Annotated in this window: 112 protein-coding genes, 1 pseudogene and 1 riboswitch (2 of these 114 only partly in view); of the genes and pseudogenes, 51 read left to right on the top strand and 62 right to left on the bottom strand. The window is 63.6% G+C overall.

Annotated features, from left to right (window positions below; translation table 11 throughout):
* Positions 1–917 carry the 5' portion of an NAD(P)H-quinone oxidoreductase gene (locus NLY37_RS20215; protein ID WP_031195639.1) on the bottom strand. It extends 94 nt beyond the left edge of the window, so the window shows 917 of its 1,011 coding nt (coding positions 1–917); it begins with the start codon at positions 915–917; the stop codon falls past the left edge of the window.
* Positions 918–1,063: 146 nt separating this feature from the next.
* Here NLY37_RS20215 and NLY37_RS20220 point away from each other — a divergent pair, with 146 nt between their 5' ends.
* The 3 genes from NLY37_RS20220 (at position 1,064) to NLY37_RS20230 (ending at position 2,889) form a co-directional block, all read left to right on the top strand.
* On the top strand, positions 1,064–1,258 hold the full coding sequence (locus tag NLY37_RS20220) for a DUF1192 domain-containing protein (protein WP_023701314.1): 195 nt from the start codon (positions 1,064–1,066) through the stop codon (positions 1,256–1,258).
* A gap of 96 nt (positions 1,259–1,354) precedes the next feature.
* Positions 1,355–2,593, top strand: a complete 1,239-nt coding sequence (locus NLY37_RS20225) for an MFS transporter (protein WP_023742793.1) — start codon at positions 1,355–1,357, stop codon at positions 2,591–2,593.
* Between the two features lie 32 nt (positions 2,594–2,625).
* The gene (locus NLY37_RS20230) at positions 2,626–2,889 is read left to right on the top strand and encodes an ArsR/SmtB family transcription factor (protein WP_023742792.1); all 264 of its coding nucleotides are present in this window, start codon (positions 2,626–2,628) and stop codon (positions 2,887–2,889) included.
* Between the two features lie 29 nt (positions 2,890–2,918).
* Here NLY37_RS20230 and NLY37_RS20235 read toward each other — a convergent pair whose 3' ends face one another.
* From NLY37_RS20235 to NLY37_RS20255, 5 genes are all read right to left on the bottom strand, one after another.
* The gene (locus NLY37_RS20235) at positions 2,919–3,383 is read right to left on the bottom strand and encodes an SRPBCC family protein (protein WP_286440135.1); all 465 of its coding nucleotides are present in this window, start codon (positions 3,381–3,383) and stop codon (positions 2,919–2,921) included.
* A 15-nt stretch (positions 3,384–3,398) separates the two neighbouring features.
* Positions 3,399–3,773: a nuclear transport factor 2 family protein gene (locus tag NLY37_RS20240; protein WP_033003172.1), complete on the bottom strand. Its 375-nt coding sequence runs from the start codon at positions 3,771–3,773 to the stop codon at positions 3,399–3,401.
* Positions 3,774–3,791: 18 nt separating this feature from the next.
* The gene (locus tag NLY37_RS20245; RefSeq protein ID WP_023742789.1) at positions 3,792–4,121 is read right to left on the bottom strand and encodes an ArsR/SmtB family transcription factor; all 330 of its coding nucleotides are present in this window, start codon (positions 4,119–4,121) and stop codon (positions 3,792–3,794) included.
* A 5-nt stretch (positions 4,122–4,126) separates the two neighbouring features.
* Positions 4,127–4,783, bottom strand: coding sequence for a glutathione S-transferase family protein (locus tag NLY37_RS20250; protein ID WP_023742788.1), 657 nt, complete (start codon positions 4,781–4,783; stop codon positions 4,127–4,129).
* Between the two features lie 116 nt (positions 4,784–4,899).
* Positions 4,900–5,733, bottom strand: a complete 834-nt coding sequence (locus NLY37_RS20255; protein ID WP_031246456.1) for an alpha/beta fold hydrolase — start codon at positions 5,731–5,733, stop codon at positions 4,900–4,902.
* A 102-nt stretch (positions 5,734–5,835) separates the two neighbouring features.
* On the opposite strand from NLY37_RS20255, the gene NLY37_RS20260 reads away from it, so the two are divergent.
* The 3 genes from NLY37_RS20260 to NLY37_RS20270 all read left to right on the top strand — a co-directional run bounded on the left by NLY37_RS20260 (position 5,836) and on the right by NLY37_RS20270 (position 7,284).
* Complete coding sequence (locus NLY37_RS20260) at positions 5,836–6,363, top strand: winged helix-turn-helix transcriptional regulator (protein ID WP_023670151.1); 528 nt, start codon at positions 5,836–5,838, stop codon at positions 6,361–6,363.
* Positions 6,364–6,442: 79 nt separating this feature from the next.
* Positions 6,443–6,676: a hypothetical protein gene (locus NLY37_RS20265; RefSeq protein ID WP_023670152.1), complete on the top strand. Its 234-nt coding sequence runs from the start codon at positions 6,443–6,445 to the stop codon at positions 6,674–6,676.
* Between the two features lie 176 nt (positions 6,677–6,852).
* Positions 6,853–7,284 carry a GlcG/HbpS family heme-binding protein gene (locus NLY37_RS20270; RefSeq protein ID WP_031246455.1) on the top strand — a complete coding sequence of 144 codons (432 nt, stop codon included), beginning with the start codon at positions 6,853–6,855 and terminating at the stop codon, positions 7,282–7,284.
* Positions 7,285–7,529: 245 nt separating this feature from the next.
* Here the strand turns inward: NLY37_RS20270 and NLY37_RS20275 are convergent, their stop codons facing one another.
* From NLY37_RS20275 to NLY37_RS20290, 4 genes are all read right to left on the bottom strand, one after another.
* The gene (locus NLY37_RS20275) at positions 7,530–7,931 is read right to left on the bottom strand and encodes a hypothetical protein (RefSeq protein WP_023670154.1); all 402 of its coding nucleotides are present in this window, start codon (positions 7,929–7,931) and stop codon (positions 7,530–7,532) included.
* Between the two features lie 193 nt (positions 7,932–8,124).
* Positions 8,125–9,072 carry an agmatinase gene (locus tag NLY37_RS20280; protein WP_031246453.1) on the bottom strand — a complete coding sequence of 316 codons (948 nt, stop codon included), beginning with the start codon at positions 9,070–9,072 and terminating at the stop codon, positions 8,125–8,127.
* 196 nt (positions 9,073–9,268) lie between these two features.
* Positions 9,269–9,451, bottom strand: a complete 183-nt coding sequence (gene rpmF, locus NLY37_RS20285) for a 50S ribosomal protein L32 (protein WP_008834724.1) — start codon at positions 9,449–9,451, stop codon at positions 9,269–9,271.
* Between the two features lie 153 nt (positions 9,452–9,604).
* Positions 9,605–10,312: a transglycosylase domain-containing protein gene (locus NLY37_RS20290; RefSeq protein WP_050588454.1), complete on the bottom strand. Its 708-nt coding sequence runs from the start codon at positions 10,310–10,312 to the stop codon at positions 9,605–9,607.
* Between the two features lie 132 nt (positions 10,313–10,444).
* On the opposite strand from NLY37_RS20290, the gene NLY37_RS20295 reads away from it, so the two are divergent.
* Complete coding sequence (locus NLY37_RS20295; protein WP_023742782.1) at positions 10,445–11,362, top strand: polyprenyl synthetase family protein; 918 nt, start codon at positions 10,445–10,447, stop codon at positions 11,360–11,362.
* A gap of 96 nt (positions 11,363–11,458) precedes the next feature.
* Here the strand turns inward: NLY37_RS20295 and NLY37_RS20300 are convergent, their stop codons facing one another.
* Both NLY37_RS20300 and NLY37_RS20305 read right to left on the bottom strand, forming a co-directional pair.
* A complete protein-coding gene (locus NLY37_RS20300) occupies positions 11,459–12,460 on the bottom strand; it encodes an NADP-dependent oxidoreductase (protein ID WP_023673085.1) in 1,002 nt (333 codons plus the stop codon).
* Positions 12,461–12,528: 68 nt separating this feature from the next.
* The gene (locus NLY37_RS20305; RefSeq protein ID WP_023742781.1) at positions 12,529–13,344 is read right to left on the bottom strand and encodes an oxidoreductase; all 816 of its coding nucleotides are present in this window, start codon (positions 13,342–13,344) and stop codon (positions 12,529–12,531) included.
* A gap of 105 nt (positions 13,345–13,449) precedes the next feature.
* Here NLY37_RS20305 and NLY37_RS20310 point away from each other — a divergent pair, with 105 nt between their 5' ends.
* A complete protein-coding gene (locus NLY37_RS20310) occupies positions 13,450–14,034 on the top strand; it encodes a TetR/AcrR family transcriptional regulator (RefSeq protein WP_023742780.1) in 585 nt (194 codons plus the stop codon).
* Between the two features lie 115 nt (positions 14,035–14,149).
* Here the strand turns inward: NLY37_RS20310 and NLY37_RS20315 are convergent, their stop codons facing one another.
* The 6 genes from NLY37_RS20315 to NLY37_RS20340 all read right to left on the bottom strand — a co-directional run bounded on the left by NLY37_RS20315 (position 14,150) and on the right by NLY37_RS20340 (position 20,909).
* A complete protein-coding gene (locus NLY37_RS20315; protein ID WP_023684011.1) occupies positions 14,150–15,007 on the bottom strand; it encodes a sigma-70 family RNA polymerase sigma factor in 858 nt (285 codons plus the stop codon).
* The gene (locus tag NLY37_RS20320) at positions 15,007–15,480 is read right to left on the bottom strand and encodes a carboxymuconolactone decarboxylase family protein (protein ID WP_023673089.1); all 474 of its coding nucleotides are present in this window, start codon (positions 15,478–15,480) and stop codon (positions 15,007–15,009) included. Before NLY37_RS20320 ends, NLY37_RS20315 begins: the two co-directional genes overlap by 1 nt.
* A gap of 98 nt (positions 15,481–15,578) precedes the next feature.
* On the bottom strand, positions 15,579–16,637 hold the full coding sequence (locus NLY37_RS20325) for an ABC transporter ATP-binding protein (RefSeq protein ID WP_023754132.1): 1,059 nt from the start codon (positions 16,635–16,637) through the stop codon (positions 15,579–15,581).
* Between the two features lie 56 nt (positions 16,638–16,693).
* On the bottom strand, positions 16,694–18,898 hold the full coding sequence (locus tag NLY37_RS20330; RefSeq protein ID WP_245270995.1) for an ABC transporter permease: 2,205 nt from the start codon (positions 18,896–18,898) through the stop codon (positions 16,694–16,696).
* Positions 18,899–18,988: 90 nt separating this feature from the next.
* Entirely contained in the window at positions 18,989–20,014 is a 1,026-nt protein-coding gene (locus NLY37_RS20335) for an ABC transporter substrate-binding protein (RefSeq protein WP_023748323.1), read from the bottom strand.
* A gap of 61 nt (positions 20,015–20,075) precedes the next feature.
* On the bottom strand, positions 20,076–20,909 hold the full coding sequence (locus tag NLY37_RS20340; protein ID WP_050588451.1) for an inositol monophosphatase family protein: 834 nt from the start codon (positions 20,907–20,909) through the stop codon (positions 20,076–20,078).
* A 218-nt stretch (positions 20,910–21,127) separates the two neighbouring features.
* Here NLY37_RS20340 and NLY37_RS20345 point away from each other — a divergent pair, with 218 nt between their 5' ends.
* From NLY37_RS20345 to NLY37_RS20355, 3 genes are all read left to right on the top strand, one after another.
* Positions 21,128–22,147, top strand: coding sequence for a LacI family DNA-binding transcriptional regulator (locus NLY37_RS20345; protein ID WP_031195645.1), 1,020 nt, complete (start codon positions 21,128–21,130; stop codon positions 22,145–22,147).
* Between the two features lie 37 nt (positions 22,148–22,184).
* The gene (locus NLY37_RS20350; protein ID WP_023684018.1) at positions 22,185–22,370 is read left to right on the top strand and encodes a hypothetical protein; all 186 of its coding nucleotides are present in this window, start codon (positions 22,185–22,187) and stop codon (positions 22,368–22,370) included.
* 85 nt (positions 22,371–22,455) lie between these two features.
* Positions 22,456–24,798: a response regulator gene (locus NLY37_RS20355; RefSeq protein WP_023742775.1), complete on the top strand. Its 2,343-nt coding sequence runs from the start codon at positions 22,456–22,458 to the stop codon at positions 24,796–24,798.
* Here NLY37_RS20355 and NLY37_RS20360 read toward each other — a convergent pair whose 3' ends face one another.
* From NLY37_RS20360 to NLY37_RS20385, 6 genes are all read right to left on the bottom strand, one after another.
* Positions 24,799–25,551: a Stf0 family sulfotransferase gene (locus NLY37_RS20360; protein ID WP_023742774.1), complete on the bottom strand. Its 753-nt coding sequence runs from the start codon at positions 25,549–25,551 to the stop codon at positions 24,799–24,801.
* 80 nt (positions 25,552–25,631) lie between these two features.
* On the bottom strand, positions 25,632–26,768 hold the full coding sequence (locus tag NLY37_RS20365; RefSeq protein ID WP_023742773.1) for a sterol desaturase family protein: 1,137 nt from the start codon (positions 26,766–26,768) through the stop codon (positions 25,632–25,634).
* A 167-nt stretch (positions 26,769–26,935) separates the two neighbouring features.
* Positions 26,936–27,487, bottom strand: a complete 552-nt coding sequence (locus NLY37_RS20370) for a chloramphenicol phosphotransferase CPT family protein (RefSeq protein ID WP_023742772.1) — start codon at positions 27,485–27,487, stop codon at positions 26,936–26,938.
* 14 nt (positions 27,488–27,501) lie between these two features.
* Positions 27,502–28,359: a lytic transglycosylase domain-containing protein gene (locus NLY37_RS20375; RefSeq protein WP_023742771.1), complete on the bottom strand. Its 858-nt coding sequence runs from the start codon at positions 28,357–28,359 to the stop codon at positions 27,502–27,504.
* 3 nt (positions 28,360–28,362) lie between these two features.
* Entirely contained in the window at positions 28,363–29,616 is a 1,254-nt protein-coding gene (ispG, locus tag NLY37_RS20380) for a flavodoxin-dependent (E)-4-hydroxy-3-methylbut-2-enyl-diphosphate synthase (protein WP_023742770.1), read from the bottom strand.
* Positions 29,617–29,903: 287 nt separating this feature from the next.
* On the bottom strand, positions 29,904–30,083 hold the full coding sequence (locus tag NLY37_RS20385; protein WP_023684024.1) for a YdcH family protein: 180 nt from the start codon (positions 30,081–30,083) through the stop codon (positions 29,904–29,906).
* A gap of 239 nt (positions 30,084–30,322) precedes the next feature.
* On the opposite strand from NLY37_RS20385, the gene NLY37_RS20390 reads away from it, so the two are divergent.
* Positions 30,323–30,526 carry a YdcH family protein gene (locus NLY37_RS20390; RefSeq protein WP_023673103.1) on the top strand — a complete coding sequence of 68 codons (204 nt, stop codon included), beginning with the start codon at positions 30,323–30,325 and terminating at the stop codon, positions 30,524–30,526.
* Positions 30,527–30,550: 24 nt separating this feature from the next.
* On the opposite strand, the gene NLY37_RS20395 is transcribed toward NLY37_RS20390, so the two are convergent.
* Complete coding sequence (locus NLY37_RS20395) at positions 30,551–31,366, bottom strand: IclR family transcriptional regulator (protein WP_023698476.1); 816 nt, start codon at positions 31,364–31,366, stop codon at positions 30,551–30,553.
* Positions 31,367–31,521: 155 nt separating this feature from the next.
* On the opposite strand from NLY37_RS20395, the gene NLY37_RS20400 reads away from it, so the two are divergent.
* The 8 genes from NLY37_RS20400 (at position 31,522) to NLY37_RS20435 (ending at position 38,012) form a co-directional block, all read left to right on the top strand.
* On the top strand, positions 31,522–32,352 hold the full coding sequence (locus tag NLY37_RS20400; protein WP_023673105.1) for a transporter substrate-binding protein: 831 nt from the start codon (positions 31,522–31,524) through the stop codon (positions 32,350–32,352).
* A 69-nt stretch (positions 32,353–32,421) separates the two neighbouring features.
* Positions 32,422–33,087, top strand: coding sequence for an amino acid ABC transporter permease (locus tag NLY37_RS20405; RefSeq protein WP_023673106.1), 666 nt, complete (start codon positions 32,422–32,424; stop codon positions 33,085–33,087).
* A gap of 1 nt (position 33,088) precedes the next feature.
* On the top strand, positions 33,089–33,739 hold the full coding sequence (locus tag NLY37_RS20410) for an amino acid ABC transporter permease (protein WP_023684027.1): 651 nt from the start codon (positions 33,089–33,091) through the stop codon (positions 33,737–33,739).
* A gap of 4 nt (positions 33,740–33,743) precedes the next feature.
* Complete coding sequence (locus tag NLY37_RS20415) at positions 33,744–34,562, top strand: amino acid ABC transporter ATP-binding protein (RefSeq protein ID WP_023698474.1); 819 nt, start codon at positions 33,744–33,746, stop codon at positions 34,560–34,562.
* 117 nt (positions 34,563–34,679) lie between these two features.
* Positions 34,680–35,141 carry a RidA family protein gene (locus NLY37_RS20420; RefSeq protein ID WP_023673109.1) on the top strand — a complete coding sequence of 154 codons (462 nt, stop codon included), beginning with the start codon at positions 34,680–34,682 and terminating at the stop codon, positions 35,139–35,141.
* Positions 35,142–35,161: 20 nt separating this feature from the next.
* Complete coding sequence (locus NLY37_RS20425; RefSeq protein WP_023673110.1) at positions 35,162–36,367, top strand: aminotransferase class V-fold PLP-dependent enzyme; 1,206 nt, start codon at positions 35,162–35,164, stop codon at positions 36,365–36,367.
* Between the two features lie 74 nt (positions 36,368–36,441).
* Entirely contained in the window at positions 36,442–36,939 is a 498-nt protein-coding gene (purE, locus tag NLY37_RS20430; protein ID WP_023708578.1) for a 5-(carboxyamino)imidazole ribonucleotide mutase, read from the top strand.
* Complete coding sequence (locus NLY37_RS20435) at positions 36,936–38,012, top strand: 5-(carboxyamino)imidazole ribonucleotide synthase (RefSeq protein WP_023673112.1); 1,077 nt, start codon at positions 36,936–36,938, stop codon at positions 38,010–38,012. The genes purE and NLY37_RS20435 overlap by 4 nt, the downstream gene beginning before the upstream one ends.
* A gap of 38 nt (positions 38,013–38,050) precedes the next feature.
* Here the strand turns inward: NLY37_RS20435 and NLY37_RS20440 are convergent, their stop codons facing one another.
* Positions 38,051–38,479: a lysozyme inhibitor LprI family protein gene (locus NLY37_RS20440; RefSeq protein ID WP_031215498.1), complete on the bottom strand. Its 429-nt coding sequence runs from the start codon at positions 38,477–38,479 to the stop codon at positions 38,051–38,053.
* Positions 38,480–38,720: 241 nt separating this feature from the next.
* Between NLY37_RS20440 and ykgO the strand changes: the two genes are divergently transcribed.
* From ykgO to NLY37_RS20460, 4 genes and pseudogenes are all read left to right on the top strand, one after another.
* Entirely contained in the window at positions 38,721–38,846 is a 126-nt protein-coding gene (ykgO, locus tag NLY37_RS20445; RefSeq protein WP_006327841.1) for a type B 50S ribosomal protein L36, read from the top strand.
* A 113-nt stretch (positions 38,847–38,959) separates the two neighbouring features.
* A complete protein-coding gene (locus NLY37_RS20450; RefSeq protein ID WP_023684032.1) occupies positions 38,960–39,541 on the top strand; it encodes a tetratricopeptide repeat protein in 582 nt (193 codons plus the stop codon).
* 249 nt (positions 39,542–39,790) lie between these two features.
* Positions 39,791–40,855, top strand: a complete 1,065-nt coding sequence (locus tag NLY37_RS20455) for an alpha/beta fold hydrolase (RefSeq protein WP_023673115.1) — start codon at positions 39,791–39,793, stop codon at positions 40,853–40,855.
* 5 nt (positions 40,856–40,860) lie between these two features.
* A pseudogene (locus tag NLY37_RS20460) lies at positions 40,861–41,324 on the top strand (hypothetical protein).
* 8 nt (positions 41,325–41,332) lie between these two features.
* Here NLY37_RS20460 and pyk read toward each other — a convergent pair.
* Positions 41,333–42,778 (bottom strand): pyruvate kinase, encoded by a 1,446-nt coding sequence (pyk, locus tag NLY37_RS20465; protein WP_023690053.1) that lies wholly within the window; start codon positions 42,776–42,778, stop codon positions 41,333–41,335.
* The gene (locus NLY37_RS20470) at positions 42,775–43,263 is read right to left on the bottom strand and encodes a DUF1036 domain-containing protein (RefSeq protein WP_023673118.1); all 489 of its coding nucleotides are present in this window, start codon (positions 43,261–43,263) and stop codon (positions 42,775–42,777) included. Before NLY37_RS20470 ends, pyk begins: the two co-directional genes overlap by 4 nt.
* Positions 43,264–43,508: 245 nt before the next feature.
* On the opposite strand from NLY37_RS20470, the gene NLY37_RS20475 reads away from it, so the two are divergent.
* The 3 genes from NLY37_RS20475 (at position 43,509) to NLY37_RS20485 (ending at position 45,960) form a co-directional block, all read left to right on the top strand.
* Positions 43,509–44,306 (top strand): N-formylglutamate amidohydrolase, encoded by a 798-nt coding sequence (locus NLY37_RS20475; RefSeq protein ID WP_023742768.1) that lies wholly within the window; start codon positions 43,509–43,511, stop codon positions 44,304–44,306.
* Positions 44,307–44,318: 12 nt separating this feature from the next.
* On the top strand, positions 44,319–44,627 hold the full coding sequence (locus tag NLY37_RS20480) for a DUF1244 domain-containing protein (RefSeq protein ID WP_023690051.1): 309 nt from the start codon (positions 44,319–44,321) through the stop codon (positions 44,625–44,627).
* 157 nt (positions 44,628–44,784) lie between these two features.
* Positions 44,785–45,960, top strand: coding sequence for an MFS transporter (locus NLY37_RS20485; RefSeq protein WP_023742767.1), 1,176 nt, complete (start codon positions 44,785–44,787; stop codon positions 45,958–45,960).
* On the opposite strand, the gene NLY37_RS20490 is transcribed toward NLY37_RS20485, so the two are convergent.
* Complete coding sequence (locus NLY37_RS20490; RefSeq protein WP_023742766.1) at positions 45,924–46,832, bottom strand: LysR family transcriptional regulator; 909 nt, start codon at positions 46,830–46,832, stop codon at positions 45,924–45,926. The genes NLY37_RS20485 and NLY37_RS20490 overlap by 37 nt on opposite strands.
* A gap of 94 nt (positions 46,833–46,926) precedes the next feature.
* On the opposite strand from NLY37_RS20490, the gene NLY37_RS20495 reads away from it, so the two are divergent.
* The 5 genes from NLY37_RS20495 (at position 46,927) to NLY37_RS20515 (ending at position 51,935) form a co-directional block, all read left to right on the top strand.
* Positions 46,927–47,883: an SDR family oxidoreductase gene (locus NLY37_RS20495; protein ID WP_023742765.1), complete on the top strand. Its 957-nt coding sequence runs from the start codon at positions 46,927–46,929 to the stop codon at positions 47,881–47,883.
* Between the two features lie 178 nt (positions 47,884–48,061).
* Positions 48,062–48,922: an FAD binding domain-containing protein gene (locus tag NLY37_RS20500; RefSeq protein WP_023708567.1), complete on the top strand. Its 861-nt coding sequence runs from the start codon at positions 48,062–48,064 to the stop codon at positions 48,920–48,922.
* Positions 48,922–49,404, top strand: coding sequence for a (2Fe-2S)-binding protein (locus tag NLY37_RS20505; protein WP_023684040.1), 483 nt, complete (start codon positions 48,922–48,924; stop codon positions 49,402–49,404). Before NLY37_RS20500 ends, NLY37_RS20505 begins: the two co-directional genes overlap by 1 nt.
* The gene (locus tag NLY37_RS20510) at positions 49,401–51,665 is read left to right on the top strand and encodes a xanthine dehydrogenase family protein molybdopterin-binding subunit (RefSeq protein WP_023708566.1); all 2,265 of its coding nucleotides are present in this window, start codon (positions 49,401–49,403) and stop codon (positions 51,663–51,665) included. The genes NLY37_RS20505 and NLY37_RS20510 overlap by 4 nt, the downstream gene beginning before the upstream one ends.
* 24 nt (positions 51,666–51,689) lie before the next feature.
* The gene (locus tag NLY37_RS20515) at positions 51,690–51,935 is read left to right on the top strand and encodes a MoaD/ThiS family protein (protein ID WP_023684042.1); all 246 of its coding nucleotides are present in this window, start codon (positions 51,690–51,692) and stop codon (positions 51,933–51,935) included.
* Positions 51,936–52,211: 276 nt separating this feature from the next.
* On the opposite strand, the gene NLY37_RS20520 is transcribed toward NLY37_RS20515, so the two are convergent.
* The 9 genes from NLY37_RS20520 to NLY37_RS20560 form a co-directional block, all read right to left on the bottom strand.
* Complete coding sequence (locus NLY37_RS20520) at positions 52,212–53,054, bottom strand: DUF3618 domain-containing protein (protein WP_023715052.1); 843 nt, start codon at positions 53,052–53,054, stop codon at positions 52,212–52,214.
* Complete coding sequence (locus tag NLY37_RS20525) at positions 53,051–53,443, bottom strand: phage holin family protein (RefSeq protein ID WP_023693628.1); 393 nt, start codon at positions 53,441–53,443, stop codon at positions 53,051–53,053. The genes NLY37_RS20520 and NLY37_RS20525 overlap by 4 nt, the downstream gene beginning before the upstream one ends.
* Positions 53,440–54,048, bottom strand: a complete 609-nt coding sequence (locus NLY37_RS20530; protein ID WP_023693627.1) for a hypothetical protein — start codon at positions 54,046–54,048, stop codon at positions 53,440–53,442. Before NLY37_RS20530 ends, NLY37_RS20525 begins: the two co-directional genes overlap by 4 nt.
* A gap of 531 nt (positions 54,049–54,579) precedes the next feature.
* Positions 54,580–54,996 carry a DOPA 4,5-dioxygenase family protein gene (locus NLY37_RS20535; protein WP_023742762.1) on the bottom strand — a complete coding sequence of 139 codons (417 nt, stop codon included), beginning with the start codon at positions 54,994–54,996 and terminating at the stop codon, positions 54,580–54,582.
* A gap of 350 nt (positions 54,997–55,346) precedes the next feature.
* Positions 55,347–55,505, bottom strand: a complete 159-nt coding sequence (locus NLY37_RS20540) for a DUF3309 family protein (protein WP_023707271.1) — start codon at positions 55,503–55,505, stop codon at positions 55,347–55,349.
* 96 nt (positions 55,506–55,601) lie between these two features.
* A complete protein-coding gene (locus NLY37_RS20545) occupies positions 55,602–58,766 on the bottom strand; it encodes an efflux RND transporter permease subunit (protein WP_023742761.1) in 3,165 nt (1,054 codons plus the stop codon).
* A gap of 65 nt (positions 58,767–58,831) precedes the next feature.
* Positions 58,832–60,010 (bottom strand): efflux RND transporter periplasmic adaptor subunit, encoded by a 1,179-nt coding sequence (locus tag NLY37_RS20550; protein ID WP_031246449.1) that lies wholly within the window; start codon positions 60,008–60,010, stop codon positions 58,832–58,834.
* 519 nt (positions 60,011–60,529) lie between these two features.
* A complete protein-coding gene (locus NLY37_RS20555; RefSeq protein ID WP_023742759.1) occupies positions 60,530–61,660 on the bottom strand; it encodes a patatin-like phospholipase family protein in 1,131 nt (376 codons plus the stop codon).
* A gap of 385 nt (positions 61,661–62,045) precedes the next feature.
* Positions 62,046–63,134 (bottom strand): citrate synthase/methylcitrate synthase, encoded by a 1,089-nt coding sequence (locus tag NLY37_RS20560; protein WP_023742758.1) that lies wholly within the window; start codon positions 63,132–63,134, stop codon positions 62,046–62,048.
* Positions 63,135–63,227: 93 nt separating this feature from the next.
* On the opposite strand from NLY37_RS20560, the gene NLY37_RS20565 reads away from it, so the two are divergent.
* A complete protein-coding gene (locus NLY37_RS20565) occupies positions 63,228–64,367 on the top strand; it encodes a citrate synthase (protein WP_286440136.1) in 1,140 nt (379 codons plus the stop codon).
* Here NLY37_RS20565 and ftrA read toward each other — a convergent pair.
* Positions 64,364–65,356: a transcriptional regulator FtrA gene (ftrA, locus tag NLY37_RS20570; protein WP_031246448.1), complete on the bottom strand. Its 993-nt coding sequence runs from the start codon at positions 65,354–65,356 to the stop codon at positions 64,364–64,366. The two genes, NLY37_RS20565 and ftrA, sit on opposite strands and share 4 nt — an antisense overlap.
* Before the next feature lie 89 nt (positions 65,357–65,445).
* Here ftrA and NLY37_RS20575 point away from each other — a divergent pair, with 89 nt between their 5' ends.
* The gene (locus NLY37_RS20575) at positions 65,446–65,865 is read left to right on the top strand and encodes a rhodanese-like domain-containing protein (protein WP_023742754.1); all 420 of its coding nucleotides are present in this window, start codon (positions 65,446–65,448) and stop codon (positions 65,863–65,865) included.
* Between the two features lie 11 nt (positions 65,866–65,876).
* Complete coding sequence (locus NLY37_RS20580; RefSeq protein ID WP_023731810.1) at positions 65,877–66,371, top strand: GNAT family N-acetyltransferase; 495 nt, start codon at positions 65,877–65,879, stop codon at positions 66,369–66,371.
* A gap of 45 nt (positions 66,372–66,416) precedes the next feature.
* On the opposite strand, the gene phaR is transcribed toward NLY37_RS20580, so the two are convergent.
* Complete coding sequence (phaR, locus tag NLY37_RS20585) at positions 66,417–67,031, bottom strand: polyhydroxyalkanoate synthesis repressor PhaR (RefSeq protein ID WP_023731809.1); 615 nt, start codon at positions 67,029–67,031, stop codon at positions 66,417–66,419.
* A 302-nt stretch (positions 67,032–67,333) separates the two neighbouring features.
* Between phaR and NLY37_RS20590 the strand changes: the two genes are divergently transcribed.
* The 6 genes from NLY37_RS20590 to NLY37_RS20615 all read left to right on the top strand — a co-directional run bounded on the left by NLY37_RS20590 (position 67,334) and on the right by NLY37_RS20615 (position 75,616).
* Positions 67,334–68,518 carry an acetyl-CoA C-acetyltransferase gene (locus NLY37_RS20590; protein WP_023673832.1) on the top strand — a complete coding sequence of 395 codons (1,185 nt, stop codon included), beginning with the start codon at positions 67,334–67,336 and terminating at the stop codon, positions 68,516–68,518.
* Positions 68,519–68,647: 129 nt separating this feature from the next.
* Complete coding sequence (gene phbB / locus NLY37_RS20595; RefSeq protein ID WP_286440137.1) at positions 68,648–69,373, top strand: acetoacetyl-CoA reductase; 726 nt, start codon at positions 68,648–68,650, stop codon at positions 69,371–69,373.
* A 693-nt stretch (positions 69,374–70,066) separates the two neighbouring features.
* Positions 70,067–73,612: a helicase-related protein gene (locus NLY37_RS20600; protein ID WP_286442912.1), complete on the top strand. Its 3,546-nt coding sequence runs from the start codon at positions 70,067–70,069 to the stop codon at positions 73,610–73,612.
* 17 nt (positions 73,613–73,629) lie between these two features.
* Positions 73,630–74,016 carry an RNA-binding S4 domain-containing protein gene (locus NLY37_RS20605; RefSeq protein WP_023673663.1) on the top strand — a complete coding sequence of 129 codons (387 nt, stop codon included), beginning with the start codon at positions 73,630–73,632 and terminating at the stop codon, positions 74,014–74,016.
* A 253-nt stretch (positions 74,017–74,269) separates the two neighbouring features.
* On the top strand, positions 74,270–74,608 hold the full coding sequence (gene fdxA / locus NLY37_RS20610; RefSeq protein ID WP_013529180.1) for a ferredoxin FdxA: 339 nt from the start codon (positions 74,270–74,272) through the stop codon (positions 74,606–74,608).
* Positions 74,609–75,034: 426 nt separating this feature from the next.
* On the top strand, positions 75,035–75,616 hold the full coding sequence (locus tag NLY37_RS20615; RefSeq protein ID WP_023673664.1) for a CarD family transcriptional regulator: 582 nt from the start codon (positions 75,035–75,037) through the stop codon (positions 75,614–75,616).
* A 187-nt stretch (positions 75,617–75,803) separates the two neighbouring features.
* Here NLY37_RS20615 and NLY37_RS20620 read toward each other — a convergent pair whose 3' ends face one another.
* The 3 genes from NLY37_RS20620 to NLY37_RS20630 all read right to left on the bottom strand — a co-directional run bounded on the left by NLY37_RS20620 (position 75,804) and on the right by NLY37_RS20630 (position 78,159).
* Positions 75,804–76,571, bottom strand: a complete 768-nt coding sequence (locus tag NLY37_RS20620) for an amino acid ABC transporter ATP-binding protein (protein ID WP_023743355.1) — start codon at positions 76,569–76,571, stop codon at positions 75,804–75,806.
* Positions 76,568–77,248, bottom strand: coding sequence for an amino acid ABC transporter permease (locus NLY37_RS20625; protein ID WP_023748299.1), 681 nt, complete (start codon positions 77,246–77,248; stop codon positions 76,568–76,570). Before NLY37_RS20625 ends, NLY37_RS20620 begins: the two co-directional genes overlap by 4 nt.
* Before the next feature lie 137 nt (positions 77,249–77,385).
* On the bottom strand, positions 77,386–78,159 hold the full coding sequence (locus NLY37_RS20630) for an amino acid ABC transporter substrate-binding protein (RefSeq protein ID WP_023702802.1): 774 nt from the start codon (positions 78,157–78,159) through the stop codon (positions 77,386–77,388).
* A 397-nt stretch (positions 78,160–78,556) separates the two neighbouring features.
* On the opposite strand from NLY37_RS20630, the gene NLY37_RS20635 reads away from it, so the two are divergent.
* A complete protein-coding gene (locus tag NLY37_RS20635; protein WP_023693606.1) occupies positions 78,557–79,414 on the top strand; it encodes an RNA polymerase factor sigma-32 in 858 nt (285 codons plus the stop codon).
* A gap of 96 nt (positions 79,415–79,510) precedes the next feature.
* Here NLY37_RS20635 and NLY37_RS20640 read toward each other — a convergent pair whose 3' ends face one another.
* From NLY37_RS20640 to thiB, 4 genes are all read right to left on the bottom strand, one after another.
* A complete protein-coding gene (locus tag NLY37_RS20640; protein WP_245260366.1) occupies positions 79,511–80,917 on the bottom strand; it encodes a M48 family metalloprotease in 1,407 nt (468 codons plus the stop codon).
* Between the two features lie 331 nt (positions 80,918–81,248).
* On the bottom strand, positions 81,249–82,013 hold the full coding sequence (thiQ, locus tag NLY37_RS20645; RefSeq protein WP_023731852.1) for a thiamine ABC transporter ATP-binding protein: 765 nt from the start codon (positions 82,011–82,013) through the stop codon (positions 81,249–81,251).
* On the bottom strand, positions 82,010–83,608 hold the full coding sequence (thiP, locus tag NLY37_RS20650) for a thiamine/thiamine pyrophosphate ABC transporter permease (protein WP_023743352.1): 1,599 nt from the start codon (positions 83,606–83,608) through the stop codon (positions 82,010–82,012). Before thiP ends, thiQ begins: the two co-directional genes overlap by 4 nt.
* Before the next feature lie 220 nt (positions 83,609–83,828).
* Positions 83,829–84,836: a thiamine ABC transporter substrate binding subunit gene (gene thiB / locus NLY37_RS20655; RefSeq protein ID WP_031246663.1), complete on the bottom strand. Its 1,008-nt coding sequence runs from the start codon at positions 84,834–84,836 to the stop codon at positions 83,829–83,831.
* A 43-nt stretch (positions 84,837–84,879) separates the two neighbouring features.
* Positions 84,880–84,994: riboswitch (TPP riboswitch) on the bottom strand.
* Between the two features lie 162 nt (positions 84,995–85,156).
* On the opposite strand from thiB, the gene NLY37_RS20660 reads away from it, so the two are divergent.
* Genes NLY37_RS20660 through NLY37_RS20675 form a run of 4 tightly spaced genes read left to right on the top strand, consistent with a single transcriptional unit; the run spans position 85,157 to position 88,235 of the window.
* Complete coding sequence (locus tag NLY37_RS20660) at positions 85,157–85,816, top strand: thiamine diphosphokinase (RefSeq protein WP_023690494.1); 660 nt, start codon at positions 85,157–85,159, stop codon at positions 85,814–85,816.
* Position 85,817: 1 nt separating this feature from the next.
* Positions 85,818–87,638 (top strand): ABC-F family ATP-binding cassette domain-containing protein, encoded by a 1,821-nt coding sequence (locus NLY37_RS20665; RefSeq protein WP_023690493.1) that lies wholly within the window; start codon positions 85,818–85,820, stop codon positions 87,636–87,638.
* Positions 87,639–87,693: 55 nt separating this feature from the next.
* Positions 87,694–87,936 carry a type II toxin-antitoxin system CcdA family antitoxin gene (locus NLY37_RS20670; RefSeq protein ID WP_245271029.1) on the top strand — a complete coding sequence of 81 codons (243 nt, stop codon included), beginning with the start codon at positions 87,694–87,696 and terminating at the stop codon, positions 87,934–87,936.
* A complete protein-coding gene (locus NLY37_RS20675; RefSeq protein ID WP_023673676.1) occupies positions 87,936–88,235 on the top strand; it encodes a CcdB family protein in 300 nt (99 codons plus the stop codon). Before NLY37_RS20670 ends, NLY37_RS20675 begins: the two co-directional genes overlap by 1 nt.
* A gap of 26 nt (positions 88,236–88,261) precedes the next feature.
* Here NLY37_RS20675 and NLY37_RS20680 read toward each other — a convergent pair whose 3' ends face one another.
* A complete protein-coding gene (locus NLY37_RS20680) occupies positions 88,262–89,902 on the bottom strand; it encodes a hypothetical protein (protein WP_286440138.1) in 1,641 nt (546 codons plus the stop codon).
* Between the two features lie 75 nt (positions 89,903–89,977).
* Entirely contained in the window at positions 89,978–91,276 is a 1,299-nt protein-coding gene (locus tag NLY37_RS20685) for an adenylosuccinate synthase (RefSeq protein WP_023684197.1), read from the bottom strand.
* A gap of 208 nt (positions 91,277–91,484) precedes the next feature.
* Here NLY37_RS20685 and NLY37_RS20690 point away from each other — a divergent pair, with 208 nt between their 5' ends.
* On the top strand, positions 91,485–92,390 hold the full coding sequence (locus tag NLY37_RS20690; protein ID WP_023742250.1) for a DMT family transporter: 906 nt from the start codon (positions 91,485–91,487) through the stop codon (positions 92,388–92,390).
* Between the two features lie 105 nt (positions 92,391–92,495).
* Positions 92,496–92,960: a DUF2231 domain-containing protein gene (locus tag NLY37_RS20695; RefSeq protein ID WP_023742249.1), complete on the top strand. Its 465-nt coding sequence runs from the start codon at positions 92,496–92,498 to the stop codon at positions 92,958–92,960.
* A 63-nt stretch (positions 92,961–93,023) separates the two neighbouring features.
* On the opposite strand, the gene serA is transcribed toward NLY37_RS20695, so the two are convergent.
* The 5 genes from serA to glmM form a co-directional block, all read right to left on the bottom strand.
* Complete coding sequence (gene serA / locus NLY37_RS20700; protein ID WP_023688974.1) at positions 93,024–94,625, bottom strand: phosphoglycerate dehydrogenase; 1,602 nt, start codon at positions 94,623–94,625, stop codon at positions 93,024–93,026.
* 58 nt (positions 94,626–94,683) lie between these two features.
* A complete protein-coding gene (locus tag NLY37_RS20705; RefSeq protein ID WP_023742248.1) occupies positions 94,684–95,859 on the bottom strand; it encodes a phosphoserine transaminase in 1,176 nt (391 codons plus the stop codon).
* Between the two features lie 201 nt (positions 95,860–96,060).
* Positions 96,061–96,831, bottom strand: coding sequence for an outer membrane protein (locus NLY37_RS20710; protein WP_023684192.1), 771 nt, complete (start codon positions 96,829–96,831; stop codon positions 96,061–96,063).
* A 229-nt stretch (positions 96,832–97,060) separates the two neighbouring features.
* Positions 97,061–97,876 (bottom strand): outer membrane protein, encoded by an 816-nt coding sequence (locus tag NLY37_RS20715; RefSeq protein WP_023684191.1) that lies wholly within the window; start codon positions 97,874–97,876, stop codon positions 97,061–97,063.
* Between the two features lie 251 nt (positions 97,877–98,127).
* Complete coding sequence (glmM, locus tag NLY37_RS20720; RefSeq protein ID WP_023673591.1) at positions 98,128–99,480, bottom strand: phosphoglucosamine mutase; 1,353 nt, start codon at positions 99,478–99,480, stop codon at positions 98,128–98,130.
* 342 nt (positions 99,481–99,822) lie between these two features.
* Here glmM and NLY37_RS20725 point away from each other — a divergent pair, with 342 nt between their 5' ends.
* Both NLY37_RS20725 and NLY37_RS20730 read left to right on the top strand, forming a co-directional pair.
* A complete protein-coding gene (locus NLY37_RS20725; protein WP_023742247.1) occupies positions 99,823–100,824 on the top strand; it encodes a hypothetical protein in 1,002 nt (333 codons plus the stop codon).
* Between the two features lie 240 nt (positions 100,825–101,064).
* Positions 101,065–101,517: a hypothetical protein gene (locus NLY37_RS20730; RefSeq protein ID WP_023688968.1), complete on the top strand. Its 453-nt coding sequence runs from the start codon at positions 101,065–101,067 to the stop codon at positions 101,515–101,517.
* A 73-nt stretch (positions 101,518–101,590) separates the two neighbouring features.
* Here the strand turns inward: NLY37_RS20730 and NLY37_RS20735 are convergent, their stop codons facing one another.
* The gene (locus tag NLY37_RS20735; protein ID WP_023742246.1) at positions 101,591–102,466 is read right to left on the bottom strand and encodes an NAD(P)-dependent oxidoreductase; all 876 of its coding nucleotides are present in this window, start codon (positions 102,464–102,466) and stop codon (positions 101,591–101,593) included.
* A 28-nt stretch (positions 102,467–102,494) separates the two neighbouring features.
* Positions 102,495–103,259, bottom strand: coding sequence for an SDR family oxidoreductase (locus NLY37_RS20740; RefSeq protein WP_023742245.1), 765 nt, complete (start codon positions 103,257–103,259; stop codon positions 102,495–102,497).
* Between the two features lie 215 nt (positions 103,260–103,474).
* On the opposite strand from NLY37_RS20740, the gene NLY37_RS20745 reads away from it, so the two are divergent.
* Entirely contained in the window at positions 103,475–103,813 is a 339-nt protein-coding gene (locus tag NLY37_RS20745; RefSeq protein WP_348626559.1) for a winged helix-turn-helix transcriptional regulator, read from the top strand.
* Between the two features lie 67 nt (positions 103,814–103,880).
* Here the strand turns inward: NLY37_RS20745 and ftsH are convergent, their stop codons facing one another.
* The 6 genes from ftsH to tolA all read right to left on the bottom strand — a co-directional run.
* Positions 103,881–105,806 carry an ATP-dependent zinc metalloprotease FtsH gene (gene ftsH, locus NLY37_RS20750; protein WP_023673598.1) on the bottom strand — a complete coding sequence of 642 codons (1,926 nt, stop codon included), beginning with the start codon at positions 105,804–105,806 and terminating at the stop codon, positions 103,881–103,883.
* A gap of 102 nt (positions 105,807–105,908) precedes the next feature.
* The gene (gene tilS / locus NLY37_RS20755; protein WP_023742243.1) at positions 105,909–107,315 is read right to left on the bottom strand and encodes a tRNA lysidine(34) synthetase TilS; all 1,407 of its coding nucleotides are present in this window, start codon (positions 107,313–107,315) and stop codon (positions 105,909–105,911) included.
* A gap of 51 nt (positions 107,316–107,366) precedes the next feature.
* Positions 107,367–108,449 (bottom strand): tol-pal system protein YbgF, encoded by a 1,083-nt coding sequence (ybgF, locus tag NLY37_RS20760; RefSeq protein ID WP_023733018.1) that lies wholly within the window; start codon positions 108,447–108,449, stop codon positions 107,367–107,369.
* Positions 108,450–108,660: 211 nt separating this feature from the next.
* A complete protein-coding gene (gene pal / locus NLY37_RS20765) occupies positions 108,661–109,167 on the bottom strand; it encodes a peptidoglycan-associated lipoprotein Pal (protein ID WP_023684182.1) in 507 nt (168 codons plus the stop codon).
* 258 nt (positions 109,168–109,425) lie between these two features.
* Positions 109,426–110,730, bottom strand: coding sequence for a Tol-Pal system beta propeller repeat protein TolB (tolB, locus tag NLY37_RS20770; protein WP_023673841.1), 1,305 nt, complete (start codon positions 110,728–110,730; stop codon positions 109,426–109,428).
* Between the two features lie 37 nt (positions 110,731–110,767).
* A protein-coding gene (gene tolA, locus NLY37_RS20775; protein WP_023733017.1) for a cell envelope integrity protein TolA crosses the window boundary here: on the bottom strand, positions 110,768–111,078 show its 3' portion. The gene runs 847 nt beyond the window's last position; the window shows 311 of its 1,158 coding nt (coding positions 848–1,158); the start codon falls outside the window, past its right edge; the stop codon is at positions 110,768–110,770.

The raw sequence follows: 111,078 nt of genomic DNA on the forward strand, positions 1-111,078 counted from the left end.
ATCACCGGCGCTACCTTCCGGGTGCCGAGCAGCGGCCACACCTGTGCTTCCAGTGCGGCGGCGAGCGCCGCCTTGAACTCGACCGTGCGAGGCCGCAGCGTCGAGCCGGTGTGGGTCAGCCGCTTGACCATGATTTTCGAGAAATCGGCGCTCGCCACCGCGCCGGCCTGGACGGCGATCTGGACGATCCTGCCCTCGACCGCGGCGGCCTCGTAGTTGCGCGCGATATAGTCGCCGCCGACCATGTCGAGAATGACGTCGGCCCCGTTGCCGCCGGTCGCATCCTTGACCGCCGCGACGAAATCCTCCTCGCGGTAGTTGATCGCCCGGTCGGCGCCGAGCTTCAGGCAGGCGTCGCATTTCTCCTTCGAGCCGGCGGTGGTGACGACATAGGCGCCGAAGGCCGACGCCAGCTGGATCGCCGTGGTGCCGATGCCCGATGAGCCGCCATGGACCAGCAGCGTCTCACCCTTTTTCAAGCCGCCGCGCTCGAACACATTGTGCCAAACGGTGAAATAGTTTTCCGGAACCGCGGCCGCCTCCGTGTGGGTGAAGCCGGCGGGCAGCGGCAGCACGCTGCCGGCATGAACCTTGACATATTCGGCATAACCGCCCCCCGGCGTCAGCGCGCAGACCCGGTCGCCGATGCGCCAGCGCGATATCTCGTCGCCAAGGGCGGCCACTTCGCCCGATGCTTCGAGGCCGGGCAGGTCGGAAGCGCCGGGCGGCGCCGGATAGGCGCCCTTGCGCTGCTGCACGTCGGGGCGGTTGACGCCGGCCGCACGCACCCGGATCAGGATTTCGCCGGGACCAGGCACCGGCACGTCGCGCGTTTCCGGTTTCAGCACCCGCGGCCCGCCCGGTTGCGAGATTGCAATGGCCGTCATTGTGGCTGGAATTTTATGTCCGCTCGCCATGAAATTTCCCGTCTCGGTCCGCCGGTCTGTCGCCGGCTGCCAGCTTCTTGCCGGCTGTTTGCATCCACGCCCCTGCCCTATGTATGCTGATTGCCGGATCAGGCAAATGGCCAAACCAGCCCAATACTGAATAGGGAGGAGCGACGATGGCGATCTTCGACGACGAACCCAAAAAGAAAGCCCGCCCGCATGAGATCGGACAGGATCTGGCGCTGCTTTCGGTCGGTGACCTGACCGAACGGATCAGCATCCTGCGCGAGGAGATTGCCCGGCTCGAAGCCGAGCTCCAGACCAAGGGCAGCACCAAATCGGCGGCCGAAGCCCTGTTTCGCCGCGGCTAGTTTTCGCGTTAGTTTCGGCGTTGAGCATCCGCCGCCGAAAAGCCCGAATGCGCCTGTCTTCAGACCCCGCCACCGAATCTCCAGACGGATCAAACAATGTTTGCAAGCTACAGGCCGATCCTCTCGCTGCTTCGCGGCACCGCTTTCCTGCTTGCGGCTTCGGGATTGCACGGCCTGTTGTTGCCGTTGCGCGGCCAGATCGAAGGGTTTTCGACCGCATCGCTCGGTCTGATGGGCACGGCCTGGGCCGGTGGCTTCGTCACCGGCTGCTTCTTCGCACCGCGCCTGGTGCGCCGCGCCGGCCACGTCCGGGCGTTCGGCGCCTTTGCCGCTTCGGGCGCCATCGTGGCGTTGCTTACCGGCCTGATCATCGACGAATATGTCTGGATCCTGCTGCGCGCCTTCACCGGCTTCACCATGGCCGGAGCCTTCATGGTCATCGAAAGCTGGCTGAACGAGAAGGCCACCAACGAGAACCGCGGCACCGTCTTCGGCCTCTACATGATGGTCACCTATGCCTCGATCATGGGCGGCCAGATGATCGTTGCCGGCGGCGACGTCAGATCGGCGTCGCTGTTCATGATCACCGGCATATTGTTCTGCCTGTCGCTGATCCCGACCGCGGTGTCGTCGGCTTCGTCTCCCAAGCCTTTGCAGGACGTCAAGCTCGACGTCAAAGGTCTCTACGCCAACTCGCCGGTGTCGGCGATCGCCTGCCTGTTGGTCGGCATCGCCAATGGCGCCTGGGGCACGCTTGGCGCCGTCTACGGCGCCCGTATCGGCATCTCCACCGCCCAGATCGCACTGATGATGAGCCTTGTCGTTATTGCCGGCGCGGCCATGCAGCTTCCGGCCGGACGCCTCTCCGACAAGACCGACCGCCGTTTCGTGCTGGCGGGCGCGGCTTTCGGCGCCGCACTGTTCGCCATCCTGATCTTCCTGTTCGAACCGCGTTCCGCCGTCCTCGTCATTGTCTTCGCCGCCGCCTACGGCGCCTTTGCCTACACGCTCTATTCGATCGCCGTGGCGCATGCCAACGACCACGCCCGATCGGAGGATTTCGTCAAGGTCTCGGGCGGCCTGCTGCTTCTGTATGGCTTCGGAACCATGATCGGGCCCCTGCTGGCTGCCGCCCTGATGGGCTGGCTCCGCCCCGAAGGCCTGTTCCTGGCCACCGCGCTGGCGCATCTCAGCCTCGCCGCCTACACGCTGCTGCGCATCAGCCGCCGCGCGCCGGTGCCGATCGAAGACCGCGATGCCTTCAAGACCCAGCCGGCCGATCGCTCGGTCACCCCTGAAGCACTGCGGCTCAGAAAAGCGGAAGCCGACCGTTGAGATTTGAAAAGCTTTGCCCCACAAGTATAGGCATGATCTTTTCTGACGCCTTCATGGCGATTGCCGACCCCAACCGGCGCTATCTTCTGGAAGAGCTCCGGCGTGGCCCGAAAACCGTCAACGAGCTGGCTGCGGGCCTTCCAGTCTCCCGCCCGGCCGTGTCCCAGCATTTGAAAGTGCTGCTGGACGCCGGTCTGGTTCAGGCCAGGGCCGAGGGCACGAGGCGGGTCTATACAGTCAGCAGTGCCGGCTTCCTCAAGCTCAATATTTGGCTTGATCAGTTCTGGGAAGCATAGGCCGAGATTCCAGCTCGCCTCCCTGGCTTTCAAGTGTCCGTTGCCAGCGCCTTGCCCAGCGCATCGAGCAGGAATCCGGTACCATGCTCGCGCGATGACGGTGTGTCGTGCCCATCAAGAAACGCGCCCTGCTCGGTCAGCACCAGACGCGTGCCCGTGCCTTCCGGGCGAAGCTCAATTGTCGCCAGCGAAACCGAGATTCTGACATCACCGAACAGCATGTCGTAGCTGTAGACGATGCGCTGGTTGGGCACGATGTCCTGATAGGTGGCGGTATAGGTGTGGATCGGCCCGTCCTTCGACCCGCCGGCATTGACCTCCTGGCCGCCAACGCGAAAATCCATTTCGTGCCTGTGGGTCATCGGGTTGTCGGGGTCGGCGAACCAGCGCCGCTTGGCGGCCGGATCGCTGAGCGCGAAATAGACTTTCGCCGGTGCAACTGGATAGAGGCGCTCGAGGACGAAGGTGGAGTGGACGACGGATCGTTCGGCCATGTCAGGTCCTCTTGGTCAGCTTGATGGTCTCTGCGCGACGAAGACGCCGTCGCGATAGGACGCGCCGAAATAGACTTCGACGGCGCGCAACCTGTCGCCATGGAACAGATGCAGTTCGGTGTTGCGGAAGGTCTTTCCGTCCGCCGTCTCGCAGCGATAGAGGACAAAGGCGGCGTCCTCGTCCTTGCATATCCGCTCGATGACGATCGAGCTGAAGGCCGGGCTGTCCGGCCAGCAGCGCTCGAAATAGGTCGCACGGTCGATGGCGTCGTCACAGGGGCTGGTGAAGGTGAAATCGTTGGCGAGCACCGCCGCGACGGCAGCCTTGTTATTCGCCTGGTAGGCGGAAAAATAGCCGCGGATCAACTCCGCTCTGCTTTTGCCGGGCATGGTCATTTCTCCTCTGCTTCAGGTCATTCGGTCGGCGAGAAAATCGCCGAGCCGGTCGAGCCGACGCTCCCATGTCAGCCGCCGTTCGTTGATCCAGTGTTCTGCACTGCGCAGCGCCTGCGGCGCGATCTGGCAGGTGCGCACGCGGCCGAGCTTTTCCGAGCGCACCAGCCCGCTTGCTTCGAGCACGTTGAGATGCTGGACGACGGCCGACAGCGACATCGCCAGCGGTTCGGCCAACTGGCTGACCGAGGCCGGCCCACGCGACAGCCGTTCGACCATGCTGCGCCTGGCCGGGTCTGCGAGCGCCTGGAACATCAGGTCGAGCTGGGCGGGATCGTGCAGCATCGCGATCAGCCGTTATTGTAGGGAAAGAACTTGAAGTAGGGCTGCGCCTCCTCGATCACCCGGGCGAAGGACGGCCGCTTGAGCAGGCGGTCGTGGTAGCGTTTCACGGCCGGATAGCTGTCGCCGAACGGCTCGACCTTGTTGGCGTAGAACAGCGCCGGCGAGGCCGCGCAGTCGGCCATGGTGAAGGTGGGGCCGGCCGCCCAGAGTTTCGAACGCATCTCCTCCCCGATGATCGCATAGGCGTTGCGCAATTGCGCGCGCGCCTCGTCGACCCCGAACGGATCGGTCTTGTCCTGCGGGCGCAACCTGTCGCCGACGATCTTCTGCATCGGCGCCTGCACGTAGAAATCGTAGAAACGGTCGGCCTGGCGGACCTGGAGGGCAAGGTCGGCCTCGGCCGGGATGAGCTCGACCGGCCCGGGATAATGCGCGGCCAGATATTCGATGACGATGGTCGATTCCAGCACCGTGCGGTTGCGTGCATCGTCACGCAGCGCCGGCATCTTGCCGGTCGGCGACACCTTCAGGAACGCTGCCCGCGACTGCTCATCGCCGAGGTCGACGATAACCGGCGTGAAGGGCGTATCGTTCTCGTAAAACGCTATCAGCGGTTTCCAGCAGAACGATGCTAGCGGATGGAAATGGAACGTCAGGGACATTTTTTTCTCGTCTGTTTGCGGTTCGTCGATGCTGGAGCGGTGCCAGCCAGCGCCAACACTGAAGCATTTACTTAACTATTTCCGTGAGGCGAATGTGTCAAGGTTCCAGACTGCCTTCAGGGTTCGGTATGCGTGACGATGGCGGCGACGATCGTGCCCCAGTCGTCGGGATGCAGTTCGTGGCCACCGCCTTCGATGCGGACAAGCCGCCCGCCGGCAACAGCGCCGGCAAGGGCTGCGCCATGCTCGACCGGAAAGATCGGATCCGATGTCCCGTGAATGACGAGCAGCGGAACCTTGATCTCGCGCAGGCGTCCTTTCAGATCCTCGCCGCCCTTCAGCATGAAATGGTTGGTCGCGCTCAGGAAGCCGCCGGATCGGTCGTAGTCCCGTTCGACGAACGCCCGCATCACCTTCTCGTCGAACGGATGCGCGGTGCTGGCGATCGCACGCGCGTCCTTGACGACGAAGCCGATCACCTGGTCGCGGTTCGACCAGTCGACCTTGGCGCCACCGGCCGAGTGCTCCATATAGGCTTCGGTCGCCCCCGGCAGCTGCGATGTGTCCATCCCCACCGGTGAACTGCTGATCACCGTCAGCGAGGTGACACGCGAGGGATGTCTCAACGCCAGTCGTTGCGCGATCATGCCGCCCATCGACATCCCGACCACATGCGCCTTTCCTATGCCATAGCTGTCGAGGGCGCGCACCGCATCGTCCGCCATGTCGTCGACCGTATACGGCGGCTCGCCCGGCGCATATTTGGTCGAGAGGCCGGTATCGCGGTTGTCGTAGCGGATCACGAAACGGCCTTCGCCGGCGAGTTTTTTGCAGAGCGCCTCCGGCCACCACAGCATCGAGGCCATGGCGCCCATGATCAGCAGAACGGCTGGATCGCCGGGATCGCCGAACGTCTGGGAGACGATTTCGGGTGCTTCGGCGTTTGTCATGGAACTCTCCTCGCTCCGGCCATCAAACTGATTGCGTTTTGCAATCGGTTGCACGATAATAAAACTGATACGATAATGCAACTGGTTTTTGAGGAGAGTCGGATGAAAACCGAACACCGCTCGGGATGCCCTATCAATCTGTCGCTGGAAGTGTTCGGCGATCGCTGGAGCCTGATCATCCTGCGCGACATGATTTTTGGCGGCAAACGCCACTTTCGCGAACTGCTCAACGGCTCGATCGAGGGCATCGCTTCCAATATCCTGGCCGACCGGCTGAAGCGGCTGATGGAACTCGGCATGCTGACCAAGGCCGACGACCCCTCGCACAAGCAGAAGGCGATCTACAGCCTGACCGAGATGGCCATCACGCTGGTGCCGATCATGGCGCATCTCGGCGCTTGGGGCCGCGTCTGGCTGCCGGTGAGCGAGGAGCTTTCGATCCGCGCCGAACTGCTGGAGAAAGGCGGGCCGCCAATGTGGGAGCAGTTCATGGACGAGTTGCGCCACGACCATCTGGGCACGCCTGTCGCCACACCCGCGCAGCCTTCCGTCCGCGCTACATTGCAGGCCGGATATGAGGCGGTGGTCGCCCGCAAGGCGTCGAGCGGCATCGAGGCCCCGGCCGCTTGACCAACTTATTTCCCCATTATCAGGCCGGCTCTGCTATCAAGGGGCTGAAAAACATAATTTACCGGATTGGATAACGCTCTTGGTCGAGAACTCTAAGGATACTGCCCGCGCCCGGGCAGATATGCGTTTCAAGAAGCAGGAAGAGGCCGCCACGGTGCGGCAAAAGGCGATGGCGGAGTATGTCGCCGAGGCCGACGCCCGCCAGGCCAAGACCAACAAGCTCCGGGCATTGCGCCTTGCCAAGGAAGCGGAAGACCTCGCCAACGCACCCGCCGCTCCGGTCAAGAAAGCGGCCCGAGCAAAGAAAAAATAGCGCGGTCTTCTTCATCGACGCCCGATCTGGATGCCGGCGGATCGTATCCGCCATGTGCCACGATCAGCAATGCCCGCCATTTCCGCTTTCCCACGCGAAGCAATTTCAACCGCAACCGGGATTTCGCATCCCGCATGTCAGGTCGATGATTGACGCGTTTTGATCAGGAGACAGCCATGACCGCACTGACCCTCGAAAAAGCCAAGCACATCATCGACGCCGCCTTCGCCAAGGGCGCCGAGCTGAAGCTCAAGCCGCTCGGCGTTTCCGTGCTGGACGCCGGCGCGCATCTCGTCGCCTTCCAGCGTCAGGACGGAGCCTCGTTCCTGCGCCCGCAAATGTCGGCCGGCAAGGCCTATGGCGCGCTCGCCATCGGGATGGGCTCGCGCCGTGTCGAGGCCTTCGCCAAGGAGCGGCCGCATCTCGTCGCCGGCATTTCCGACGTCTCGGGTGGACGCGTGTTGCCAGTCGCCGGCGGCGTGCTGATCCGCGACAAGGCAGGCGCCGCCATCGGCGCCGTCGGAATTTCGGGCGATACGTCGGACAATGACGAGGCCGCCGCCATCGCTGGCATCGAAGCCGCCGGCTTCACCGCCGATCCGGGCTGAGGGGGAGCTTCGTCATCCCAGGGCGAAGCAGGAGCGAAGCTCCGTCGCGAAGACCCCGGGATCCATGCCGCGACCTTTGCCGCAAGTGTAAGCGGAGCAGAATTCTGAACCGTTGCAACGCCTTAGCTTCACGGAATGGATCCCAAGGTCTGCGCCGCGTCGCTTCGCTCCTTGCTTCGCCCCAGGAGGACCAGAAAGAGCAGCCACGCCAATCGCGAACGGATGCGACCATCCAACGAAGGCGGCTAGTTCAAATTTATGTCTCTACTCGCCGACCGCATCGACACCGAAAACCCGGCCAGCACATCGAACAGGGCGATCACCATCAGCGTGAAGAAGACGGAGTGCGCCGCGCCCTTCACCAGCAGGAACTCGACCAGGAACGCCACGAAGACCAGCGTCGACAACAGATGGTCCATGATCGAGGCGTTCGTGGTGCGCACCGACTTCACCATTTCGAGGAACAGGAAGATCAGCCCGATCACCACCATCAGGTCGCCGAGCGTCATCGAGAACACCCCGCCCGACATCATGCTGAACGAGAAGATCTCGGTCGCCCACGGATCGTCGCCGCTGCCGAATATTCCGAGGAGTCCGAGATTGTAGGCCACGAAGGGCACGATCAGCAGCGGGATGGCACCGAACATCAGGCGTCTCCTCTAGCAATTCCAGGAAAGCGGTTTCCCAAGGAATTGCCTAAACAATGGGGGCACCTTCTGTAGAATGCCCCGCAGGCACGCCGTCAAGATTTTTCGCTAGCGCCCGCAAACACGGAAAAAGACCGCGCGAAACAACCCTGTCAGCCACAGTTGCCCCGGCTGACCACCGACACGCCGGGATTCAGCGCTTGAACTGGCCTGTCCGCACGGCGGCGCCGATAGCGTTGAGGATGAAAAGGCCGGCGGTCATCGAGGTGATCTCGTTGACGTCGCGCGCCGGCGCGATCTCGACGATGTCGATGCCGACGACACGTCCCTTGGCGAACAGCCCCTTGATCAGTTCGATCGTTTGCCGGTAGCTGATGCCGCCAGGCGCCGGCCCTTCGACCGCCGGCATGACAGCGGGATCGAGACCGTCGGCATCGATGGTCAGGTAATAGCGGCCGCCGTCCGGGATGCGCTTGAGCAGCGCCGCCGTACCGATATCCTGCCATTCATTGGCGGTGACGATGTTGGAGCCGTAGGCGCGGGCCGCCTCGACCTCCTCGAGCCGGGCGCTGCCCTGGCCGCGGATGCCGAGCTGGAAAATCCCGGCTATATGCGCCATCTCCGAAGCGCGGCGGATGGGGCTGGAATAGCCTTCCCTGACCCCGTTGACATTGTCGCGCCAGTCGAGATGGGCATCGATCTGAACCAGGGTGATCGGCCCTTCGCCGTCAAGCGCCCGCAGGATCGGGATTGGAATGCCGTGATCGCCGCCAATGGTGATCGGCAAGGCGCCGGCGACGCGGATCTTGCGGATCGCCGTTTCGGCCAACCTGTAGTGGCTGCCGGCGGCATCGCCGGGGACATCGCCGACATCGACCACCTTGACGTCCTGCCCGTCGAACAGGGTTCCGCCAATGTCGAAATCATAGCGGTCGAGCCCGAGGCTGATGCGCTGCGAGGCGCGCCGCACCGCCGTCGGCGCGTTGGTCTGGTCGTTGACCAACTCGTCGATCGTGTAGGGACTGCCGTAAGGCATGCCGATGATGGCGACATCCGCCTTCAGCGCATCGAGGTCCTCGACCAGCGGGAAGTTCATGAAGGTCTGGAAGATATCGCGCGGTGCTGTGGTGAGCTTGGTCATGCGGTCCCTCTGAAGCCGGCCGATCATCGCGCGGAAGCGCCGCGACAAGGCATCACTCAATACAGCACCGCCGCCGCAGCTTGTATCGCCACGGACGCCCGGTCTTTGGCATAGTTGGCGGCGCGACGCGCACCAAACGCAAAAAAACCGGCCAATGGCCGGTTCTTTTGGCATTCAAACCCTTCGAAAGCTGGTCTCAGCTTTCCTTGGGCGTCAGCACCTGGCGACCGCGATACATGCCGGTCTTCAGGTCGATATGGTGCGGGCGGCGCATTTCGCCGGAATTCTTGTCCTCGACATAGGTCGGGGCCTTGAGAGCGTCGGCCGAGCGGCGCATGCCGCGCTTGGACGGAGAGGTTTTTCGTTTCGGAACGGCCATGGATATGCTCCACTACATGGTCAAAATGCCCCGATAGCCCTCGTGAAAGGGCCGCGTCAGGGCCATAATCTGAGAAAGTCGGGTGCCTATACACGCCCTGCGCCGTTTTGGCCAGCACCGTGGCGATTTTTTTTGAACTGGCAGCGGTTCTACCTAATCAAGACAACCGACATACGCGCCCGAACGGCCGGCGCGGCGTTCGATCAGCGACGCCAGCCGCCGCAGACCCGGACCGGGCTTGGCCGGATTGCGGGCGATCGGATTGGGCAGCGAGACGGCCAGCAATGCCGCCTGCCGCCGCGACAGCTGTTTGGCCGAAACGCCGAAATGGTGCTGCGCCGCCGCCTCGATGCCGTAAATGCCCGGCCCCCATTCGGCGATGTTGAGGTAGATCTCCATGATCCGCCGTTTCGACATCACCGCGTCGAAATAGACGGCCAGCGGCAGTTCGATCACCTTGCGCACCGAGCCCAGCGGCCGCGACCACAGGAAAAGGTTCTTCACCGTCTGCATGGTGATGGTCGAGGCGCCGCGCGTCGCCTCGCCGGCCAGCGCATCGTCGACGACGCCGCGCAATTCGCCGAGATCGATGCCGCGATGGAAGCAGAATTGCCCGTCCTCCGACATGATCACCGAATTGGCCAGCACCGGGGACACATCGTCGATCGACACCCAGCGCCGGTCGTAACCGGAGAAGGTCGCGAGGTCTTTGACCATCAAGGTCGATATCGGATGCACGAAGGACGGCAGATAGAGGAAGGTCAGCACAATGGGTATCGCCGCCAGCACGACGGCGACGACCAGGCCGCGCCGTGCCAGGCGCTTCAGACCGGCGCGGTTCACGCGCCTTGGTCGCGCCATCTCAAACCCTTCGGTTTCATGATCGACGATCGGTTCCGTCAAGCCGCCCCCACCCGCGCCACTCTCCCGCCTCCGGCATAATGGCGCGAGGCTTCTTGCGCAACGTCTGAGTGTCGGCTACCGCTCCCGGCCATGACGAAAGACGAGCAATTGGCCTTTGAGGCCGCACTTCTGGGGCGGGCGGCGGCGATCGAGGCCGGGCTCAGGCTGCTGCTCGACGGCCGCACGCTTGCCGGCGAGATCGCCCGGCCGGAGCGTCTGATGGCGGCCATGCGCCATGGCGTGCTGAACGGCGGCAAGCGGCTGCGCCCCTTCCTGGTCATGGAAAGTGCCGCCCTTTTCGGCGCCGATGGCGAGGCGGCGATGCGCGTGGCGGCGGCGCTCGAATGCGTGCATTGCTATTCGCTGATCCATGACGATCTGCCTGCCATGGACGACGACGATCTGCGCCGCGGCCAGCCGACCGTGCACAAGGCCTTCGATGAAGCCACCGCCATCCTTGCCGGCGATGCGCTTCTGACGCTTGCCTTCGATGTCCTCGCCGATGAGGCGACGGCGCTGCCGGCGGAGCGCAGGGCGGCACTGGTGCTGGCGCTGGCGCGCGCGGCCGGCACTGGGGGCATGGTCGGCGGGCAGACGCTCGACCTCGAAGCCGAGCGCAACAGGCCGGACGAGGCCGGCATCGTCCGGCTGCAGGCGATGAAAACCGGCGCGCTGATCCGCTACGCCTGCGAAGCCGGCGCGATCATTGCCGGCGCTGCACCGCAGGACCGCGACCGGCTGGCCGAATTCGGCTCGGCGGTCGGGCTTGCCTTCCAGCTTGCCGACGACCTGCTCGACCTGACCGCCGATGCCAGCCAGATGGGCAAGGCGACCGGCAAGGACGCAGCCGCCGGCAAGGCGACGCTGGTCGCGCTGCATGGCGCGAACTGGGCGCGCAGCCAGCTCCATGGGCTGGTCAAGCAGGCCCATGAATTGCTTGAGCCTTACGGTGAACAGGCAGCCTTGCTGAAGGCAGCGGCAAGCTTCGTGGCAATCCGCAACAACTGAGGTTTGGGCAATCGGACGCCGAACCGTTTTCGGAATTTGTCGGCCTTGCGCTGCCTTGCTTGGTGTCTCTCAAATGCCCCAAAGCAACTGGGCGCGCTATCTGACCTTGACGACGACCTTGCCCTTGGCGCGTCCTGTTTCGACGTAAGCCAGCGCCTCATTGGTCGCTTCAAAAGGAAAGACCCTGTCGACGACCGGGCGAATCGCCCCATCTTCGATGAGGGACGTGATTTTGCTCAGTTGCTCACCTTGCGCCGACATGAACAGGAACGAAAATCCCACGCCCCGGCGCTTGGCTTTGGTCCTGATACCACGGCTCAGCAGCCGCAGCAGCAGCCTTAGCACCACGTTCAGTCCCTGTTTCCAGGCAAATTCGGGATCCGGAGGACCGGAAATCGAGATGAGCTTCCCACCCGGTTTCAGCACAGTCAGGGATTTCTCAAGCGTCTTGGCGTCCTGGCTGTTCAGGACGACGTCGTAGCCCGACAGGATTTTCTCGAAGTCGTCCTTCCTGTAGTCGACGACGACATCGGCGCCGAGATCCCTGACCAGATCGTTGCTTGCCGCGCCCGCTGTTGTCGCAACGATCGCGCCGAGGTGCTTTGCCAACTGGATGGCGAATGTCCCCACGCCGCCGGAGCCAGCCTGGATGAAGATCTTCTGGCCTGTCTTCAGACCCGCCCTCTCGATGAGAGCCTGCCAGGCGGTCAGACCGACCAGCGGGACCGAGGCCGCCTCTTCCATGCTGAGGTTCGCCGGCTTCAGCGCCACGTCGGCTTCATCGATTGCGATGAATTCGGCGAATGTCCCGATCCGGCCGTCGCGCGGCCGCGCATAGACGGCGTCGCCGGGTTTGAATTTGCGGACTTTCGAGCCCACCCTGACAACCCTCCCGGCAACGTCGTGACCGAGGATGAAGGGCCGGCGATAGGGAAGGACGAGTTTGAATTCGCCGGTTCTGATTTTGGAATCCAGCAGGTTCACCCCGGCGGCATGGACCTCGACCAGGACGTCATTGTCCAGCAGCTCCGGCTCCGGCATCTCGGCCAGCCGCAAAATGCCTTTCTTGCTATATTTATCGACAACGAATGCCTTCATGGCAGTGACTTTCTGAAAGTGTCTGTTGGCCTGCTGTCTGTGCGTGAAATTCTCCGTCCCGCCGTTGTTCAGACCGGCAAGCGGAACTGCTTGCGCAAGGTCTTGTCGAACATCTCCGCGGGGGCGAAGCGGCGCAGCAGGCTGACCTGGCGCGCTGCCTTCCCTGCGGTATAGCGCCGTCGCGGACGGGCGTCGGTCGCTGCCTTGACGACCACATCCGCCACCACTTCCGGCCGATCGGCTTTGGGCATCACATCGGCAAGCAGCGCCTTGAGACCGGCGCGCGCCTGATCGTAGTCCTTCAACAGGGAATCCGGCTCGATGCCGTTCTGGTCGAAGACGGTGCGCACGAATGCCGGCTCGATGACCGAGACGCGAATGTTGAAGGCGCGAACCTCATGATCGAGCGATTCCGAATAGCCCTCCAGCGCGTGCTTGACCGCCGAGTAGTGCGCTGAGTATGGCGCGGGCACCAATCCTAGAATCGAGCCGATGTTGACGATGCGCCCTTGGCCGCGGCGCCGCATCGACGGCAACACCGCATTGGTCATGCGCATGACGCCGAACAGATTGACGTCGAACAGAACCTGCACCTGTGCGACCGAAGATTCCTCGGCGCCGCCAAGCAGGCCGACACCGGCATTGTTCACCAGCAGATCGATACGACCGGTCTGGGCCAGCACGGTTGCAACGAGGGCGCTGACGGACTCCCCGTCGGTCACGTCGCAGGTCAGCATGGACACCTTAGCCGGGCCGTTGCCGGCCTTGCTGCGGCTTGTCCCGAAGACGGTATACCCCGCCCGCGCCAAGGCCTCGGCACTGGCGCGGCCGATGCCCGAAGAGGCTCCGGTCACGACTGCGGTCTTTCCAGAGTTCGCATTCATTTTTTATGCTCCAAAGCCACTGGGGCTAGCTTTCGTTCGCTGGTTGAATTATGATGATAATATCAAATTACGACCGTAATGCAATAGCAGAAAGGAATAGTAGCCATGCGCTACGAAAAGGGCCGAAAGGACGCCTCCCGCGATCGCATCGTGGAGGTCGCAGCCCAGCGTTTTCGCGGTGACGGCATCGCCGCGTCCGGACTGGCAGCCATCATGGGCGACGCCGGACTGACGAACGGAGCCTTCTATCCGCATTTCCAGTCCAAGGCGGAGCTTGTGCGTGAAAGCCTTGTAGCGGCACTGGAGGCCCAGTCGCAGCAACTGCAGGAGGTATTGGCAGCCGGTGGTCCGGAGATGGGCATAGCGGCGTATCTGTCAGCTGCGCACCGGGACAATCCGGGAACGGGCTGCGCCAACGCCGCGCTGCTCCCGGAACTCGCGCGTCAGCCGCTCGAAACGCGACAAGTCTATACCGAACGCTTGCTGGTTCTGGTGCGCCAGCTGTCTGCAGCGCTTCCGCAGGCCAGGGATCCGGAAGGCGTTGCCATGGGCGTCTTTGCGACCCTCATCGGCGCGCTTCAACTGGCCCGCGCGGTGGCAGGGACCGAATTGTCGGATCGCTTCCTTGCGGCAGGAGCAGATGCCGCGCGCAGGCTGATCCAGCCACGTGACGGGGAGAAGGCATCCTAGAGGTCGGTGGCGGCAGCGGCAAAGGGCAGCCCTGACATCGTCCTCGGGTCGCACACAGGAAGGGCCGGCTTTTGGAGGCGGGCCGAACCGGTATTTCGCTCCGATTCAATCGGGTCTAACGCAGATGCCTGAGCTTGTCGGGATTGCGCATGACATAGACGGCCGCGATCTTCCCGTCCTCGATGTCAAGCGCGGTCGTCTGCAATTCGCCATCGGCCTCCCGCGTGACGAACCCCGGCAGTCCATTGACGAAGCCGATGCGCACCAGCGTCGAGCGATTGTCGCGCAGCCAGGCCGCGACTTGCGCGTATTGCTTCATGACGGCGTCGAAGCCCAGCACCGGCGCCAAAGCCGCCGGACGCTTGCCGCCGCCATCGGCATGAGCGCTGACATCTTCCGTCAGCAGCGCGCCGAGCGCCTGCATGTCGCCGCTGCGCGATGCCGCGAAAAAGGCTTCGGCGATCTCCAGGCCACGCTGCTTCTCCACCTTGAAGCGAGGCCGCGCCTCGCGGACATGGCCCCGTGCGCGAGCGGCAAGCTGGCGGCAGGCGGCTGAATCGCGCTCGATGGCGGTCGCGACCTCCTCGAATTCCAGTCCGAACACATCGTGCAGCAGAAAGGCCGCCCGCTCGAGCGGCGAAAGCCGCTCCAGCGCCAACATCAGCGGCAAGGTGACATCTTCAAGATCGTCCTCTTCGACGATCGGCTCGGGCAGCCAAGGGCCGATGTAGGTCTCGCGCTGGCGCCGCGTGGATTTGAGCTGGTCAAGGCAAAGCCGCGTCACCGTGCGGCGCAGGAACGCTTCTGGCTCGCGAACCTGCGAGCGGTCGGTCCCCATCCAGCGGATGAAGGCATCCTGCACGACATCCTCGGCGTCGCTCACCGAGCCCAGCATGCGATAGGCGACCCGCATCAGCTTCGGACGCAGCGGGCCGAAGCCCGCTGCCGCGTCGTCGGGTGCCGTCGCCGTCATCAGGCCGCCTTGGCGCTGGCGCGTATCGTTGCTGCGTCGGTGTAGAGCCCGAAGCCAACGGCGATGCGGTTCCAGCCATTGATGATGTTGATCAAAACGGTGAGCTTCACCTGCTCCTCCTCGGTGAAATGCGCCTTAAGATCATCATAGGCGCTTTCGCGGTCCTGTCCTTCCGAGAGGCGCGTCAGCGCATCGGTCCAGCCGAGCGCAGCACGCTCGCGGTCGCTGTAGCAGGGCGCTTCGCGCCAGGCCGGCAGCAGATAGATGCGCTGCTCGGTCTCGCCATTCTCGCGCGCTTCGGTGGCATGCAGATTGATGCAGTTGGCGCAGCCATTGATCTGCGACGCCCGAAGCTTCACCAGCTCGTTGAGGCTGTGCTCGAGCCCGGCGGCGACGGAGAGTTCGGTCGATGCGCGCTGCCACTGCTTGATCAGCGCAGGGGCGGCGGCGAAGAGGTCGATTTTGGCAGTCATGATTGCAGTCCTTGTGTTGGGTACGCCATCATGACGAGGCAGGTCCGGCCGGTGTGACATTCAGGCTGGATTTTTTCGAAGGTGCTTTCCCGGCGCGTTCAATCGTCTTTGATCAGCACGATCTTCGCCGGATCGAAATCGATCCCGACCATCGTCCCTTCCGCCACGGCGGGTGTGACATCAGGCGATGTCGCGAACAGTTCGACCGCCGGATCGCTGATCGCGATGCGGTATTCCATGTGGTCGCCGAGATACGAGCTCTTGACCACCCGGCCCTTCATGGTGCCCGCTGGCTGGCCGGGCAAGATGCGCACGGCATTCGGGCGCACAGCGAGCATCGCCGGCCCCGGAGCGTTACCGCGACCCGGCATGTCGAGCAGCAAGGGTCCGACCTTGACCCTTGCACTGGTCGCATTGCTGGAAAGCACCTCGACGTCGAGCAGATTGGCGTCGCCCATGAAGTCGGCGATGAAGCGGTTGGTCGGCTCGTTGTAGAGGTCGCGCGGCGTGCCGTCCTGGGCGACGCGAGCGGCGTTCATGACGATGATGCGGTCGGAGACGGCGAGCGCCTCTTCCTGGTCATGCGTGACATAGACCATGGTCAGTGCCAGATCCTGCTGCAGGCCGCGGATTTCGTCGCGCACCCGCCGGCGCAGCTTGGCGTCGAGATTGGACAGCGGCTCGTCGAACAACAGCACCTTCGGCTCCAGCACGATAGCGCGCGCCACCGCGACGCGCTGCTGCTGGCCGCCGGACAATTCGCTCGGCTGGCGTTTCTCGTAGCCGGACAGGCCGACAAGCGACAGCTTTTCGGCGGCGCGCTCGGCTGCCTGCGCCTTGCCAAGCCCCATCGCCCGCAGGCCGTAGCTAACATTCTCCATCACGTTCATATGCGGAAACAGCGCATAGGACTGGAACACCATGGAGACATCGCGCTCAGCGGCGGACAGCAAGGTGACGTCCTTGTCGTCGATCAGGATGCGCCCGGTGCTGGTCTGTTCCAGTCCGGCGATCAGCCGCAGCGTCGTCGTCTTGCCGCAACCCGAGGGCCCGAGCAGCGTCACCAGGCTGGCCGGCGCGATGTCGAAGCTGACATTGTCGACGGCGATCACCGCGCCGTATTTCTTGGTGACGCCCTCGAACCGCACGGCCGGCATGTCCGTGACAACCGGGGCAGCATTCTTCGCCGTCTGATCCACGCCGCTTCTCCCCATCAGATTGCCGCCACGACGGCTTCCGGACCCGCACGGCGCCGGCCGAGCCGGCGTTCGCCGACCAGCAGCTGGATGCCGATGAGGATGACCATCATGACAACGATCATCACCGCCGAATAGACAATCGCGATGCCGTATTCGCCGACATCTGCGCGCCCGACAATGTAGACCGTGGCGAGATTGAACCGGCCGCTCGCCAGGAAGATGACGGCGCTGACCGCCGTCACCGCGCGCACGAAACTGTAGATCATCGCGGTCACGATCGCCGGCTTCAGGATCGGCAGGATCACCCGCCGCAAGGTGGCGAAGGATCGCGCCCCAAGCGTCAGCGATGCCTCGTCCAGGCTCTTGTCGATCTGTCCGAGATTGGCGAGCCCGGCACGGATCGCCACCGGCATGTTGCGGAAGATGAAGGAGATCACGATGATCAGCCCGGTGCCGGTCAACTGCACCGGCGGCACGTTGAAGGCAAGGATATAGCTGACGCCGATCACCGTGCCGGGAATCGCAAAGCTCATCATCGCCAGGAATTCGAACATCGTGCGCCCGGCGAAACGCTGCCGGTCGAGCAGATAGGCCGTCAGGATGCCGAGCGCCGCGGTGAACGGCATCGCCACCAGCGCCAGGCCGATGGTCATCAGCAGCGACGGCCAGGCCGAGCCGCTGAAAAACCAGCCATTGACGCCTTTCTCGATCGAAAAGGCGGTGAGGAAATATTCGAGCGTCGGCGTGTTGTCGCGCCCGATCGATTGCACGAAACCGCCGCCCAGGATGATGCCGTAGACCACGATGGTCAGAACCAGCCACGGAACGACGGCGGCGTAGCAGCCGATCCGTAAGGCCTTGGGCAGCGTCGCCGGTACGCCGCCATCGCCCTTGCCTGCGACGGTGACGTAGCTGCGGCTGCCGATCCAGCGGCGCTGGATGACGAAGGCTGCCAGCGTGAACATCAACAGCACGATCGCCAGCACCGCCGCGCGGCCCTGGTCGTGCGCCGCACCGACCACTGCAAAGAAGATGTCGGTCGACAGCACGTTGAAGTTTCCGCCCAGCACCAGCGGATTGGCGAAATCGGCCATGCTCTCGATAAACGAAATCAGGAAGGCGCTGGCCAGCCCCGGCCGGATCAACGGCCAGGTGACGGTGCGAAACGTGCGCCAGCGGCTGGCGCGCAGGGTTTGTGATGCTTCCTCCATGCTTGGGCTGACCCCTTGCAGCACGCCGACCAGAACCAGGAAGGCGATCGGCGTGAAGGCCAGCACCTGCGCGATGGTGATGCCGGCCATGCCGTAGATCCAGCGGCTGCGCGGAATGCCGAGATGCATCGACATGAGGTTGGTGACGATGCCGGCGCGGCCGAACAGCAGGATCAGCGCCAGGCCGATGACAAAGGGCGGCGTGATGATCGGCAGGATGGACAGGCCGCGCAGCAGCCATTTGGCCGGCAGCTTGGTGCGAAGCGCAATCAGCGCCAGAGCCAGCCCAAGCGCCGTGCAGAAAAAGCCGACGAGGACTGCGATCGCCACCGTGTTCCACGCCACGCCGCAGGAGCCCTCGCCATAGAGGCAGCGCAGGCTCCATATGTTGGCGCTAAAGATCTTATCGAAGAACAGCGCCGGCACGACATTGCCGTCATTGTCCTTGATGGCCGAGGTGAGGATCGACAGCAGCGGATAGGCGACGAACAGGATCAGCGAAGCAATCACGATTGAGAGCGAGCCGACGACGAAACGGTCGCCCTTGCACCATCCCCGCGCGGCGAGCGCCTCGGCGATGAACATCAGCATCGCCACGGCATAGAGCGCCGCGCCCCAGCCAAGCCCCGGCTGCATCGGTCCCGGCGTGCCGGCGATCTGGGTAAGCAAGCCAAATCCCCAGCCCGAATGGATGATGGAAAAGCCTTCGATGGCCAGCCACAGCAGGCCCGCCGCGCCTGCAACCGCCAGGCTCTTGGGGTTATTGCGCGCCACCAGCCAGCTCGCCAGCAGAAGCGGCAGGACAAGCGGCAACAGCCAGGGCCGGCCACCGAGCGCCAGCATGATGACCGGCGTCGCATCCGCCGGCTGTGCCAGCCAGTCGAACGAAAGGAAGCCGCCTTCGACCTTGTACCAAGGCAAGAGCACGAAGCTCGCCCACGCGGCCATTACCCAGGGGAGCGCGCTGCGTCCAGGAGCGGAACTGACCATGGAACCGGCCGCGGCCATTCAATGTCTTTCTGTGCCAAAGGATGGTGCGCCGGCTGCCCCGAGGGGCAGCCGGCGATCAGATGCTAGAGTGAGCGCGAAAGAACGCGCTCAGCCGCCATTGCGGACCTCATCGGTGAACTTCTTCAACAGCCGCTTGCGTTCGGCCGACGAGCCGTATTTGGCGAAGTCGTAGTCGATCAGCTTGATCTTTGAGAGGTCCGGCGCCTCGGGCGGCACCGGCGTGGCGGTGTTCGACGGGATCTGGAAGCTGCCGTTCGGCGCCGCGAGCTTCTGCGCATCCGGGCTCAGCGCCCAGTCGTAGAATTTCTGCGCCTCTTCGGCATGCTTGGCGCCCGTCACGATGCTCATCGAACCGATCTCGAAGCCGGTGCCTTCGCAAGGCGACACCACCTTCACGGCAGGGTTCTGTTTCGCGGCATTGATCACGTCGTGCTGGAAGGAGATGCCGATCAGCGTCTCGCCCTTGCCGACGGCGAGCGCCGGCGCGGCCCCTGCCTTGGTGTATTCGGCGATGTTCTTGTTGAGCTGCTTGAGATAATCGAATGCCTTGTCCTCGCCCATCAGCTGGACGATGGTGGCAAGCATGGTCCAGGCCGTGCCCGATGAATTCGGGTCGGCCATCTCGATCTCGCCCTGGAATTCCGGCTTGACCAGATCGGCCCAGCACGCCGGTGCGGTCAGCCCGCGCTGCTTCAGATCTTCCTCATTATAGCCATAGCCGAGTGCACCGAGATAAATGCCGACCGTGCGGTTCTTCGACCTGTCGGCCTGCTTCAGCGCCCAGTCGCGCAAGTTTGCCAGTTGCGGCGACTTGTATTCCTGGGTGAGGCCCTCTTCCGCCGCCTGCAGATGCGGGTCGCCGGTGCCGCCCCACCAGATATCGGCTTGCGGATTGTCCTTCTCGGCCCGGAGGCGGGCGTAGATTTCGCCGGCGCTCATGCGGGTCATGTCGACGCTGACGCCCGTCTCCTTCTGGTAGGTGGTCGCCATCGCCCGGCACCAGGCCTCGTCGACGGCGCAATACATTGTGAGGCTGCGGTCGGCCGCCTGGGCGGCACTCGCCAATCCGAACATGGCCAGCGCCGCGCCAAGGCCAAGCCAGGCGGCGCGCAAGCCTTGCTTACTGTCAAATGTCTTCATCGATATTCCTCCCTGTCTTCTCACTGGAAACGATCTACCCGTCGTCGAGCGGCACTCCGATCACCTGGGACAATGTCGCCGCAACACCGGGTGCTGCCGCAAGCACGGGATTGCCCTTCGCCATGCCGTCGCCGTCGAGGAACCGGTTCACCCGGCCGCCGGCCTCCTCCACCAGCAGCAATCCGGCCAGGCAGTCCCACGAATTGATGTGCAGCTCGGCATAGGCATCCGAGCGGCCGTCGGCCACATAGGCCAGCCCAAGCGCTCCGGAGCCGGAGCGCCGCACATTGGCGCCGAGTGCCCAGACAAGGCTCACCTTGTCCAGATAGTCGCGATTGGGAATCCTGGGCGACCAGCCGAACTCGACAAAGGCGCGGTCGAACGCTTGCGTCGGCGACACATGGATCGGCGCGCCATTGCGCGTCGCGCCTTGCCCGCGACGGGCAAAGTACGTTTCGCCGACGGCCGGATTGGCAATGCCGCCGATCTCGCTGCGGCCGTCCTCGACGAAAGCTATCGAAATGCAGAAATGCGGAATACCGCGCATGAAATTGGCGGTGCCGTCGATCGGGTCGACGACCCACATGCGGGCAGAGCCGATGCCGCCGCCTTCCTCGCCCAAAAACCCGTCCTCCGGAAAAGCCTCTGCGAGCGTCGCGCGGATGTGCTCCTCGACCTTGCCGTCGGTTTCAGTGAGAAAATCCTGCGGGCCTTTCATCGCCACCGGCTGGACGGCGCCCTGCCGGGCATAGCCTTCCATCGCCAGTTGCCCGGCCGTGACAAGCAGTTTCCGGCAGACCTCGGCACGCCTGTCCATCTCGGCCTCGGACAGCCGGTCCGCCTTCGGATGCGCCGCCGCCCTGCTCATGCAGCCGGTCCGGACAGTCGCGCCCTCAATGCCGTCTTCGGCGAAATGGACAGGGTATTCCTCCGATGCCACTCTTGAGCCGGCTTGTATTGCACGGCTGTGCAAAGCTGTTGCATTCCGCCATGCCTGTCAAGTGCGGTGGGTGGCAATGGCAGAAGAGTTGCATTACATTGCACGGGCGTGCAAAGAATCACGAAAACAGCAGCGAGAGCGTTCGCTTGACGGTTCCGAGAATCCGCACCGGTTTTTCCAGCGCCCAGCAGGTTGCCGACCTCGCCGGGGTTTCGCGCTCGGCCGTGTCACGTACCTTCACGCCCGGCGCTTCCGTTTCCGGGGAAACCCGCGAGCGGGTGATGCTGGCGGCCGAGCAACTCGGCTATCACGTCAACCATCTGGCTCGCGGCCTGATGCGGGCCTCGACCGGCATTGTCTGCCTCATCGTTGCCGATGGCGACACGCCCTATCATGCCCGCCTGCAGAAGGCGCTGACCCAACATCTGCGGGACGCCGGCAAAATGGCCATGGTGTTCAACACCTCCGGCCCCAGCCACCATGTCGACCAGGCGCTGCGCAACACGCTGAACTATCGCGCCGATGCGAGCATCGTTCTGTCCGGCTCGCCGCCGCAGTTGCTGATCCGCACCTGTCTTGAGAACGGCCAGCGGCTGGTGCTGATCAATCGCGATGACCGCTTCGACGGCCCGCACAATATCGGTGTCGACAACGCTGCAGCCGCAGAGGCAGCGCTGCATGCCTTCATCCGGGCCGGCTGTACCCGCCCCGCTTTGGTGACCTCGGCTGCCGGCACGCCCAGCCTGCTCTCCCGCGAAACCGCCTTCCTTACCGCCGCGCAGAAGGAAGGGCTGGAGGTGACCGTGTGGCGCGAGGGCCGCACCGGCTATGCCACCGGAGCCGATGGCGCCAGGCGACTCTTTTCCGGCCGGCAGCGGCCGGATGCGGCGTTCTGCGTGACCGACCTGATTGCGTGCGGCTTTCTCGATGCGGCCCGCCACGAGTTCGGCATCAACGTACCCCGCGATCTCTGCGTCATCGGCTTTGACGACATTGAACAGGCCGACTGGGCCTCTTACCGGCTGACGACGTTCTCGCCGCCGATCGAGGAGATCGCCAGGCGCGCCGTGCGGCTCGCGACCGGCGCGCGGGAGGAGGCTGGCAGCCGCCTGATCTGCCATGCGCCCATGGTCTGGCGCAGCACGGTGAGGCCGGGCCAGGGCTGATGCGAAACATGTGTCGGTCAAGACGGGAAACGTACTGATGTCCAAGAAAAAGGCCAGGAAGACCCGCCAGGCGGCAAGACCGGTGGAGATAGCTGTAGGCCCCGAAATCCGGAGCATGATGCGCAAGTTCGGCCTGACCGAGGAAGAAGCACTGCGCATGATGCGCGAATGCGATGCCACCCTCTATGGCGCCAACTCCGGGCACGTGCAGCCAGGATCTTGACGGCCCGCCAGGCGCGAACGGAATTTTAATGTAAATCAAGCGTAATCCCGACCGTTAAAATGATGCGTATGTGTTGGGGTTGCGCATGCCGGAATATTCTTTCTTCATCCGCTCGATCCGGATCCGCTACATCTCGGGATTGCTCATCTTTGCGCTGGCTTCCACCGCGGTGATGTTTGCGCTCAATCGCGTCAATTCCTTCCGCCACGACATCGACGCGCTGAGCAGCAATCTCGTCGTCTTCACCCGCGACCTGCGCAACGCCTCCAGCTTTGCCGAAACCGCCAGCACGACCTGGCGCACCGAAACCCGTGACGGCCTTTCCGCCGCAGCGCGCGGCCATTCGCAACGCCTGACCAGCGAGATCGAAACACTGTCCGCGGAGTTGGCCGCGATCAAGCCGAGCCTGTCGGCCAAAACGCTGGACGAACTCTCGTCGGCCGCCGTCAACGGCGACCTGTTCTGGTCGTCGCGCGACATCGTGCGCAACTTCAACCTGATGTCGGCGGCGCAACAGACCGACGAATGGAGTTCGCGCGAAATCCTCAACCAGAACGACCTGTTCGTCCAGCCGATGCTGGTGCGTGTGCGTACCGCCATGGATGGCGAACGCCATCTGGCCGACGCCTCCAGCGACAGGCTGCTGTTGTGGGCAAGCGGCCTTCTGTTCGCGGTTCTTGCCATCGTTGCCCTCTGGATCTTCCGGCCGATGGAAAATGCGATCCGCCGCGCCTTCACCGAATCCGCCGCATCCTTGTTCAAGGCCGAAGCGGCCGACCGCGCCAAATCGGAATTCCTGGCCAATATGAGCCATGAGATCCGCACGCCGATGAATGGCGTGCTGGGCATGGCCGAACTGCTCGCCAAGACCGAGCTTAACGCGCGCCAGAAAACCTTCACCGAAGTCATCGTCAAGTCCGGCAATGCGCTGCTCACCATCATCAACGACATCCTCGATTTCTCCAAGATCAATGCCGGTCAGCTGACGCTCGATCCTGCACCCTTCCGGCTTGCCGAAGCGGTCGAGGACGTGGCCACACTGGTGTCGGCGCGCGTCGCCGAAAAGAACCTCGAGCTGATCGTGCGTGTCGACCCGCGCCTGCCTGCCCATGTCGTCGGCGATGCCGGACGGTTCCGTCAGATCGTCACCAATCTGCTCGGCAATGCGGTGAAGTTCACCGAGAAGGGCCATGTGCTGATCGATGTCGGCGGCGAGGTGGTCGACGGCATGGTCCAGCTCAAGGTCCGCGTCGAGGACACAGGCATCGGCATTCCTGCCGAGAAGCTCGAGAACGTGTTCGAGAAATTCGCGCAGGTCGACGGCTCGTCGACGCGCCGCCATGAAGGCACCGGCCTCGGCCTTGCCATCGCCGCCCGCCTCATCGACCTGATGGGCGGCAAGATCGGCGTCGAAAGCGAGATCGGCCGCGGCTCGGTGTTCTGGTTCGCCGTGCCGCTGCCGGCGCATCAGCAGGACACGCGCAACGAGGTCGTGCCGGTCGATGTCACCGGCGCCCGCGTGCTGGTCATCGACGACAACCCGGTCAACCGCGAGATCTTGCTGGAACAGCTCAGAAGCTGGAGCTTCGACTGCGCGGCCGCCGAAAGCGGCGCCGTCGGCCTCGCCTTTCTAGACCGGGCCAGCCAGCTCGGTGCTGCGGTCGACTGCATCATCCTCGACTACCAGATGCCCGGCATGAACGGCGCCGATGTCGCCAAGGCGATTTCCGCCGACAGCCGTCTCTCCGCCATCCCGGTGGTGCTGCTGACCTCCGTCGACCAGGTCGATTTCGGCAAGATGGTCATCGATTTCGGCATCGCCGCGCATCTCACCAAGCCGGCGCGCTCGGCCATCCTGCTCGGCACCGTCATCTCGGCCATCCAGAAAGCGCGGGCCCAGATCGGCAAGGCCCAGTTCGTTCGCGAGCCTGTTGTTCCGCAGGCGGCACCCGTGACGCTACCCGCCTTCACCGTCATTCGCGGCCCGGCAATTCCGGCGGCCACAGTGCCTGAATCGATCGCCACGCCAAACGGCCCGATCGATATTCTGATCGCCGAGGACAATGACGTGAACCAGCTGGTGTTCGGCCAAATCCTCAATGGGCTTGGCCTCAGCTACCGCATCGCCAGCAATGGCCGCACGGCCGTTGAGATGTACCGGGCGCTGCGGCCGAAGCTGATCCTCATGGACGTCTCCATGCCGGAGATGAACGGCTACGAGGCGACCCGCGCCATCCGGGCGGCGGAGGCAGCGAGTGGCAATCACACACCAATCATCGGCGTCACCGCTCACGCACTGAAGGGCGACCGCGACAAATGTATCGAGTCCGGAATGGACGACTATCTGCCCAAGCCGGTGTCGCCCGACCGCCTCGGCAGTAAGATCGGCACATGGCTCAGCGAAACGGTGGCGGTAAAGAGGGCTTGATCAAATCGCCGCGTCCAGACGATAGCGGTGCATCCAGTCGAGACTGGTCTCGTCGGAGAGCTTGGCGACGCCCGGCTTTACGTCGGCGGCATTCGGCGCCGGAACGCCCAGGGCCTTGCAGATGGATGACAATGCCGCTGCCGGATCGGCTGACAGGCGCTCATAGCCGATGCGCAGCGGGACGATCCCCTGCTCCGCGGACCAGACATTCCAGCCCGCGTCATAGGCTTCGAGTTCGGCAAGCTCGCGCTGGATCCGCTTGAAATCGTAGCGGGGTTCCTGCGGCGGTGCGACCCGCTCGATCTCGGTTCCGTCGGGCGCGATGTGCCAAAGCCCAGTCTGCTCGGCCTTGATCAGCGACACCGCCTGCGCCAGCTTGTTTTCGCGCGAAAGATGGATGTAGAGGATCCGGCCGAAGGCCTTTTCAAAGCGTGCTTTGTCCGATGGCAGGTCTGGGTAGATCCGGTCGAGGATGGCCGAGAGTTCACCCAGGTTTTCCCGCATCAGGCGCAAGCCGAAGACGCCTGTTCCGCCCCTTCCCGCGCTGATTGCCGCACCGAGATAGGCGACGTCGAAATCATGCGCGCTCATCGTCTCGGGATGCGGCAATTTCCACTCTTCGGCCCATTCCGCTTTGTCCTGCCGCCGGTAGAATGAGTGCGGATCGCCGGCTGTTTTCGTCGAGGCCAGAAGGCCGCACAGCAAGGTGCTTCCGGTTCTCGGCGTGCCGCAGATTATGTAGCCGTCAAGCATCTGGGACTCTGTCGCTTGTCATGGATTGGGCTAACCCCGCCAGGGCGCGGTGACACGCGCGCTTCGCGAAAGGCTCCAGTCTAGCCGCGCCGGAAGGGATAGAGGAATTGCTGCCAGTATCCGTTCGGAACGGGATGTCCGTGAATGCCGTAGCCGTTCGGCCAGCGCCCTTCGGGCATATGATGGGTGCCGAACAGCCGGTCGAGCAGCGGGAAATGGATGGCGAAATTTACGTCGATCGCTTCTTTTTCGAGGCCGTGATGCCAGTGGTGGTAACGCGGCGACACCAGCACCTTTTCGACTGGACCGAAACTGGTTCCGATGTTGGAATGGATGAACGACGAATAGACGTAGACGATCAATATATACGTCTGGATAGCCGATTCATCGAACCCCAGCACGAACATCGGGGTGGCCGTCAGGCTGCGCAGCACGATGATTTCCAGGAAATGCATGCGCGCACCGGCAATCCAGTCCATCGACTTGGCGGAATGGTGCACGGCATGGAACTTCCACAGCCAGGGAATGCGATGAAAGGCCCGATGCACCCAATACTGGGCAAGGTCGGTCAGGAACATTACCGCCATCAGTTGCACCAGCCACGGCAAGTCGTGGACCCAGGCGCGCACCGAACCAAGGGCGCCCTGTGCATTGACGAAGTTGGACGGCGCCAAGGTCAGGTAGGTCAAAATCTGCACCAGCAGCGATGAGACCAGATAGTAGAACAGGTCCTCGCGCCATTCGTCGCGGAACACGGTCTGATCCTTGTTGCGCGCGAAAAGACGTTCGAGCGGGACGAACAGCACACCCATGAACAAGGCGTTCAGGATGAAGAAATCGAGCCCGAAGAACACCCCGTCGATGTGCAGTTGATGGCGCACCGGAAGCATGCCGACCAGCGACGCCAGCAGCACAGTGAACATCGCTGCCGCGCCGAGCGTCTTTTGCCTGCGCAGCGTCATGCTGAGGATCGCCAGGATATAGCCGGAGATGAGGACGAAATAGAGCACCGGCTTGAAGAACAGCATCTGGTGGATGGGGGCCAGATCCGGCATCGATGTAAGCGACGGGTAGCGCAGCACGATGACCATCAGCAGGGCGGTGACCCCGGCAAGCAAGCCAATCGAGCCGGACAGCCAGCCAGAACCGAACGGCCGTTTGGCGCGCGGCGTTTCAAGTTCACCGACGACGCGTCTAAGGAAATTTGTCACCGGCATGATGTTCCCCCGTTAACGGCCTTCAAAAGGTCTCGCCGGAAATTTCCACCCGTCTTACTACAGCAGGGCTCATAAATATTTAATCGACACGACTTTGCAGGCCAGAGACGGCTATCGGCTTTTGGGGCAATTGGTAAAAGCTGCGATCGTGTCAAAGACACCGGCCACTATAGTCGGAATCTTTCCTGGATGCGACGGGCGCATTCAAGCGGCGTCAGCCGGCTGGTGTCGACTTCGAGGTCGTAGTCTATGCCCCTGTGGATGCGTCCATATTGCCAGCGCGCCAGACCGGGCAGCCTGTCGGCGCGCGCGGCCTCTCGCGCTTCCAGCACCTCCAGCGGCGCCATGACGCCGACCAGATGCAGGTCAAAGCTCGACAGCAACTCGACATACTCCGCTATCTCGTCATTGAAGATCACGTCGTCGACGATGAGATTGTTGCCTTGCCCGGCCATGGCGGCGATGGCATGGCGCATGCCGCGCATGGTTCGTGCGCCGACCGGTCCGCTCCTGATCACCACCGACGGCCTGCCGTCCTCCAGCACCGTCTCAAAGGAAAACCCGTCGGCATGATCCTGCAGCGCCGGCGGCAGCATGTCGATGAAAGCATCCATCTGGACATGCAGGAAGGGCTCGGTGGCGATCGTTTGCAGCGCCCTGGCGATCGAGCTTTTGCCGGCGCTGCCGACGCCATTAAGCAGGACGATTTTGGCCGTCATGTCGCCCCCTCGGCCTATCGGTTGCGCACGACGATACAGGCGCCGCCGACGCTTTGCAGTTTCTGGCAGATGACGTTGGCGGCGGCACGGTCGTCGACGCCGATCCTGACGGCGTAGATGCCGCGTCGGCCGATCGGCGTGCGCACCCGGCTGACCACCGGGTCACGACCGGAAAGCAGCGCCGGAAACCGGCTCCTGACCCTCAGCCACTGATTGATCGCCGCGCCCCTGCGGAAATTGCCGGCCACCTGGACGCCCCATGGCTTCACATTGATCGACGCCATCGCCACGGTTCTCGACATGATCACCGGCAGCTTGCGGCAGGCGACGGCAAAGCTGGTTTTCGCGTCGAGCGGCTCGACCGTCCCGGCGTAAGCGCTGTCGGAAAACTTGTCGACGGGTTCGCCCATGACGTCGAAGACATAGCTCTCTGTCTCCATCGGCAGGAAGCCGCCCGAACCCAGCCAGCGCGACACCCGGTTCTCGCCGGCATTGTAGGCGGCCGCCGCCAGGCCGAGATTGCCGTAGGCGAGCTTCATCTCGCCGAGATATTTCGCCGAAGCCGGGATCGCCTGGTCGATGTCGAAAGGATCCGCCAGCCCGCGCATCTTGGCGGTGCCCGGCATGAACTGGGCGATGCCTTCGGCACCGACCGGGCTAACCGCATTGGGATCGAAGCGGCTTTCTTTCCAGATCAGCCGGGCGAAGTAATCCTTCGGCAGGCCGTTCCGCTCGGCATGCGTCTCGATCAGGTCACAGACACGGCCAATCAATCGTTTCGCCGCCGAGCGCGATTGCGGTGGATCGGCGAGCGCCTGTCCGGCACCCAGCCCGCAGAGCAGGATCACACCGGCTTTGAGCAGCCCCCGCATGGCTTATTCGGCCGCAGCCTTGCCGTGTTGGCCAAACCGCTGCTCGATATAGTCGGCAACCATCTTCTCGAAATCGGCGGCGATCGACGGACCGCGCAGCGTCGCCGACTTCTTGCCGTCGACGAAGACGGGTGCGGTCGGCGTCTCGCCGGTGCCGGGCAGCGATATGCCGATATCGGCGTGCTTGGATTCGCCGGGGCCGTTGACGATGCAGCCCATCACCGCGACCTTGAGGTTCTCGACGCCGGGATATTTCTCCCGCCAGACCGGCATGTTCTTGCGCAAATCGGCCTGGATGTTCTGGGCGAGCTCCTGGAACACGGTGGAGGTCGTGCGACCGCAGCCGGGGCAAGCGGCGACGATCGGCACGAACTGACGGAAGCCCATGGTCTGCAGCAGTTCCTGCGAGACCTGCACCTCACGCGTGCGATCGCCATTCGGCTCCGGCGTCAGCGAGATGCGGATGGTGTCGCCAATGCCTTGCTGCAAGAGGATGCCCATGGCAGCCGACGAGGCGACGATGCCCTTGGATCCCATGCCGGCTTCGGTGAGGCCAAGATGCAGCGCATGGTTGGAACGCGTGGCAAGCTCGGTATAGACCGCGATCAAATCCTGCACGCCGCTGACCTTGGCCGACAGGATGATCTTTTCGCGGGCGAGGCCTATCTCTTCGGCCATTTCGGCCGACAGGATGGCCGACTGCACGATCGCCTCGCGGGTTACTTCCTGCGCCGTCAGCGGGAAGCCTTGGCTCTGGTTCTCGTCCATCAGCCGGGTGAGCAACTCCTGATCGAGCGACCCCCAATTGACGCCGATGCGCACCGGCTTGTCGTATCTGATCGCCATTTCGACGATCGCTGCGAACTGGCGGTCCTTCTTGTCCTTGAAGCCGACATTGCCGGGATTGATGCGGTATTTGGCCAGCGCCTCGGCGCAGGCTGGATGGTCGGCCAGCAGCTTGTGCCCGATATAGTGGAAGTCGCCGACCAGCGGCACATTGATGCCGAGCCGCTCGAGCCGTTCGCGGATGCGCGGCACGGCGGCGGCGCTCTCGTCACGATCGACGGTGATGCGCACGATCTCGGAGCCAGCGCGATGCAAAGCCGCAACCTGCGCGACGGTCTGGTCGATATCGGCCGTGTCGGTGTTGGTCATCGACTGCACGACGACCGGCGCGCCGCCGCCGACGACCACGCCGCCGACATCGACGCCGACCGATGTCCGGCGCGCAAAGGGGGAGGAAAAATACCCGGTCATGCCGGCAGCCTCTTGATCACCCGAGCGACACACGTCCACGTCGACGCACGCTCAATCAGCTATCAGCGCATAGCGCTGAGGTTCGGGCATGAGGTGGAGGAGCAAAGATGGCTTGTCAATGGCGACAGACAAGCAGAGCCGCCAAATCGCAGCAGCGCGGCGACCCCACAGACGGGTTTCGCCGGCCAACAGTATGGGAATTAGTAGCAAAAACAGGCCTCCGGCGGCATGTCGCCACCGGAGCGATAGTCACGCGCCAAGGCGGCGCGTCTAATCCTGGAAGGGCGTCAGTGTCTCGTCGGTTTCGCCTTCAGTTTTTCAATCTCGTCCTTGAGTGCCAGCTTGCGTCGCTTCAGATTCACGATTTCGAGGTCGTCGACCGATGGATGGTTCATCGCATCGTCGATCTCGCGTTCGATATCACCGTGTTTCCGCTGCAACTCATCAAGATGGGATGCAAGAGACATGATTGGTTCTCCCTTTCATGGTTTCCTCGATTGCAGCCGTCAAAGGCACGTCCACCGCAGGTCGCATCTGTGACGGCACCATGACAGTCTGCCACCATCCGGCTGCGATGTCGAATGCTGCGTGGTAGCATTCCACGACAATGTGATATGTGATATTGGCTGCGCGCCGGCGGCAATTGATGCCGCCCCCGCCCAATCATGCCCATTGCCGGGCGCCGCAGACATGCAGACGGTAGAGAATGTCCGACCAGGAAAAGGCCGATGTCCGCCTCGAATTTTCCCGCCTGAAGCAGGAGCATGCCGATTTCGACGCGGCCATCAATGCGATGATCGCCATGGGCTGCGACCCCTTGCAGATCCAGCGCATGAAGAAGAAGAAGCTTTTCCTCAAGGACCGGCTGATGGCGCTGGAAGACAAGATCATTCCGGACATCATCGCTTAGCCGACGGCCTCGGGGCCTAACTGCTCACCCCGCTATCGACAGCCGCGCCGCGCGATGGCGCAGCAACGTCAGCAATTCGTCGGTCTTCTCCGCTGAAGTGTCGATCGGCACCACCAGGCACATCGTCGCCTCGACCTTGCCGGCGGCCGCGAAGACAGGGGCGGCCAGGCATTTGGTGTAGGCGTCGACCAGCCCCGAAGTGATGCAATAGCCGGTCGTTCTGGCCGTCGCGATATCGGCAACGAAGTCGTCGAACTGCAGCCTGCGGCCGTCGGGCAGCAAAAGGTCGTCTTCCGAGACCATGTCCTGGATGGCGGCCCTTTCCAATCCGGCCAGAAGCAGCCGCCCCGATGCCGTCCATGGCAGCGGGATCTGCAGGCCGGTGGCCGAGCTGATGCGGAACGGCCTGGTGCCGGGGCTGGAATGGACGATGGTATAGCGCCCGCTTTGCAGCATGCACAATTCGGAGGTCTCGCCGGTCTCGCGCGACAGATTGTCGACCTCCTGCCGGCCCCGCCTAAGCAGGTCGTTGCCCCTGACATAGTCCATTCCATAGAGGTAGAGCTTCTTGCCGAAATAGACCCGGTTGCCGTCGCCCTCCATCTCCAGGAGACCCGCATCGACCAGCGAACGCACCAGCGTATAGGTGGTGGAGCGCGGCGCATTCACCCCCTTGGCGAGATCGCCAATGCCGATGGCGCGCTGCGTAACATGCAGGAAGTCCAGGATCTCCAGCACCCGGTTGAGGCCCTTCTCGCGCGAGCCGGAGGTCTTGTCGGGCGTCGGGCTCCCGGCTGGACCAAGCTCCGCCCGATCCGTGAGTCCATTGCTGTCTTGCATAACTGATTCCTGATGTTAGTATCTGTCTTGTATAGGATACATGTGTCTATTGTAAGAGACAATCAGGTCGGCGACACGTGTGTCTGTAAGGGGAACTCAAACAACAGGAGGTCGCAGTGAACGACGCATCCAAGCGAGATTTTCTGAAACTAGGCATGGCCGGGCTTGCAACGGCGGGCGTGATGACCGCTGTCAGCGCCGAAAAGGCGGCGGCACAAGCCGCATCCGACAGCGTTCTGCGCACCGCGCTTGACCGCGGCAAGCTGATCGTCGGCACCGGCAGCACCAACGCGCCATGGCATTTCGAAAACGATGCCGGCGAGCTGGTCGGCATGGACATCACCATGGGCCGCATCCTGGCCAAGGGTCTGTTCGACGATCCGAGCAAGGTCGAGTTCGTCATGCAAGATCCGGCGCAGCGCATCCCCAATGTCACCACCAACAAGGTCGACATTACCATCCAGTTCATGACCATGACCGCGCAGCGCTCGCAGCTGATCCACTTCTCCAGGCCATACTATGTCGAGGGCGTCGCCCTGCTGACGCTGCCGACCGCGGAAAACAAGACCTTCGACAAGCTGCTCGCCGGCGGTTCGGCGACGCGCATCTCGATCCTGCAGAATGTCGACGCCGAAAGCTCGGTCCATTACGCCCTGCCGGAGGCGCAGGTGCTGCAGATCGACACCCAGGCCAATGTGCTGCAGGCACTGGAATCGAAACGCGCCGATGCCGCCGCTGTCGATCTTTCAACCGTGCGCTGGCTGGCCTCGCGCAACCCCGACAAATATTTCGATGCCGGCAAGAGCTGGTACTCGATGCTCTACGGCGCGGCGGTCAGGCAGGGCGACCTGGACTGGCTGACCTTCGTCAACCAGACCTTCACCATCGCCATGTTCGGCCATGAGACCGCACTCTACGACGCCGCCTTCAAGGACTATTTCGGCCAGGAGCCGCCGGCCCGCCATCCGGGTTTCCCGGTTGTCTGACAAGTGCTGGCGGAAGGGTTAGCCCTTCTGCCTTCTAGTTCGCATCCCCTTGGTTATTGCGGGAGACGCATGGGCTATACGCTCAACTTCAACCTGATCTGGCGGCATTTCGACAAGCTGTGGGGCGGCCTTCTGCTCAGCCTCGAGCTTGCCGTGATTTCGATTGCCATCGGCGTCGTCATCGGCCTGATGCTGGCGGTCTGGTATGTCTCGGCCGGACGCGTGGTGCGCGCCATCATTGCGGCTTACGTCGAATTCATCCGCAACGTGCCGCTGATCCTGCTCGTCTATCTCGTCTTCTACGGCCTGCCGACGGTGATCGACGTCGCCTACGACGCGCCGACCTCGTTCGTGCTGACGCTGTCGGTCTATAGCGGCGCCTATCTGGTCGAGGTGTTCCGCTCCGGCCTGGAAGCCGTGCCGCGCGGCCAACTCGATGCCGGCAAGGCGATCGGGCTGACGCCTTGGCAGCGGTTGGTTCACGTGCGCCTGCCGACCATGCTGCGCATCACGCTGCCGGCGCTGTCCAACACCTTCATCTCGCTTTTCAAGGACACGTCGATCGCCTCGGTGATCTCGGTGCCCGAGCTCACCTTCGGCGCCCAGTGGATCAACTTCAACACCTTCCGCATCGTCGAGGTCTATCTGGTGACGACGGCGATGTACCTGGTGACCGGTTACACCCTGCTCTTCGGGCTGCGGCTGGTCGAACGCCGGTTCAGGGCTGCGCGCTGACATGCTGAGCCAGATCCTCTACGCCGTACCGTTCCTCGCCCAGGGCTTCGCCATCACTTTGTGGGTGTCGCTGCTGGTCGTGGTGCTGTCGCTGATTGCCGGCGTCGCGCTCGGCGTCGGCCTAGTCTACGGCCCGGCGCCGCTGCGCTGGGCCGTGCGCATCTTCTCCGACACCATCCGCGGCATCCCGATCCTGGTGCTGATGTTCTTCGTCTATTACGGCCTGCCGGCCATCGGCCTGCATCTGCAATCCTTCTCGGCGGCGGTGCTGGCGCTCACCTTGTTCAAGACCGCGCAGGTCATTGAGTATCTCCGCGGCGCCGTCGGCTCCATTCCCAAAGGGCAGTCCGAGGCGGCGATGGCGATTGGGCTGACCTTCCGCCAGCGGCTCACCTACGTCATCTTTCCGCAGGCCTTCCGGCGCTTCCTGCCGCCCTGGATCAACGGCGTCACCGATGCGGTCAAGGGCAGCGCCCTGGTCTCGCTGCTCGGCATCACCGACCTGATGCAGGCGATCAACCAGGTCATCGGCCGCACCTATGAGGCGATGCCGCTCTACATCCTCGGCGCCTTGATCTATTTCGCCGTCAACTATGCGCTTTCCTACGCCAGCCGGCGGCTGGAACGGCGCTTTGCCTTCATCCGGGACTAGCACGATGGCCACAAGCTCGAACGACAATGCTGCCCTTCTCGACATTGCCGGGGTCTCGAAAGCCTTTGGTTCGGTCGAGGTGCTTCGCTCGGTCAGCCTCAAGGTGGACAGGGGCGAGGTGGTCACCGTCATCGGCCCTTCCGGCAGCGGCAAAACCACCCTGCTGCGCTGCGTCAACTTTCTCGAAAGCTACGACTCAGGCTCGATCCGCATCGACGGCAAGGAGGTCGGTTTTCGTGAGGCCGGCGCGCGCCAGCGGCGCAGCGAGCGCGACCTTGCCAAGCGCAGCGAGCGCGACCTTGCCAATATGCGCGCCGAAACCGGCATGGTGTTCCAGAGCTTCAACCTGTTTCCGCACCTCACCGCCGCCGGCAACATCATGCTCGGCCTCACCAAGGTGCGCGGCAAGAGCAAGGCCGAGGCGCGCCAGATCGCCGAGCATTGGCTGAGCCGCGTCGGCCTCGCCCACAAGGCCGACAGCCTGCCGGCGGAACTCTCCGGGGGCCAGCAGCAGCGCGTCGGCATAGCGCGGGCAGTCGCCATGGAGCCGAAGATCCTGCTGCTCGACGAGATCACCTCCGCGCTCGATCCCGAATTGGTCGGCGAGGTGCTGGCCGTTGTGCGCAGCCTGGCCGAAGACGGCATGACAATGGTGATGGTCACGCACGAGATGGCCTTTGCCCGCGACGCTTCGAGCCGCATTGTCTTCATGGCCGATGGCGGTGTCAGCGCTGTTGGCCCGCCGAAGGAGATCCTTGCCGAAGAGACCACCAATGAGCGCCTGCGCTCTTTCCTGGCGCGGTTCCGCGCCTCGCATTTCTGACATGGGCGGCCCAAAGCAATTCCAGGAAAAGTGTAAGCGGTTTTCCCGGGAAAAGCGCGAAGCGCTTTCCCTTGGGAATTGCGTAAAACAACAGGCCGGCCCAAGGAGAATTCTTCCATGACGCCTTACATCCGGCTCGCCGAGCTCGGCCTAACGCTGCCCGAGCCGCCGACGCCGATCGCCAATTTCGTCACCCATGCGGAAAGCGGCCGGCTGATCTTTCTTTCGGGTCAAGGGCCGCTGCGCGCCGACGGCACGCTGTGCACCGGCAAGGTCGGCGAGGACGTCACCGTCGAGCAGGCCTATGAGCATGCCCGCCTCACCGGCCTCAACCTGCTCGCCGTCATGCACGCCGCCGCCGGCGATCTCGGCCGCATCGTGCGCGTCGTCAAATTGCTCGGCTTCGTCAATGCGACGCCGACCTTCAGCGACCACCCGAAAGTGGTCAATGGCTGCTCGGACCTGTTCGCCAGCGTCTTCGACAAGATCGGCGGCCATGCCCGCTCGGCGATCGGGGTCGGCTCGCTGCCTGGAAACATCACCGTCGAAATCGAAGCGGTCGTCGAGATCGCCGCCTGACCGTCAAGGGATTGCTGAACATGAAAACCTATTCCGACACCGGCTCCAACACCACGATCCGTGAACGGCTGGGACTGCGGCCGATCATCAACGTCTCCGGCACGATGACGACGCTCGGCGCCTCGATCATCGTTCCCGAGGCGATCAGCGCCATGGCCGAGATCGCCTCGCAATGGGTGGAGATGGACGATCTGCAGCGCGCCGCAAGCGTGATCACCGCCCGCCTCACCGGCGGCGAGGCCGGCTTCATCACCGCCTGCTGCGCCTCAGGCATCACAATGGCGATCGCCGGGGCGATGACCGGCACCAATTTGCTGGCGATCGAACGGCTGCCCGACGATACCGAAGGGCTGAAGTCCGAAGTCGTCATCCAGCTCGGCCATATCGTCAATTACGGCGCACCGATCGACCAGTCGATCCGCGTCGCCGGCGCCAAGGTCATTCCGGCCGGCACGGTCAGCGTCACGCAGGATTATCATGTGCGCGAGGCTATCAACGAGCGCACGGCGGCGGCGCTCTACGTCGTGGCGCACCACACCGTGCAATACGGCATGCTTTCCCTCGAGGAATTCTGCGATATCTGCCACGCCAGGGGCGTGCCGGTGATCGTCGATGCGGCTTCCGAATATGACCTGCGCAGCTTCCTGGCGCGCGGCGCCGACATCGTCGTCTACAGCGGCCACAAATTCCTTTCGGGGCCGACCAGCGGCATCGTCGCCGGCCGCAAGGATCTCGTCCGCGCCGCCTATCTGCAAAACCGTGGCGTCGCCCGCGCCATGAAGGTCGGCAAGGAAAGCATCGCCGGCACGATGGCGGCGCTCGAAGCCTGGGAAAAGCGCGACCATGCCGGCATCCGCCGACGCGAGGAAGCGGCGCTCCATCTGTGGAGGGATTCGCTGCAGGGAATACCCGGCATCGTCGCAAACATCATTCCCGACCCGACCGCCAATCCGCTCGACCGGCTGCAGATCTTCGTCTCCCCCGAAAGCCGCTTCAGTGCCGCCGGCCTCGCCTCGGCATTGGCGGCCGGATCGCCGCCCATCATCGTGCGCAACCACGAAGTCGAGCGTGGCCATTTCTTCCTCGACCCGTGCAACCTGCACCCAGGCGAGGCCGAGATCGTCGCCGAACGCCTCCGCGCCGTGCTCACCGCGGCCGACAGGCCGGCGGATGCGATGAGACAGCCGCGAAAGGATTCATCCGGCGCCCTGCGCTGGCCGGACTAGGCTGCGGCGGCCGCCATCCTTGCGGGCCAGCCCGAATTCCGCTAAGGCGCGCCTTTACCGCCGGGAGCATGCGCTTGACCGACCACCGCGCCGACGTCGCCATCATCATGGGCAGCCAGTCCGACTGGGCGACGATGCGCCACGCCGCCGAAACGCTGGAGGCGCTGGGCATTCCGCACAAGCGGCTGATCGTCTCCGCCCACCGCACCCCGGACCGCCTCTATGATTTCGCCAAAGGCGCCAAGGCGGCCGGCTACAAGGTGATCATCGCCGGCGCCGGCGGCGCCGCCCACCTGCCCGGCATGACGGCGGCGATGACGCCGCTGCCGGTGTTCGGCGTGCCGGTCGAATCGAAGGCGCTGTCCGGCCAGGATTCGCTGCTCTCCATCGTCCAGATGCCGGCCGGCATTCCGGTCGGCACGCTTGCCATCGGCAAGGCGGGTGCGGCCAACGCCGCCCTTCTGGCGGCCGCCGTGCTGGCGCTGCACGACGAAAAACTTGCCGCCCGCCTGGATGCCTGGCGCACCGCCCAAACCGCCAGGGTCGCCACCGAACCGACGGACGCGCCGTGAGCCTGCCCGCGGGATCGAGCATCGGCATCATCGGCGGCGGCCAGCTCGGCCGCATGCTGGCTGTTGCCGCAGCGCGCCTCGGCTACCGCACAATTATCCTCGAACCGCAGGCCGATTGCCCGGCGGCTCAGGTCGCCAACCGCCAGATCACCGCCGCCTATGACGATGCGGACGCCCTTGCCGAACTGGCGGCAGTCAGCGCCGTCGTCACCTACGAATTCGAGAATGTGCCGGTAGCGGCTGCCGGCGCGCTCGCCGCCAAGGTCCCGGTCTATCCGCCGCCCAGGGCGCTGGAAGTCGCCCAGGACCGGGTGGCGGAGAAGCTATTCCTGAACGGCATCGGCATCAGGACAGCGGATTTCCGCTCCGTCGACAATGACGACGAGCTGACGGCGGCGCTGAGAGAGTTCGGTGGCAGCGGCATCTTGAAAACCCGCCGCATGGGCTATGACGGCAAGGGCCAGCGCGTCTTCCGCAACATGGAGACGGGCGGCTTTGCCGGCACATGCGAGACCATGGGCAATGTGCCGCTGATCCTCGAATCCTTCGTCGCTTTCGAGCGCGAAATCTCGGTCATCGCCGCGCGCGGGTTGGACGGCGCGGTCGCCGCCTACGATCCGGCTGAGAACGTCCACCGCGACGGCATCCTGCATACCTCGACCCTGCCGGCCCAGATCAGGCTGGAGACGGCGGCGACGGCACAGGGGTCGGCAGCGAAAATCCTGGCGGCCCTCGACTATGTCGGCGTCATCGGCGTCGAGTTCTTCGTTCTTGCCGATGGCACGCTGCTGGCCAACGAAATGGCGCCGCGCGTGCACAATTCCGGCCACTGGACGGAAGCCGCCTGCATCCTTTCGCAATTCGAGCAGCATATCCGCGCGATTGCCGGCCTGCCGCTGGGCAACCCTGGCCGGCATTCAAACTGCATCATGGAAAACCTGATCGGCGACGATGTGCTGCGCGTACCCGCTTTGCTCGCCGAGCCCGATCTGATGCTGCATCTCTACGGCAAGGCGGAAGCGCGCCCAGGCCGCAAGATGGGCCATTTCACGCGCATCAGCCGCCGTAGCTAAGCCATTCCGGCACTTTGCGCGAGGGCGTGGCTCGAGCCCTATTGCAGCTCGTCGTTCAGATCCCCGTCTTCGTCGGGGCTGGCGCAACTCGCATCGCCTTCCCTACAATTGGCGCCCGCGGTGAGCTGTTTGATGCGCTGGTCCGTCAGTTCGGTCAGGCATTGTGAAACCTCCATCGGATGGATGGAGCCGCCCTCGCTGTCTGTCGTCGCATAGGCGCATTCGGCGTCGCGGAAGGCGATCCAGGCGCGTTGCGCGACCTGCAGCAGCTTCCTGCCCTTGTCGTCGTTGCGACCGACGAGATCCTTGTAGGCCTGGTTGAGCTTGGCATCGGCCGCCTGATAGTCCTCGCCGGCGCAGATGTTCATCATCTGCTGGCTGTCGTCGTTGCGGTCGCATTCCTGCGCCTGCGCGGTGGATGCCGCTGCCACAACGGCAAGGCAGGCGGACACAAACAACAGGCGCATGGAGGTCTCCAAATCGGCTTGCGGGTGCCGCACCATTCCAGCCCGTCTTCGGCTGCGCAATGGCGTGGAGCCGAGATGGCGGATATTTGATGGCCAAAGCCATTCTCGGCCTCTATCCAGCACGCTTGCGGTTGACACGGGCAAGGCTCCTCGTTTATGAGCCACCGCAAGTTCAAGGCGCGCTTTTCAGGCGCGCCTTAATAATTCGGCCCGGATAGGGCCCAGACTGACGGGCAAGACCATGAAGATCAAGAATTCGCTCAAGGCGCTGAAGGCGCGTCACCGCGACAACCAGCTGGTTCGCCGCAAGGGCCGCGTCTACATCATCAACAAGACCGCTCCACGCTACAAGGCGCGCCAGGGCTGAGTGTTCGGCCGGAGGCTCGTTGTCTCCGTCCATACGATGGTAATTGCCTGGTTCCAGGCACTTTCACGCTAATTTCAGTTTGACGATCCGCCGTCCGGGGTTAGATTCCGGTGATGCGGATTCTTTTTGCATTTTTGGCGACCCTGTTTCTTTTCGGCGTCGCTCCGGCGTCGGCGGACGATCCGCCGGCAAAGCCGCCGGTTGCCCTGACCAGGGAAGCCAGGCTCGACCAACTGTTTGCCGAGCTGAAGCGCGAGCGCAACGAAAAGGCGGCCGAGCGCATCGCCGGGCGCATCTGGGGCGAATGGTTCCAGTCCGGCAGCGCCTCGATCGACCTGATGATGCAATGGTCGCAAAAGGCGATGGACGACCAGAAGTTCGACGTCGCCCTCGACTTCCTCGACCAGGTCGTCATCCTGCAGCCAAAATATGCCGAAGGCTGGAACCGGCGCGCCACCGTGCACTACATGATGAAGAATTTCGGGAAATCGATGTCCGACATCGACCAGACGCTGCAGCTGGAACCGCGCCATTTCGGCGCGCTTTCCGGCCTGGCCCAGATCATGGCCGCCACCGGCCACAAGCAATCGGCGCTCGAAGCCTGGCAGAAGGTGCTTACCATCTATCCGATGATGCGCAGCGCCCAGGACCAGGTCGCGGCAATTTCGGAAGAGCTTGCCGGCGAAGGAATTTGATTAGGCAGTAGGAATTAGGGATTAGCGAGTAGTCAGTAGAGAAGATTGGTCGAGACGCCACCTCCCTACTCCCTACTCCCTACTCCCTACTCCCTACTCCCTACTCCCTACTCCCTACTCCCTACTCCCTACTCCCTACTCCCTACTCCCTACTCCCTACTCACTACTCCCTACTCACTACTCACTACTCCCTACTCACTACTCCCTGCTCCCTAGAACTTATCCCTCTCCACCGCCGTATCTCCGCGCATGAACCTCATCTACGCCGCCTGTGCCTTCCTCCTCGCGCTCGTCTTTGCCCTGGCCGGTGTCACCCGCGCCGGCGCGTGGCTGATCGAGTGGCGCAACCCGCCGGCCGGCGAATTTGCCGACATCGACGGCACCCGCATCCACTATGTCCACGTGCCGGCTCCGCAAAATGCAGAGCTGCCGGCCATCGTCTTCATCCACGGCGCCAGCGCCAACCTCAGGGATCAGATGCTGCCGATCAGGCCTTTGCTCGAAGGCCGCGCGGAGATGGTCTTCCTCGACCGGCCGGGCTTTGGCTGGTCGGCACGCGGCCCCGGCAATGAGAGCCCGTCGGCGCAGGCCGACACCATCGCCAGGCTGATGGACCGTCTCGGCATCCACAATGCGATCATGGTCGGCCATTCCTTTGGCGGCGTGATCACCGCCGCCTTTGGCCGCGAACACCCGGAGAAGACGCTCGGGCTGGTCTTTCTGTCGCCGGTCAGCCACCCCTGGCCGGGCGGCGCGACCGCCTGGTACTACAAGCTGACCGCCACCCCCATCATCGGCTGGCTGTTCTCGGAGACATTGACCTATCCGGCAGGCACGCTGCAGATGGACAGCGCCACGGCCTGCGTGTTTTCTCCCAACAAGGTGCCGGAAGGCTATGTCGGCAATGCCTCGATTCCGCTGGTGCTGCGTCCCGGCGCTTTCCGCGCCAACGCCATCGATGTCGCCGGCCTCTACGACTATACGCTGAAGGCCGCGCCGCATTACCGCGACATCACAGCGCCGACGATTGTCATCTCGGGCGACCGCGACAAGGTGGTCTATGCCTCGATCCATTCGGTCGGCCTGGTCAGGGACATCCCCGGCGCCGAACTGATCTGGGTCCACAATCTCGGCCACAAGCCGGATTGGATCGCCTCCGACCTCGTCGTCGGCGCGATCAAGAAAGTCGCCGGCAAGGTCGTCGACCTGCAGGCAATGGCAAAAACCGTGGAAGCACGCATCGCCGGCGACGCCTACAATGAGGGGCGATGCCCCGACATCACCGTGCCCGACGCGGAACTGGCCCCGACCTGATCGCAATGTATGTCCTGAAACACGGCATCAAAGAAACCCGGAGAAGCGATGGGCGTTGCCGGACCGCATCTTCTTCGGCTATGGCGCGTGCGCCATTCTTGCTGGCGCCTTTCTCGAGCATGCTCCTCTGGAAGGATTTTACGGCGAACGGATCATTCCCGGCGAGGGCTTTTCCGGGAACCATATTTACGCGACCAACGGCGTGATCGCCTTCGACTATCACGGCTATTCCAGCCGAGAGCGGCTTCTGCAGCACCACGGAAGGGGATGGGCTTCGCATAGCGCAGGCTGGCACTGCACGCTGGAAAGGGTCGATTTCGACCTGCTCGACACCGCCGACCTCAACCGGCGAAAGATGCGCGGCCCGGATCAGTATCTCTATGACCCAATCCCTCGCGCACGCCGCTTCCTTCAGCGTATCGATCACGCCGAAGGTGCGGCAAGAGCGCTGCGAACTGTGATGAGTTGAAGCCTCTGTCAACCTATGTTGCGGGTGGCCTGCACGTCCGACCCGACATAGGCGATGCGCAGCATGTTGGTCGAACCCGGCGTCCTCAGCGGCACGCCCGCCGTGATGATGACGCGGTCGCCCGGCTGACCGAACCCCTCTTCGAAAGCGATGCGGCAGGCGCGGTCGACCATGTCGTCGAGGTCGCTGGCGTCGGGCGAGACGACGCAATGCGTGCCCCATAAGAGCGACAGCCGCCGCGCCGTGTTGAGGATCGGCGACAGCGCGATGATCGGCACTTGCGGCCGCTCGCGCGCGGCGCGCAGGCCCGTGGTGCCCGACGCCGTATAGGTGATGATCGCCGACAGTTTCAGCGTCTCGGCAATCTCTCGGGCCGCGAGCGAAATGGCGTCGGCACCGGTTGCTTCCGGTTCCGAGCGCTGCGCGTTGATGATGCCGGCATAGGTCGGGTCGGTTTCGACCTTGGTGGCGATGCGGTTCATCATCGCCACCGCCTCGACCGGATAGGCGCCGGCAGCGGATTCGGCTGAAAGCATGATGGCGTCGGCGCCCTCGAACACGGCGATCGACACGTCGGAGACCTCGGCGCGGGTCGGCACCGGCGCGGTGATCATCGATTCCAGCATCTGCGTGGCGACCACCACCGGCTTGCCGGCGCGGCGCGCGGCGCGCGTGATCTGCTTCTGGATGCCGGGCACCGCTTCCAGCGGCATTTCCACACCGAGATCGCCGCGGGCGACCATCAGCGCGTCGGAGAGTTCGATGATTTCGGCCAGCCGGGCGACGGCCTGCGGCTTTTCAATCTTGGCCATGATCAGTGCCCGGCCGCGCGCGATCTTGCGGGCTTCCGCCAAATCCTCCGGCCGCTGCACGAACGACAGCGCCACCCAGTCGACGCTTTCCGCCAGCACCGCATCGAGGTCCTTGCGGTCTTTTTCGGTCAGCGCACCGACCGGCAGGTCCGTGTCGGGCAGGCTGACGCCCTTCTTGTCGGAAATGGTGGTGCCGGCGACGACCGCGCAGGTGATCGACTTGCCGTCGCTCTTCACCGCCCTGAGCTCCAGCTTGCCGTCATCGATCAACAGACGGTGGCCGGCCTCGACCGAGCTCAGGATTTCGGGATGCGGCAGGTAGACCCGGGTCGACGTGCCGGGCTCGGGATTGTTGTCGAGGGTGAAGGTCTGGCCCGGCGTCAGAACCTCCTTGCCGTTGGCGAACTTGCCGACGCGCAGCTTCGGTCCCTGCAAATCGGCCAGGATGCCGATCGGACGGCCGACCTTTTCCTCGACCGCGCGGATGCGGCCGACCAGCGTGCGCATCAGCTCGTGATCGGTGTGGCTCATATTGATGCGGAAGACATCGGCGCCGGCTTCGAACAGCTTCTGCAGCATCTCCTCGGACGAGGAGGCAGGACCGATGGTGGCGAGGATCTTGACCTTGCGGCTACGTCTCATTGACTGTTTGTTCCCGGGGCGGCTGGAGCGCCTCCCGTTGTGGACTCATCGGTCAGCTGGACCATCCAGCTTGCCTGCTCGCCCGTGTCATATTCCTGGAATCCGGCGCGCTGGAAGCCCCGGGCGACGCAATCGGTAACGCCTGCGATCTTGAACTCTTTTTCGGCCACGCACATGTTGATCGGGCCATCCCAGCGCCCGCCGCGCTCGGCGTCTTCTGCATAAAGATAGTAAAACCTCGATGACAGCGGACCTTCGATCAGCGTCTTGCAGCTCGATCCTTCGATGTGCCACCACCCCTCGGTGATCCAGCCTGCCTTGGCGCGGTAGCCGATGCCGACGCCGACCAGGTTCTGCGTGGCGTTGCAGACGCGGAAATCGGCGCGGGCAGGCGAGGCCGCGACCAGCGCGGTGAGCCCTAGCGTCAGGGTCAGGAGCGGCACGGCAAAGGCGGTGCGCGCACGCGGCCTGCCGGCGGAACCCATCCCGAAACCCCTCAATAACGTCATCTGCATCTCTCAACGCCCCTTTTCGGAAAAGTCCGGGCGCATGTCAACGCGCCGTTCTGTCCAATTCCAATCGATTTAGAAAGGCCCCCGACACGCGATACGCCGCGCGTCACAGGATTTTCGCAGAAACCGTGGCCAAACAACGGCATTGCGCAACAGTCCTCTTCGTGGGAATGACGATACCACCCTCCCCGGAAGCCAGCGAACAGACTTTCCAGCCAATGACCCGATCCACAGTTTTCGCGCCTTTCGATATCGTCGAAGGCGACCGCAAGCGAGGCATCGTGCTTGTCGCCGACCATGCCCGCCGCGACCTGCCGGAGGAGTATGGCAGTCTCGGCTTGCCGGCGGCGGAACTCGATCGCCATATCGCCTACGACATCGGTGTCGAGACGGTGACGCGCGAACTGGCCGCAGCGCTCGACGTGCCGGCGGTGATCGCCAATTTTTCGCGGCTGCTGATCGATCCCAATCGCGGCGAGGACGACCCGACGCTGATCCGCCAGCTCTATGACGGCACCGTCGTGCCGGGAAACTACCCTATGGCGCCGCAAGAACGCGAAAGGCGGCTCGACGGCTTCTACCGGCCTTATCAGGACGCGGTCGGCGCCATGATCGCGTCGGTGGCGCACGCCTCAGGCAAAGCGCCGTTCATCTTCTCCGTACACTCCTTCACCCCTGTCATGCAGGGCTTCATCCGCCCTTGGCATGTCGGCATATTGTGGGACCTCGACGACCGCGCGGCGCGGCCGCTGATCGACATGCTGGCGCAGGATAAAAACCTCGTCGTCGGCGACAATGAACCCTATGACGGCGCGTTGCGCGGCGACACCATGTTCAAGCACGCCATCGTCAACGGCTTTGCCCATGCGCTGATCGAGATCCGCCAGGACCTGATATCAGACAGCAAGGGAGCGCTGGCCTGGGCGCAACGGCTGGCGCCGATCGTTGACGCCATCGACCGCCGTCCCGATATACATCAGGTGAAGATGTTCGGCTCGCGCACCGGGCCGCTGTGAGGACCCAAGAAAATGACCGAACTCAGCGACGACCAGAAACGCGATTTCGAGGCCGCGGCCTTCCGCCGGCTGGTCGAGCATCTGCGCGAGCGCAGCGATGTGCAAAACATCGACCTGATGAACCTCGCCGGCTTCTGCCGCAACTGCCTGTCGAACTGGTATCGCGAAGCGGCCGAGGCTGAGGGCGTCGATCTCGGCAAGGATCAGTCGCGCGAAATCGTCTACGGCATGCCCTATGCGCAATGGCAGGCGCTGAACCAGACCGAGGCTTCGGACGCCAAGAAGGCGGAATTCGAGGCGAGGCGGCCGAGGGATCATTGACGATTGGCTAGGCCCTACGCGACTTCGTCATCCTAGGGTGGAGCAGTCGCGAAGCGACGTCGCGGAAACCGTAGGATGACGAAGAGAAAGGCGCTTGACGAGAAATTGAATCGATCTAATTTGCCGCGCAAAGCCATTCCTTGACCGGATTCGAACCATGGACGCGCAAGACACCATGCAGAGCGCCCTTCGCGGGCGATGGGCCGTAGCCGCGATCTTCCTCGCCAACGGCTTCCTGACCGGCAGCTGGGCGCCGCAGATTCCGGTGTTCCTGACCCGGCTCGACATCTCGAAATTCACCCTCGGTCTGCTGATCCTTCTGTTCGGCGTCGGCGCGGTCGCGGCCATGAGCTGGTGCGGCCATCTGATCTCCAGGCATGGCTCGCGCACCGTGTTGCGCTGGTTCGGCCTGTGCGGCAGCCTCGGCCTGCTGGTCGTGGCGCTGACGCCCAACGTGCCGCTGGCGTCGATCGCCATGATCATCTTCGGCGGCTCGATCGGCGGCATGGATGTCGCCATGAACGCCAATGCGGTGGTGGTCGAGCGCCGGCTCTCCCGCGCCATCATGTCGTCGTCGCACGGCTTCTGGAGCCTCGGCGGTTTCGCCGGCGGCGGTCTGGGCGGTTACGCCATCCAGACTTACGGCCACCTCGCCCATGCGGCTGTAGTCACGGTCATTGCTTTTGCCGTCATTGCCGTGGCGGTCGGCTACCTCATCGCCGAGGACAAGCCGCAGGTCGCCGAGCATCATAAATTAACGCTGCCGGCCAACCCGCTGGTCTATCTTGTCGGGCTGATGGCGCTGCTGACGATGATTTCCGAGGGCGCCGTGCTCGACTGGGCAGCGCTTTATCTCCGGCAGGAGCTCGGCGCCGACCTCGCCATCGCCGGCCTTGCCTACGCCGCCTTCTCCGGCGTCATGGCTGTCATGCGCTTTTTCGGCGACGGCGTGCGCAACCGCTTCGGCGCGGTGGCGACGCTGCGCGGCTCGGCGGTGGTCGCCGCCGCCGGCATGCTGGTCGCCGGCCTGTCGCCTTCGCCCTGGATCGCCATCGCGGCTTTTGCCCTGTGCGGCTTCGGCATCGCCAACATGGTGCCGATCATCTTCTCGGCCGGCGGCAACCAGGAAGGCATGTCGTCGGGCACCGGCATGAGCGTGGTCACCACCATGGGCTATTCCGGTATATTGGTGGCGCCGTCGGCGATCGGCTTCGTCGCCGAGCATTCGAGCTTCGGCCCGATCTTCGTCGCCATGTCGGCGCTGCTGATCGTCGTGCTGTTGATGGCCGGGCTCGCTCACCGCGCCGAATTCGCGGCCGCCCCCGCCGAATAGCGCTTGAGCTCCTCATAGAGGAAATCCGCGACGCGGCGGATGCGCACGCTGGTGCGCACGTCACGATGCATGGCAAGCCACACCGGCAGGCTGGGCAGTGGCAGGCCGGGCAGCAGTTTTTCCAGCAACGGGTCGCTGTCCGTCAGCGGCTCCTGGCCAAGACCGACGCCGTTTCCCGCCCGCAGCGCTTCCCACAGCACGATCTGGTTGTCGGCCCTGAAGCGGAAGCTGCTTCGGGTGACGGGGATGCCGGCCTGGGTAAAGCCCCGGATCATCTCGTCGCTGCGGTCGAAGCCGATCAGCGGGTGGTCGAGAAGGTCGGCGGGCTTGAGCGGGCGTCCGTGCCTGTCGAGATAGGATTTCGCCGCGCAGCAGCAGAGCTTGATATCGCAGACCTTGCGCGCCGTCAGCTCGTTCTGCGCCGGCTTGACCATGCGGATGGCGATGTCGGCATCCCTTCGCAGCAGGTTCTCGACCTGGTTCGAGGCGACGATCTCGACCTCGATGCCGGGCTCCTCGATGCCGAGCCGCGCCGTCATCTTCGGCAGCACATAGGCCGCCACCACCTCGCTGGCGGCAATGCGCACCGTGCCTTCGATCGCCTCGACCGAGCCCAATGCCAATAGTGAGAACGCGCTCGCCTGCTCGCTCACCGCCTTGCCGCGTTCGAACAGCGTGGCGCCTGCTTCCGTCAGCGCATAGCCGCGCCGCCCGCGCCGGAACAAGGTGACGCCCAACGCCTGTTCGAGCTCACCGATGTGACGCCCGAGCGTCGGTTGGCTGGCCGACAGTTTGCGCGCCGCGGCCGACAGGCTGCCGGTCTCCGCCACGGTGACGAAACTCTTGATCAGGTTCCAGTCGATGTCTTCCATTCATTTATGAATAACAAATCTGCATCCATAGTCAATTTTCATTCGCGTATGAACGCATCATATTCGCCGTGCAAACAAGACACGGAGAAGAAAAATGACCAAGATCGCAATTCTAGGCGCCAATGGCCGGCTCGGCCGCGTGGTTGGCAAGGCCTTCATCGACGCCGGTTTCGACGTCCGCGCCGTCACCCGCACCGGCAAGGTGCCGGCCGAACTCAAGGGCGCCACCGCCGTCACCGGAGATGCACTCGACCGCGAGGCGCTGATCCGCGCCACGCAGGGTGTCGACATCGTCTTCAACGGCCTCAACCCGATCTACACCGACTGGGGCAAATGCCTGCCGATGGCGGAGAACGTCATGGCCGCCTGCCATGCCAATGGCGCGCTGCAACTTTTCCCCGGCACCGTCTATAATTACGGCTCGCCGATGCCTCAGCTCGTCACGGAAGACACGCCGTTCCGCCCGACCACCGAGAAGGGCCGCATCCGCTGCGCCATGGAAGCGCTGTTTCGCCGCGAGGCCAATGCCGGCCGCGTCCGCACCATCATCCTGCGCGCCGGCGATTTCTTCGGCGGCACCGGCAGCGGATCATGGTTCGACCTCGTCGTCGCCGCCAAGATGAGCAAGGGCGTCTACACCGCGCCTGGCCCGGCCAACCTCGTGCATGAATGGGCCTATTTGCCGGACTTCGCCATCGGCTTCGTCGGCCTGGCGCGTAATCAGGGCAAGCTCGGCTTCTTTGAGGCGCTCAACTTCCCCGGCCACGCCGTCACCGACATGGACATCAAGGCCGCGGCCGAGAAGGCGCTGGGCCGTCCGCTGAAACTGACCTTCATGTCCTGGTGGGTGCTGCGCGCCGGCAGCCCGTTCGTGGCGATGTGGCGCGAGATCGTCTCGATGTCCTATCTGCGCTTCGAACCGCACCGGCTCGTGTCCGACCGGCTGGAAGGCATCATCGGCGAAGTCCCGCACACGCCGCTGGACGAGGCCGTGGCCGAGGCCTTGAAGGACATCGGCATCAGCCTCGACCGTGCAAAAGACGCCGCTTAAATGCATGTCGCCCAGAAGTGTGCGCGGTTCTGGGACAACGACATGCATCAAAACAAAGACTTTAGACAAAAATCTCTCTCGCGGTGCTGGCCCAATCGCTGGAAATCAGCAACCGGATGGTCATTATGAGGAGACTGTTTATAACGGTCCGCGAGATCACCATCACCAAGGGGAGACGATGCGTTACATACGTCCGCTTTCAATCGAAGACGCCGTTGGCCTGCTGGCCGACGCTTCCGGCACATCAGCCATTCTCGCGGGAGGCAGTGACCTCCTCGTTCGGATGAAGGGCGGGTTTGTCAATCCCGACCTGATCGTCGACATCAAGGCGATCGAGGGCTTGAGCGAGATCAGGGAGACGGCCGACGGCTTCAGCATCGGCGCCGCCGTCCCCTGCGCCGTCCTGGGCGAGAGCTCGGTTCTGAAGAAGGCCTGGCCCGGTGTCGTCGAAGCGGCGAAGCTGATCGGCTCCAAGCAGGTCCAGGGCCGCTGCACCATCGTTGGCAATCTGTGCAACGCATCGCCGGCCGCCGACAGCGTCCCGGCCTTGGTGGCCGCCGCCGCAAAGGCCGCGGTTGCCGGTCCCTCGGGCAAGCGCACCATTCCGGTCGAGGCTGTGCCGATCGGGCCTGGCAAGACCTCGCTCACCAAGGGTGAGATCGTCGAGGCGATCCTGCTCGACAAGCGCGCGCCGCGTTCGGGCGACGCCTACCTCAGATTCATTCCGCGCACCGAGATGGACATCGCGGTGGTCAGCGCCGGCGTGAAGCTGACGCTCGACGAGCATGGCGTCATAACAGCCGCCCGCGTCGCGCTGGGCGCCGCGGCCCCGACCGTGCTTCTGGTGGAAGAAGCAGCCGAGGCTCTCATCGGCAGGAAGCTGGATGAGGCGGCACTTGAGCGGCTCGCCAAGATCTGCGCTGGGGCCTGCCGCCCCATCGACGACAAGCGCGGTACCATCGAGTTCAGACGAAAAGTTGCGGGCGTGCTGGCCGGACGGGCCGCGACGACCGCCTACGCACGCGCAGGAGGCAAATGATGGCCGGTGTAGCAGTTTCAACGACAATCAACGGCGATCACGTCGAATACCTTTGCCAGCCCGACGAGACGTTGCTCGACGTCCTGCGCGATCGGCTCGGCCTGACCGGCGCCAAGGAAGGCTGCGGCACGGGCGACTGCGGCGCCTGCTCGATCATTCTCGACAATCGGCTGGTCTGCTCCTGCCTTGTGCTTGGCGCTGAAGCCGAAGGCCGGCATATCGAGACCGTCGAAGGCATGGCGCATGGCGATCAGTTGCATCCGCTGCAGCAGAAATTCCTCGAACACGCAGCCTTGCAATGCGGCATCTGCACGCCGGGCTTCCTGATCGCGGCGAAGGACCTCCTGGCCAAGAACCCCGATCCGACCGAGGAAGAAATCCGCTTCGGCCTCGCCGGAAACCTCTGCCGCTGCACCGGCTACGACAAGATCGTGCGCGCGGTGCAGGATGCGGCCAACGTGATGAAGGGAGCACACGCATGAACTTCGATCCACGCTTTTCGGGCCGCAAATTCTCATCCGTCGGCACGCGGCCTATCCGTCCCGACGGCGTCGACAAGGTGACCGGACGCGCCCGCTACGGCGCCGACTTCAACATGGCTGGACAGCTGGTCGGGCGTGTTCTGCGCAGCCCGCACGCCCACGCGAAAATCCTCAAGATCGACACCTCGAAGGCGGAAAAGCTCCCCGGCGTGAAAGCGGTGATCACCGCCGCCGACCTGCCCGATCTCACCGATGGCGATGCCGCCATGTACGACGTCCTCGACAATTGCATGGCGCGCGGCAAGGCGCTCTATGACGGCCACGCCGTGGCCGCGGTCGCCGCCGTCGATGCCCGCACGGCCAGGCAGGCGCTGAAGCTCATCGAGGTCGAGTACGAGCTGTTGCCGCATGTGACCGATGTCGACGAGGCGATGAAGCACACCGCGCCGTTGATCAACGACACGATCTTCACCGAGGGTCTCGAGGAAAAGCCGGTAAAGCCGTCCAACGTCACCAAGCGCAGCCAGTTCGGCCATGGCGATGTCCATCAGGGCTTTGGGCACGCCGATGTCATCGTCGAGCGCTCCTTCAAGACCGAACAGACGCATCAGGGCTATATCGAGCCGCACGCCTGCGTTGCGAGCGTCTCGTCCGACGGCACCGCCGACCTCTGGGTCTGCACGCAGGGCCATTTCGTCTACCGCCAGCATTGTGCGCAACTGCTCGGGCTGGAAGCCTCGAAGCTGCGCGTCACCTCCTCGGAGATCGGCGGCGGCTTCGGCGGCAAGACCCATGTCTGGGCCGAGCCGGTGGCACTCGCTCTGTCGCGCAAGGCAGGACGGCCGGTGAAGCTGGTGATGACTCGCGACGAGGTGTTCCGCGCCTCGGGCCCGACCAGCGCCACCTCGATCGACGTCAAGATCGGCGCCCGCAAGGACGGCACCATCACCGCCGCCGAAGCGACGCTGCGCTACACCAGCGGCCCCTATGCCGGCACATGGGCCGAGATCGGCGCCATGACGGCCTTCGCCTGCTACAAGCTCGATAACGTCAAGACGGTCGGCTTCGAAGTGCTGGTCAACCGGCCGAAGACCGCGGCCTATCGCGCACCCTCCGCACCGATGGCGGCGTTCGCGGTGGAAAGCGCTGTGGATGAGCTGGCCAAGGAACTCGGCATGGACCCGGTCGAGTTCCGCATCAAGAACGCCGCGCAGGAAGGCACCCGCTCTTCCTATGGCCCTGTCTACGGCCCGATCGGCATCGGCCCGACGCTGGAGGCGGCCAAGCACCATCCGCACATGAAGGCGCCGCTGGGCAAGAACCAGGGCCGCGGCATGGCTTGCGGCTTCTGGTTCAATTTCGGTGGCCAGACCTGCGTGGACCTGAACATCGGCATGGACGGCTCGGTGTCGCTGGCTGTCGGCACGGTGGACGTTGGCGGTTCGCGCGCGTCGCTGTCGCTGGTAGCGGCGGAGGAGCTCGGCATCGACTATGCCCAGCTCAAGGCGGTGGTCGCCGACACGTCCTCGCTTGGCTACAACGACATGACCGACGGCAGCCGCGGCACCTTCTCGTCCTCGATGGCGACCATCTCGGCCGCCCGCAACGCGATCAAGATCCTGCGTGAGCGCGCCGCCCAGACGTGGGACATCCCCGTCGACGACGTGGTCTGGGAAAACGGCCACGCCATCGCCAAGGGCGAGAAATACGGCAACCTTGCAGCCCTGTCGCTGAAGGAGATCGCCGCCGCTTCCGGCAAGACGGGCGGGCCGATCGCCGGCCACAGCGAGCTCGTCGCCGACGGCGCCGGCGTCTCCTTCGCCACCCATATATGCGACATCGAGGTCGACCCCGATACCGGCTCGACCAGGGTGATCCGCTACACGGTGATCCAGGATGCCGGCAAGGCGGTGCACCCCACCTATGTCGAGGGCCAGTACCAGGGCGGCGCCGCGCAAGGCATCGGCTGGGCGCTCAACGAGGAGTATATCTACGGCAAGGACGGGCGCCTCCAGAATGCCGGCTTCCTCGACTATCGCATCCCGGTCTGCTCGGACCTGCCGATGATCGACACGCAGATCCTCGAGATCCCCAACCCCAACCACCCCTATGGCGTGCGCGGCGTCGGCGAAACCTCGATCGTGCCGCCGCTGGCGGCGATCGCCAACGCGGTCTCCAACGCCGCCGGCGTACGCATGACCCACATCCCGATGTCGCCGCCAAGGGTCCTCGCCGCGATCGAGGCGGAACGGGGAGGCTAGGGCAAAAATGAGGTTCTTGCCCTAATGGTCGAAGTGACGCTCTGGGGCGCGCTGGGCCAGCTCGCCGGCGGCCAGAGCAAGGTCGAGGTCGAGGCCAAGGACATCAGGGAGCTGTTCAGGAAACTGGCTGAACAGTATCCCGGCATCGAGCCCTGGATCGAGAAGGGCATCGCGGTGGCGATCGACGGGACGATCTATCGCGATACGTGGTCGAAGGAACTGCCGCCGGGGGCGGAGATTTTTCTGCTGCCGCGGCTGGCTGGGGGGTGAAGTGGGGTGTCGCCCTACGTCCCAGAGCGGACCGGCATCCTCGGTCTGCGAACTTCAAGTGCAATGTCGGTCCTCGCCTAGATGCCAGTTTTGCTGACCGCGTCTTATCGGCGGCGGGTTGGCCAACAATCCAGAGAACCTGATCCGCTGGATTACTATCGGCAAGGGACATCAGTCCGCACACGGCTCTGAAGTGACTCGAGCGGGTCACCGTTTGACGGACAACACCGGCCCCTTTCTGGAGAGGCCGGCTATCGTTGATCCAGGATCATCAAGCTAGGTTTGGCGCTGAGACGTATCGGAAATTCGTTCGCGCACGGCATGCTCGGTCTTGTCTGCTGTGGACTTCACGATCTCGCCGAGCTGATCGGCTATCGTGTCTGCTTCCATATCTTGCCGGCCAGCTTCCTGCTTAATGGTCTCATAGGCTTCGGCGGCGACCTGCTTGGCCTCATCGAGGCCCCTATTGAGCAAAGTTTCGGCGGAATCGCGAAGCTTGTCGCCATAGGCGCCTAGTTGCTCGTCCTCCGTTGCGGTATGGGGCAGCATTGCACCTATAGCGGCGCCGATGGCGAGACCGACGGCCGCTACGGCCAAGGGTTGGTCCTCCAACAGATCTTGCGCGGAGCGGCTGGCTTTCGCCGCCATGTCCCCAGTCGTCGAGCTTGCATTGGCAGCGCTTCCCGTCAGACCCGCCGCAGCGGCTCTTGCGGTGCTCGATATGGTGTCGCCGACGCTGGTAGCGCTCGAGGAGAGCGATTCCGCGGCGTCGGAGAGCGTGCCGCCCAAACCGCCGCGCTCCCCTGCTACATCATGTCGTCCCGGCGCTGAAGGCAATGGATAGCCAGCCGAACGGTGGGCGGTGTTTGAGGCACCGCTGCCGAACATCAGCCAGGCCAGACCTGCGCCCACCATGGTGACCGGCAAAGGATTGTCTCGGACCTGCGTTCTGAGATTGCTGAGCATGGCCGCGCTCTCCCCTCCCGAGAACAGCCCGGTGAACTCATCCAGCAATTGTCCCGGCGTCATCTTGCCTCGAATGGATTCGGCGGTCTCCATCACCCGGGCGCGAGCCGCCTCGGCCTCGCGTTCAAGTTCGGCTGCGGATTTCTCTTTCATCTCACCTGTTCCTTAATCGCGCTCGCGTCGCGCTTCAGCTGTCCCTGGGTCCGGTCGGGGGTAAGTTCCGAAGGCGCCATGCTGGCCGTCCCGGTCCGCAGCAGGATGACGCCGAGGACCGCCACGACCACACCGACCAGCAGGGAAGACCACCCCGCGCCAAGCCCTGCCCGCGTCAGTGCGATAATGAGCGCCTGCAGCAACACCAAGAGCGCGGCGAGCAGGCAAATCGCGCCGCCCAGCACTTCCGCGGCACCTGCTCCGGCTTTGGTAAGCTTTTCAGAGAGCTCGGCCCGAAACAGCCTCGCCTCGGTTTGCACCAGAGTGGTGACATTCTGGGCCAAATCGGTGACTAGCCCGGCAAGGCTGGGATTGTCCTGGTTATTCATCTGTCCTGCTCCGCGATCTGCGTGGCCCCATCATCGCCGACCACGCCAAAATCTTGTGGACGATCAGCGGACCAACCCTGTGGCTGATCGGTGTGTGATTTGAGGCCTCCCGGAGCGGCCTCAGAATCGGGCCTTGCCGGCGGAGAAGCCTTGATGAACCGCCCGAGAGCCAATCCGGCCAACACCGATCCCGCAAGCAGGACACCGGGATTTTGCCGGCCGAAGGACTGCACGTCATCAAGGACTTGGCTAAAGGGCTTCTGTTTCAAGGACGATGAAAGCCGCTCAAGGCCACTGGCAGCATCCAAAGCGAACTTCGATGCGTTCCTTTCATCGTTGCTGGCAAGGTGATCGCTGGCCGCTCGCAGTGCACCACCCAACGCCGCCAAGCTCGATCCGATGTCGCGCTGCGCCTCCTCCGCCTTGTCGGAGATGACCTGCGTGGCTTCAGATGCATAGTCGCCAGCCTTACGGGTCACCTCGTCCCGCGCGTCGTGAAGCAACTCGCTGGCACGCTCATTTTCCTGGCGAAGTCTTTCGGAGACGTCGCTTTTCGCCTTGTCGAAATCGGTGGGCTGTCCGCCCTGATCCTTCTCATGCTGCATGAGGCCACCTAGTGAAAACCGAGGAAGGAGAGGACCGCGAGCACGACGACGATAAGGCCGATAAGATAGATTACACTGTTCATGTGCACGTCCTCCGTAGCTTTCCAACTTCGACGAACCTGCGATGTTCCGTAAGTGAGAGCATTTATCTCAGCCGAAACGAAGAGGTTCGTCAGGCACGCACCCAGTCACCAGTGAGTTGCCCTGTCCCTCGTGCGGAGCGCCAGTTGTTCCGTACGAACGGGTGCGCCCGACCCTGCGGGAACGAGTGCCGGCTGCCTCCTCTATTGCAATCTTTGCCTATTCGGCGACCCCGCCTCGGCGTACCGGCGACCAAGGAGAACTCTCCCTTGCCATCAATTGACGGTCCATCGCTCCAACGGCCCCGCGCTGGTTCGGCACCTTCGACGAACTAATGATGAAGGCATAGGATACGGCTTGAGGCGTAAAGCGGCCGGTCATGCATGCCTGAACTGGGCTATTGGTGAACGCGTCTCCAAGGGCCAAGTCTCTACTTTGCAGAACGCCTCCCTACGCCCCCAGCGTCGGCTCCGTGTTCACCTCCAGCGCCTCTTCCGCTTCATCCTCGTCACCCAGCACCTCGCCATGAACCCCCAGCGGCCGCCCGATCCAGATCGGATCGACCAGATGGTCGCGCTTTGGGTTGGTGGTGTTGGGGTGGATGAGGATGCTGAGGCCGCTGTGGTTCAGCATCAGCCAGGGGACCAGCGTGGCGAAGATCTCGGTGGCGAAGGAGACCTGGTACATGGCCTGTTCGTGCGGGCCGACCGGCTCGTCGCGCCAGTTGCCCAGGCGCACGCGGAAGCGTTCGCCGATGCGCAGGCGCAGCCATTCGGCGTGCTGCCGCTCGGCTTGCCCGTCATAGTAGATGTGGGCGTGATAGCTGGCGATCTCGGCGAGAGGCCTTGGCGGGCTGGCGGTGTTCACCTTGATAGCTCCCTCGGTGATTGTGGTGCGGGCAGCGTATACGCAAGCGGGCGGGGTGGCCAAGGGGGGCACAGCGTGTGCTCGTCATCTCGATTTCGGGCCAATCGCATATGGAGCTCCCCCACTCCGTCTCGGCATCGCCCAGCCACCTCTACCCCCACATTCGTGGGGGAGAGGAAATGCTAATCGCCAAGGTCGCTGCCTTGAAAAGCTTGGCATTTTCTCTCCCCCATGGACATGTGGGAGAGGTGGCCGCGAAGCGGACGGAGTGTGGGCGGGCGCCGCCGTATGCCTATTGCCAGCACTTCATCGGGCGAGGACCCGCTGATCGCAGAGGTCTCTTGCCCCGATCAAACCCTGCCCATCAGCACCAGGATCAGCAGCACCACCAGCACAGCGCCGACTATTCCGGACGGCCCATAACCCCAGGAGCGTGAGTGCGGCCAGGCCGGTACGGCGCCGATCAGGATCAGGATCAAAACGATGATGAGGATGGTGCTGACGGTCATTAAGAGTCCCTCGCCTTGCTGGTCGGATATGAGGGGACAATGCAAAAGGCCGCCCGGTTGTTCCGGACGGCCTTTTGTCCGACTGGTTGAATGCAGCTATTCCGCGGCTTTCGGGAAGGCGATTGCCGGTTCATCGAGCGGGCTCGGCCCCACAGGCGCATCGGGCTTCTTGTCGCGGCCGAACAGCCGGCGGAAGAACGCGTAGAAGCGGCTGTTCTTGCTGCGCGTGAAGATCATCAGCATCGACGGCGTCACCACCAGCGTCAGCAGCGTGGCGAAGGACAGGCCGAAGACGATGGCCGAGGACAGCGAAATCCACCATTGCGTCGACGGCGCGTTGATCGTCGTCTCGTGATGGAAGATTTCGAGGCCAAGACCAAAGGCGATCGGCAGCACGCCGAGGATGGCCGATACCGCCGTCAGCACCACCGGGCGGGCACGTTCGCGGCAGGTCTGCAGCACCGCCTCCATCTTGTCCCAGCCCTCTTCGCGCAGCCGGTCATAGGTGTCGATGAGCACGATGTTGTTGTTCACCACCACGCCGGCCAGTGCGATGACGCCGATGCCCGACATGACGATGCCGAAGGCTTCGCCTGTCAGCAGCAGCCCCAGGAACACACCGATCGTCGCCATGACCACGCAGGACAGCACCAGAAGCACGCTGGTGAACTTGTTGAACTGCATCAGCAGCACCAGGAAGATCAGGAAGATCGCCGCACCGAAGGCCTTGCCGAGGAAGGCGCTGGCTTCAGCGCTGTCCTCGTTGGAACCGGCCAGCTTCCAGCGTATGCCGCTGTCGAGCTTCATGTCGGTGACCGCCTTGGTCACCTCCGCCTGCACCGCCGCGACCTGGTTACCGGCGGCGACGTTGGCCTGGACGACCACGGTGCGGGCGCCGTCGATGCGGTTGAGGATGCCGACCGTCGGCTCCGGCTTGCGCACGACGAAGTTGGAGATCGGCACCGAGCCTTGCGCGGTCTGCACCCTGAGCTCATCGAGCGTCGACAGCGTGCGCCGGTCTTCGGGCAGGCGCAGCCTGATGTCGACGGCGTCGTCGGCGCCGGCGGGCCTATATTCCGAGAGCTTCAAGCCATTGGTCACCAACTGCACCACGGTGCCGACCGCGGTCGGGCTGATGCCGTACTGCGCCGCCTTGGCGCGGTCGACCTCGAGCGCCCAGTCGACGCCGGGCGGCGGCAGGCCGTCGGAAACGTCGATGACGCCGGGCACCTTGGCGATGCGCGCCGCGACCGCACGGGCCTGGTCGTCAAGCCCTTTTGGATCGATGGCTGAAAGCCGGAGCTGGACCGCCTTGCCTGTGGGAGGACCGGCCTCCGGCACGCGCACTTCGACATCGACGCCGGGAATGCCGGCCATGACGGTGCGCAGCTCATCCAGGATATTGTTCGCCGATTTGCGCTCGCGCCAGTCGATGAACTCATACTGGATGACGCCGACGACGTCCTCCGGCACGTCCTGTCCGCCGCCCTGCGTCTTGCCGACGCGGGTGTAGACCGATTTCACGCCGGGCCAGCCGAGCAGCCGGTTTTCGGCGATCCTGGTTGCCGTATCCATTTCGGCCAGCGAGAGATTGCCGCGGGCATGCACATAGAGCAGGCCGTAGTCGGGCTCGACGCTGGGGAAGAACTCGACGCCGGCGCCGTATTTGGAATAGGCGAAGCCAACGCCGGTCAAAAGCACGGCGGTAAGCACCAGCACGGTGATGGGGAAGCGCACCGCCTGCTTGACCAGCGCCATGTACCAGCCGTCGCGATTGTGTTCCTCGTGATGCTCCGGCGCCTTGGCGAAGAGCGCGCCCAGCGTCGGCGCGAACACCAGCGCATAAAGCATCGAGGCCGACAGCGTGACGATCAGCGTGATCGGCATGTATTTCATGAAGTCGCCGATGATGCCGGGCCAGAACAGCAGCGGCGAAAACGCCGCGATGCGCGTCATCGTCGCGGCGATGACCGGACCGGCCATGCGCTTGGCGGCCAGCGTGAAGGCTTCCGCCTTCGGCATGCCTTCGCCCATGCGCCTTTCGGCGAATTCGGTGACGATGATGGCGTCGTCGACCAGCATGCCGACCGCCAGGATAAGGCTGAACAGCACGATCATGTTGATCGTGTAGCCCATCATCGCAAGCAGCAGGATGCCGATGAGGAAGGATGACGGAATGGCAAGCCCGATCAGCAGCGAGGCGCGTCCCGACAGTGCATAGAGGATGACGATGAACACCAGGATGACGGCGATCATCACGTGGTTCTGCAGGTCGCCCAGCAGCTGGTTGACGAAGACGGACTTGTCCTGCGTGTAGGTTATGTTCATGCCTTCCGGCATGGTCTTGACGTAGGCGTCGGACACTTCCCGCACCTTGGCCAGCGTGTCGATCAGATTGGCGCCGATGCGCTTCTTGACTTCAATGGCGATGGCCGGCTTGCCGTTGAGGCGGGTGATGGTCGTGGCATCGGCAAAGGTCGACCGGATCGTGGCGATGTCCTTGGCCTGGACGACGGCATTGGGTCCGGCAACCACCGGCAGCGACGCCACATCCTCTGGTGTTTCGATCAGCGACGGCACCTTGACCGCGTATTTGCCTTCCGAACCCTCGATATTGCCGGCGGCGACCAGGCTGTTGGAAGCGCCGACCGCGCCGATCAACTGGTCGAGCTGCAGGCCGTAGGAGGACAGCTTCATCGGGTCGATGACGACCTCGACGAGATCGTCGCGCGCGCCTTGTATGGTGCCCTCAAGAACGCCCGGGACTTCCTCGATGCGGTCGCGCAGTTCGCGCGCCGCCGCCGTAAGCACACGCTCGGGCACATCGCCGGACAGCGTGACGACCAGGACGGGAAACTCGGAAATGTTGACCTCGGTAACAACCGGTTCTTCTGCCGCTTGGGGAAGGTCAGCCTTCGCGTCCTGAACCTTCGAGCGTGTATCAGTCACCGCGGTGTCGACTTTTATAGACGGCAGAAACTCAAGGAAGACAAAGGCACCGCCCTGATAGGCGGATGATTTCATCTCCTTTAACCCCTTGAGACTCTTAAGCTTTGCCTCCAGAGGCCTAAGCAGAAGTCTTTCAGCGTCTTCGGGCGCGATGCCTTGATAGGCAACATTTATATAAACATAAGGGGTAGGAACGTCGGGTTCCGCTTCCTTCGGTGTCGACTGATAGGCGACCCAGCCCGCCAGCAGCAGGAAGACCAGCACCGCAATGGTCAGCCGGGCATTGTTGATCGCGAGTTTGACGATATCCATGGCCTGTTCTCAAGATTTCAGGAGCCGCATGGCGGCCGGTTGTCCCCGCCCGGGGCCACCCGGCGCTACTGCGTTGTCGCTTCGCCCAACAGTTTCTGGATGGTCGCCTGGTCGGCCTCGACCGGCTTGACGACGTCCCCTTCCTTGACGAGCTCCTGGCCGGCGACGATGACGCGGGCATCGGCGGGAATGCCGCCAAGCACCAGGCCCTTCGGCGAGTCATCGACCAGGTCGATCGGGAAGAACACCACCTTGTTGTCCTTGTCGACGGCGCGGATGCCGAGGTCTCCCTTGTCGCCCAGCGTCACCACGGAGCGCGGCAACATGACGGCGTCGGTCGGCTGCGCGCTGAGCGCAATCTCTGCCGTCATGCCGGCCGGCACCGAGCCGTCGGCATTGGGGACGGCGATCTCGACGCGGAAGGTTCGGGTCGCCGACGAGGCGTCGCGGCTGATGTAGCGCACCGTGCCTTCGACGGTCTGGCCGCTGACCAGCCGCACAGCAGCCTTGTCGCCGAGCTTGAGATAGCCGAGGTCGCGTTCGCTGACTTCGCCGCGCGCAATCACCGGATCGAGCTTGAGGATGGTTGCCACCTCGCCGCCCTGCATGATGGAACTGCCGAGCTCCACCGGCACCCGGTCGATGACGCCGTCGAAGGGCGCCTTGACCAGATTGCGCTCGAGTTCGGCCTGCGCCGTTTCCAGCTGCGACTGCGCAGCGGTCAGGTTCGAACGCGCCGTGTCGAGCTGCAGCTTGGGCAGATTGCCGGTCTTCATGAGCCGCAGCGATGCGTCGAGTTCAGCCTGGCGCTGCACGACGAGCTGCCTGGCATTGTCGACCATCGAGATCTTTTCTTCGGCCGCCAGCATCAGCACCAGGTCGCCGGTCTTGACGTGATCGCCCTGCTTGACCGGCAGCTTTTCGATGACGCCGGCGACGCGCGTCGCCAGCACGGCGCGCTTGTCGGCCTCGGTCAGCCCGGAAATGCGGATGGCGCGGGCATAGGTCTTGCGCGGCGGCGTCACCACAGCGACGGTGCGCAGCGGCGCCTTCGGTTCGGCCTCGGCGGTCTTGGTTGCATCCGGTGCCTTGGCCTGATCGCCCGGCTTGGCCTGATCGCCTGCCTTGCCAGCACCTTCGACAGCGGCGCTGCCGACGGACGAGAACGCGCCTGTTCCCATCCAGGCGGCGAAGCCGATGAGCACGACAATAGCGGCAAGCTTGTGAAACCTGATCTTCGGCATCATTGTTTTTCCACTGCGGGGTTCGGCCAAGTCGTTATCCAACAGGGTGTCCGTCGTCTAACAGCTACCGTGTCTTCCAACTCGGGCGCGTCGCCGATATGGGTGCGCGCCAGGCCGTGTTCAATTTGCCGTGAACGGCGAAGCCGCGCTTCTACATCAAAGTTGCATCGCAATACAGTCGAAAAGTTGCAGGAACATTGTGCCAGGCGATGTAGTGTGGCCAATGGGAAACGGTTTTGTCAGCGCCCCGTCAGGCGACAGAACCACGGTCTCGGAACCATACGGGTGTTGGAGGCGCTTTGTTTTCAAGGCGTTTGAGCACTGACATTCTCCTGTGCCTGCACTAGTTTTTGACGCTCAAATGTGGGCGCGACCTGCGTAGCCACTCAGTGAATGGCAGCAGGCGTCAGTATGATTTTGTATACCGTCACACGCAACGGTTGTTCCGGGACGGAAAGTCATCGGCGCTACTCCGATTTGCCGAACACTTCGCTGATCGTTTGATCGATCCGGGCGGACTCAGGCCCGCCGGCGTTCCGCCTCCGGCTTCTTGCGGGCGGCGAGGAATTCCTTCACCCGCCGTCCCGGTGCCGGCCCGCGCACCGGTTTGAAGCCGTCATCGAGTTCGCCGGAAAGATCGAGCGTCGGCCGCTTGCCGACGGCGTCGTAATTCTCCTCCAGCCAGTCGCTCGCCGCTATGCGGCCAAGGTCGCGCAAATAGGTCAAAAAAGCCCATTCGGCGTTGACCTTGGATGACGCCGACAGATCCTTGAACGCTTCGTCGGCATCGATGCGGTGCATGCGGATGTCGCGGTATTCGCCAGGCGGCAGCCGGCCGGCGGCGATCAGTTCCTTGACGAAGGCGATCGAGCGGAATTCGTTCAGCAGCCCGGCATTGAAGGTGATCTCGTCGATGCGGTTCTGGATCTCGTTGGCGCTTCTCGGCGTGCCTTCGCGCACCACCGGATTGATCTGCACCAGCAGCACATCCTCGGTCGCCGCCGTCTTGAAGAACGGAAACAGCGCCGGATTGCCGCCATAGCCGCCATCCCAATAGGGCACGCCCTTGATTTCGACGGCGCGGAACAATTGCGGCAGGCAGGCCGAGGCCATCACCGTGTCGAGGTCGATCTCGCCATCGGAAAAGACGCGCAGCTGGCCGGTCTCGACATTGGTCGCCGAAATGAACAGCTCCATCGACTTGCAGGCGTGAACATTTTTGAAATCGATCTCCTGCTCGACCACGTCGCGCAGCGGGTTCAAGCCCAGCGGATTGGCGACATAGGGCGAAAACACCCGCGACATGGTGTCGAAGAAGAAATAGCCGGGCGTGTTCTCGATCGACCAGTTGCCCCAGGCGACGTCCCACGGCATGCGCTGCACCGGGCTGAAGCGGCCCTTGGCCGCCACCGCGCGCCAGAAGTCGTCGAGCTTTTGCCGTGCACCCTCGACGCCGCCGCGCACAAAACCATCGGCCAGCGCCACCGCATTCATCGCGCCGGCGCTGGTGCCGGACACGGCTGAAATGTCGAGCCTGCCATCCTCCAGCAGCCGGTCGAGTACACCCCAGGAGAAACCCCCGTGCGAGCCGCCGCCCTGCAGCGCGATGTTGATCTTCTTCGTTTCCTCCGCCTTGCCGTTTTTGGTCATGGCGTTCCTGTTCGGTTTGGTCGCTGCTGCCTCATTCCGCCCGGAAATCGGGCGGGTTCGACGGCAGCGGACTTATATTGCAGTGCAGCATATAAGGGATGACCAAGGCAAGAACACGAACACGGTCGCGTGATCACATGAAATTTTGGTCATGGGGAATGGTCCTCCACGCCGAGGTCTTCGCCCTACGAATACCCCTACCCTTGATCCCTCCCCACAAGGGGAGGGAGACTTGGTAGACGCTGATCTCAGCAAACCACCGACGTTTCGGCGGCGCGCGCCAGCTGCCCTCCCCCTTGTGGGGGTCCGAAGGACGGGCGAGACCCGTGGCTCGCCCCGGCAAGCTAGGGTGGGGTCCTCTTCGCAACAATCTGAACTTGGAACCTCAGGCCACGAGGTCCGGCACCGGCCCGACATAGCGCGACTGTGGCCGGATCAGCCGCCCGGTCGTCTGCTGTTCGCGCGCATGCGCGATCCAGCCGGCGACACGTCCGGCGGCAAAGACATTGCTGAACGCCTGTGGCGGAAAGCCCGCCGCCTCAAGCACAAGCGCTGTGTAGAACTCGACATTGGTCTGCAGCGAGCGCTGCGGCTTGGCGATCCGCAGCACTTCGAGCGCCGTGTGCTCGACCTTCTCGGCGAAGGCCAGCCGGCGGCCGGTCTCGCCCTCGCTGCCGAGTTGCCGCACGACGGCCTTCAGCACATCGGCGCGCGGATCGCGCACGCGGTAGATACGGTGGCCGAAACCCATGATGCGCTCGCCATGCGCGACCTTCTCGCGCAGCCAACCGGCCGCGTCGCCATGCGCCTGGATTGCATCGAGCATCTCGATCACCGGGCCGGGCGCGCCGCCGTGCAGCGGCCCCTTGAGCGCGCCGAGCCCGGCCAGCACCGACGATGTCAGCCCTGCCAGCGTCGATGCGACGACGCGTGTGGCGAAGGTCGAGGCGTTGAGGCCGTGATCGCAGACGGTGACCAGATAGGTGTCGAGTGCCCTTGCCAGCGCCGGCGACGGGACGGATCCCTCGAGCATCCTCAGCATGTCGGCGGCATGATCGGCCTTCGCGTCAGGTGCGATCGGCTGCTCGCCACGCGCCAGGCGCAGCAGAGCCGGCGTCAGCACGACGGGCGCTGCGATCAGCCGCAAGGCGTCCGTCGGTGTCTCGCCATCCGGCAGCAGCGCCATGCCGGCGCGCATGGCGCCATAGATCTCAATCGGTGCGAGCAGCGGCAGCGAGGGTGCAAGCCGCTCGAACACCTCGACGCGAGCCTTGCCCAGCCTCGCTGCCAGTTCGGCATCGCCGGGAAGGCCGTCGAAGAAGCCGTCGAGCAACAGGCGAACCACTTGCGCATAGCGCCAGCGTCCCGCCAATTCCGGCAGCGAATGACCGCGGATCGTCAGGCGGCCGCCAAGGCCATCGACATCGGAGAGCACGGTCTCCGCCGCCACCACATCATCGAGCCCGTTCGCCATATCTCATCTCCTTGCAGCTTTTCTGCATGGGAGATAAGGGTTAGGCTGCGCCTCGATCAATCTTGATCAATATAATCAATGTATGGGCTGAAAATGTCCGAATGGCTGTCGCGGGAAGAGGCGCTGGAAAGGCTCAAGGTCCGGCCGCAGACGCTCTACGCCTATGTCAGCCGTGGCCGCATCGGCATGCGGCCGGATGAGAGCGACCCGCGCCGCAGCCAGTACCGCGCCGACGACATCGCCGCACTGGCGACCCGCCGGGCGCGCGGCCGCAGTCCGTCGGCCATCGCCGAAAGTGCGATCGCCTGGGGCGAACCCTCGATTGCCACCGCGATTTCGACTGTGCTGCACGGCCGACTGATCTATCGAGGGCAAGACGCCGTTGCGCTCTCCAAAGCGGCGACGCTGGAGGAAACCGCCGCTGTGCTGTGGGCCTCGGCCGAACCAGTGACGTTCAAAGCTCCGTCATCTGAAGCGCCTCATCCAGTCGGCCGCGCCTCGGCCTTTGCGCAGCTTGCCATGCTTGCAGGCCAGGGGCGGCCTTCGCTCGGGCGCAGCGCCGCCTCGCTGTGCACTGAAGCCGCGCACACAGTCGCAGCGCTGGCGCAGTCGCTGGGCGCCGGAACCGGCACAGCGCCCGTCCATAAGCGCCTGGCGCAGGGCTGGTCGGTGAATGATGCCGGCGCGGAAGCGATCCGCTGCGCCCTCGTCCTGCTCGCCGATCATGAACTCAACGCATCGACCTTCGCCGCCCGCGTCGCAGCGTCCACAGGCGCCTCGCCTGCCGCATGCCTGCTGGCCGGCCTGGCAACGCTGTCCGGCCCGCGCCACGGTGGTGCCGGCGAAGCGGTGATGCAACTGGCTGAAGATGCAGCAGCCCACGGCGCGGATGCGGCGATCCGGCGCTGGCTCGGCCATGATCGGCCCTTGCCGGCGTTCGGCCATCCGCTCTATCCCGAAGGCGATCCCCGTGCCACCGCACTTCTGGAAGTCATCCCTGTCGACGAGACGCTGCAACAGCTGCAAAAAGCCGCCATGGCGGCGGCCGGTGCCCAGCCCAACATCGACTTCGCCCTGGCCACACTAACGCGCGGCCTTGGCTTGCCGCGCGATGCACCGTTCCAGCTGTTTGCGCTCGGACGCAGTGTCGGCTGGGCCGCGCATATGGTCGAACAGATCATTAGCGGCAGCATCATCAGGCCGCGTGGCCGCTATGAGGGACGCGTGACTTAAGCCGACCTGGCCGTGTTCCCGAACCGCGCACGGTACGCGACGGGCGTCGTGGCGAACTGCTGACGAAAATGATGCCGCAGCGTGCCTGCCGCGCCAAAGCCGGCGGTCTCGGCAATCCGTTCGATCGGCATGGCGGTGTCTTCCAGTAGCGTGCACGCCCGCGAAAGCCGTTCCGACAGCAGCCAGCGCGCCGGCGTGACGCCGGTTGCGGCCGCGAACCGGCGCAGGAACGTCCGCTCGCTCATACCGGCAAGCTCGGCCAAGATGGCGACGGGATAGTCGGCGGCAATATCGGCGCGCATCCTGTCGATCAACGGTCCAAGCCGGCTGCGCTCATGTGGCTCGGGAACGGAACTCTCGACATACTGCGCCTGGCCGCCGTCGCGATGCGGCGGCACGACCAGACGGCGCGCCACCATGTTTGCAGCCTTGGTGCCGAAGTCGCGCCGAACCAGATGCAGGCAGAGGTCGATGCCCGCGGCACTGCCTGCCGATGTCAGCACATTGCCCTCATCGATGTACAAAACGTCCGGAATCACGGTGATGTCGGGGTACATCTCCGTCAGCTTCTCGCTGTAGCGCCAATGCGTGGTCGCTCTTTTGCCCGCAAGCAGGCCGGCGGCGGCAAGCACGAACACGCCCGAACAGATCGAAAGAATGCGAGCGCCGCGCTCGTGTGCCTTTCGAAGCGCCTCGATCAGCGCCGGCGGCACCGGAGCCTCCGTTCCGCGCCATCCCGGTACGATCACCGTGCCGGCCTGGCCGATCAGATCGATCCCGCCGTCGGCAACAATACGCACGCCGCCCAGCGCGCGCATTTCACCGGTATCAATACCGGCAACTGCAAAACGGTACCAATCCTCACCCATTTCCGGCCGGGGCAAGGCGAAGATCTCAACCGCCACGCCAAACTCGAACGTGCACAGCCCGTCATAGGCAACGGCAACGACAAGAGGGTTGGCAGGGCGCGGATTCGCAGAGGATGGCATGATCTTGACGATATATGGCAAAGCTGCCAGCTGCAATCGCCCTGCTTCCTGTCTTATCTCTCCGTCGCATCAGCAATGGAGATACGAGGATGAGCCACGTGACAGACATTCCGGCGGCATCGCCGGATATCGCCCGCGACCATTTTCTGCTCCGGCTTTCCGTCGAGACCGACTGTTCCGACGTCGCCGCCGCACTGCGTGCCGGAGAGCCGGACTTTGTTCTCCTGCATGTGGTCGGTTCGCCGGAAGCCTATGGACGCCGCCATGTGCCGGGCGCGCTGCATCTGCCCCACCGCGAAATATCGGCCGGGCGGATGGTGCAATGGCCCGAAAGGACGCTGTTCGTCGTCTATTGCGCGGGACCGCATTGCAATGGCGCGGATCAGGCGGCCTTCAAGCTGGCCAGCCTCGGTCGTCCCGTGAAGATCATGATCGGCGGCATAACCGGTTGGCAGGACGAGGACCTTCCTTTCGCTTCAGGCAAGGAGCCCGGTGTCTTGCACGCGTGAGGCCACGCGATATGGTCGGCCTTGAAGACTGGGCAAGCATGCAGAAGGCGATGGTTAGAATTCGTCCATTCGTGCGCCAGGATGTCGGTGCGGTGCTCGCCCTCATACGGGCGCTAGCCGTCTTCGAGGGTTATGACGACAAGCTTCGCGTCACCGAAGCGAACCTCATCGAGCACGGGCTGGGGCCATCGCCCCGGTTCGGCGTGTTGGTGGCGGAGCGAGAGGGCGTGATCGTCGGCATCGCCGTCCACTACCTCATCCCCTGGACCTACGACCTGAAGCCGGTTGTCTGGCTGAAGGAACTCTACGTCACTGAAGCGACGCGCGGCATGGGGGTCGGCCATGCGCTTGTTGAACAGCTTCGCCAACACGCTTTGAGCATTGGCGCCTCCGCCATCAAATGGACGGTGCTGAAATCCAACTCGCCGGCCAAAGCCTTCTACCGCTCGCTCGACGGCCAGCCCGACGATATCTGGGAACCGTGGCAGCTGAAAATCGACCCGTGACGGCCGCCTCGACCAACTGAGGGCGGTCGACCATGCGGCGGTCGCTTACGACATCGTATCGAGCTTGCGCTGCATGGCGGCGATCTGTTGCTTCAGTTCCTGAAGGTCGTCGCCGCTCTTTTCCGCGACGTCCTTGCGGGCCGGCTCGGGTGCAGCCGCGGCCGCAGCATTTGTGGCGGCGGTCGGGAACGGCGTGAACAGGCGCATCGCGTTCTGGAACATTTCCATGTTGCGGCGTGTCTGCTCTTCCAGCGCCTTGATCGGCGTGGCGATCTTCATCACATCCAGCGGCGACTTGCCGATCGCGCCCTTCATCTGTTCGCGGAACCGCTCCTGCTCCTTGGAGAAGGCCATCATCGACTGTTCGAGGAAGCTCGGCACGATCTGCTGCATCTGGTCGCCATAGAAAGCGATCAGCTGGCGCAGGAACGGGATCGGCAGCATGTTCTGCCCATCCTTGTTCTCCAGTTCGAAGATGATCTGCGTCAGCACCGGATGGGTAATGTCGTCACCGGTCTTGGCGTCCTGGACGGTGAACTCCTCGCCCTTCTTGACCATCTCGGCCAGATCCTCGAGCGTCACATAGGTGCTGGTGCCGGTATTGTAGAGCCGGCGATTGGCATATTTCTTGATAATGATAGGGTCGTCTTTCGCGGCCATCAGCATCCTCCCGGGACACCGGCGCACCTGAGTAAGCCGCCGGTAACGATTGCGCCATTTTTAAGGATATGCGCAAAAGCTCTATAATTCCAAGCGCTTTGTGCAGTGCGGCATCATTTATTGCTGCATGGCCGGCCAATTATGCTGCGCAGCAAAGGTTGGGCGATCCCGCCGGCCGCTCACGCCCTGCTTGCGGCGCTTGGCCGGCATGCCCATTTCCGGTTTGACATGGGGTGTGGAACGGGCAAGAAAAGTCCCAACAAGCCCCCAAGAACACGACACCTCGAAGTCTGGAGAGAAAAATGTCCGCTTCCAATTCAATCGTCGTTGCCAGCGCCGCACGCACGGCTGTCGGCTCTTTCAACGGCGCCTTCGCCGCCACCCCGGCGCATGAACTTGGCGCCGTCGTCATCAGGGAGCTTTTGGCGCGCGCCGGCGTCGAGCCGGGTGAAGTCGACGAGGTCATTCTCGGCCAGGTGCTGACCGCCGCGCAGGGCCAGAACCCCGCCCGCCAGGCGTCGATCAATGCCGGCCTGCCCAAGGAGACCACCGCCTGGGGGCTCAACCAGGTTTGCGGCTCTGGCCTGCGCGCCATCGCGCTCGGCATGCAGCAGATCGCCGCCGGCGACGCCACTGTGATCATCGCCGGCGGCCAGGAATCGATGTCGCTGTCGCCGCACGCCGAGCACCTGCGCGCCGGCGTCAAGATGGGCGACTACAAGATGATCGATACCATGATCAAGGACGGGTTGTGGGACGCCTTCAACGGCTACCACATGGGCAACACCGCCGAGAACGTCGCCCGCCAGTTCCAGATCACCCGCGACGACCAGGACCAGTTTGCGCTGGCCTCGCAAAACAAGGCCGAGGCCGCGCAGAAGGCCGGCAAGTTCAAGGACGAGATCGTCGCCTTCACGATCAAGGGCAGGAAGGGCGACACTGTCGTCGACCAGGACGAGTACATCCGCCACGGCGCCACCATCGACGCCATGTCCAAGCTGAAGCCGGCTTTCGACAAGGACGGCACCGTGACCGCCGCCAACGCGTCGGGCATCAATGACGGCGCCGCCGGCGCGCTGCTGATGAGCGAGGCTGAAGCCACAAGGCGCGGCATCACCCCGCTGGTGCGCATCGCCTCATGGGCGACGGCCGGCGTCGATCCGGCGATCATGGGCACCGGACCTATTCCCGCCTCGAAGCGGGCGCTCGAGAAGGCCGGCTGGTCGGTCAAGGACCTCGACCTTGTCGAGGCCAATGAAGCCTTCGCCGCGCAGGCCTGCGCCGTCAACAAGGGCATGGGCTGGGATACGTCGATCGTCAACGTCAATGGCGGCGCCATCGCCATCGGCCATCCGATCGGCGCGTCGGGCGCCCGCGTCTTCAACACGCTGGTTTTCGAGATGCGCCGCCGCGGCGCCAAGAAGGGCCTTGCCACGCTGTGCATCGGCGGCGGCATGGGCGTCGCTCTGTGCGTGGAAGCGCTGTGAAAGAGAAGTGAGTAGTGAATAGGGAGTAGTGAATGGGGAAGAAGGAGCAGCGCGGCGGGATATAGATCCCTACTCGCTACTCCCTACTCCCTATTCCCTTCTTCCGACCAAAGGGAGGAAGAACTTTCAATGACCAAAGTAGCGCTCGTCACCGGTGGATCGCGCGGCATCGGCGCCGCCATATCGATCGGCCTGAAGAATGCCGGTTACACCGTTGCAGCCAACTATGCCGGCAATGACGAGGCAGCGGGGAAGTTCAGCGCACAAACCGGCATCAAGGCCTACAAATGGTCGGTCGCCGACTACGACGCCTGTGCCGCCGGAATCAAACAGGTCGAGGCCGATCTCGGCCCGGTCTCGGTGCTGGTCAACAATGCCGGCATTACCCGCGACGCCATGTTCCACAAGCTGACGCGCGAGCAGTGGAAGGAAGTCATCGAGACCAATCTGTCTGGGGTCTTCAACATGACGCATCCGCTGTGGGGCGGCATGCGCGACCGCAAATTCGGCCGCGTCATCACCATTTCCTCCATCAACGGCCAGAAAGGCCAGGCCGGCCAGGTCAACTATTCCGCCGCAAAGGCCGGCGACATCGGCTTCTCGAAGGCGCTGGCGCAGGAGGGCGCGCGCGCGGGCATCACAGTCAATGTCATCTGCCCCGGCTACATCGCCACCGAGATGGTCAAGGCGATCGACGAGAAGGTGCTGAATGAACGCATCATCCCGCAGATTCCGGTCGGCCGCCTCGGCGAACCGGAAGAGATCGCGCGTTGCGTCGTCTTCCTCGCTTCCGAAGACGCCGGCTTCATCACCGGTTCGACCATCACAGCCAATGGCGGCCAGTATTTCGCCTGAACGACAGCATTTCGCCCGGTAGGACGGGCCGGCTTATGGCCCGTTTTTTCATCGCCGGCCGGCGATGTTCCCGGGCTGCGCGCTAGACATTGACCCGTTCCGGCACGCAAAGATTAACGATTTCCAGGCGCCCTGTGCAAAACCCGGTTCGCAAGCTGTGAATTCTCGATGGACAAGCTGTGGACAACACAAGATGTTGGGGTGAACAAACCAGGAAAATCCCGCATTCGCTGATTCGTCACCGATTCGTTCCGGCTTTGAGCGGAACGTTAACGACCAAGGCCGGAAACCACCGTCAAATGGTTAAGGCCGATTAAGAAAATTCAATAATTTCATAATGTTGACGAGGCGTATCGGATCACGACGATGCCCCGCCGGCAAAGGTTAACCCCAATGGTCCCCTTGCAGGAATCGGGCCAGTTTCCGCGATTCAGCATATGGTGAGACTCAGGCTCGCAAAATCCACATGTAGCCGTGAACAAAAGCTGAATCTGCCGGAGTCACTGATTCGTCGCCGATTCGTTCCAGACTCGTTCCAACTGTTAATTGAGACCTCAACGACGAACCGTGGGACTGCCGGCCGGAACATTCCGCTTTCGCTTCGCGCCTGAAATCCCTATGTGTCGCCTGTCATACGCGCCACGCGAGGCGCGCTCCCGACAACACGATGCAGAAAGCCTCATCTCCAGGCCGATGAACATCCAGCCGAAACACACCGAGCCGCTGATCCTGTCGGGCCGCGACGTGACTGCCGTGCTGGGTCCGACCAACACCGGCAAGACCCATCTCGCCATCGAGCGCATGGTGGCACATGAGAGCGGCATTATCGGCCTGCCGCTCCGCCTTCTGGCGCGCGAGGTCTATGCCCGCGTCTGCGAAAAGGTCGGCGCCCACAAGGTGGCGCTCATCACCGGCGAGGAAAAAATCCAGCCGCCCGGCGCGAAATATTCGGTCTGCACCGTCGAAGCCATGCCGCGCGAGACCGACGTTGCCTTCGTCGCCATCGACGAGGTGCAACTCGCCGGCGACCTCGAGCGCGGCCACATCTTCACCGACCGTATCCTGCACCTGCGCGGCCGCCAGGAAACGCTGCTGCTCGGCGCGGCCACCATGCATGGCATCCTGCAAAAGCTGCTGAGAGGCGTCTCGGTGGTGACGCGCCCTCGCCTGTCGCACCTGGCCTATGCCGGCTCGAAGAAATTGACCCGCCTGCCGCGGCGTACGGCGATCGTCGCTTTCTCCGCCGACGAGGTCTATGCCATCGCTGAGCTGATCCGCCGCCAGCAAGGAGGAGCGGCGGTCGTGCTCGGCGCGCTGTCGCCCCGCACCCGCAATGCCCAGGTGGCAATGTTCCAGGCAGGCGACGTCGACTATCTCGTCGCCACCGACGCCATCGGCATGGGGCTCAACCTTGATCTCGATCATGTCGCCTTCGCCCAGAACCGCAAATTCGACGGCTATCAGTACCGCAATCTCACGGCGGCCGAGCTCGGCCAGATCGCCGGCCGCGCCGGCCGCCATCTGCGCGACGGCACCTTCGGCGTCACCGGCCAGGTCGACCCGCTCGATGAGGAGTTGGTCAAGCGCATCGAGGGACACGAGTTCGATCCGGTGAAGGTGCTGCAATGGCGCACCGCGCATTTCGACTTCGCCAGCCTCGACGCGCTGAAGCGCTCGATCGAAACCAACGCGCCGGTCGAAGGCCTGACGCGGGCGCTGCCGGCGGTCGATGCCCAGGCGCTCGAACATCTCTCCCGCGACGAGGACATCCGCGCGCTGGCTACCAATGCCAAGCGCGTCGCGCTGCTGTGGGAAGCCTGCGCGTTGCCGGACTACCGCAAGATCGCGCCGGCCCAGCACTCCGACCTGATCGCTTCTATCTACACCGACCTCGCCAAACACGGCCATGTCGACGAGAACTACATGGCCGAGCAGGTGCGCCGCGCCGATACGACCGAGGGGGACATCGACACGCTGTCGCACCGCATTGCGCAGATCCGCACCTGGACATTCGTGTCCAACCGGCCGGGCTGGCTGGCCGATCAGGCACACTGGCGGGAAAAGACGCGCGAAATCGAAGACAGATTGTCGGATGCGCTGCATGAGCGGTTGACGAAACGGTTTGTAGACCGCAGGACTTCCGTCCTCATGCGGCGCCTTAGAGAAAATACAATGCCTGAAGCCGAAATCAGTCCTACCGGAACCGTCCTTGTCGAAGGCCATCATGTCGGCGAGTTGCAAGGGTTCCGCTTCACCGCCGATCAGAGCGCCGGCGGCGAAGACGCCAAGGCCGTGCGTACGGCAGCGCAAAAAGCGCTGGCCGCCGAGTTCGAGGCACGTGCCGAACGCTTCGGCGCCTGCGCCAATGGCGACCTTGCGCTCGGCTCCGACGGCACGCTGCGCTGGATCGGCGCGCCGATCGGCACGCTGGTTGCCGGCGAGGACGCGCTGAAGCCGCGCCTGGTGCTTTTGGCCGACGAGCAGTTGACCGGTCCCGCCCGCGACAAGGTCGCCGCGCGCGCCGAGCGCTTCGTCAATTTCCAGATCGAATCCTTGCTGAAGCCGCTGGTCGACTTGAAGAATGCCGAGCAGATCGCCGGCATCGGCCGGGGCATCGCCTTCCAGCTCGTCGAGCATTTCGGCCTCATCAACCGCCGCGACATCACCGAGGAAATGAAGTCGCTCGACCAGGAGGGTCGCGCCGCCTTGCGCCGGCTCGGTGTGCGCTTCGGCGCCTACCACGTCTTCGTGCCGGCGCTGATCAAGCCGGCGCCCGCCGGACTGATCACGCTTTTGTGGGCGCTGAAGAACGACGGCAAGGACAAGCCCGGCTTTGGCGACGTGGTGCACGCGCTGGCCTCCGGCCGCACCTCGGTGGTCATCGATCCGGCTTTCGACAAGAGCTTCTACAAGCTCGCCGGCTACCGCAATCTCGGCCGCCGCGCCGTGCGCATCGACATTCTGGAACGGCTGGCCGACCTGATCCGGCCTGCGACCAACTGGAAGCCCGGTCTGGGACAGCGCCCGGACGGCGCCTATGACGGCCAGTCCTTCATGGTGACGCCGCCGATGATGTCCATCCTCGGCGCAACCGCCGACGACATGGAAGAGATCCTGAAAGGCCTTGGCTACCGCGCCGAGCCGAAGCCGCCGGCAGAGGTCAAGGCGCGGCTGGAAGCACAGGACAATGCGGCGCGGCAAGCGGCTGCCCCCAAGCTGGCTGCGGACGCGGCTGCAAAAGCCGAACAGGCCAAGGGGGCGGAAGCCGCTGCAAGAGAAGCCGCCGCTGAAGCGCCGGCCGTTGGATCGGAGCCGGATGCGGTTGCCGCCGCTGAGCCTGCGGCTGAGCAGCCCGTCGCCGAAGCCGCAGCGGAGGCTGTTGCTGCGGACGCTCAGCCGGGCGGGCCTCAAGAGGGTACGGAGCCAACTCCGGCCGCTGAAGCTACCGCCGAAGCTCCAGCCATCGCGGAAGCAACGGCAGAGCCTGTCGCGGACGAGCAAGTCGAAGCTCACGCAGAAATCGCGGAAGAAGCTCCGGCTGTTGCGGGAGCTGACGACACTGCCGACGCCACCGTCGCCGAAAACGCCGACGCCCTTACCTCCCCCTCGATGGGGGAGGCCGCGGCGCGAAGCGACGCGGGTGACAGCGCTGACGAAGCAGATAGTGCAAACGATGCAAGTGCAAGCGCCGACGCCGGCGCTGCCCCCACCCCGGCGCTGCGCGCCGACCCTCCCCACGAGGGGGAGGGTGGAAGCGCTGAGCCTGTCCCCGAGGCCGAAGCGCCAAAGCCCATCTTGCTGTGGCGGCAGGGTCGTTTCGAGCAGCGCCCGCGCCATCGGCAAGACAACCGCAGAGACAATCGCCCGCGTAACGGCCAGGCTAGCCGCGCCGATGCGCCGGCCGACGCTGCCGGCGGACAGCCGGCACCGGGCGAACGGCCGGCCTATCAGGGCCGGCGCGACCAGCGCGACGGTGCCGCCAAGCCACGCTTCGACCGTTCGAAGTTCAAGCCCAAGCCGCAGGCCGAGGGCGAACAGCGCCGCGACGGCAAGCCGCAAGGCGAGCGTCCGCGCGAGGGCCGGCCTGACTGGAAAGGCGGCAGGCCGGAAGGCAAAGGCGGACCGCAAGGCGCCAAGCCGGCTTTCCAGGCCAAGCCACGCGAGGAACGCCCGGCGCGCTTCGATCCGGACTCGCCCTTCGCCAAGCTCGCCGCCTTGCGCGACCAGTTGAAGAAATAAGCCCCAGGTTCGCTGCGATGGTTGCTGAAGGTCGTCAGCGCATCGACAAGTGGCTGTTCTTTTCGCGCGCGATAAAATCGCGCTCGCTGGCGGCCAAGCTGGTTGTCGCCGGACGCGTCCGCATTAATAGCGACAAAGCAGCGCAGGCCTCCGATCTGGTCAAGCCTGGCGACGTTTTGACCATTACGCACGAGCGCCGTATTTTCATTTGGAAGGTGCTTGGCACCGGCGTGCGGCGCGGTCCGGCCGAGGAAGCGCGCACGCTCTACGAGGACATGTCCCCGCCGCCGGCCCCAAAAGGCGAGGCTGTTGCCGATGCCATTCCGGCGCTGCGCGACGCCGGCAGCGGCCGGCCGACCAAGAAAGAGCGCAGGCAAACCGACCGGCTGTTCGGCGAAGACTGAAGCCTTGGCCGTCTGCGCCATGCCGGCGGTCTGGAATTTCATTCCGGACACGCGGGCCCCGCCTGCAATGGCTGCCCTTGCAAGCGGCAGGCAAAGGCGTTACCTCACCAAAAAAGCCGCCGCATCGGCCCGAAAATCGGAAATCGATTTTTCGGAAGGCACGATGCGCAGATTCAAAGTGTCAGAGCGTACTTTATGCGTCCAAGTGGACGCACGTCGCTCTAGCAAGAACGGGACGTCCCGGAGCCGACCAATGACCTATGTCGTGACCGACAACTGCATCAAATGCAAGTACATGGACTGCATCGAGGTCTGTCCGGTCGACTGCTTCTACGAGGGCGAGAACATGCTTGTCATACATCCCGACGAGTGCATCGACTGCGGCGTCTGCGAACCGGAATGCCCGGCCGATGCAATCAAGCCCGACACCGAGCCGGGCCTCGACAAATGGCTGCAGGTCAACACCGAATACGCCGAGAAATGGCCCAACATCACCGCCAAGAAGGAGCCTCCGGCAGATGCCAAGAGCTTCGACGGCGAGGCCGGCAAGTTCGAGAAATATTTCTCCGCCGAGCCCGGCGAAGGCGACTGAGCACATGACGCTGGAATCGGAATCGATTTCGGAAAGGGTGATGCGCAAAGCAAAAAAGTGCGGCCTATTGGATCGTCATAACGCTGCGTAACGCGCATCATACATTAACTGCCTTGACAGGCGGCGATGGCGCTCGACCTTCGCGTTTGCAGCAAAACCTTGATTCTTCCGACTTTTTGTGCTACACCAGTTGAAACATGCCGGTGACACAACGTCGATTTATGGCGCAAGCGCCCCAAATCACTGAAAGGTGAAATCCCCAATCGGACCAGAGCGATCTGGGCCAGGCAGTCGCTATGTATGCGGTTTGCCGGTCCCGGCTTTTTCCGATGGGTTCATCTGTTGTGCGGCTAACGATCGGTGTCCCCGGTCGCATGCGTTCGGACCGGCAGGCCGCCGGTGCCACAACAAGGAGTTCAGGGCGTAATGGCAACGATCACCCCGCAGAAGAAGTCCACCTCGGCACGCCACGGTTTCAAGACCGGCGAGTACATTGTCTATCCGGCACACGGCGTCGGCCAGATCGTCTCGATCGACGAGCAGGAAGTTGCGGGCCACAAGCTGGAACTGTTCGTCATCGACTTCCAGAAGGACAAGATGCGCCTGAAGGTTCCGGTCGCCAAGGCGACCTCCATCGGCATGCGCAAGCTGTCGGAAGAGGATTATGTCGAGCGCGCGCTGAAGGTCGTCCAGGGCCGCGCCCGCGTCAAGCGCACCATGTGGTCTCGCCGTGCGCAGGAATATGATGCCAAGATCAATTCGGGCGACCTGATCTCGATCTCGGAAGTCGTGCGCGACCTCTACCGTGCCGACAACCAGCCGGAACAGTCCTATTCCGAGCGTCAGCTCTATGAGGCGGCACTCGACCGCATGGCGCGCGAGATCGCGGCAGTCAACCGCATGTCGGAAACCGAAGCCGTGCGCCTGATCGAGGTCAACCTCAACAAGGGCCCGAAGCGCGGCGCCAAGGCCGACAATGAGGAAGCCGAGCAGGAAGAAGCTGCCTGATCGCTTTCACCGTCGAATTCATGAAAAACCCGGCCTTGTGCCGGGTTTTTGTTTTTACCCCCTTGTGGGGTTCCAAGGACGGGCGAGACCCGTGGCTCGCCCAGGCAGGGTCGCTGCGAAGCAGCGAGGATGGGGACGACACCAGACCGCACCCGTCCGACCTCCCCACAAGGGGAACGTAGAAGGCTCAGCCGCCGGCTTCCTTCTCCGCCTCCTGCTTCAGCGTCGCAATAAAACGCTTGGTCCGTTCCCGCTCCGGATTGCTGAACACCACGGTGGACGGCCCCTTCTCGACGACGACACCAGCATCGAGGAACACCACCTCCTGCGCGATCTTGGAGGCAAGGCGAAGGTCGTGCGTGGCCATCACCATGGTGGTGCCTTCGCTGGCGAGCTTTCCCAGCACGTCGACCACTTCCTGCGCCAGTTCCGGATCGAGCGCCGAGGTCGGCTCGTCGCAGAGCAGCACTTTCGGCGACGGCGCCAGGGCGCGGGCGATCGCCACACGCTGCTGCTGGCCGCCCGACAGCGTTGCCGGCCAATCGTCCGCCTTGTGCGCCATGCCGACCTTCTCGAGCAGCGCCAGTGCCCGCTCGCGCGCCTTTGCCGTCGGCCATTTCAGCACCGTCACCAGGCCTTCCATGACGTTCTCGATCGCGGTGCGATGCGGGAACAGCTGGAAATTCTGGAACACCATGCCGGTCTGCAGCCGCAGGCGCTGGATGTCGCGGCTGGGGATCTTGACGCCGGGACGGAATTCCAGCGTCTCGTCGCCGATGCGCACCATGCCCGAGGTCGGGATCTCCAACAGGTTGATGCAGCGCAGCAGTGTGCTCTTGCCGCCGCCGGAGGGGCCGACAAGCGCGGTGACGCTGCCTTCGGCAATGGTGACCGTCACGCCCTTCAGCACCAGATTGTCGCCGAAGCGCTTTTCGATGTCGGTGAGGCCGATCATGAGCGCGCCTCCAGGAAGCCGCCATAACGGTTGAGCCGCTCCTCCAGCCGCATCTGCAAGGCCGAAAGCACCGAGCTCATCGCCAGATAAAGGATCGCCGCCTCGACATAGAGGATCAGCGGCTCATAGGTGGTGGCGACGATGCGCTGCGCCGCCTGGAACATCTCCGGCACAGTGATGGCGGCGGCCAGCGACGTATCCTTGACCAGCGAGATGAAGGTGTTGGACAGCGGCGGCACGGCGACGCGGCCGGCTTGCGGCAGGATGGTACGCCGCATCGCCTGGCTCCAGGTCATGCCGATCGAATAGGCCGCCTCCCACTGGCCCTTCGGCACCGAGCCGATCACGGCGCGGATAATTTCCGAACTGTAGGCGCCTATGTTGAGGGTGAAGCCAATCAGCGCCGCCGGAAAAGCGTCCAGCAATATGCCGACCGAAGGCAGGCCGTAAAAGATCAGGAACAGCTGCACCAGAAGCGGCGTGCCGCGAAAGATCCAGACATAGAAGCGGACCACGGCAACCAGAGGCTTGGGACCGAACAGCCGCACCAGGGCGACAACCAGGCCGACGAACAGGCCGAGTGCGAACGATAGCAATGTCAGCGGTACGGTGAAGATCAACGCCGCCCACAGCAGTGTCGGCAACGAGTCCAGCATCAGGTGTAGCCAGTGCGGCACGAACGGCTCCTCCTTCACAGACCGCCGCGGTGACGGCAGTGCGATTGTGTGCTTCTCATATCATGCGAAAAACGGCGAGCCGTCAAAGACGGCCCGCCGCTATTTGTCATTGCCGGCAAACCGCCGGGAGATGGTCTTTACTGCGAGACATCCTGGCCGAAATAAGTGTCGGCGATCTTCTTGTAGGTGCCGTCGGCCTTGATGTCGGCCAGCGCCTTGTTGATCGCCGCGACCAGCTCCGGATCACCCTTGCGCACGATGACGCCGGAATAGTCGGCGTTCTCTTCCTGCGCGGCGATCTTCACATTGGCGTCCGGCTTGTGCTTCTTGAAGTCGAGGAAAGACAGGCTGTCATTGATGGTGGCGTCGGCGCGGCCGGTGAGCAGCAGCTGGATCGACTGGTCGAAGCCGTCGGTGCCGACGAGTTCGGCGCCGTTGGTCTCGGCGAGCTTGCCGAAATTCGATGTCAACGACTGTGCCGACTTCTTGCCCTTGAGGTCGGCGAAGGTCTTGATGTCGGTGTTGTCGCCGCGCACGATCAGCACGGCCTTGGAGGCGATGTAAGGATCGGAGAAATCGTACTTGGCCTTGCGCGCGTCGGTGATGCCGACCTCGTTGATCACGGCGTCGTAGCGGTTGGCGTCGAGGCCGGCGATCAGCCCGTCCCATTTGCCTTCGAGGAACTCGACCTTGACGCCGAGCTTGTCGCCGATCGCCTTGGCGATCTCGACGTCGAAGCCGACCAGCGCGCCGGAAGCATCATGATAGGTGAAGGGCGCATAGGTGCCTTCGGTGCCGACTTTGAGGGTGCCGGCCTGCTTGATCTGGTCAAGATTGGCGCCGGCATGGCCTGATGTAACAGCCAGAACCTGAAGCGTTCCGGCGACGATGAGCGAATTGAGCCATTTCATTTCTATGTGATCCCGTCCTTGGCCGGTGTCCGGCGCTTGTGAGAGCCGGAAACTGACAGATACAGCGCAGCAAAATAAGGAACCAGATTTCAAAAAAACGGCGATCCAGAAATCAGATTCTCAAAGCAGCTCGGATCGGTGCCAATAGTCCCGATCTGCGGTGTCGATGCGCCCTGTCGGACCGCACAAAACAACCGCCATCGGCGGCGGAACCAATCCCCGGTGTGGCACGTTCATGGCTTGTTGTAGGGCGCCGCGTTTCCATTTCAAGAACCCTTGGCTGCGCTAGGCCCGAAGCAATTCCAGGAAAGTGGGAAAGCGGTTTCCTTCGGAATTGCGTCAAACAGAGATAACGGCCGCCAGGCCGTCCGAAAATGTCCGGGAGCAGGAGCGCGGCATGATCGAAGACACGGCAGGACGGACCATGGTCCGCACGGCAATGAAAGCCCCCTACCTCGAGCGCGATGAGGAACATGTTCTCGCCTTGCGCTGGAAGGAAGACCAGGATCAGCAGGCGCTGCATCAGATTACCGTCGCCCATATGCGGCTGGTCATCTCCATGGCTTCGAAATTCCGACATTACGGCCTGCCGCTCGGCGATCTGGTCCAGGAGGGCCATGTCGGGCTGCTGGAAGCAGCCGCGCGTTTCGAGCCGGAGCGCGAGGTGCGCTTCTCGACCTATGCGACATGGTGGATCCGCGCTTCGATGCAGGACTACATCCTGCGCAACTGGTCGATCGTTCGCGGCGGCACCTCTTCGGCGCAAAAGGCGCTGTTCTTCAACCTGCGGCGCCTGCGCGCCCGTCTTGCGAATGGCGCCGAGCCGATCTCTAACGCCACGCTCTACCGCGAAGTCTCGGTAGCCCTCGGCGTCTCCGAGGCCGATGTCGAGAAGATGGATTCCAGGCTTTCAGCACCTGACTCTTCGCTCAACGCACCGCTCGCCGATGAGGCCGGTACCACCGAGCGGATGGACTTCCTGATTTCGGACGATCCATTGCCTGACGAGGTCGCCGGCGACACCATCGACGTCGAACGGCGCCTGATGTGGCTGAAGACGGCGCTCCGCGCGCTCAATGCCCGCGAACTCAGGATCATCGAGGAGCGTCGGCTGACAGACGAAGGTGCGACGCTTGAGGCGCTCGGCGAGACGCTCGGCATTTCCAAGGAGCGTGTCCGCCAGATCGAGGCCCGCGCCATGGAAAAGCTCAAGCTCGCGCTGGTCAAGCAGAACCCCGAATTCATGGCAGCGTGAGATTGCCAGGAACAGGGGTACCGCCCCGAGTTATCTCAGAAAAGTTATCTCAGAAAAAAGCACTACGAAGGCTGGGGTTTCTGACGAAGACCGGCGCTATCTGTCCGTGACGATCTTGACCTTGTCGCCGGCCGAAACCGAGGCGCCCGGCGACATCGCGTTGAGCACGCGGAACAGATCGAGCTTGCGGTCGACGCCGACCATCTGCGCCGAAAGTGTGCCCATCGTCTGCCCGGCCTGTACCGTGACGACGCGGATATGCAGCGGCTTCAGTGCCGCTTTCTCGGCGGGGCTGAGCACGCGGAACGAACCGCTGACCGAGCGTGCCACCGGATCGAGTGTCGTGCTGGCCGAGGGGGCGGCCGTCAGCAGGCGATAGACCTGGCCGCCGGCGCGGATCACTGCAATGTCGAACTGCCAGCCATCGGCGCCGGCGTGCGCTGTCGCCGCCTCGTTGCCGTCGATCGTCTCCTGGCGCACACTGGTCTCGTCGAGACCGGCCACCCAGCCGCTTCTGATGTAGTCGGTCAGCGCACGATCCTTGTCGATCGACACACCGTCGAAGCGGATCGCCATGTCGCCGGGACCGGTCGCCGTCACCGCCGCTGCCGAATTGTCGATGATGAAGCCGTCGGGCACGGTGAACGATACGCCGAGGCCCGGATGCAGGAAGGTCTGGCCGCGCACATAGCCCTCCTCCGGCGTGTCGCCATAGAGCAGGCCGTCTATCCCGGCCAGGAAGGAATCGCGGTCGCGCGTGCCGATGCCCGGCGCGCCGAACTGGCGGGCGTGACGCTGCGCCAGATCAATTCGCTGCGGCGTGTTGGGGTGCGTAGCCAGGAAGTCGAGGCTGGCGTCGGTGGCGCCGCTGATCGAGCGGAAATCTGTATAGGCCGACATCGACTGCAGGAAACGCCCGGCGGCATAGGGATCGTAACCCGCCTCGCCGATCGACTTGATGCCGATGGCGTCTGCCTCCAGCTCCTGGTTGCGCGAGAACTGCGCCAGCCTCAGCTTGCCGCGGATCAATGCCTGCTTGGCGGTCGGGCTGTCGCCCAGCACATCGGAGACCACCTTGGTCGCCAGGCCTTCCTCGGCCTCGAGCTGCTGTCGCTGCAGACCATGATTGGCGGTGACGTGGCCCATCTCATGCGCGATGACGGCGGCGAGTTCGGCCGAATCATTGGCCAGCGCCAGCAGGCCGCGGGTGACGTAGAGATAGCCACCCGGCAGCGCGAAAGCGTTGACGTTGGGCGAATTGAGGATGGTGATGCGATAGGTCTGGGTCGGATTGGCCGACACCACGGTCAGGCTGCCGACAACCTTGGCCACCATGCGCTCGAGCTTGGGATCGGAATATTCGCCGCCATAGGTGGCAAGGATGCGCGGATGCTGTGCCTTCGCCAGTTCGGCAAGCTTGCTGTTGGCGGCGACATTGTCGACCGTGATCGGCTTGTCGGAAGGCTGGAAGCCGGATTCCTGCACTTCGGGAGGCGTGAACATCTGGCAGCTGGCCAGCGCCACGGCAAGGCCGGCCAGCGCGAGGAAGCGCACCAGCGGTCTGCGTTTCAAAGTGTCAGTGCCGGTCGGCAGCACGGCGTTCCTTCAGCTCTCGGCGCATGATTTGGACCGGGGTCCGCGCCAGCGAAAAATCGGTTTTCGTTGGCAATCCTGCACACATCAAAAAACCTACAGCGTTTACGCATCCGGCCGGATGCGGCGCTGTAGGGGGCAAATCACGGCTCGTGCCGGACCAGTACTAAGCGGACCTAGCCACATCAGCTGGACCATGGCAAGCAAGCGCCACATCACCTGTAGCGGGTTTGGTCGTAAATTATGTCCGCTTCCGGGCAATATCGCGTGATCCGCCCGAACTTGCGCCGATATAGCGCCGAAACGCTTCAGGGCCAGTGCCGTCGAAAAAATCGGCGGCAGGTCCCGTCGCGGCAACCCTGCCATTGTCCAGAAAAACCATCTGCTCGCCGATACGGCGAGCGTCTTCCGGCTGATGCGTGACGAACAGCACCGTCATCGCCCGCTCGGCATGAACGCCGGCCACCAGGTCGAGCATGTCGTCGCGCAGTGCTGGCCCGAGCGAAGCGAACGGCTCGTCGAGCAGCAGCACCGGCCGGTCGCGCACCAGAACGCGGGCGAGCGCCACGCGCTGCCTTTCGCCGCCGGAGAGTTCGCGCGGCAGGCGCATTTCCTTGCCGGCCAGGCCGACGCGGTCAAGCGCCTCGGCGATTGCGGCGCGATCGGCGTCGGTCAGGTTGAGCGATGGCGAGCGGCCGAGCCCGACATTCTTCTCCACCGAGAGATGAGCAAACAGATTGTTTTCCTGGAACACCATCGACACCGGCCGCGCCGAAGGCGGCTTGGCGCCGACATCGGCGGCGCCGATCAGCACACGACCGGACTCCGGCGTCTCGAAACCAGCCACCAGATCGAGCAAGGTCGATTTGCCCGAACCACTTGCCCCCATGATGGCGGTGATCTTAGATGTATCGAATTCGACATCGAACAGGAATGACGTTTCGCCATAGCTGAACGAGACCTTGTCCAGCCGGACAGTCGTGCCTTTCTCCACAGCGGACGTCACGATCTCTCTCCCCGTCCCAGCCAGTCTGCCGCGACCACCAATGCAAGGCAGACCGCCCCGAGCAGCAAAGCCAGCCCGGCAGCATCGGCCGTGCGATAGCTGCCCATGCGCGCCAGCAGGAGATAGGGCAAGGTCTGCACCGAATCGCTGCCGAACAGCGCGATGACGCCGAGATCGCCGAGCGACAGCGCCATGGCGAAGGCAAAGCCGGTGGCCAGCGGCCGCCGGAGCGATGGCCAGTCGACCAGAAGCAGCCGGTTCCAGCCCGCAATGCCGAGCTGCGCGCACAGCTTTTCGTGGCGCTCGCTCGCCGCATCATAGGCCGGGCGCATCGCGCGGATGGCAAAGGGCATCGCCATCACCGCATTGACGGTGACGACCATGACCGGCGCGATGGCAAAGACATCGCTGACCGTGCGCAGCAGGAGAAACCAGCCGGCGCCGATGACGATGGGCGGCACGACGAGGACGAAGCCGGCGCCGGTGTCGGTGGCATGTTCGAGCAATGAACGGGCACTGGACCGGCGGCGCAGCGACAGTGCCCGCCGAGCCATGATGAGCGACAGCGACAGCGCCACCGAAAGTAGCGCCGCCGAGAGGGCGAGACCGGCGCTGGTCAGGGTCGCCTGACGCACGGCACTCTCGCCCGCCAGCCGGCCGAGATCGGCGCCGAGGCCGGACGCGACGGTGGCCGCCATTGGTCCGGCGACGAACAGCAAGGCGAGCACGATCAGGACGGCGTTGAACGCTGTTTCTGCTTTGCCGGCCAAGTGATAGCGGCGCGGCGCGACAGGCAAATTGGCGTCGCCGGTCACATTGGCGCCGAGCCGCGTCAGCGCCAGCATGACGGCAAAAGTCAGCGCGATCTGCAGCACCGTCAGCGTCACCGCTCGCGCCGGATCGAAGTCGAAACGCAGCGCCTGATAGATGGCGACTTCCAGCGTCGTCGCCGCCGGCCCGCCGCCGAGGATCAGCACGATGGTGAAGGAGGTGATGCAAAGCATGAAGACAAGCCCGGCGACGCCCGGCAGCGCGGCGCGCAGCACCGGCCACTCGATCAGCCGGAAGGCTGGCCTCGCCCCCATGCCGAGCTGGCTCGCCAGCCGCCATTGATCGGCCGGCACCGTTCCCAGCGCTTCGAGGAACAGCCGGGTGGCCAGCGGCAGGTTGAAGAAGACGTGGGCGACGAGGATGCCCGACAGCCCATAGATGTCGGGCCAGCTCTGGCCACCGATCGCGGCGAAATAACCGGCGCGGCCATAGAGCGCCAGTATGCCCAGCGCTCCGACAATTGCCGGCAAGGCAAGGGGCACAGTGAACAGCTGCAGGATGAAGCCGCGTCCGAAGAAGCGCGGATGCCGCGACAGCGACCGGGCGACGAAGAGCGCCGGTACGGCGGAAAGCAGAGTCGAGAGCGCAGCCTGCCAGAGCGTGAAGCGGACAACGCGCAGGAGATAGAGGTCAAAGGCGGACGCGGCGCCGGAAAGGTCGTGCGCGCCTTCGCGGATAAGGCCGGCGAAGGCGCCACCGATCAGCAGCGCGATTGCCGCAAGCGCGACAATGCCGGCCGTGATGCGGGGGTCAGAGCGTTGCACTCTTTACCGGGCGTCGCGTTCCTTCGCGCCCCCCTCTGTCCTGCCGGACATCTCCCCCACGAGGGGGGAGATTGGCGGTTTTAGCGCTCCGATCATTCCTGCAGCTTCGGAGATTGGCGAAAGTCAACGTAAAGGCCAATCTCCCCCCTCGTGGGGGAGATGTCCGGCAGGACAGAGGGGGGCGCCGTAGAGCACTCATCTTTTGACTATACAGCCAAATCTACTTGCTCATCACCGCCAGCCATTCATCCACCCAGGCCTTGCGATTTGCCGCGACCTCTTCCGGGCTGAACAGCAAGGTCTTCGCCGGCTTGACCAGCCTATCAAAAGCCGGATTGAGCGGCTTGTCGGTTTTCCCGGCCGGGAACATCCAGTTGGTCTCCGGAATGACATCCTGGAATTTCGGCCCGGTCATGAAGGCCAGGAACTTCGCCGCCAGCGGATTCTTCGCGCCCGTGGTGGTGATGCCGGCGACCTCGATCTGCAGATACTCGCCTTCCTCGAACGAGGCCGCCTGGTAGCGCCCGGTGTTCTCCGCCACCATGTGGTAGGCCGGCGACGTCGTATAGGAAAGCACCATCGGCGCCTCGCCCTTGGTGAACAGGCCGTAGGCCTCGCTCCAGCCCGGCGTCACCGTCAGCACTTTGCCCTTGAGTTTCGCCCAGGCTTCCGGCGCCTTGTCGCCATAGACCGACTTAACCCACAGCAGCAGGCCAAGGCCCGGCGTCGACGTCCTCGGATCCTGGATGACGATCTTGTCGGCGGCATCGCCCTCGACCAATTTCTTCAGGCTCTTCGGTGGGTTCTTCAGCTTCTCGGTGTCGTAGACGACGGCGAAATAGCCATAATCGTAGGGCACGAAAGTGTCGTCGCTCCAGCCGCCCGGCACGTTGTTTTCAGCCACCGCGCCATGTGGGACAAACAGGCCGGAAGCCTTGGCTTCCGCGGTGAGGTTGGTGTCGAGGCCAAGCACGATATCGGCTTTGGTCGACGCACCTTCGAGCTTGACGCGATTGAGCAGCGCGACGCCGTCGGCCACCGAGACGAAGTCGACGCTGCAGCCACACTCGGCCTCGAATTCCTTCTTCACCTGGGGGCCTGGACCCCAGTCGGCAGTGAAACTCTCATAGGTATAGATCGTGAGTTTTTCCTGCGCGCACGCAGGGCTTGCCAGTAGCGAAACAGCAAGCCCAAGCGCTGGGACAAGACGGGACAAAAAAATGCGCATCGGCGCCTCCTTCATTCGTGTTGAAAGGAATTGAGGCGTCGGGCTGTCCGAAGCGTCTAATCCCTCCGCCGGTACAAACCGGATCAGGTTCAGCGGGTTGGCGAGACTGCCTCTCAGCCGGTCCGCGAAGATCGCGTCCGGCACCCCGTTAGAGCGTTTCGACACATAGGCCCGGCCAAGGTGCCACGCAAGTGGAAGTTTGCCCGAGCGTGATCCCGGAAAGTGGAATCCGTTTCCGGAAAAAGATCATGCTCCAACAAAGAGTGACGGTGCCGCTCGGCCTTCCGTTTCGTCGGCGGGGCTGGTAAGGGCCAGCGGATATGAGCACATTCACCATCCTGCTTGGCGGCGATCTCGTCCGCACGCCGCGGCTCGACCGCCAGGTCGCGGGCACGCGCGTCATCGCCGCCGACGCCGGCATCGATCATGCCCGCCTGCTCGGCGTGATGCCGGAGCTGTGGGTCGGCGATTTCGATTCCGTGCCGGCGGACCTGCCTGCCGATCTCGCCGCCGTGCCGCGGGAGGTGTTTCCTCCCGAAAAGGACAAGACCGATGGCGAACTGGCGATCGCGGCGGCATTGGAACGCGGCGCCACCAGCCTGGTGCTGGCCGGCGCTTTCGGCGGCAAGCGCGCCGACCACGCCTTCCTCCATCTGGCGCTCAGCCTGCGGCTGGCCGAGGCCGGCACAAAATTGCTGTTGACCAGCGGAGCGCAGGAAGGCGCCCCTCTGCTGCCTGGCAAGGCCGGCTTCGACTATGCCGACGGAACGCTGTTTTCGGTGCTCGGCTTTTCCGATCTTTCGGGCCTCACCGTGTCCGGCGCGAAGTGGCCGCTCGACCATGTCGAGGTCGTGTTCGGCTCGTCGCTGACCATCTCGAACGAGGTCAAGTCCAACACGACCGGGGGCGGCCTCGAAATCGCGCTCGGCCATGGCCGCGCGCTGCTGCTCGCCCACCCCTACCCCTTGCCTGAAAGCTGACATGGCCCCGCCCCTTCTCAACCTCGACGGCATAAGACTGACCTTTGGCGGCACGCCGCTGCTCGATGGCGCCGAACTGACGGCGTCCGCCGGTGACAAGATCGCGCTCGTCGGCCGCAACGGCTCCGGCAAGTCGACGCTCCTGAAGATTGCTGCTGGTCTGATCGAGCCGCAAGACGGCGAGGTCTTCCGCCAGCCTTCGGCAACGGTGCGCTATCTCCCGCAAATGCCCGACATGGACGGCTTTGCCAATGTGCGCGCCTATGTCGAGGCCGGGCTTGGGCCTGCCGACGATCCCTACCGCGCCACATATCTGATGGAGCATCTCGGCCTCGCCGGCACGGAGAACCCCAACGATCTCTCCGGCGGCGAGGCGCGCCGCGCAGCACTTGCCCGCGTCATGGCGCCCGAACCCGATATTCTGCTGCTTGATGAGCCGACGAACCATCTCGATTTGTCGGTCATCGAATGGCTGGAAGAAGAGCTTGTCCGGACGTCTTCGGCGCTGATCGTCATCTCGCACGACCGTCGCTTCCTCGAACGCGTCTCGCGCGCCACTGTCTGGCTCGACCGTGGCCAGACCCGCCGCCTCGACAAGGGCTTTGGCCATTTCGAGGAATGGCGCGACCTTGTGCTGGAAGAGGAAGAGCGCGAACAGCACAAGCTCGGCCGCCAGATCGTGCGCGAGGAGCATTGGCTGCGCTATGGCGTGACGGCTCGCCGCAAACGCAACATGCGCCGCCTGGGCGAACTGCAGACCATGCGCCAGCGTTTTCGCGGCCATCGCGGCGCCGAGGGCTCGGCGACCATGGTGGCCAGCGACGCCGCCGAATCCGGCAAGCTGGTGATCGAGGCCAAGAACATCGAGAAGAGTTTTGGCGACCTGACCGTGGTCAAGGGCTTCTCGACCCGCATCCAGCGCGGCGATCGCGTCGGCCTTGTCGGGCCGAACGGCGCCGGCAAGACGACGCTGTTGAAGATGCTCACCGGCGAGATGAAGCCCGATGCCGGCTCGGTGCGGCTCGGCACCAATCTGGAAATCGCCACGCTCGACCAGAAGCGCGAGGCGGTCGATCCGGCCGAGACCCTGGCGCAGTATCTCACGGACGGGCGCGGCGAAAACCTCGTCATCAATGGCGAGCAGCGCCATGTCGTGTCCTACATGAAGGATTTCCTGTTCAAGCCGGAACAGGCGCGCACCCCGGTGCGCGAGCTGTCCGGCGGCGAACGGGCGCGGCTGCTCCTGGCGCGTGTTCTGGCGCGGCCGGCCAACCTTCTGGTGCTCGACGAGCCGACCAACGATCTCGACATGGAGACGCTGGAACTGTTGCAGGAACTTGTCGCCGGCTTTGCCGGCACGGTCATCCTGGTCAGCCACGACCGCGACTTCCTCGACCGCACCGTCACCAGCATCATCGCCCCGGACGGAGGCGGCCGCTGGATCGAATATGCCGGTGGCTATTCCGACATGCTGGCGCAGCGCGGCGGCACCCGGCTCGACGACCGCAAGGCGCGCGCCAAGGCCGAAGCCAGCGATGCGCCGGCGCCGGGCAAGAGCGAGCCGGCAGCGCCAAAAGGGCCGTCGAAGAAACTGTCGTTCAAGCAGAAATTCGCCCTGGAATCGCTGCCCAAGAAGATCGAGGCGGTAATGGCCTCGATCTCGCGTTTGGAAAACAACATCGCCGATCCCGCCTATTACGAGCGCGACCCGGCCTCGTTCCAAAAGACCATCGCCGCCCTCGACAAGGAACGCGCCACGCTGGCCGCACTCGAGGAAGAGTGGCTGGAACTGGAAATGCTGCGTGAGGAGATGGAGGGGTAGCATTGCCTGCGGTCTTTTATGCGCGTATATTGTGCGCATGAAAGGAGGCATCTCCGTGCTTCAATCGACGCCAAAAACTCAGCGGACCTCTGTCAACACGTCCATTGACTCTCAGTTGATCAAGGACGCCAAAGCGTTGGGCATCAACATCTCCCGCGCTGCCGAAGCAGGGATCGCGAAAGCGATTGCGGCGGAGAAAACGCGTCGATGGCAAGAAGAAAACAGGGAAGCCATCAAAAGCTCCAACGAATATGTCCGAAAGAACGGACTGCCATTGGCTAAACACCGGCCGTTCTGATGGCGCGTTACGATTTCTATCGGAGTACCGAGAGCGACGGTTATCTTCTCGACGTGCAGTCAGATATGCTTGAAGGGCTGAGCACGAGGGTGGTCGTTCCTTTGATGCCGCCCGAGATTGCCCCGCTTCCTGGCCGCCGCCTGAACCCGACCTTCGCTATAAACGGCAAAGATCTTGTGATGGTCACACAGTTTGTGTCGGCCTTCAGCGCGTCCGAATTGCGGATGCCAGAGGGAAACCTTTCTAGACATCACGACGACATCGTCGCCGCCCTCGACATGCTGTTCCAGGGCTTCTGAGCGAAGGCAGCCGCTACTGCCGCCCGTCAACCTGCCGTCTTGGCCTGCCAGGCCTTCAGCGCCTCGTCGAACACCTTCTCGCCCGGAATGCCCTTTTCCATGGTCAGCAGCGCCCGGCGTCCGGTCTTGTAGACCACCGGCACGTCGATCCAGTCCTGGCCTCGAAGCAAGGTCATATTGGCGTCCTCGTCGGCCTTGGTGTCGTTGAGCGCCACCAGGAAGAAGCCGTCGGCGATCTTGGCCGGAATGCCGATCAGCGGGCTGCCGGCATCCTGTTCCGAACTCTTCATGGCGACGCGCAGGATGTTGTCGACGCCACCGCCGTCAAAGCCCTCGGGCGTCAGGAAGATCATCTCGATGATGTGGCTGGCCGGCAGCGTCTGGTCGGTATTGCGGCGGATGGTCATGCGCAGCTGGATGTCCTTGCCGGGAATGGTCGCCTCGGCGCGGATCGCCGGCTCGGGCGGCAGGTCGCCGCCGGGCGATTCCTGCACCAGCGACCAGACGATGCTGCCGGGTTCGGCCGAACCTTGCGCGGTCGAGGTGCGTTCCTCGTAGAAGATCGCCTTCTGGCCGACCGCAACGGTCGGCGCGGGAGCGGCGGCCGCCGGCGCAGCGGGCGGCGTGGCGGCGGCATCAGCCGGTGCTGCCCCATTGGCCGGCGGTGCGACGCCATCGGCGGGCGGCGTTGCCGGTGGCGTGGCGGAAGCGTCGGGCGCCGGCGTGGCGGGCGCGCCCGTGGCTGCGGCGTCGCCGGCCGGCGGGGTCGCAGGCGCTGGAGCCGCAGGTGGCGCTGGAGCCGGGGGGGGCGGTGTGGTCAGCGCGGCGACGGACTCGCCCTCGCCGATGCCGCTTTGACCGGCCGCGGGACCGGGGTCGGTTTCACCGCCTTCGGGCGACAGGCGCTGGGTGAACTTCGTTCCCTCGCCGGCAGCGGCCGGTGCCGGTGCATCGGCCGCGGGCTTGGCCGGCGCCGGCTTTACCAGCGGTTCGGTCGAGACCGTCTTGGTGTCGCCGCCGAGGCCCAGCATCGAGCCAAAGGCATCCTTGTTCAGCCAGATGCCATAGCCGCCGCCGGCGACCACTAGAAGCGCGACGACAGCCGCGATCAACCCGCCATAGCTGCGCCTGCGCTCGGCTGGGCGCAGGCGCTGGAACGTGTCCGCGACCGGCTGCTCGTCATTGGCGAACACATCGGCGCTGTCGTCGTCGGCGTCCAGCTCCACGGCTTGCTTGTCGATGGTTTCTGCACGCGCCGCAGGCGACGGCGGTGTCGGCGCGGGCCTCTGCCAGCTCGGCTCTGTCCTGGCGGTCGGCGCCGGCTGCACCGGTTTCGCCGGCTGCCAGGCCGGCGCAGGCGTGGCGGAAGGCTTTACATGACTGGACTGGTTCTTGTTGCGGTCGATGGAGGAGAAGATGTGCTCCAGCTCCGCCAGCGGATCGGATGCCGGCACCGCCCTGGCATAGTCGCGCTCGACGCTCGAGATGGCATCTTCCAGGGATCGCTTCTGCGTGCTTATGGCTTCCGTGGCCAGCGGCGGCGAATACTCCGCAAGCTTCTTCGCCAGCATGGTACGAACGCTTTCATAGATCCGCGTACGCTTTTCGGGCGTTTCGTCGCCGTGCTTGTCGAGCGCCTTTTTCAGAATAGCAACGAAATCTGCCATGCTTCAGTCGACCTGTATTTGTTTCCGCGCCGGCCCCCGCAAATCGGCCGCGATGCCCGGAAAGGCTTCAGAAAACTAGTCTTGAAACGGATCGGTCACAAGTATCGTGTCGTCCCGTTCCGGGCTGGTGGAAAGGAGCGCGACGGGTGCGCCGATCAGCTCCTCGATGTAACGGACGTATTTAACGGCCTGCGCCGGAAGGTCGTTCCAGCTGCGCGCGCCGGCGGTGGTGCCTTTCCAGCCTTCGAGCGTCTCGTAGACCGGCTCGACACGCGCCTGCGCGCCCTGGCTGGCCGGCAGATAGTCGATCGTTTCGCCGTCGAGACGGTAGCCGGTGCAAACCTTGATCTCATCCAGCCCGTCGAGCACGTCGAGCTTGGTCAGGGCGATGCCCTTGATACCGTTGACGGCGACGGCCTGGCGCACCAGCACGGCGTCGAACCAGCCGCAACGGCGTTTGCGCCCGGTGACGACGCCGAATTCGTGGCCACGCGTACCGAGAAATTCGCCGATCTCGTTCTTCTGCTCGGTCGGGAACGGGCCTTCGCCGACACGCGTCGTATAGGCCTTGGTGATGCCCAGGACATAGCCGATGGCGCCGGGGCCAACCCCCGAGCCGGCGGCTGCCTGGCCGGCAACGGTGTTGGACGAGGTGACGAACGGATAGGTGCCGTGGTCGATGTCGAGCAGCGTGCCTTGCGCGCCCTCGAACAGGATGCGTTCGCCGGCGCGGCGCTTGTCGTCGAGGATTTTCCAGACGCGGTCCATATAGGGCAGGATCTCATCGGCGACCGAGGTCAGCTCGGTCATGATCGCCTCATGCGTGACTTCGCCATGGCCAAGCCCGCGACGCAGCGCATTGTGATGCGTCAGCAGCCTGTCGACCTTGAGAGGCAGCGTTTCCAAATCCGCCAGATCCATCACCCGAACCGCGCGCCGGCCCACCTTGTCTTCATAGGCTGGGCCGATGCCACGACGCGTCGTGCCAATTTTCGTCCCGGAATTGGAGGCGGCGTCCTCGCGGAATCCGTCCAGCTCCCGGTGCAGCGACAGGATAAGCGCCGTGTTTTCGGCTATTTTCAGGCGGTCCGGCGTGACCTCGACGCCTTGCGCCTTGAGTTTTGCCACTTCCGCGACGAAGGCGTGCGGGTCGAAGACGACGCCATTGCCGATGATCGACAGCTTGCCTTGCCGCACCACGCCCGACGGCAGCAGCGACAGTTTGTAGACCTTGCCGTCGACGACCAGCGTATGGCCGGCATTGTGGCCGCCCTGGAAGCGCACGACCACGTCGGCGCGCTCCGACAACCAGTCGACGATCTTGCCCTTGCCTTCGTCGCCCCATTGCGAGCCGACGACCACCACATTGGCCATGTTTCTTTTCCCTTGAGATGCCGCCCTGGCGGCCTGGATATGGTTCGAAACGACAGGCCTCTATAGCGTCAAGACCTCGCAAGCGCGACCTTTCTTTGCCGTCGAAAATGCCCTGAGGCACAACAATTTTCGGCTTTGACATCATTTACTTGCGTCGGCGGGGGCAATAGGCCGGCAAACACAACTTCCCAGGCGGCCGGAATCCCGCATGCATCGACGCGCCTACCTGTTCCTGCTGCTGACCACCTTGCTGTGGGGCGGCAATTCCGTCGCCGGCAAGCTGGCGGTCGGTCACGTCTCGCCGATGACGCTGGTCTTCCTGCGCTGGGTGCTGGCCGTCGCGATCCTGCTGCCGATCGGCTGGCGCACGATCAGGGAGGACTGGCCGGTGGTGCGCAAACACTGGTTCGTCCTGGCTGCACTTGGCGCCAGCGGCTTCACTCTATTCAACACCATTTTCTACACCGCGCTCAACTACACGACGGCGATCAATGTCTCGATCGAACAGGCGGCGATGCCGGTCTTGATCATCATTGCCAATTTCTTCTTCTTCCGCCTGCGCGTGAGCTGGGCGCAGATTGCGGGCGTGGTGCTGACCATCTTCGGTGTCATCTTGACTGCCTGCCACGGCGATCCGCGCCGGCTGCTCACATTGGAACTCAATTTCGGCGACGCCATCATGCTGGTCGCGGTCGTCCTCTACAGCGGTTATTCGGTCGGGCTGCGGCTGAAGCCGGTGATGCGCTGGCAGAGCCTGATGTTGTCCCTGGCGATCGCTGCCCTCATCACCTCGCTGCCGTTCTTCCTGTGGGAGGTCGCCGCCGGCAAGGTTATCGTCCCCGATATCAGCGGCTGGGTGGTCATCGTCTATACCGCGATCGGCGCTTCGGTCATTTCGCAGATCACTTACATCAGGGGCAACGAACTGATCGGCGCCAACCGTGCCGGGCTGTTCATCAATCTGGTGCCGATCTTCGGCACGTTGCTGTCAGTGCTGATCGTCGGCGAGACATTCCAGCTCTACCAGGCGCTGGCGCTCGTCCTGGTGCTGGGCGGCATTTCGCTCGCCGAATACAGCGGGCGCAAGATGTCGGCACCGAACCGCTGCGGATAACATTTGGCCGCTGCCGCGCTGCGCCGCCGTCGGGATAACTGCTGCCGCGCGCCGACCTGGAACATTTTACCTCTGGCGGAGTTTGCTGGGGAGGGAGGCAACAAGATGAGCCACAACCCTCGCAGCACGGCAAGCATTGCCGGTCACCCCATTCATCCAATGCTGATTCCGTTTCCGATCGCCTTCTTTGTCGGCACCTTCGTTTGCGATCTGATTTTCTGGCAAACAGCCGATCCAGGGTGGGTCACCGGATCGCTTTGGCTTCTCGGCGCCGGCCTGATCATGGGCGCCTTGGCCGCTCTTACCGGCCTGACGGATGTTCTCGGCGATGTTCGGATCCGCAATCTCACGACGGCATGGCTCCATGCCGGCGGCAACGTTCTCGTCGTGCTGATCGAGCTTTATAACTGGTACTCGCGTTATGTCGCTGGAGCGGCGGCCGTGATCCCGACCGGCTTTATCTTGTCGCTGATCGTGGTTCTGGTCCTGCTGTTTACAGGCTGGAAGGGCTGGGAATTGGTCTATCGGCATCGCGTGGGCGTCTCCGACGGCTCAGACGAATTGACCTGAACCGGCCTGTGCGGCGGCCGCCCCAATGATGGGGGAGGACCGCCGCATCCGCCACGCCGTCAACTACATCGCGTTGACGTCGAACTGCAGCCGCTTGGCCGAGTCTATCGACTTGTGCGCCTTTACCTGTTCCAGCACTTTTTCCGGGAACGGCGCGTCGAGATAGAGCAGCGCAATCGCGTCGCCGCCCGGCCGGTTACGGCCGAGCTGGAAGTTCGCGATGTTGACGCCATTCTCGCCGCACACCGTGCCGAGCAGGCCGATAATGCCGGGCGCATCGGCATTGGTTGTGTAGAGCATGTGCTGGCCGACCTCGGCGTCGAGATTGATGCCCTTGATCTGGATGAAGCGCGGCTTGCCGTCGGAGAAGCAGGTGCCGGCAATCGAGCGCGTCATGTGCTCGGTCTTCACCGTCAGCTTGATGTAGCCGTCGAACACGCCCGACTTGTCGCGCTTGACCTCGGCGACGATGATGCCGCGCTCCTTCACCATGATCGGCGCCGACACCATATTGACGTCGGCGACCTGCGGCCGGATCAGTCCGGCAAGCGCGGCACTGATCAGGGCACGCGTGTTCATCGTCGCGGTCGAGCCATCGAACAGGATCTCGACCTCGTTGATCGGGTCCTCGGTGACCTGGCCGACAAAGGCGCCGAGCACTTCGGCGAGCTTGACGAACGGCTTCAGCCGCGGTGCTTCCTCGGCCGTGATCGAGGGCATGTTGATGGCATTCGAAACCGCACCCTTGATCAGATAGTCGGCCATCTGCTCGGCTACTTGCAGCGCAACGTTTTCCTGCGCTTCCGCTGTCGAGGCGCCGAGATGCGGCGTTGCCACCACATTCTCCATGCCGAACAGCGCATTGTTTTCCGCCGGTTCGACCTCGAACACATCGACGCCGGCGCCCGCCACCTTGCCGCTCTTCAGCGCCGCGACCAGGTCGGCCTCGACGATGAGCCCGCCACGCGCGCAATTGATGATGCGCACGCCGTTCTTCATCTTGGCGATCGCCGCCGCGTCGATGATGTTGCGCGTCTTGTCGGTCAGCGGCGTGTGCAGCGTGATGAAATCGGCGCGGGCGAAAAGCTCGTCCAGCTCGACCTTGTCGACGCCGAGTTCCTCGGCGCGCTTGTCCGACAGGAACGGGTCGAAGGCAACGACATGCATTTTCAGGCCGACCCCGCGCGTGGCGACGATCGAGCCGATATTGCCGCAGCCGATGACACCCAGCGTCTTGCCGGTGATCTCGACGCCCATGAAGCGGTTCTTTTCCCATTTGCCGGCATGGGTCGAGGCATTGGCCTCCGGGATCTGCCGTGCGAGTGCAAAGATCATCGCCACCGCATGTTCGGCTGTGGTGATCGAATTGCCGAAAGGCGTGTTCATCACGATGATGCCCTTGCGGCTCGCCGCGGGGATGTCGACATTGTCGACACCGATGCCGGCGCGGCCGACGACCTTGAGTCTTGTCGCGGCGTTGATCAGTTTTTCCGTGACCTTGGTCGCCGAGCGGATGGCAAGACCATCATACTGGTCGATGACTTCAAGCAGCTTTTCCTTGTCCTTGCCGAGATCGGGCAAATAGTCGACCTCGATGCCGCGGTCCTTGAATATCTGGACGGCGGTGGTGGAGAGTTTGTCAGAGACGAGAACGCGGGGCGCCATGGCGGCCTCCTTGAATTGGATTGTCGGGAAAGGGCGGCCCGCAGGCCACCACGAAATCTCAGGCTGCGGCCTTCAGCGAAGCCTTCTGCGTGGCGAAGGCCCAGTCGAGCCAAGGCAGCAGCGCTTCGAGATCGGAGGTCTCGACGGTGGCGCCGCACCAGATGCGCAGACCGGAAGGTGCGTCACGATAGGAGCCGATGTCGTACGCGACGCCTTCCTTGTCGAGCACAGAGACGATCGCCTTGGCGAAAGCCGCCTGCCCGTCGGCGTCGAGCGCCGCGACATCGGCGTCGGTGAAGGACAGACATACGGACGTGTTGGACCGTGTCGCCGCATCGACCGCGAGATGGCCTAGCCAGGACGATTTGTCGACAAAGCCATCGAGCACGGCGGCATTGGCATCGGCTCTGGCAATCAAGGCATCGAGACCGCCGATCGACTTCGCCCAATGAAGTGCATCGAGATAGTCCTCGACGCACAGCATCGACGGCGTGTTGATGGTCTCGCCCTTGAAGACGCCTTCGATCAGCTTGCCGCCCGAGGTCAGGCGGAAGATTTTCGGCAGCGGCCACGCCGGCTTGTAGGTTTCCAGTCGCTCGACGGCGCGCGGCGACAGGATCAGCATGCCGTGTGCGCCCTCGCCGCCCAGCACTTTCTGCCAGGAGAAAGTGACGACATCGAGCTTCTGGAAATCGAGCCTCTGCGCGAATGCGGCCGAGGTCGCGTCGCAGATGGTCAGGCCTTTGCGGTCGGCTGGAATGAAATCGCCATTCGGTACGCGCACGCCTGAGGTCGTGCCGTTCCAGGTGAAGACCGCATCGCGGTCGAAATCGATCTTGGTGAGATCCGGCAGCTCGCCATAGCCTGTCTCGATCTTTCTGATATCGACTAGCTTCAGCTGCTTGACCACGTCGGTGACCCAGCCGGAGCCAAAGCTTTCCCATGCCACCATGTCGACACCGCGTTCACCGAGCAGCGACCACAGCGCCATCTCGACAGCACCCGTGTCCGACGCCGGCACGATGCCGATGCGGTAATCGGCCGGAACCTGGAGAATCTCGCGCGTCAGCTCGATCGCCTGTTCGAGCTTGGTCTTGCCGATCTTGGCGCGGTGGGAACGGCCGAGCGCAGCATTCTTCAGTGCCTCGACCGACCAGCCGGGGCGTTTTGCGCAGGGACCTGAGGAGAAATTGGGGTTTGCCGGACGGAGTCCGGGCTTCGTATGCGTCGTCATCGTGGTCTATCCTTCCAGATAGTGGCCCCTCGTTGGGGAGGGGTGGCCCACGGACGGCGATATGCGTTCAGCCCTCAGGCGTCAAGAGGAAAGTTTTTGTCGCTGGCGGGATACCGGCGATACGGGATCAGCATGTCGTGGGCTAAAACGCAAACAGCGGATCGAAGAGATCCGCCGTTGGGCTTCCGAACAGCAAGCTTCCTACCAGAGGTCGTAGCGCAGGCCGAGCTTGACCTGATGATTGCTGATGCCCTTGCGGATCGGATAGGAGGTCAGGCTCTCGGCCGTGACATATTCGGCATCCGGCGCGGAGAAGTACTGGTAGCCGAGATCTACAGAAACATTCTTGGTCACCTGATAGGCCAGGCCCGCATCCAGCGTGTAGGCGAGGGAATACTGGGTCTTGTTGTCGTTCCGGACGAAATCATCCGTAGGGTCGACATTGTCGGTGAAGTAACTCGCCGACAGCTTGTATTTGCTCCGGACCAGCCCAATGCCGGCGCCGAGGTAGGGCGTGATCCCGACATAAGTGCCGAGATCGACATAGCCATTGACCATGCCCGACAGGGAATAATTTTGCAGCGATGCCGACGCGATGGTCGCACCACCCGGCGGCGGCGTCGCCGAATCGTCAAAGCCGACGCCGATCTTGTTGCCGGGCAGATAGCCAAGATTGACGTCGCCGCGCAGATAGTCGTTGAAGTGGTAGCCGAAGCCGATGCTGGCAAAGGCCGGATCCTGCTTCTCGCTGAAGCTCGCGGGGGCGAAGGTGAAATCCTGATCCTCGTAGCTCTTCTGCGCCAGATAAGAGACGTCGCCGCGCAGATACCAGCCCGAGCCGACCTCGACCGGTTGATAGTCCGGCGCCTGATCGACATAGATCGGCGGATCGTAGTCCGCGGCCTGCGCCGGCGTCAGCGGCACAAGGACGAGTGCGGCGAGCGCCGGCGCTGTCAGCGATTTGAAATTCATGGGTCCCCGGCTCCTGAAATTGGCGCCCGTCATTTTGATCGCAAGCGCCGTTTCACCAAGCATTGTTAACCATAGTGGTTAAGTCAGGGTTAAGGATAACGCGGCGTACCGAATTGATTTCGATTGGGTTTCTTCGGCACACGCGGCCGGTTGAAAACGCGCAAACATCGGCAAACGAAAACCGCCCGGCAAGACCGGGCGGTTCGCGAATTCCTGGATTTCGAAGCGACTACTTGGTGTAGATCGGCTCCGGCTCTGGAACGTAGGGCTCCGGCGATGTGCAACCATTATTGCCGCCGAACTGATAGCGCAGACCGCCTCGTACCTCATGTGTGTTGATGCCATGGTCGAAGCCGGGCCCGGAACTGCTCACGTCGAAGTCGAACATGCGGCCCCCCTCAATGTGAGAGTAGCGATAGCCGGCATCCAGGATCACCCTGTCGGTAAGGCAATAGGACGCGCCGGCCATGAGCGCGTAGGCAAAGCGCCAATTCTTCGACCCGGGGTTGGTCTCGGTTGTGTTCGGGTCGTGGACGGTATCCCATTTGACGTGCGCGCCGCCGATGCCAGCGCCAACATAAGGCGTGATGCCGTGCCAGGTACCGATATCGTAATAGGCGTTGGCCAAGAGCAGCAATGCGCTCATTTTCGACACTTCGACCGATGTCGTAACGCCATCGTTGGTTGATCCGTTGAAGTCCGAAGCGAACCAATAGTCGGCTGTCAGGTCGGTACGGAAATGATCGTTGATCTTGTAGCCAATGCCGGCGCCGAGTGAGAAGCCGCCCTTAAGCTCGCCGGAATCGAAAACATTGCTGCCGGGAGGCGGCCCGTAGGTGATATAGTCGATGCCGCGCAAATCCGATTTATGATAGTCGATGTCGCCGCGGATGTACCAGCCGCCGAAATCGGCCGGCTGCTCGTAGGCGATCGGCGCCGGCGCCTCTTCGACCACCGGCGGCTCCGCCAGATCGGCGGCGAATACTGGCCCGGCCACACCTGCGAACAGCGCGGCAAGGAGGGCCTTTTTTGCTGTATTGAACATGTTTGTCACCCCTGAGAACCATCGGGAAAGTCCAACTTGCCCGAATGTGATTGACCTCAGTTGTGGATAATGAATTGGAAAAGTTAAAAGGCGTTTAACCCTGTCGATTAACCACGAATTCTCGACATTTTAGCAAACTGTCTCCGCCGGCATAACGCTGGGACCAACCCTGGCCGAAACAAAAAGCCAGCCTGCAGGCGGGCTTGAAGTCTTGAGCCGGCAGTTCGCCCCTGCCGTTGGACGCAGCGCAATCAGGCGGCGCTACGCGTTTCCGAAATAATGTCGACGATGTCGTTGACCACGGCCTCGACCAGCTGTGGGTCGTCGCCCTCGGCCATGACGCGGATCAGCGGCTCGGTGCCGGAGGGCCGTATGACCAGGCGGCCGGCCTTGCCGAGACGGTTGCGCGCGTCTTCGATCACCGCCTTGACCGTGGCTTCCTCAAGCGGCTTGCCGCCGGCGATGCGGACATTCTTCAACAGCTGCGGCACCGGCTCGAATTTCTTCGACAATTCGCTGACCGGCCGGTTCTGCCGCTTGATGCAGGCCAGCACCTGCAGAGCCGAGACCAGCCCGTCGCCAGTGGTCGAGAAATCGGACAGCACAATGTGGCCCGACTGCTCGCCGCCGACATTCAACCCGTGCGCGCGCATATGTTCCACGACATAGCGGTCGCCGACCTTGGTGCGATGCAGCTGCAGCTTCATGTCGCCAAGGAAGCGTTCGAGGCCGAGATTGGACATCACCGTCGAGACGACGCCGCCGCCGGCCAGTCGCCCGCTCTGGTGCCAGGACTCGGCGATCAGCGCCATGATCTGGTCACCGTCGACGATGGTGCCGTTCTCGTCGACGATGACGACACGGTCGGCATCGCCGTCGAGTGCGATGCCGATATCGGCGCGCACTTCATGCACCTTCTTCTGCAGGCCGGCCGGATGGGTCGAGCCGCATTCCTTGTTGATGTTAAAACCGTTCGGATCGACATTGATGGCAATGACCTCGGCGCCCAGTTCCCAAAGTGCTGCTGGCGCCACCTTGTAGGCCGCGCCGTTGGCGCAATCGACGACGATCCTGAGACCCGACAGCGACATTGAGCGCGGCAGCGTGCGCTTGGCGAATTCGATGTAGCGGTCATGCACGCCGTCGACGCGCTTGGCGCGGCCAAGTCCGTCGGAATCGGCGAGCGCCAGTTCGATATCCTTGTCGAGCATGCTCTCGATGCGCTCCTCGATCTCGTCGGAGAGCTTGTACCCGTCGGGACCGAACAGCTTGATGCCGTTGTCGTAATAGGGATTGTGCGAGGCCGAGATCATGACGCCGATATCGGCACGCAGCGAGCGTACCAGCATGGCGACCGCCGGTGTCGGGATCGGGCCGAGCAGGAACACATCCATGCCGGCCGCGCACAGGCCGGACACCATGGCGTTTTCGATCATGTAGCCGGACAGCCTGGTATCCTTGCCGAGCACGACGCGGTGGCGATGGCTGCCGCGCTGGAACGAGAGGCCGGCGGCCATGCCGACCCGCATCGCGATCTCAGCCGTCATCGGAAACTTGTTGGCGCGCCCGCGAATGCCGTCGGTGCCAAAATAACGTCCTGCCATGCTTGCCAGAATCCCCGTCGGTTTTCAGCCGGCTCGTAATGCCACAATTGGTCCGAGCCCGACTATCACATTGTGTGATTGTATATTACCAATTCTTAGAAAATCATTGTAGCAGGCTGTTCGGAGCGTTGGCAGCGTATCATGACACGGTGTTGCCGCAATATAACATTCACACTGGGCCACACTGCGCAGATTGGGCCGGTAAGCCGGACTGTTGGAGGGGCAGATCGCAAGGGTCATCACCTTATCGGGAGAACGCCGTTTAGCATCTGGCGCAGCCTAGCGTTGAGAGCTATTGATTGACACAGGTACAACCTATGGGCGCAGCAACGGGAGAACGCCATGCTCATCCACCGACTTGCAACTTTGACGGGTCTTGCCGTCGCAACCTGGTTCATGGCGGCGCCCGCCAGCGCGCTGACCATGGCCCAGTGTAGTACCAAGTATAATGCCGCCAAGGACGCCGGCACGCTGAACGGGCAGACCTGGAATCAGTATCGGAAGGCCGAGTGCGGCACCGACGCGGCGGCCACCACCGAGACCGCAAAGCCGGCGGCCAAGAAGGCCGCTGCGGCCAAGACGGACACGACCAAGGCCGCCGCTGCTGATAACGGCGCCAAGGGTCTGACGGCCAAGGAATGCAGCGCTAAGTACCAGGCTGCCAAGGCCGCCGGTACGCTCAATGGCGCAAAGTGGAACGACTTCCGCAAGACCGAATGCGCCGCCGGCGCATCCGCCGCGGCAGAACCGGCCAAAGCCACGACCAAGGCCGCAGCCACAACCGACGATGGCGCCAAGGGCCTGACGGCCAAGGAATGCAGCACCAAATACCAGGCGGCAAAGGCCGCCGGCACGCTGAACGGCGTGAAGTGGAACGACTTCCGCAAGGCCGAATGCGCCGCCGGGGCCTCGGCCGCGGCAGCACCCGCCAAGGCAACCACCAAGGCAGCTGCCGACAGCAGCGGCAAGGGCCTGAGCATGGCCGATTGCAGCGCCAAGTACCAGGCTGCCAAGTCTGCCAACACGCTGGGCGGCAAGAAGTGGAACGACTTCCGCAAGGCCGAATGCGGCGCAGGCGCAGATGACGACGACACCGTGCCGGCTCCGAGCGAGGCGACCTATACCAGCGAGCCCGAGAAGCCCTCGGTCAGCGCTCCCAAAGGTGTCAAGTTCCCGGCCGCGATCTCAAAGAAATACGCCGGCGAGACGCCGGCCAAGGGCCGCATGCATACCTGCCTCGAGGTGTATTATGCCAACAAGGACGCCAACACGCTCAATGGCCTGCGCTGGATCCAGAAGGGCGGCGGCTTCTACAGCCTCTGCAATGCCAAGCTGAAGAGCTGATCGCGTAGCCATATTCTCCAGACAAAGGCCCGCGCATCGCAGCATGCGCGGGCCTTTTTATTGCGCTCGAACACACCCGGCGTTGATCGCGTTTACATATCGCGGAAGCTGTCGGCATCATCTATTCGCCCACACTGCCCACCCCAGACATATCGGTGGTTCGCAAAGATTCCAGTTGAACATACGGAGAACAAATGGTATACAAAAGGACATCGAACTTTTGTACACCAGGAGGGTCTTATGTCCAGATTGAAATTGGCGGCATTGGCTGTGACGGCATGGATTGCTTGGAGCGTCGCCCCTGCAAGCGCACTGACGATGAAGGAATGCGGCGAGGCCTATCGCACAGCCAAGGAAGGCGGCACTCTGAACGGCATGGATTGGACCGCTTTCCGCACCGAGAAATGCGCGACGTCAGCTGCGGAGAGTGCCAATGCGGATGCGGTCAAAACCGAGCCGCAGTCGCAGAAGGAAACCAGCGCGGCGGTCGCCCCCGCTGTAGCGCCGACGGGCGTGACATTCCCGACCACCCTCGCCGCCGAATTCAAGACCGAGAAGCCCTCGAAGGCGCGTATGAAGACCTGCCTGCAGGGCTACCACGGCAACAAGGACGCGGGTACGTTGAACGGCCTTCGCTGGATCCAGAAGGGCGGCGGCTATTACAGCCTCTGCAACGCCAAGCTGAAGAGCTGATCGACCAGCAGCGTTTGAAGATCGAAGGCCCCCAACCGCAAGGTTGGCGGGCCTTCTCTTGGGTCTTGCCCCGTCAAGCGCCTTGTTTCGAGAGCTGGAGCAGTGCGACCAGGCTTGTAAGATCGGCATTGGCCTGGCCGGCAGCCACCCCGCGCTTCATCAGGCTTTGCATCGGCAAGACGAGTTCGGTGCTGACATCAGCCGACCTGCTGGCATCGATGAGATTGACGTAGGCATCAGCCTGCATGCCCAGGTTGGAAACGACATTGCTGGTGTGATCGCCACTGTCGATCTGTTCCGCCCACTTCGGCAGCAGGCCTTGCATCGACTGAAGCCAGGAGGCCAGCAGCGGCATGAACTCGCCGGCCGGGATCCCTGCTGCGCCCGTCAATGCCAACGCCTGCAGAACGCCCGCGAACATGCCGTACATGCCGCTCAGAAGCGAGATATCATAGAGCGGCGCGAGGCAAGCATCCTCACCGAGGAATTTGCTGGTGCCGAGCGCTCCGAGCTGCCCCGAACAGGCATCGAACGCCTGGCGCGAACCGCTGTAGAGAATCAAGGCGTGCGGCCCGCCGATCATCGGCGGCACCGCCATGATGCCGCCGTCGATGTAGCTGGCGCCCTGGCTCACCGCCCAGGCCGATATCGCCCACGCCTGCTCGGGCGTGCCGTTGGTGAGATTGACCAATGTGCGGCCCGACAGCGCGTCTCGGCTTGGGCCGAGCACCTCACGAACGGTGTCATAGACAAGCAGGCACGCCACGATCAGTGGACTCGATCTGACGGCTTCCTCGACACTCTTGGCCACAATGGCGCCCTTGGCTGCCAAAGCCTCAGCCTTTGCCGGAGAACGGTTCCACACCGTTACCGCATGTCCCTGGTTCAGAAAGGCTTCGGCAAGCGCAGTGCCCATGGCGCCGAGACCGATTACTGTTATGTCGCTCATTCTGCTTCTCCTTGGTTTGGTTGCGCGGTTACGCCGGTGTCGGGGTCAGGTCCTGGCCAAGGCCACCGTCCACGGTCAGCCGCGCGCCCGTGGTGAAGGTCGCGTCGAACGCCAGGAACAGCACTGCGCGCGCCACCTCCTCCATCGTGCCGTGGCGCTTCATCGGCGTGACCGCGTCGCCGATCGCCATGAAGGCGGCCCGCTCCTCGGCCGAGGCGTCGGCCACACCCATCGTCAGCGTATCGATGAAACCAGGGCTGACCACATTCACGCGGATCCGGCGCGGCAGAAGCTCGGCGGCCAGGACCTTGGCGAAGGCGCGCAGTGCCGCCTTCGATCCGGAATAGACGCTCATGCCGCCAGTGCCGGATTCGTCGGCGATCGACGAGGTGAAGACTATGGCGCCACCATCCCTGATGAGGGGCAGCAGGCGCTGCGCGGTGAAGAAAGCGCCTTTGGTGTTGATGTCGAAGGTGCGATCGTAACTGTCCTCGGTGACCCGCTCGACGGGTTCGAGATTGGCCACCCCGGCATTGACGTGAAGGAAGTCGATCTGGCCAAGCTTCTGCCCCACTTCGGCACCGAGCGTGACGATATCGGCCATGTCTGAGATATCGGACCGCACGACATGAGCTCGCGAAAGCAGCTTGGCTCGCGCGGCCTCGATGTTGCGCTGGTCGCGGCCGGTGACCAGGACCTCGGCGCCGCTTTCGATCAGGGCTTCGGCAACGGCGAGCCCCATGCCGTGCGTCCCGCCGATGACAACGGCCTTCTTGTTTGCGTATCGTGTCATGATCCATCCGTTTTTGACAAAATCCGGCCGCCGACGGCCTTTGCAGGTCGAAGCGAGGTACCGATATGATGTTGTGGTGTTCGCCGATGCCGGCGAGCTGGTTTGAAGCTATGGACCGGCTTGGTTTTTCTCAAGTACCGACAAAAATGTAAGCTACCCACCGATTGCTCAGAATTGGATGAAACATGGGAAAGAAACAGCCAGATAGTTGCGGATTGGGGCCGGCGCTGGAGGTCATCGGCGGCAAATGGAAGGCGCTACTGCTCTGGCAGATTCACAAGGCGCCGGCACGATTCGGTGAGCTGAAGCGGCTGGTGCCTGACATCAGCGAAAAGATGCTGATCCAACAGCTGCGCGAAATGGAGGCCGACGGCATCGTCCATCGCGAAATCTTTCCCGAGGTGCCGCCGAGGGTCGAATACTCGATTACCGAATTCGGCATCGAGCTGGACAATGCCCTGATCCCGCTGGCCAGATGGGGCAAGCAACATGCTGGCCGGACTGACGGTGTGCGCCCCGGCAAAGCAAATGCATCCGCCCCGCATGCTCTTTGATCAACCCTGAACAGCAAAACGCCGCGGATCGAAGCCGCGGCGTTTTCTTGGATCACATGATGTCAGCTCAGCTCGACGGCTGAGGCTCCATGCCGCCTTCGGGCTCGGGACCCTTCTTGCGGCGGCCGGACTTCGGCACAGCCGAGCCGCGGCTTGTGGGGGTATCATCCCCCAAATCTCGCGCGGGCTTCTGCCCGGCGATCAGCTGCTTGATCTCTTCGCCCGAAAGCGTCTCGTATTCGAGCAGGCCCTGCGCCAGAGCGATCCATTCCTTCTTCTTCTTGGTCAGAATGGATTTGGCCGTGACATAGGCCTCGTCGATCAGGCGGCGTACTTCGGCGTCGATGATCTGCGCAGTCTCTTCCGAGACGTTCTGCGTGCGCGCCACCGAATGGCCGAGGAAAACCTCTTCCTGGTTGTCGCCATAGGCGACGTGGCCGAGCTTGTCGGAGAAGCCCCAGCGCGTGACCATGGCGCGCGCCAGCTTTGTCGCCTGCTCGATGTCCGAGGACGCGCCGGAGGTGATGTTCTCCTTGCCGAACTTGAACTCCTCTGCGACGCGGCCGCCCATCATGATGGCAAGCCGCGAGATCATGTATTTGTAGCTCATCGAATAGCGGTCGCCTTCCGGCAGTTGCATGACCATGCCGAGCGCGCGACCGCGCGGGATGATGGTCGCCTTGTGCAGCGGATCGGCCGACGGCACGTTGAGCGCCAGGATGGCGTGGCCGGCCTCGTGATAGGCCGTGAGTTCCTTTTCGGCCTGGGTCATGGCCGACGAGCGGCGCTCGGCGCCCATCATGATCTTGTCCTTGGCGTCCTCGAACTCGGCCATGGTGACAAGGCGCTTGTTGCGGCGCGCCGCCATCAGAGCGGATTCATTGACAAGGTTCATCAGGTCGGCGCCCGAGAAGCCCGGCGTGCCGCGTGCGATCACCTTGAGGTCGACATTCGGTGCCAGCGGCACGTTGCGCACATGCACCTTGAGGATCTTCTCGCGGCCGACGATGTCGGGGTTCGGCACCACCACCTGGCGGTCGAAGCGACCCGGACGCAGCAACGCCGGATCGAGCACGTCGGGCCGGTTGGTGGCGGCGATCAGGATGATGCTCTCGTTGGACTCGAAGCCGTCCATCTCGACCAGCAGCTGGTTCAGCGTCTGCTCGCGCTCGTCATTGCCACCGCCGAGGCCGGCGCCGCGATGGCGGCCCACAGCGTCGATTTCGTCGATGAAGATGATGCAGGGAGCATTCTTCTTGGCCTGGTCGAACATGTCGCGGACACGGCTTGCGCCGACGCCGACGAACATCTCGACGAAGTCGGAACCCGAAATGGTAAAGAACGGCACATTGGCCTCGCCGGCGACCGAGCGCGCAAGCAGCGTCTTGCCGGTGCCAGGAGGGCCGACCAGAAGCACGCCGCGCGGGATCTTGCCGCCGAGGCGCTGGAACTTCTGCGGATCGCGCAGGAACTCGACGATCTCTTCCAGATCTTCCTTGGCCTCGTCGACGCCGGCGACATCCTGGAAGGTGACGCGGCCATGCGCCTCAGTGAGAAGCTTGGCCTTCGACTTGCCGAAACCCATGGCGCGGCCGGAGCCGGACTGCATCTGGCGCATGAAGAATATCCACACGCCAAGGATCAGGATCATCGGCAGGTAGGAGATCAGATAGCTGAACAGCGAGTTGGAACCGTCCGACTCAGGCCGCGCATTGATGGTGACGTTCTTGTCCTGCAGCCGCGAGACCAGCTGCGGATCGCCAGGCGAATAGGTCTGGAAGCCATTGGCGTTGTCGGCGTAGGTGCCCGTGATGCGGGCGCCGGCAATGACCACCGTCTTGACCCGGCCGGCCGCGACCTCTTGCAGGAACTGCGAATAGGGAACGTCGGTCGAGGCCCCGCGAGTCTGCGGCGTCTGGAACAGATTGAAGAGAGCAATGAGCAGGACCGCTATGATCGCCCAGAGCGCGAGATTGCGATAATTCGGATTCATCAATTGTCCCGTTGGTGCCCGCTGGGACACGCGTCATGAGAGGAAACTTGCGCCTAACATAGGGAGAGCGCCCCCCTTGCCAAGCATAACAGCACGTCTGGGTTAAGCTTTCGCGCCATGATCAACCGGCACTGTGGCGGCCAAAGGGCAAGCCGGGACAGGCGGTGCGCCGATCAACTCGGCCACGGCCTGCGCCAACACCAGATCGAAGCACGGCAGAAAACGGGCAAAGGGCGCAACGGCGGGACTGACGGCGATTGCCGCCGCCGCCGCTACATCCCCTGCAAAACCAAGGCATTCGCCACCGCGCCATAGCGCCGGTTCCGCAGCCAGGGCGGCGCGCACAAGGCTTGGCGGCGCGCCATCCCCGGCAATCGGCGTTCTGGCGGCGGCAGCGGCGCCAAGCGGCGCGATCAACCATGCACCCGGACTGTCGCCCAATGTGATCGCCCCGGCTTCGATGTCTGGCGTGATCCGCCGGCGACCGTCCCAAAGCAGAGTGCCAGCTATCGGCGCGGAACGCGGCAGGTCGCGCGATTCACGGCGCAGGAAGATGCCGTTTCGCCTGATATCGACGACCGCCCGCGACAATGTGGCGCAAAGCCGACCGGCCCGCATTTGCTCGAACAGCGCTTCGCCGCGCGCCTGGTCCGGCAACAAGGCGGTGCCGCCCGTCGCCGCCAGCAGGACACGCAGCGCATAGACCGAGGCTCGCGTGTCGTCAGCTTCGGCAAGACCGGGATCGAGACGGATGAGACCCCTCGCCGGCCGGCTGGCAAATTCACCGATCAGGGCGGCGGCGCGGCGACCGAGTTGTTCGCGCTCGCCGGCGGCCCGCCTGGCCAGGCCGATCGCTTCGGCAAAACGCTGCCCGCTCCGGTCTTCGCCGAGCACGGCGCGGATGCGCGGGCGTTCGAAATTCGTGTCGATGTTGGTCGGATCCTCGACCCAGCCGACATGTTCGCGCTGCAGGAAGGCGCGCAACGCCGCGCGCCGAGCGCCGAGCAGCGGCCGCGCGATCCAGATCCGCCAGTCATAGAGGGTGGCAGGCGCCATGCCGGCGAGACCTCGGCCTGCAAGCTCTCGCCCGTCATTCCGCGCGGCTCGCATCAGGACGGTCTCGGCCTGGTCGTCGGCGGTGTGGCCGGTTACGATCACACCAATGCCTTGCGCCTGCGCTGCCTCGGCCAGCAACCGGTAGCGCGCCTCGCGCGCCGCCGCGGGCAGGCCGGCCGACGGCTTGGCGCCGTGCCAGTTGAGCGTCAGGTGCGCGATGCCGCGCTCGGCACAAAGCTTTGCCACGCTGCGCGCTTCGGCTGCTGCTTCCGGACGCAGGCCGTGGTCGATCGTCACCGCCAGCAGCCGGGCTGTCGGGGCGCTGCGGTCGAGGTGAGCCTTGAGGAGAAGAAGGAGGGCGGTCGAGTCGCTGCCGCCGGACACGGCCGCAAGCGCGCCGTTGGTAAAGTCGATCTGCGAAAAATTCGAAAGGTCAGGCTCGGTATCGAGCATCAATGCATGTCGCGCAAAAGTGGTCCCGGTTCTGGGACAACACGGCAAAGACTAGCACGCCGCCAGCGCCCTCTCCTGCTTGACGCGTTCCTTGAGCGCGGCCGAAATATCGGGATAGCGCTTGCCGATCTCGCCGAAGGTGGCGCAGGCGACATCCTTCTGCTTGAGGCCGACCAGCGACACGCCAAGCTTCAGGAGCATGTCAGGCGCCTTCTTGGCCTTCGGATAGTCCTTGCTGGCGGAGAGGAAAACCTCGGCAGCGTCATGATACTTCTGCTGGCCAAGCAGCGATTCGCCAAGCCAGTAATGCGCGTCCGCCGCCTTGGCGTCCTTCGGGAACCGGGCGATGTGGTCGCGAAAACCCTGCTCGGCGGTGCTGTAGTCGCCCGACAGGATGAACTGGTAGGAGTTGCGGTAGATCTCTTCCGGGTTGTTGGTGGCAGGCAGCGCCGCCACCACCGTGCCGTCCGACTTGCCGGTCTTAGCCCCGGCAGCCGGCGCCTCGGCGGCGGGAGCCGCACCTTCCGCCGGCGCCGCTGCCTGCGTGTTGCCGCCGGCGTCGATTACATTGCCGTTCTTGTCGACGGTGATGGTGCCGAAGGTCTTGGGCGGCGTGCCGTTGATCACCTTGCCGGGATCGCCGGTCTGCGATTCGACGATGACCTCGCCGACGCTCTGGCCGCCATCCGACTGCGCGCCGGCATCGGCCGGCGCCTGGTCTGCCGGGGCCTCGGCGACGCCGGTGCCCGCGCCACCGTCCTGCGGCGCGGCCTCCGATTTCTTCTGGGCCGGCGGCTGCCCGCTGGAGCCGCCTTCCAACTGCTGGAAGCGGAACTCGTTGTCTTCCTGCTGCTTGCGCATCTGCTCCTGCATCTGCAGGATCTGGAAGTTGAGTTCCTCGAGCTTGCCGTTCATCTGCCGGAGCTGATCTTCCAGCCCCGCGGCGGCGGTGCCGTCCTGCTGCTGCGCGATCTGTTGCTGCTCCGGCTTCTCCTTCTTGCCGAAAATGCCGAGCGTCGGCAGATGGAAGGAAAAGCCGCTATCCGCGGGTTGTCCGGTGCCGCTCGCAGAAGCCGCGAAGCCTGATACGAGCAGCAGCGCAAGCGTGCCGCTCAAGACCGATCTGAAATGCATGTGCCTCTCGCCGTGAATATCGTGAGCCTGTTCGCGCCTTCCGATCACAGTGGGACCGGCACGACGCCCTCGGCTCTTAGCAGGAGGCGAGACTTCGGCCAAATTTTGTTTCCGGGTTTGTTTCCGGGACCGAAACTGAAAAAGGCGGCCACAAGGCCGCCTTTCGCATGGAAGTGTTGCAATTATGCGACTAAGGCCGCCGTCTTACTCATCAGGAGCCAGCGCCGGAGAGCGTGGTGACGGCGCGGCGATTCTGCGACCAGCAGGAGATGTCGTCGCAGACCGCGACCGGACGTTCCTTGCCGTAGGAAATGGTCTTCAGGCGGCTCGCCGAAACGCCCCTGGCGACCAGGAAGTCGCGGGTGGCGGCGGCGCGGCGGGCGCCGAGAGCCAGATTGTATTCACGCGTGCCGCGTTCGTCGGCATGGCCTTCGACGACGATGGCGTACTGCTTGTACTGGTTGAGCCACTGCGCCTGGCGCGACAGCGTCGTCTGCGCATCGGCGCGGATCGCGGTCGAGTCCGTGTCGAAGAAGATGCGGTCGCCAATGTTGACGGTGAAGTCCTGCGCCGAGCCCGGCGTTGCCGCACCCGCGCCATTGAGACCGAGATCGGCAGCGTTGTTCGGGGTTTTCTTCGAGGCGCAACCGGTGATGGCGAGCATCGCGATCAGGGCGATCATCGCCGGGTTTCTGGTAAGTGCTGCGATACGGCCCATGCCGCCTCTCCTTCGTATTCGAGTGACTTCGTTGATCACCCAGTAACCACGTTTGGGTTAACCGGCACTCAAGAAACACGGTTAAAATTTGGTTTCAGCCGCCGTCCCGGCCAAAATAACCTGATGCCACAATGGTCGCGGACCGTAGGCGGAAATGCGGCCAAAACGCGACCTTGGCGTGAAAAAAGCCCCAAAACGGGGCTTTTAAGGTAGTGTTGCCGAGTTGCAACGAAGCGAGCGGGCCAGGCCGAAACTTAGTTACTCCAGCAGCGGCGACCACGCCGGGTCGGAAGCAAAATTCGCGGTCGGGATCGACTGTTCGTTGCGGCCGGTGAGATCGACGGAAACCAGTTTTGGGCCGCCGGCGGAGTCGCGGAAGAACATCAGCACGCGGCCGTTGGGCGCCCAGGTCGGTCCCTCCTGCTGGAAGCCCGAGGAGAGGATGCGCTCGCCCGAACCGTCGGTCTTCATGACGCCGATCTGGAATTCGCCGCCGGTCTGCTTGGTGAAGGCGACGAGGTCGCCGCGCGGCGACCACACCGGCGTCGAATAGACGCCGTCGCCGAACGAGATGCGGGTCTGGCCCGAGCCGTCGGCGCCCATCACATAGATCTGAGCGCGGCCGCCACGGTCGGAAGTGAACACCACCTTGCTGCCGTCGGGCGAATAAGACGGCGAGGTATCGATCGCCGTCGAATTGGTGAGCCTGGTGGTCGAGCGGCTGCGCAGGTCCATGGCAAAGATGTTGGAATTGCCGTCGTCGCGCAGCAGGCTCATGATCACCTTCTGGCCGTCGGGCGAAAAGCGCGGCGCAAAGGTCATGCCGGGAAAATTGCCGACCAGTTCGCGCTGCCCGGTCTCGATCTGCAGCAGATAGACCCGCGGCTGGCCGCTTTCGTACGACATGTAAGTGATTTCCTGCCGGTTGGGCGAGAAACGCGGCGTCAGCACGATCGAGCGGCCATCGGAGAGATAGCGCACATTGGCGCCGTCCTGGTCCATGATGGCGAGCCGCTTCTTGCGCGCATTCTTGGCGCCGGATTCGTCGATGAAGACGACGCGTGTGTCGAAATAGCCCTTCTCGCCGGTGAGCTTCTCATAGATCGCATCGGCGATGATGTGGGCGACACGGCGTTGATTTGCGTCGTTGGCGAAAAACTGCTCCCCGGCTATCTGCTGGTTGCCAAAAATATCCCATAGTCGGTACTGGGCGCGGATTCGGCCGTCCGCCTCCTTGCTCACGCTGCCGGTGACCAGCGCCTGCGCATTGATCACCTTCCAGTCGTCGAAACGGGGCTGCGCATCCGGATTGGCGATCTTCTCGATGAAGGCGTTCTTGTCTATCGGTGCGAAGAGACCGGAGCGCTTCAGGTCGGCGGTGACGATCTCGGAAATCTGCGCGCCGAGCCCTCCCTGGAAATCTGGGATGGCGATCGGCATCGGTTCGACATTGCCTTTGTTGACGTTGAGCTCGAGGGTTGCTCGAGCAGGCAAGGTGACGACGGCGTTCATGCCCATCGCCATCGCGGCGACCATCAGGAGCGGCTTGAGGATGGATTTCATGTCTTCTCGCTTCTCTTGCTGATTTCGGGTGCTCAGGCTACAGGCCAAGCATCGCTCTGGGATCGAAGTTGACGCGAACGTCGGACCAAATGTCATGCTTTCCGGCGGGCACCTGCAGGCCGGCGACATCGCATTTCTGCACAGCGCGAACCGCGCTGCTGTCGAACTGGGGGTTGCCGCTGGACTTCTCGACGGTCGGACGGCCCTCCAGCTTGCCGGAGGCATCCAGGCTGAAACGGATCACCACGGTGAAATCCTCAGAACCCTCAAGCCCAACCGGGAGGGTCCAGCAGCCACCGAGCTGTTCTTCCAATGCCCCTTGCTCGGACTTCGACAGCTTCTGGCCTT

Source organism: Mesorhizobium sp. C395A (assembly GCF_030323205.1).
Lineage (GTDB): Bacteria > Pseudomonadota > Alphaproteobacteria > Rhizobiales > Rhizobiaceae > Mesorhizobium.

What these genes read in the sequence shown, in the direction of transcription:
- pyk (WP_023690053.1), bottom strand. Translation starts at nt 42,778, where the DNA reads ATGAGACGTAGCCGCAAGGTCAAGATCCTCGCCACCATCGGTCCTGCC.
- NLY37_RS20470 (WP_023673118.1), bottom strand. Translation starts at nt 43,263, where the DNA reads ATGGGTTCCGCCGGCAGGCCGCGTGCGCGCACCGCCTTTGCCGTGCCG.
- NLY37_RS20260 (WP_023670151.1), top strand. Translation starts at nt 5,836, where the DNA reads ATGAAAACCGAACACCGCTCGGGATGCCCTATCAATCTGTCGCTGGAA.
- NLY37_RS20455 (WP_023673115.1), top strand. Translation starts at nt 39,791, where the DNA reads ATGAACCTCATCTACGCCGCCTGTGCCTTCCTCCTCGCGCTCGTCTTT.
- NLY37_RS20415 (WP_023698474.1), top strand. Translation starts at nt 33,744, where the DNA reads ATGGCCACAAGCTCGAACGACAATGCTGCCCTTCTCGACATTGCCGGG.
- NLY37_RS20675 (WP_023673676.1), top strand. Translation starts at nt 87,936, where the DNA reads ATGGCGCGTTACGATTTCTATCGGAGTACCGAGAGCGACGGTTATCTT.
- NLY37_RS20580 (WP_023731810.1), top strand. Translation starts at nt 65,877, where the DNA reads ATGGTCGGCCTTGAAGACTGGGCAAGCATGCAGAAGGCGATGGTTAGA.
- NLY37_RS20590 (WP_023673832.1), top strand. Translation starts at nt 67,334, where the DNA reads ATGTCCGCTTCCAATTCAATCGTCGTTGCCAGCGCCGCACGCACGGCT.
- tilS (WP_023742243.1), bottom strand. Translation starts at nt 107,315, where the DNA reads ATGCTCGATACCGAGCCTGACCTTTCGAATTTTTCGCAGATCGACTTT.
- thiB (WP_031246663.1), bottom strand. Translation starts at nt 84,836, where the DNA reads ATGCGCATTTTTTTGTCCCGTCTTGTCCCAGCGCTTGGGCTTGCTGTT.
- NLY37_RS20385 (WP_023684024.1), bottom strand. Translation starts at nt 30,083, where the DNA reads ATGTCTCTTGCATCCCATCTTGATGAGTTGCAGCGGAAACACGGTGAT.
- NLY37_RS20600 (WP_286442912.1), top strand. Translation starts at nt 70,067, where the DNA reads ATGAACATCCAGCCGAAACACACCGAGCCGCTGATCCTGTCGGGCCGC.
- NLY37_RS20705 (WP_023742248.1), bottom strand. Translation starts at nt 95,859, where the DNA reads ATGACGACGCATACGAAGCCCGGACTCCGTCCGGCAAACCCCAATTTC.
- NLY37_RS20275 (WP_023670154.1), bottom strand. Translation starts at nt 7,931, where the DNA reads ATGTTCGGTGCCATCCCGCTGCTGATCGTGCCCTTCGTGGCCTACAAT.
- NLY37_RS20350 (WP_023684018.1), top strand. Translation starts at nt 22,185, where the DNA reads ATGTCCAAGAAAAAGGCCAGGAAGACCCGCCAGGCGGCAAGACCGGTG.
- NLY37_RS20240 (WP_033003172.1), bottom strand. Translation starts at nt 3,773, where the DNA reads ATGCCCGGCAAAAGCAGAGCGGAGTTGATCCGCGGCTATTTTTCCGCC.
- pal (WP_023684182.1), bottom strand. Translation starts at nt 109,167, where the DNA reads ATGGGCCGTATCGCAGCACTTACCAGAAACCCGGCGATGATCGCCCTG.
- NLY37_RS20290 (WP_050588454.1), bottom strand. Translation starts at nt 10,312, where the DNA reads ATGGCGCGACCAAGGCGCGTGAACCGCGCCGGTCTGAAGCGCCTGGCA.
- NLY37_RS20605 (WP_023673663.1), top strand. Translation starts at nt 73,630, where the DNA reads ATGGTTGCTGAAGGTCGTCAGCGCATCGACAAGTGGCTGTTCTTTTCG.
- NLY37_RS20315 (WP_023684011.1), bottom strand. Translation starts at nt 15,007, where the DNA reads ATGACGGCGACGGCACCCGACGACGCGGCAGCGGGCTTCGGCCCGCTG.
- NLY37_RS20355 (WP_023742775.1), top strand. Translation starts at nt 22,456, where the DNA reads ATGCCGGAATATTCTTTCTTCATCCGCTCGATCCGGATCCGCTACATC.
- NLY37_RS20545 (WP_023742761.1), bottom strand. Translation starts at nt 58,766, where the DNA reads ATGGATATCGTCAAACTCGCGATCAACAATGCCCGGCTGACCATTGCG.
- NLY37_RS20525 (WP_023693628.1), bottom strand. Translation starts at nt 53,443, where the DNA reads ATGAATAACCAGGACAATCCCAGCCTTGCCGGGCTAGTCACCGATTTG.
- NLY37_RS20515 (WP_023684042.1), top strand. Translation starts at nt 51,690, where the DNA reads ATGGTCGAAGTGACGCTCTGGGGCGCGCTGGGCCAGCTCGCCGGCGGC.
- NLY37_RS20370 (WP_023742772.1), bottom strand. Translation starts at nt 27,487, where the DNA reads ATGACGGCCAAAATCGTCCTGCTTAATGGCGTCGGCAGCGCCGGCAAA.
- NLY37_RS20685 (WP_023684197.1), bottom strand. Translation starts at nt 91,276, where the DNA reads ATGGCCAATGTGGTGGTCGTCGGCTCGCAATGGGGCGACGAAGGCAAG.
- NLY37_RS20330 (WP_245270995.1), bottom strand. Translation starts at nt 18,898, where the DNA reads ATGGCCGCGGCCGGTTCCATGGTCAGTTCCGCTCCTGGACGCAGCGCG.
- ispG (WP_023742770.1), bottom strand. Translation starts at nt 29,616, where the DNA reads ATGACCGGGTATTTTTCCTCCCCCTTTGCGCGCCGGACATCGGTCGGC.
- NLY37_RS20495 (WP_023742765.1), top strand. Translation starts at nt 46,927, where the DNA reads ATGACCAAGATCGCAATTCTAGGCGCCAATGGCCGGCTCGGCCGCGTG.
- NLY37_RS20440 (WP_031215498.1), bottom strand. Translation starts at nt 38,479, where the DNA reads ATGCGCCTGTTGTTTGTGTCCGCCTGCCTTGCCGTTGTGGCAGCGGCA.
- glmM (WP_023673591.1), bottom strand. Translation starts at nt 99,480, where the DNA reads ATGGCAGGACGTTATTTTGGCACCGACGGCATTCGCGGGCGCGCCAAC.
- NLY37_RS20475 (WP_023742768.1), top strand. Translation starts at nt 43,509, where the DNA reads ATGACCCGATCCACAGTTTTCGCGCCTTTCGATATCGTCGAAGGCGAC.
- NLY37_RS20715 (WP_023684191.1), bottom strand. Translation starts at nt 97,876, where the DNA reads ATGTTCAATACAGCAAAAAAGGCCCTCCTTGCCGCGCTGTTCGCAGGT.
- NLY37_RS20230 (WP_023742792.1), top strand. Translation starts at nt 2,626, where the DNA reads ATGATCTTTTCTGACGCCTTCATGGCGATTGCCGACCCCAACCGGCGC.
- ybgF (WP_023733018.1), bottom strand. Translation starts at nt 108,449, where the DNA reads ATGCATTTCAGATCGGTCTTGAGCGGCACGCTTGCGCTGCTGCTCGTA.
- NLY37_RS20505 (WP_023684040.1), top strand. Translation starts at nt 48,922, where the DNA reads ATGGCCGGTGTAGCAGTTTCAACGACAATCAACGGCGATCACGTCGAA.
- NLY37_RS20510 (WP_023708566.1), top strand. Translation starts at nt 49,401, where the DNA reads ATGAACTTCGATCCACGCTTTTCGGGCCGCAAATTCTCATCCGTCGGC.
- NLY37_RS20360 (WP_023742774.1), bottom strand. Translation starts at nt 25,551, where the DNA reads ATGCTTGACGGCTACATAATCTGCGGCACGCCGAGAACCGGAAGCACC.
- NLY37_RS20635 (WP_023693606.1), top strand. Translation starts at nt 78,557, where the DNA reads ATGATCGAAGACACGGCAGGACGGACCATGGTCCGCACGGCAATGAAA.
- NLY37_RS20325 (WP_023754132.1), bottom strand. Translation starts at nt 16,637, where the DNA reads ATGCCGGCCGTGCGGTTCGAGGGCGTCACCAAGAAATACGGCGCGGTG.
- NLY37_RS20400 (WP_023673105.1), top strand. Translation starts at nt 31,522, where the DNA reads ATGGCCGGGCTTGCAACGGCGGGCGTGATGACCGCTGTCAGCGCCGAA.
- NLY37_RS20735 (WP_023742246.1), bottom strand. Translation starts at nt 102,466, where the DNA reads ATGAGCGACATAACAGTAATCGGTCTCGGCGCCATGGGCACTGCGCTT.
- NLY37_RS20395 (WP_023698476.1), bottom strand. Translation starts at nt 31,366, where the DNA reads ATGCAAGACAGCAATGGACTCACGGATCGGGCGGAGCTTGGTCCAGCC.
- NLY37_RS20300 (WP_023673085.1), bottom strand. Translation starts at nt 12,460, where the DNA reads ATGAAGGCATTCGTTGTCGATAAATATAGCAAGAAAGGCATTTTGCGG.
- NLY37_RS20255 (WP_031246456.1), bottom strand. Translation starts at nt 5,733, where the DNA reads ATGACAAACGCCGAAGCACCCGAAATCGTCTCCCAGACGTTCGGCGAT.
- NLY37_RS20630 (WP_023702802.1), bottom strand. Translation starts at nt 78,159, where the DNA reads ATGAAATGGCTCAATTCGCTCATCGTCGCCGGAACGCTTCAGGTTCTG.
- NLY37_RS20665 (WP_023690493.1), top strand. Translation starts at nt 85,818, where the DNA reads ATGGCCCCGCCCCTTCTCAACCTCGACGGCATAAGACTGACCTTTGGC.
- tolB (WP_023673841.1), bottom strand. Translation starts at nt 110,730, where the DNA reads ATGAAATCCATCCTCAAGCCGCTCCTGATGGTCGCCGCGATGGCGATG.
- NLY37_RS20245 (WP_023742789.1), bottom strand. Translation starts at nt 4,121, where the DNA reads ATGCTGCACGATCCCGCCCAGCTCGACCTGATGTTCCAGGCGCTCGCA.
- NLY37_RS20710 (WP_023684192.1), bottom strand. Translation starts at nt 96,831, where the DNA reads ATGAATTTCAAATCGCTGACAGCGCCGGCGCTCGCCGCACTCGTCCTT.
- NLY37_RS20540 (WP_023707271.1), bottom strand. Translation starts at nt 55,505, where the DNA reads ATGACCGTCAGCACCATCCTCATCATCGTTTTGATCCTGATCCTGATC.
- NLY37_RS20220 (WP_023701314.1), top strand. Translation starts at nt 1,064, where the DNA reads ATGGCGATCTTCGACGACGAACCCAAAAAGAAAGCCCGCCCGCATGAG.
- NLY37_RS20500 (WP_023708567.1), top strand. Translation starts at nt 48,062, where the DNA reads ATGCGTTACATACGTCCGCTTTCAATCGAAGACGCCGTTGGCCTGCTG.
- NLY37_RS20280 (WP_031246453.1), bottom strand. Translation starts at nt 9,072, where the DNA reads ATGACCAAGCTCACCACAGCACCGCGCGATATCTTCCAGACCTTCATG.
- fdxA (WP_013529180.1), top strand. Translation starts at nt 74,270, where the DNA reads ATGACCTATGTCGTGACCGACAACTGCATCAAATGCAAGTACATGGAC.
- ykgO (WP_006327841.1), top strand. Translation starts at nt 38,721, where the DNA reads ATGAAGATCAAGAATTCGCTCAAGGCGCTGAAGGCGCGTCACCGCGAC.
- NLY37_RS20340 (WP_050588451.1), bottom strand. Translation starts at nt 20,909, where the DNA reads ATGAGCAGGGCGGCGGCGCATCCGAAGGCGGACCGGCTGTCCGAGGCC.
- rpmF (WP_008834724.1), bottom strand. Translation starts at nt 9,451, where the DNA reads ATGGCCGTTCCGAAACGAAAAACCTCTCCGTCCAAGCGCGGCATGCGC.
- phaR (WP_023731809.1), bottom strand. Translation starts at nt 67,031, where the DNA reads ATGGCCGCGAAAGACGACCCTATCATTATCAAGAAATATGCCAATCGC.
- NLY37_RS20410 (WP_023684027.1), top strand. Translation starts at nt 33,089, where the DNA reads ATGCTGAGCCAGATCCTCTACGCCGTACCGTTCCTCGCCCAGGGCTTC.
- NLY37_RS20305 (WP_023742781.1), bottom strand. Translation starts at nt 13,344, where the DNA reads ATGAATGCGAACTCTGGAAAGACCGCAGTCGTGACCGGAGCCTCTTCG.
- NLY37_RS20565 (WP_286440136.1), top strand. Translation starts at nt 63,228, where the DNA reads ATGTCCGAATGGCTGTCGCGGGAAGAGGCGCTGGAAAGGCTCAAGGTC.
- NLY37_RS20235 (WP_286440135.1), bottom strand. Translation starts at nt 3,383, where the DNA reads ATGGCCGAACGATCCGTCGTCCACTCCACCTTCGTCCTCGAGCGCCTC.
- NLY37_RS20615 (WP_023673664.1), top strand. Translation starts at nt 75,035, where the DNA reads ATGGCAACGATCACCCCGCAGAAGAAGTCCACCTCGGCACGCCACGGT.
- NLY37_RS20375 (WP_023742771.1), bottom strand. Translation starts at nt 28,359, where the DNA reads ATGCGGGGGCTGCTCAAAGCCGGTGTGATCCTGCTCTGCGGGCTGGGT.
- NLY37_RS20740 (WP_023742245.1), bottom strand. Translation starts at nt 103,259, where the DNA reads ATGACACGATACGCAAACAAGAAGGCCGTTGTCATCGGCGGGACGCAC.
- NLY37_RS20730 (WP_023688968.1), top strand. Translation starts at nt 101,065, where the DNA reads ATGTCCAGATTGAAATTGGCGGCATTGGCTGTGACGGCATGGATTGCT.
- ftrA (WP_031246448.1), bottom strand. Translation starts at nt 65,356, where the DNA reads ATGCCATCCTCTGCGAATCCGCGCCCTGCCAACCCTCTTGTCGTTGCC.
- NLY37_RS20555 (WP_023742759.1), bottom strand. Translation starts at nt 61,660, where the DNA reads ATGACCAAAAACGGCAAGGCGGAGGAAACGAAGAAGATCAACATCGCG.
- NLY37_RS20365 (WP_023742773.1), bottom strand. Translation starts at nt 26,768, where the DNA reads ATGCCGGTGACAAATTTCCTTAGACGCGTCGTCGGTGAACTTGAAACG.
- NLY37_RS20725 (WP_023742247.1), top strand. Translation starts at nt 99,823, where the DNA reads ATGCTCATCCACCGACTTGCAACTTTGACGGGTCTTGCCGTCGCAACC.
- NLY37_RS20390 (WP_023673103.1), top strand. Translation starts at nt 30,323, where the DNA reads ATGTCCGACCAGGAAAAGGCCGATGTCCGCCTCGAATTTTCCCGCCTG.
- NLY37_RS20520 (WP_023715052.1), bottom strand. Translation starts at nt 53,054, where the DNA reads ATGAAAGAGAAATCCGCAGCCGAACTTGAACGCGAGGCCGAGGCGGCT.
- ftsH (WP_023673598.1), bottom strand. Translation starts at nt 105,806, where the DNA reads ATGAATCCGAATTATCGCAATCTCGCGCTCTGGGCGATCATAGCGGTC.
- NLY37_RS20690 (WP_023742250.1), top strand. Translation starts at nt 91,485, where the DNA reads ATGCATCGACGCGCCTACCTGTTCCTGCTGCTGACCACCTTGCTGTGG.
- NLY37_RS20620 (WP_023743355.1), bottom strand. Translation starts at nt 76,571, where the DNA reads ATGATCGGCCTCACCGACATCGAAAAGCGCTTCGGCGACAATCTGGTG.
- NLY37_RS20250 (WP_023742788.1), bottom strand. Translation starts at nt 4,783, where the DNA reads ATGTCCCTGACGTTCCATTTCCATCCGCTAGCATCGTTCTGCTGGAAA.
- NLY37_RS20660 (WP_023690494.1), top strand. Translation starts at nt 85,157, where the DNA reads ATGAGCACATTCACCATCCTGCTTGGCGGCGATCTCGTCCGCACGCCG.
- NLY37_RS20425 (WP_023673110.1), top strand. Translation starts at nt 35,162, where the DNA reads ATGAAAACCTATTCCGACACCGGCTCCAACACCACGATCCGTGAACGG.
- NLY37_RS20310 (WP_023742780.1), top strand. Translation starts at nt 13,450, where the DNA reads ATGCGCTACGAAAAGGGCCGAAAGGACGCCTCCCGCGATCGCATCGTG.
- NLY37_RS20550 (WP_031246449.1), bottom strand. Translation starts at nt 60,010, where the DNA reads ATGCCGAAGATCAGGTTTCACAAGCTTGCCGCTATTGTCGTGCTCATC.
- NLY37_RS20490 (WP_023742766.1), bottom strand. Translation starts at nt 46,832, where the DNA reads ATGGAAGACATCGACTGGAACCTGATCAAGAGTTTCGTCACCGTGGCG.
- phbB (WP_286440137.1), top strand. Translation starts at nt 68,648, where the DNA reads ATGACCAAAGTAGCGCTCGTCACCGGTGGATCGCGCGGCATCGGCGCC.
- NLY37_RS20405 (WP_023673106.1), top strand. Translation starts at nt 32,422, where the DNA reads ATGGGCTATACGCTCAACTTCAACCTGATCTGGCGGCATTTCGACAAG.
- NLY37_RS20680 (WP_286440138.1), bottom strand. Translation starts at nt 89,902, where the DNA reads ATGGCAGATTTCGTTGCTATTCTGAAAAAGGCGCTCGACAAGCACGGC.
- serA (WP_023688974.1), bottom strand. Translation starts at nt 94,625, where the DNA reads ATGGCGCCCCGCGTTCTCGTCTCTGACAAACTCTCCACCACCGCCGTC.
- NLY37_RS20270 (WP_031246455.1), top strand. Translation starts at nt 6,853, where the DNA reads ATGACCGCACTGACCCTCGAAAAAGCCAAGCACATCATCGACGCCGCC.
- NLY37_RS20480 (WP_023690051.1), top strand. Translation starts at nt 44,319, where the DNA reads ATGACCGAACTCAGCGACGACCAGAAACGCGATTTCGAGGCCGCGGCC.
- NLY37_RS20640 (WP_245260366.1), bottom strand. Translation starts at nt 80,917, where the DNA reads ATGTTCACGCCTCCCGAAGTGCAGGAATCCGGCTTCCAGCCTTCCGAC.
- NLY37_RS20530 (WP_023693627.1), bottom strand. Translation starts at nt 54,048, where the DNA reads ATGCAGCATGAGAAGGATCAGGGCGGACAGCCCACCGATTTCGACAAG.
- NLY37_RS20575 (WP_023742754.1), top strand. Translation starts at nt 65,446, where the DNA reads ATGAGCCACGTGACAGACATTCCGGCGGCATCGCCGGATATCGCCCGC.
- NLY37_RS20695 (WP_023742249.1), top strand. Translation starts at nt 92,496, where the DNA reads ATGAGCCACAACCCTCGCAGCACGGCAAGCATTGCCGGTCACCCCATT.
- NLY37_RS20485 (WP_023742767.1), top strand. Translation starts at nt 44,785, where the DNA reads ATGGACGCGCAAGACACCATGCAGAGCGCCCTTCGCGGGCGATGGGCC.
- NLY37_RS20295 (WP_023742782.1), top strand. Translation starts at nt 10,445, where the DNA reads ATGACGAAAGACGAGCAATTGGCCTTTGAGGCCGCACTTCTGGGGCGG.
- NLY37_RS20225 (WP_023742793.1), top strand. Translation starts at nt 1,355, where the DNA reads ATGTTTGCAAGCTACAGGCCGATCCTCTCGCTGCTTCGCGGCACCGCT.
- NLY37_RS20320 (WP_023673089.1), bottom strand. Translation starts at nt 15,480, where the DNA reads ATGACTGCCAAAATCGACCTCTTCGCCGCCGCCCCTGCGCTGATCAAG.
- NLY37_RS20560 (WP_023742758.1), bottom strand. Translation starts at nt 63,134, where the DNA reads ATGGCGAACGGGCTCGATGATGTGGTGGCGGCGGAGACCGTGCTCTCC.
- NLY37_RS20420 (WP_023673109.1), top strand. Translation starts at nt 34,680, where the DNA reads ATGACGCCTTACATCCGGCTCGCCGAGCTCGGCCTAACGCTGCCCGAG.
- NLY37_RS20450 (WP_023684032.1), top strand. Translation starts at nt 38,960, where the DNA reads ATGCGGATTCTTTTTGCATTTTTGGCGACCCTGTTTCTTTTCGGCGTC.